This is a genomic window from Tenacibaculum sp. ZH5_bin.1 (assembly GCF_042865525.1).
Lineage (GTDB): Bacteria > Bacteroidota > Bacteroidia > Flavobacteriales > Flavobacteriaceae > Polaribacter > Polaribacter mesophilus.
This window is the reverse complement of the sequence record NZ_JBEGIO010000003.1, coordinates 57,672-173,014: the sequence shown is the minus strand read 5'-3', so window position 1 is coordinate 173,014 and position 115,343 is coordinate 57,672. Positions and strand designations below refer to the sequence as shown.

Below are 115,343 nucleotides of genomic sequence, written 5' to 3'. Positions count from 1 at the left end.
AATTTTGTTTTTAATTTCAATTAAGTCTAAATAAAAACAAAGTGAATATATTTAAGAAATCAATAAGTTTTATAACGATTAACCTTCTATTTTTATTCGTAGGATATACACAATCTAAATTATCCGGAACAGTAGTAGATGCGTGGAAAAAACCAATTCCTGGAGCAACAGTTATTATAAAAGACACGAATAAAGGAGTTTCAACTGATATAAATGGTCATTTTCTTTTTAAAGGTAAGCTTAAAGGAAAATATGTACTTAAAGTTTCTTTTGTAGGCTTTAAAACTAAGGAACTATTTTTTAAGATAGAAGAGGGAGAAGAACTAGTATTATCAATACAATTAGAAGAATCATCAGTAGAGTTAGATGAGGTACTTGTAACAGGAAAAAGTATCGTAAAAAAAGTAAAAGAAAAAGCATATAATGTAGGTGTTGTTGATGCTAAACAGTTACATCATACCTCTTTAGATTTAGGACATGCGTTAGATAGAGTAGCAGGAGTACGCATTAGAGAAAGTGGAGGAGTTGGTTCTCGAATGAATTTTTCACTTAACGGTTTTAGAGGAAATCAAGTTCGATTTTTTATTGATGGATTACCCATGGATAATTTTGGTTCATCTCTACAAATTAATAACATTCCAATAAGTTTAGCAGAACGCATAGAAATATATAAAGGAGTAGTACCTATAGGTTTAGGAGCAGATGCATTGGGAGGAGCTGTAAACATTATAACACAACAGCATAAAAAAAGTCATTTAGAGGCTTCGTATTCTTTTGGTTCGTTTAATACTCATAGATCACATGTAAATGCTGTTTATGTAGCAAAATCTGGGTTTACTGCGCAATTAAATGCTTTTCAAAACTATTCTGATAACAATTATAAAGTAAACGTTGATGTATCTGATTTAAACACCGGAGAATATTTTCCCAACCAAAGAGTAAAACGTTTTAATGATACTTACCATAACGAAGTAGCCATTTTTAATGTAGGTTTTGTAAATACTGAGTTCGCAGATCAATTATTATTTGGTATAACCCTAGGACAGAGTTATAGAGAAATTCAAACAGGAGCAAGAATGGTAAGCGTGTTTGGTGCTTGGCATACAAAAGGTAATATTATAATGCCTAGTGTAAAGTATAAAAAGAACGACTTTATATTTAAAAACTTAGATTTTAAGTTAACCGCTAATATCAACTTGGGAGAAGAAAAAAATATTGATACGTTACATAGGCGTTACAATTGGTTTGGAGATTTTAAAGAATATGATGGCCCTGGAGGAGAACGTTCGTATTCTTTATATAAATACAAAAATAACGCAGGTATTACAACAACAAGCTTAAACTATAAGTTGAATGATAAGCATAAAATTACATTTAGTAATACTCTTAATACGTTTGATAGAGTAGGGCATAATGAGTTAAATCCAGATAACGAAATTTACGAACACCCCAAAAAAGTGATGAAAAATGTAATGGGTTTAGGCTATGATTTTAAAAGTTCAAACTGGAATACTTCAGCTTTTATAAAAAAATACTATCAACGAAATAAGTTTGCAGAGGCATATAATCCTAGTGGAAACTACGGAGATGTAGCGTATAGAAATCAAGTTAATAAGTTTAATCATACAGGGTATGGGCTTGCTGCAACATATTTTGTAAACGATGATATACAATTAAAAGCTTCTTATGAAAAAAGTTATCGTTTACCAGAAGCAAATGAACTTTATGGAGATGTAATTAATTTAGAAGGAAACTTAAGTCTAAAACCAGAAAGTAGTAATAATTATAATTTAGGAGTTAGCCTTTGGAAGCATACAAGCAGTAATCACTCTTTTAATTTTAATGCAAATGGTTTTTATAGAGATGCAAAAGATTTCATTAGACCTACACTTAATAAAAATCAAAGTAGGCAAGTTATGGATAATTTAGCGAGTGTAACCAACCTTGGTGTAGAAGCAGAGGCAAGATATAACTTTAATAATCAAGTCTCACTAGGAGCAAACATAACTTATCAAAACTTAAGAAATAACACAAAATATGAAGATAATCAAACAGAAGTTAGTGTTGTTTACAAAGATCGAGTTCCTAACGAGCCTTATTTATTTGGAAATGCTGATGTGAGCTACACTTTTTCTAATCTATGGAATAAAGAAGACAAATTAAATGTAGTCTATAACTTGTTATTTGTTCATGATTTTTATTTGTACTGGCCAAGTTTAGGAAGTAATAAACTTGAAATTCCTCAACAAATATCACATGATATAAGTTTTACATACTCATTAAACAAGAAACTACAATTTACTTTAGAATGTAGAAACTTGTTAAATGCTGAGCTTTATGACAATTTTAGTTTACAAAAACCTAGTAGAAATTTTACAGGAAAAATTAAATACACTTTTTTTTAAGAACACATATATAGAAGATAATTAAATAACAATTATAAATTAAAACAAATGAAGTACAAAAACCTTTATTCAGCTTTATTTATTGCAGCGGCAATTTTTACGTCATGTAGTGATGATAATACTCCAAAACAGGGAGAAACACCTCAAAAAGGAGCAAAATACTTAATAACTGCGACACCAAAAGCATCAGAAGGAGTTGCAGATTATATACTTACAACAGATAATTTAACCCAAGGAAAAATTAGCACAGTAGGAAACGGTATTGAGCAAGATGGAACATATCGTTATTATGTAACTAGTAATAATAAGTTTTTTAGTTTATTATACGGACAAGGAAACCCAGGAGCTGTTACAACCTATCAGTTAGACGATAAAGGAGCATTAGAAAAGTTATCTAACTTCCAATCAGAAACTGTACAAGCGTTTGCGCCAGTTAAAGACGATTTACTATTAATAAAAATATCAAGAAATTCTGACTCCCCTATAGCTTCTTGGTACCGTCTTGATACCAGAACATCACAATTTGTAGCCGAAGGACAAATTAATACTAAGGACTTAGCAAATAAGGAAAATGGTGAGTTAGCTTTCTTTACTTGGATAACTCAAGTAGGTGATTATGTGTATTTGCCTTATTTTACAATTAAAGGAAATTCTACAGATAGATTTGGAACGAACTACCCTAACGAAGCCAATATTGCAGTGTATTCTTATCCAGAAATGGAGTATGTAAAAACGATTCATGACGATAGAACTAGTCATATTGGACGTTATTTTAACAATGGTTTGTCTGTAGATGAAAAAGGAGATACATATGCTTTTTCTTCTTCTGTAGCAACAACTAATGGAGAAATAACATCTACAAAACCATCAGCAATAACAAGAATAAAAAAAGGAGAAACAGCATTTGACCAAGCTTTTTATTATAACATTGAAGAAGCTTCAGGTAATAGATATGTTACTTCTCATTTATATTTAGGAAATGGTAAATTTTTAGTAAACTTGCACGATACAGCTTCAAAAGGGACATATAGTTCTGGAAAAGATTTGGCTATTGTAGATGTATATGCAAAAACGTTAACAGATGTAACTGGGCTTCCTACAAAAGAAGAAATAGAAAGTATTGCATCAAAAGGGCATTATGTGTCTAAAGCTGAAGGAATAGTTTATATTGGTATAACAACAAAAAACGGGAGCTATGTTTACAATATAGATGCTAGAACAGCAAAAGCTACACAGGGAATCGAAGTAGAAGGAGGAACGATTACAGCAATTAATAAATTAGATCCTGCAAATTAATATTGTTTTTATTATAGGAGTATTATTAAAATATTTAGTTTATCCAAAAAAACCTTGGTACTTTCCAAGGTTTTTTAATTTTTATACTAATGAAGTCTATACCCTTTTTTAGGAAGGTAAAAGACTAACTAAAATAAGATGTTTTTTTCTTAATAAGAAAACCAGTGACTATCACTACAGAAGTCAAGATTAAAATAGCTATTAAGTTTTTTGTTGTTTTCTGTTCTAAAGGTTTAAATATAAAAGTAGGACGACTCTCATAGGTTTCTATTGTGTATTTTTTGTTTTTAAATAAAAGCGGAACAATGTGGTCTCTCCATTTATTGGAGAAAGATACTACTTGTTGTTTATAATTTTCGTAATCGTTAGCTGAGGTTCCAGCAATTTTATTTAAAGCTTCTTGCATGAGAATAGCTGGAGATGTGTATTTAAAATAATCAACAACCTGTTGTTGTTTTTTTAAAGCCTTATTATAGTTTAATAATAAAGGAGAAAGTTGTTGTTCAAGTAAATCTTGTGAGGCAAAATAACGATGCCAGAAAGTAAAATTTTTATTTTCTTTATTAGCTAACTCAGGATGATCTCGTAAATACCCATCTAAAATTTCATCTTGTTTTTTCTCAATTTCTCTATTTGCTTCTCTAATCTCATTAATCATATTTAAGCGAGAAGGTGTAGGGTATATAGAGGTACTAATTTGATTAGCAGTTGCAGGAATAACTAAAACAATTAGTAACCACAGACCAATAAGAGATAAAGCATTTTTAGAAGAATTATTGATCTTTAAATTAACAATACCTGCTAGCGAAAACCAAAAAGCTTCGTAAGCAATTAATAACATAATAGTAGCAAATAATTGAGAAAAGTTTAAAAGAGCATTTTTTGTAAAAATTAAAATACAAACTAAAAAAACAACTAAAGAAATACTAGCAAATAAAATAAAACGAAAACCTAATTTTTGAATCAACCACTTTCTAATTGTTAAAGGTTGAGATCCGATAAGCCTTAATGTACCTAGTTCTTTTTCTCGGGATAAAATATTATAGGTAAATGCAATGATTAATAATGGTAGAATGAAAATAAATACAAAAGAAATATCAAACGTACCAAACAATAATTGGACAGGGTTAGCAATTTCTGTATAATCTAGTGCAAAATTATTGCCAAATATGCTTGGCTTCATAAAATGAGTGTATAAATCACTTTGACCTGTAGCAATAAAAGATAGAGGTTGAGCATCCATAGCAACAACCCTAGGGTGTCTTGTACCAACAGTTGAAGGATTGTTAGGGAGCATCCAATAAGGGAGTCCTGTGTCTATACCGTTTTCAATATCAAGAATGTTTTTTAGCATTTTAGTATCACTCTCTACTAAGTTTTGTTTTACTTTAATAATATCGTCGGTACGTTGTTTTACTTTTTTTTGTCCATTATATGTAGCAAAACCTATAATAGAAAGAAGTATTACAGTTAAAAGTGTAATCCATCCATTTCTAAATAAAATTTTCAATTCGTAATTTATGGTTTGGAAAAACATAATTATAATTTTTTAGAGAAAGTAATTAGTAAATAAAAAGGTACAAGCAACCAAATAAAAAGAATAAAAAAGTTCTTAAAGTTCCAGGTAATGATAGTAGATAAATTTGGAGGATGATATTTAAATTCGGGTAGTTTTGAAAACTTATCAGCTTCGGTTTTGTAGCTCCAATCTCCTGTTTTTGAATTGTTTTTGAAATCATCATTTAAAAACTTCTGAGTACTAACCCTATAACTTTCGGCTGCATCGGTAAAGTTCCAATGCGCTATATAACCAGTATTGGCAATATCCATAGAAAGAATTCTAATTGGTATAAAAGGAGAAATTACGGCTAGTTTTTGATAAGTAGTGTTTTGATTTTCAAAAACCTCTTTTAAAAAACCATAATGTTTTTTGTAAACTCTAGCTTCATGTTCTTCTCCTTTTTGCATTCTGTAAGCATCGTAATTAAAAGGCAGTTGCTGAATACTATCTACACCGTACTCTTTTAATGTTCTTTCTTTTAAAATTTGAGCCTCTTTACTCCATGGATTATGACCATCTAGTCCTTTTTCTTTATCTTGTTTAATGCTAGCTTGAAATTGTTGTTTCGTTGGGTAAGGATGAAAGTCGTTTGCTAAGTTGGTAGCTATTTTCGGTGTAATGAAGCAAAACAGAATCCATAAAGACATATTTACAACTAAAGAAATTCCTGAAGATTTACTAATTGATGATATAAGTATAGTTATGGTAACAATAATCATATAATAAACTAAGTAAGAGGTATAAAGTAGGCTTAAATTGTTCCAACTAAAAAGACCTGTAAAACTGTTGGAAGAAAGGAATATGCCAACAACAAGAAAAACTATTGTATTTAATATGAAAACTGGAATAAAGATAGAAAACCATTTACCTAAAGCTAGTTTTACAGGTGAAACACCTTGACTTTTTAACAAACGTAGTGTATCTAATTCTTTTTCTTTAGTAAAAGTATTGTAGCCCATTAATAATATAAGCAGAGGAATTAAATATAACAGTACAAAGTTGAGAGATAATGTACCAAACCTTGCTAGTTCTGTTTGATCCGAAGCTTCACTATAAGCAGCTTCATTTCTTTTATGAGCTTCTAAGAAAATAGAGTTTCCTGTATATTTATTCACACCATTATCAAATAATGATAAAGCAAACTTAGGTTTAAAAGCATATGTGCCGTAATGAGCAGCAGAGTGAGGATTTTTATCTCCTTGCGTATCCCACATACTCCTTTCCTTTTCTTTAGAAATACTATATTGTTTATTTATAGTTTTAAATTGATTATAACTAGTAATACCAGCAATTAAAAGGAGTATAAGTATTATGATTATTGAAAACCCAAAGCGTCCATCTCTCCGTAGTTCAGTAAGTTCTTTACAAATAATAGTTTTCATAATTAAGCTATTACATTTTTAAAATTCATAATATCTAAGTACAATTTCTCTAACTCTGATAATGTTATTTCATCAGAAGCTTTAGTACTTTGTAGTGTGCCATTACGCATAATGCCTATGTGAGTAGCAATATCTTTTGCACGAAACAAATCATGAGTAGCCATTAAAATAGCAACTCCTTCAGATTTCATTTTTAATAAAAGATCAGAGAATTCATTACTAGATTTAGGATCTAAACCCGATGTAGGTTCATCTAAAAGTAGAACTTTAGATTCTTTAGCAATTGCTAAAGCAATTCCAACTTTTTGTCTCATTCCTTTAGAAAATGTATTGACATATTTATTATGAGCTTCTTTTTGTAAACCTGCTTCTTCTAAAAATAAACTAAGTTCAGGCTTGTCAATTTTTTTTCCAGAGAGTTTTAAAAAATAATCTAAATTTTCTATAGCAGATAATGAAGCATATAGCATTAGATTTTCTGGAATATAAGTAATGAAATTTTTAGTTTTGATTGGATGTTTAGTAACCTCTAAACCATTAATTTTTGCAATTCCAGATGTAGGATTAATAAAGTTTAATAACATGTTAATTGTTGTAGATTTACCAGCACCGTTGGCACCAAGTAAACATAAGATTTCACCTTCATTAACCTGTAAGTCTAAGTTGTTTACAGCAATAAAATCACCATATTTTTTTGTCAGCTTGTTTGTTTGTATCATGTATATGTAAGTTTTAAGTAACCAATTCTATTAATATCTAGTACTACTACAGTAATTAATAAACTCTAAAAAATAGAAATATTAATTATGTAGTAATGTTTTGTTTTTTAGTATCTTATTTTAAGATAAACTACCAGTGTTTAATTCTGTATTTTAATAAAGAACTAATAAATAGGAGGGGGTCTGGAAAAAAGAGAATAGTTTATAAAGTCTTTGAAGTATATAGTAATTTTGAAAAAAACACTATTAAAAATAGGTTTATTTACAGCAGTGAAATTTATAGTGATTGATTGAAGGCAAATAATAGGAGTTTTATTACCTACTATAACGTATTCACAACTGCTACAATCCTCCACTGTATTATCTTCATGAGTAAGAGCATGTAATCCAACCAGCTTAACACTAATAAAGACTGTTAAGAAAATAAGGGCAATATGTGCTTTAAAGCGTTTCAAGCTATGTGTTATTTTAATGACTAAAATAATAAAATCTTTATATATAAGTATGTATTGCTTAGTTAAAAAAAACAATCTCAATAAACATTAAAAAGAGATATTTAAGAGGTAATAATTTATATTATAAGAGAATATGTTAGAGTTTTTTTCTAAAATCAATTTTGTGAGAAAGTTTAATCATTAAAGTATGGTCGTTTTCAATACGGTTTTCTTTTATGATTATGTATTGATTCATGTATCCTAAACTTAATGTAAAAGAAGCATCTAGGGGAATATCGAAAGCTCCATAAATTCTATTTTGACTAAAGTTTTTATTATTTGCGTATCTATCAACATCTAGAAATACTTGATTAGAGAATGACAAGCCTATTATTGTTTTACCCTCTTTAGATCGTATGATTGGTGTTTTTGCACCAAATATTAATCGTAATCTATGTCTTGTTTTGTCTTCCATAATACGCTGTTCTAGTAGCATTCCATAATTGACAGAAACTTTTTTAATTTTATTTTTTATGGTGAAGTACTCATAAATACGATGTTCAGTTCTTTTTGTAGGAACGGGATGTGCTCCATAAGGAAAGAGCACTACCCATTCATATCCAGCACCAAAACTTAGATTTTTTAAGTAATCATAACTTGTGCCAATCCTTAACTTTGATTGCTGCCAATCCTTAACAAAATTATGTCTACTCCAAGAGTATAACGTTTCAATATTGAACTTTTTAGTTAATTGGTACTTACCAGAATAATACCACCATGAATTAAACTGGTCGACTTTTTGGGCATAACTCTTAAAAATTACAAATAAAAATACTGTAGCTAGTAATTTTTTCATCATTGTCTAGAGTTTTTTACCTATAAAACGAATCACACTTCCTTTACCGTTGTGAGAATTTCCTTCATTCAAAAAGACTTCTTTTTCTTCTAAAAATTGAATTTCAAAACCAGTAAAATCTTGTTGTATCTGTTCTACAGAAAAAAGCATATCTACATCTTTTGGACCACCTATTTTAGGATTGTTTTTCTGATAATTTAGATGATTTTTACTAAAAGCTTCAAAAATTATATGCCCATTAGGTTTAAGAAGTGTAGTCAATTTTTGATGAATACTAGAAATTTTCCAAGCAGAAAAATGTGCGTAAATTAAACCAATAACATCAAAAGACTCTCTTGGAAATTCAAGATCTTGTATATCGCCTACAATATATTTTAGAGGCACACCTGATTCGTTGGCTAATTTTTGAGCCTTATTCTTTCCTTCAATACTTAAATCGGTTGCAGTAACATTCCATCCTAATTTGGAAGCATATACACCATTTCTACCTTCCCCATCAGCAGGCAGTAAAATAGTTCCTATTTTTAATTTTTGAAGTTCTTCTTTAAAAAATAAGTTAGGCTCTTTACCATAAGCAAAATCTAAGTTTTGATATCTTTCATCCCAAAATGCTGTATATTTTATATCGCTTTTTTTCATCATATTTTGATTTAAATTATATGATGTAAAAGTATAGTGAGTTAAAATTTTATGATAGGATAAATGTAAAGTAGTATTGTACTTATTTTAGTTTTTTTCTATATGCATCAGGAGAATAACCTGTATGTTTTTTAAAAAATCTAATAAAATAAGAAACATCATCATAACCTAAGTGATATGCTATTTGGTTTATTTGATTGGAAGATGCTAAAAGATATCTTTTGGATTCTAATATAATTTGCTCGTTTATAAGTTCTGAAGCTGTTTTACCTAAAGTCTGTTTTGTTATAGTGTTTAATTGATAGTTAGATAGATTTAACATGCTAGCATATTTTGAAACTTGTTTTATACTAGTAATGTTTGTTTCTAATAAATGTAAAAATTTATCAAGAGATTCTTGAATATACAGATCTTTAGTGTTAGGAGTTTTATTGTTGGTATTTCTTAGCCTCAGTAATTCTATAAAAAAAATATGAAGATTAGATTTTATAACTTCTTTATATGCTTCAGTTTTATCCTTGTATTCTGAAAAAATAGATGTCAATAAAAAATTAATTTTTGAAAAAAGGTCTTCCTCTAATTGATAATAATTTGAAGCGCTTACTTTTTGTAATAGAGAATTCATTCTTTTATTAAAAGGATAGTAAAAATCAGTATTAAACTGAATCATAAAACCCTCACTATTACTTCTTAGTTCTAATTCGTGCACTTGACCGGGTCGGATTATAAAAATAGTATGATCTGTAACATCATAATTAACAAAATCTATTTCGTGATTTCCAGTGCCTTTTTTCAATACTAAAAAGAAGAAAAAATCATGTCTATGAAGCTCGTGAACCATATCTTTTCCATTAAGAAGTTCCTGAAGATTTTTAATCATAAAATCACCAGATAGGTTAGGTTCTTTTTGAGAAGTTTTTAAATGTCTTACAGGGATGGTTTTCATGAGGTTAGAATCTAACTAATGTAATACAAATTTAAGTAGAAAAAGAGCAAGGAATAATAAGTAATTCTAAAAAATAAAAAAGTCCTATAAATTATATAATTCATAGGACTTTTAAGTCGGGGTGGCAGGATGATACCCAAACCACCTCTATGCAGTAAAATCAATACTTCCAGAAATAGACTAAAACAGTGTTAACCGAATTGTAGACCTATCTGTTAGTTTGAAATAGTATTATTTATCTGAACGTCTTACTACAAATTTACAGTTTTAACTCCATTAAAACCAGTCAATTTGCATCAAATATTATGATTAATCTATTAAATATTTGTTGACAATTTCTTCTTCTATTCCACTGTATTCAGCGAACTCTTGTACTGTAATAAACTGATGAGGTTCTTTATCTAAAAAGGTTCTGATGTCTTGCATAAGCTTACGCCCATAGCGTTCACTACGTCCTGTGATACGCTGAATATCTTTTGGGTATATACAAGCTCTTTTTGGGGTCATAATACTTTATCTATGCTTTATCCATACATCATCTATACTTCATTGTTTTATGATTATGGTGATGGTGATGCGTTGTTAAAATGTTGGAAATCCCGATAGGGTTTTCAATATTTTAATGACGTTTTTGGTTGTATCGGAATGGATGACCGAAAACGGAATTGCTTTTTTAACAACGTGCTATAAAATTACGTGATTTGGTTTCATTAATCAAAAAACGAATTATTATGGCAAAACAAACTGGAATTATTAAACTGAAAGGAACTATCGGTGGTATTTCCTTTTACAAAACGACTGACGGACATCTGGCTCGTGAAAAAGGCGGTGTGGATGGCAATCGTATTGCTAATGATCCTGCGTTTCAGAGAACGCGTGAAAATGGGTCTGAATTTGGACGTGCTGGTAAGGGTGGTAAAGTATTACGAAATGCTATTCGTATTCTTTTACAAAACGCAAAGGACAAACGTGTGGTTTCACGTTTAACTAAAACGTTGGTTGCTATCACTAAAACTGACACAACCAATGAAAGAGGATCTAGAACACTTCAAGATGGGAATTTAAGCCTGTTAGAAAGCTTTGAATTCAATTTAGGTGGAAAGTTAGGAACAACACTTTTTGCTCCGTTTACGAATGCTTTTGACCGTGTTTCTGGTGATGCTACGGTTAACCTTGATGCGTTTTCTCCAACGGTAAGAATTGCAGCACCAACGGGAACAACCCATTTTAAGGTGGTAATGGGTGCTTCTGAATTGGATTTTGAGAACGAGACCTCAACATTTGAAAATGATGAGACTGCTATTCTGCCTTACACTGCTGCCGATACTGCTGCTATTGCCTTAACAGCTTCTTTGACTGCTAACTCAACGCTTCCTGTTGTTCAGGTGCTTGGTATTGAGTTTTACCAAGAGGTAAACGGACAGATGTACGAGCTTAAGAACGGTGCTTATAACGCCTTGGCAATTGTTATTGTTGACACTCCGTAAGTATGGAATTAGTGCTGCATAGAGCCTATTTTGAAGAGGGCACCAATGGTGCTCTCTTTAATTCTGATAAGTTTCTTTGTCATACCATCGAATTGCCTTGGAACAATAACAAGCGAAACATTTCCTGTATTCCTGAAGGTACTTATGACCTTGAACCACGTTTTTCTAAACGGTTTAAGCATCATTTGATTTTGAAGGATGTAAAAGGTAGAAGCTTTATTCTCTTTCACCCTGCGAATGATGCTTTAAAAGAACTTCAAGGGTGTATTGCTCCAGTAACTTATTTGAGTGGAATTGGGAAAGGTGTTTATTCTAAAAATGCTATGCAAAAACTGTTGTCTTTGGTGTATCAAGCTAAAGACAGAAAAGAAACTATTTTATTAACTATTAAATCACAGAATTATGAACATTGTAGAACGTTATAAAAAACCAACTCCCAAATTTTTTAAGACTTTACGCAATATTGGTATTGCATTGGCTACTGCAGGTGGTGCTATCATAGCTGCACCTATTTCGATGCCTGCCATTGTGGTAACTATTGCTACTTATATGACTGTTGCTGGAACTGTAGCAACCGCAGTAAGTCAAGCAGTAGTTACTGATGAAGAAAACACTGAAACTGATGAGAATGACGATGGATTATAATACCAAATCTGCCATTATTGGCGGTACTTTCATTTCATCAATTGTAAACATTGGTGTTGAAGATTTAATTACTACCATTGTTTTGGCTGTTGTTGGTGCTATCGTGAGTTTCTTCGTTTCGCTACTGCTTAAAAAGTTTATCACTTTTATCGGGGCAAAGTGTCGTAGGTGAAAGTAATTATTGATGTTGAGCGGTTGGAAAGATAAATAAAGGGCATTTTCTAAAAAATGCTCTTTTTTTATGCGCGGTGTTGAGGTGGGTGAAAGCTATGACCGTCTGCCTTCTAAGCAGATGGTTTAGCCTTTTACCTACCGCAGACACAAGGCAAAACGTTAATAATTGCTGTAACCTACACCGTTGAAATGGGTGGTGGGGAAAAGTGGACACAAGGATTTTCAGTCCTTGTCCCTCAATGTTTAATGCGTAGAAAGAGGGATTCTCCACCCCGGACAAGTATTGCTTTAAATTAAATTTAGTTAAATTCAGGTCTTGTTAACTAATTTTTTAGCCCCTTCAAGAGTTCTTTCCAGTCATACTCATCTTTATTATGATTATTCCAATTCTCAATATCTAAAAGCACCGTTTTAATCTTGTTTTTATCAATCCATTGACCATTTACAAACACTCCCGAAATTTTACTTGTATTACTGATGTTTTCTAAAGGGTTTTCATTCAATAAAATTAAATCTGCAAACTTGCCAGTTTCAATAGTTCCGATTTTATCACTAATTTCAAGCCATTCAGCACCTAATCTTGTTGCAGAAGCTAAAGCTTCTTCATTGGTTAAACCGGCATCAACCAACAATTTTAGTTCGTCGTGAAGCGAAAAACCCCAAACCACACCAGACATTCCAGCATCTGTTCCCGCAACCATTGGGACGTTATGTTCTTTAAATGCTTTGACAATTAGTTTATGAAAATCAGCTTGTTTTTGATAATAGTTCATCAAGTTAGCTGATGCACCATTGTAACGGTTTGCTGTTAGCCACTTACTTTGCATTAGCGGGTGAACATACTTAAAGCTTGACAAGTTTTGAATATTCTCTAATGATTTGGCTTGTTTTATTATGGATTCCATATTTGTTAAATTCGGAATCAACCACGTGCCATTTTCTTTTGCTAAACGCGCAAATTCTTGTGCTTTTTCATAACTGTAATCGTTAGTTTGTTTAGATAGTTCTTCGGCATGTGCAATTAAACCAAAATGAGGAATAAAAAATTCTTTTGCTGGTTTTCCTTCAAACACAGTTGGAATATGACCAACAACTTTCATGTTTTGCTGTTGGGCTTCATCGATTATAGCTTTAAAAGTTTCTTCATTCAATTGGCTATAGACTTTAATAAACTCGTATTGTTCGGCTTTTGCAATTCGTACTGCTTGCCTTCCATCAGAAGGGTTAGTTGCCGTCATACTCATTCCTTTTCCATCAATTAACGCTGCTAATGCCATTCTTGGTCCAATTACATTGCCTCTTGTAATTTCATTACGCTGTCCTATGTGTTCTGGTCTTGCACTTAATTCAAAAACCGTAGTCACTCCATTTGCGATATACAACGTCATTAAATCTTGCGTGTCGTAATTTACCAAAGGTCCTTTTGTTGGGTAAAGCACCCAAGGACTTGAACTTGCAAGGTTATGTACATGCATATCAATTAATCCAGGAATGAGCCATTTGTCTTTTCCATCAATAATTTTTGCATTGGTTGGTATGGAACCATTTATGGATTGGATAATATTATCTTGTATAACAACTGTTGCATTCTCAATGACTTTGTTGTTTTCAGTCATTGGAATGACATTCACATTTTTTATAACATAAGTAACATTCCCTTGTTGGTTGGTTTTTAATTGTGAGTTGTTTTGCGCATTTAAATTGAAGCTGATAAAGGCTAACAGCGTTAAAAGTTTTAAGAATTTCATTTTGATTTTTTGATTGATGATTTATTTAATATGACGGTAAGTCTCATTCTTTGTTACAGTTTTGTGCTTAAACTTCAATGTCAGTTCTGAATTGAGCATGGGTAAAGCGGATATTTAGTTCGCACAATTTTTATTGTTTAAGAGGCGCTCATGAATATCGGCTGTTGAATTTTAGTATCTATTTGAGGGCAAAGGCTAGCCGATATTTTACATAATGGCGTTATAGTACAGAAAGTGAATGAATGCTACTATAACTACCCGTTATGTAAATATAGCTTTGGGTAGTGTTTAAATTTATAGCTTTTGGCAAAGTGTAGCTCTTTACAGTTGTGAACGAGGTACGAGTAAGCAAGCTGTAATGTGCTGCATAAGCGTTGGCTATTTAAACACTACATGAGCAGGGAAAGTGGAACAAACCAAAAGACAGAGGATTTTTGCCATAGCAATAAACTGGGTTTTGGTTTGTGGGGAATTGGAATTTATAAAGCTTCGGATTAAGATTACCTAAAATCAGGACGAATGAAGTATCTCATTCTTTCATCTTCGGCTCTATTATATTCTGATTGAATACGCTTTTTTACAAAATTTTTAATCGGAATAAGACGCAATTGTTCATTTGAAGAGTTCAAAATATTTAAAACCTTTTCCCATCTTTTAGCATACAATTCTCCCCAGATAACATTCCCTGTTTGTACACCTGGATTTCCAATCCAATCAATTGTTCTGAAAAATTCCACATCGTTATTCAAACCCAAGAAAAATAAAAATAATTCATCGTGCTTTGATTGTAAATTAGTTCTTATTGTATCAAAAATAACTTCTATGTAGGTTCTGTTCGATTGATTTTTTTTAATAATTTTCTTTACCAAAACATAAGCAGCTTCAAATTGTATTTCGTTCAAATTATTAAAAAGTATTGATACCGAGTGTCCTCCTAATCCCAAATAAAAATCACTTCCAATCAAATAGTCAATTACTTTTTCAATCTTATTTGTTCTATTAGGATAGTCCCAAATGAATGAAATATTCATATGTTCATTATGGCCATGTGATTTTTTTATTGAAAAAAAATGAGAGAAAAAATCAAACAAAAAATCATGATGTTGGCTATAAATATTAGCAAATCCTTTCAGTTGATAATCAAATGAAACTGATGATTTTGCAAGACTATATTGTTGAAAATAAGATTCTTTAATAAGTGTATAATCTCCTTCAAATACGTTTAAGTTTTCTTTGAATGGATATTCGGATATCCTTAAAGATAAATTCTCATTCTTAATTTTTAAATGTATAATTTCGATAATTTCTTTAATTATATTTCTATCTGGCTTCGAAAATTTCTCATATTCTTTAACATAAAAGTATGCGTATTTATTAATTGATCTTATAGTTTCAATAAGCTTTTCCGTAAAAAAGTCATTTACATATTCTTTAGACAAGCGATCAAAAAAACTCAACTTCCAGTATATTAAATTTTCATTTTGTATTTCCTCTAATAAACTCCATAATTTTTGAGCAGTGTCTACTGAATGATTTACAATTTTTGAAATCGTTTTATTCAAACATCTTATATCATAGTTCTTATTTAAATAAGCTTCTAAAAATAAAAGACCTCTTTCATTATTTCTTATAAAATTCTCACATAAAATAACTTCTAAAGAGTTTTCAATTTGTGAATTAACATTATCTTTTATGCTTTGAAAATTATCAACAGTCCCAAGGAAGGAATTAAATTCTTCCATCGAATTAAATGTGAAGTTCTCTTTTAAATCTGAACTTTTAATTTCTTCATATTCTTTCCAGTTTTCAAATTCATATTCTTCCTTATCTCTAAATCTATTCCAATCTAATTTCTTAAAATCACGATACTCTTGAGTATCAAAAACTGGTTTTAACTCCAAGTATGAGTCGTTACTTATTTTCTTTTCATTTTCAAGCGATTTAATCAAACTATTTACTACATATGTTTCTTTAAATGAATCTGAAGAAAAGTTGTCCATAACAAATGGAACTAATAATGTTAAATCAAAGTCTAAAATTTCAACATTTCTTTCTCTGTAACTAGGCTTATATTTATCAATTACATCTACCGCTTCTTTTCTATAAATATCAAAAAGTGAGAACAAAATTTCCCATATATTACATCTTATATCCTTTATTTCATCTGAAGCTGGTATAGGGTAATCATAAAAAGAAAATGTATTTTTTCTACCGCCATGAGTGATATGATGAGAGTGTTTTAAAAAACTTTCTGCAATTGCAAAAAAAGCGATAGAATAATGTTCTTTTCCAGATTTTATATTATCTCTTATATGCTTAATAAATAATGCTTGTCTACTAAAGCCATATCTTTCATCTGGCTCGTCAAATAATAGAGTTTCTCTAATCCTTCTAATAAACTCTGGTAAGTTATTTGGTTTCTTTCGAATATACTCAAAACCAAGTTGAAGTGCTGGTTCAAATGATTTAGTATGTTGTCTAAAGAACCTAGATATATAGTCTAATATTAGCTCTCTATTGTGAACAAAATCATTTGTTTCATAATGTGTATCATAGACTGGATTTTGTGGCTCTTCAATCTTATTTACCTTTAATAAAAAGAACTCAAGTGTTTCTTCCGGTTTACTAAACCAAAACAAATCTAAAAACTCTAACAATTTTGATTCATCATTTCTAATAGTCGAAATATATTTGTCAAATGAACTACTTATTTTTAAAAACACGTTATCATATCCGAAAGATTGACTTGAAGGATATAAGGCTTCCTTAAAGGAAAATTTATAATCATTGAAATAGTTAAATAATAATTTCTCAAACGACAAATAATTGTCTCTAATGAAAACAACATAAAAAAAATAAGTTGCCATAACTTGCTCCGAAATTCTAATATGATTGTATTGAATTTCTACAAGTTCTCGTTTATGTAACTCTTCTATGGCTTCATTAAATTTATAATAGTCTATTTCAAAAATTGAAAGCAGTTTTTCTAAAGCCTCTTTATTGTCTCTTTCTAATGTAAAGAAAAATGAAACAAGACCTAAAGATTTTAAAAGGTTTGGCTTATCAAATAAATTAAAATCTAGAGAAAAACTTGAAAAATAAACTTCAAATAAATCAGACACATCACCAAATAAAAACTCTGATTGTTTTTCTATAGCAACCCGAGCTCCCATTATTGCAAGTCTAGGGTTACCATCAGCAATTTCAACTATTTTCTTTTGATATTTATGATTGAGAATTCCAAACGAATCACTCTTTAAGATGTCTACTATTTCTTCGTCGTTAAACTTCGGTATCTCTATAGACTCTGAATCAAACTCGACACTACAGCTTTTAATATCCCCTAATGCATAATCGCGTACTGTTATAACAAGTTTAAGTCTTCCTGTTCTATTTTCTTTGAAAAGGCCAAAGATTTGTTTCAAGTTTGGAAGTTGTCTATTAGCATCATCAATAAGTAAAATATAATCTTTGTCTGGCCTTATTTGAATTTTTAAATCTTCGAAAATATCAACATCTTTCTTTGCAATAACATAAGATTCAAATGAGGTATTCTTTTTTTTGAAATTTTGAATGGCTTGAATTCCAATTTTAGTTTTTCCAACACCAGGTTTCCCAGAAAGGATTAGTAAATCTTTCAAATTTAAACTATTCTCAATTTTGCGTAGTTCGGTATTTCGATGTAGAAATATATTATCCAAGCGGGTTGACAATTGATTAGCCTTATTATTGTATTCTGAAATAAATTTATCAAAAGGTAATATTTGTCCCGTTTCTAAAGCTATTCCAAGATATTCTCTTGCTAGTAATAAATATTTGGATAATATTTCTAAAGCAAGGGTATCTATACCTATCAACTCTAATAAAACGCCTTTGTTTTGAACATGCTTTTGAATCTCTACTTCTTCTTTTACTGAAAGCCTATTATTAAAGCAAATAATAACCGTTTGAATTTGTTTTGGATCTACACCCGTTTTTGATTCATTCAGACATTTATTTATATCATCTTTTATTTTAGAAATGAGAGATGAAGATTGAGTAGTATGCTCTACATAAGCTAATTTATTATTTAATAATCTTAAAAACGTGTCTGGGGTCCCTACAATTGTCTTCTGTTTTCCTAATTGGCTTCCACTTCTATTCATACTTAAATATTCATCTTCTCTTAAAGCTAAATAAGTATCGCATAGATTTTGAAACCCTGAACTATCTATTGATAATAATTTTTTTTCTATTAATTGTAACCTTCCAGACATTAATAATTTATTTTTTCAACTTATTGGATAGACCTTTCATAATTAAGAAAATAATTTCTGAAGTATGTATTGAAGAAAATAGTCGATTATTTTCTTCTATTGATAAACCATTATTAGTGCTCAATTTTTCCAAAGTGTACTCATTCAAGAATTCAACACTTTTTTTATAATCAATTTTTTGTTCACTCTTTATTGAATTATAATGATTTACAAAATCCTTATAGTTTTCATTTTGAGATGATTGCCATTCAAGTGTTAGCTCTTGAGGTATTTTCCCTTTAATGGCTTCAATTATTCGAGATGATATTCCTCCAAATATACCTATGAAATATACTGGAATATTCTCTTTGAGTGCTAAAATAGACTCCTCTAAAAGGCCTGGGTATTTACCTTTAAAATTGGACATACTACCTCCAGTAAAAATTCTAGCATCAGTATTACTTTGCATCTCTTCTCGCATTTTTGTAAGACTTTCAGCCCAAATGAATAGGTTCTCTTTTGTATTTGGTGGATAAAAATTTGATTGGTCAATTTTTAAGCTATCTGGCGGACTAATTTTGATTGGTTGCACTCCATTTTTTTTAAAATCTAGTAAATCGCTTTCTTCAAGATTTAGATAAATTGGAAAACTAAAGAAATTTTTAAAAAATAGTTCACCTACCTCATCTGAAGGTCTATATTGATACACCAATTCTGAAAATAGTCTTGTGTAACCATTATTTCTTAAGTCACCACCATAAATTAGAGTGCTTCCATGTATAATTAAAGCTCTTGTTATTTCAATAATAAGATTTTTTTGGTGTTCAAAAGAAAATCCTAAAGTATCTGTTTCTGGGCTATCACTGATAGAAATTGCAATATTTTGATTTGTAAAAAGGCTTCTTTCTTTCTCTTTTGAAACATCCTTTATTTCTTGAGCAACAAATTTGTCTAAATCCTTATTTGTTATATTCTTTTTATTATCTTTTTTCATAATTCTGGAATATAAGTTGGCAGCATTATTGGTGTTATAAATTTGATATTTTTATCAATATCATTTAAAAGGGTAATTTCTTCAATACCAATTGGCGGATCCGGATATAGTACTAAAAAAGGGTTTACTGCTTTATTTTCTTTCTTGAAATTCTCAATATCTATGTAGTTAAATAATTCTGGTGCTTTTGGTAGAACAATGCAACTATACTTTTTTTCTAAATCGTACATTTTCACTATAGATTTTAAATATAATTCATTGTACTTATCACTAATAACTTGTGCCAAAATAAGGTTTATGACCTCTTCAAAATTATTATCCCATAATATCGTTGGGAAATTACCACTATATGGAAAGCTTCGCTTTTCTCCTTTTTTTAAGTCTATAACAGCAATAATTGGGCATCTGTATCTTTTAGCAATAATTATTTCTCTTCTACACCATTCACGATCAGCGTATTCATCTGTATTGAAAATAATAAATGCTGAATTATCTATATTTGACTTAATTTCTTTTTCGAAATAATGACCATCTGCTATATCATTTGCATCAAAAAAAGCTTTAAGTTTAGTATTGCTGTATATATTATCTCTAAATTTTATTGCTAAATCAAGACCATCTTGTTTTGCATGAGAAATAAATAGTTTTATAGGCGGATCACTATCTTTTTCTTCATCAAAATTGTCCTTTAGGTTAAAAATGAATTTAGCAATCCCTTGTAAAAGTCTATGTTTAATAACTTTTAAATTAGCTTCTAAATTATTTCCTTCAGTAGGGCTTTGTTGTTCTGTTTTTATAAATTGACTTATAGTTAAATGTTTAGGGTTAAAGTCGAATGCATATTTACTAAAAGAAATAGGAAATATTCGGGTATTTGCCTGTTTGCTTTTAAGTAAATTATCTATGGCAACACGCCAATCAGAATCATTAAACATATGCTGGTCAACAAGTAAAACAACTGCATTTTTAGTAGATTCTGAAAATGGTATTTTTGCAAACACCTCATTAGCATATGGTAAGAATCTATAATTAACAGGGATATCGTATTTAGCATAGGTAACGTTACCGTTTTCACCGCTAAAAATATTGTATATGCTTTTTGCGTACTGTTCCCCTTCCATAAAATTTGGGTGCCAAATTACGTATATTGATAACGGGCTTTTAAACTTTTTCATGAGCACAAGTTCTTTTTTAATCTTGGAATGCTTGTATTAACAATTCTTTCTGATTCACTTCTTCTAGAAAATGCCATTTCAATAGCATCTTGTAGTTTTTTTCTATTTTCTGTCCAATCAATAACAACTGCATATCCTGAATCTATATTGGCCATAAATCTTTCTGAATAATTGTCTTCATTGTATGTGTCACCTAACCCATAATCCGCATGAGAAGGAAGCCTTATTCCTAATAAACCAGCATATCTGTCACCTACCTTTCTATTAAGAGCTCCTCCTATTTCCCAATCCACATGCATCCTACATTGTGTTTTTGGACCTAATAAGACTGCAAGAACAGTGGTGTCTTTCATATAACCTTCATTTATTAATCTATGAATATAATCATCACTATTTTCACCATCAATTTCTTCCATCATAACGGATTGATTAATTATTAAATCCCCAAACAAATTATCAAAATGTTCTCTTTTTTCTTGGTCATCATTATGATAATAACTCACAAAAACATTTCGTTTTGATATATTTCCCGGCAAACCGTAACCCCATTTAAAATAACCTTCTTCCATCCTAAAGTCCCCTTTTCTAAACCAATTACCATTGGTACTTTTGAAAATACCTCCTATAGTATGTCCTTCATTATATTTTTGAACTAACCAACTACGGTTTTTTGTTTCAAAATTTTCAACTGTTTTACCGTCTGTTGGGCTAATTAACACGTCTTCGATAAGCTGCCCATCTGGCCTAAAAGACAATTTTGATATTAAATATTCCATAAGTTTCAAATTTAAAGTTGCCAGTCTAAAATATTATCTAACGAATGAGCAGAATCAGAATGACTTTTTATGTATCCATAAGATTCTAGTATTGGCTGACTGCGTCCTATAATACCAGATAAATATGTGTTTAACGATTTTGTGCCTCTTACCACAGGTACTGTCTTAATATAATCTGGTAGTGATGCATCAGTAATGCCTTTAAGAGTTAATGCTCCAATAGTTGTTTTATCATACCCATAACCTATTTCCCACGGAACCCACTTTGAATAAATTGTTTTAGGCGAAATAACACAAAGCATATGAGTACTATTATTAATACCTTTTTTTATGCAACGTACTACACCTGCAGGATTATTAGTTTGAACCTGATGTTTTAAATCATAATCATATTCATCTAAATAAACATCTATTCCTGCTCTCATAATATATGCTGCTATCTTTTTACAATACTCTAAATCACTTTTATGATGACTAATGAATACACATTTAACACCGCCTAACAAGTTTTCCTTCGATTTAGATTCGTTTAAATGTAAAGCTCTATTTATACCTGCCATGTCTATATTTTAATTCCAAAAAAATTAATTGCATTTCTATCCACTCTAGCTATGTTGTTTCTAATTTCATGATTTGCATTATCACGTTTCCAAATAGCGTAATTAATCTTACTTTCTAAATCTCGCTCAACATTTTTCCATCTCATTGAGACTGCATAACCAGAATCAATATTCGCTTTTAATCTTTTGGGTATTGAATGGGTTTCCGTTGGCAAAAAAATGGCTAATAATCCTTTAGGTCTAAAAGACTTTTTAGGGTCTCTGCTATTTTTATAGGCTCTTAAAGATGCCCATAATTCCCAATCAATCCATTTCCTATGCCCTGTGCGTTCACCAATTAAAACAATTGTTACCGAGCAGGAACGCATTTTATTCCTTATTACTTTATAAATCTGTTCATCTGAATAATAAGAAATATCATTTTTAAGAGAATAATCTGCTACCCTCATACCTTGCTTAATGTTACGAAGTTCATCTACAAATTCCTGATCATATTCATGGTGATAACTCACAAAAAAGTTCCTAATTTTTCTAGGCATATTGATTATGGTTTATATGGTTAATCAAAAGAAAAAAGCCAATGTATAAACATTAGCTCTAAATTTTCTCTAAATAAATCTAGCTTTTTTTACACCATAAATATACTAATTATGTGTCTGATTTCTTACGGTTTACCTCATTTTGTTAAAATTTGTTTATGTTAAATTCTCTTATCCTTACTTTCCCTATCAAAAGCAATCAAATTGAAGAGTTGACGCATTCTTGAGCGGACTCGATTACCATATCTTTCTTCCAGTTCCTGGGCGTTTAAGTTTGTGGTTGCGTGGGTTCTAATCTTTCGCTGAAGAAATAAATCGTAGCGAGATAAGAGGATTTCGCCCATTACATTACAATCCTTTCCAAAATGGCGACCTGTTGTTTCTACACCCAAATCATCAAAACAATAGAAGTTATTGTTTCCGTATTCTTGGATAGTTTTGTACCCAATGTTATTGAAAGCAAATGTGATGTTTCTTGCTGGAATAACTTCATACGGTTTATGGTGTGGTACAATGTGCCTTAACAGTTTCATTAAACTGGTTTTTCCACAACCTACAGGACCAGATAATAGAATGCCCTTGTTGGGATCAATATTTAATTTTGTACAGGTTTCAAAATCACGAATGAAATAGATACACAACTTGTAAAGCACAACTTCATCCTCTTCATAAATCTTGAAGTTTTTGCCAAACAATAATTTCCCTTTGGCATCGAGATAAATGAGTATGCTTTTGAAATCATACTGAATACAATTGTCTTTTAACTCGCCAAGTTTGTATTGGACACCTTTTTCGATAATGATATGTGGTTGCTCATTTTTCATAAAGGTTCGTTGTAGTTTTTATTTTTAGTTGTCTTTAGGTTGTCCATATTTGGGACACTGCTATTTTGTTTTAAATCATTTTCAGAATCGTTAAAATCTATTTTTTTTAAATTTTTCTGTTTATTAATGTTTTTGTTTTCTATAGTTTGTATATGTTTATATATAGGTACCAGTGCTTGTCCACTGCTTGTCTCAATTTGAGTAGAGTTGTGTCCCACTACTTGTCCATTACTTGTCCCAAATTTGAACATCTTAATTTTACTCCCTCTATACGGATTGTGAGATGGGAAATACACAATATATTTCCAATGGTTTAATTCCTTGATACACCTGTGATAGGTAGATTTTGAACCTATTTTAGATAATTGCATAACCTCATCACGGTTTATAAAAAACTCTTCTAAAAATCGGTTTGAATTCCACAACTGAAATAAGGCTATATATAGGCTTATATGGGTTGGGTTTAAGCGACTATCTTTTGAGAATTGGTTGAAAACTGCGTTAAGGTGTTTGATATAGTTTACTTCTTCCATAAAATGAGATTCCGCATCAAGTGCGGAATGACAGAGCGTATTAAAACTTATTATGGATGCGGTTTTCCTCCATTACTTTTTGGATTTCTTCGTAATCGTAATAAATAACACCGCCTACTTTGGTGTAAGGCAAAGTGCCATTAATACGTAGATTTTGTAATGTTCCAGGTGAGATACTTAATAGATCGCGAACCTCTGGTGATTTGAGCCACTTTTTGGGTGCAAAACCTGACTGGTGGTTAATGATTGCTTTGATGTCTTCCAGTAATTCTTCTTTAAATTCACGAAGATCTTCAGTAGTGATAATTGTTGCTGCCATAGTAAAGTTTTAAGTTAAATAGCTACCGCCTTGAACTCTCATTCTCGGCAGCAGCTATTAATGATTTTTAATTAGATCCTGAAACGAGTTCAGGATGACAAAAAACTCTCACAGATATTTCGCTGTGCTCAATATGACAGTGAGAGTTTTACAGTGATTTGACTTTCGTTTGGCAAATATGAAGTGAATTAGTGAAGTTTATTCACAAGGAAAACCCAAGTTGGGTGATTTTATCTACTCATTTTTAATGAGTTATAATGTGTTTATTTGGTTTTTAGGAAAAACAATACATTACCCAAAAAGAAGTAATTCTTATGAAGAAAACCGAAAACTAAAAACACCCAAGTTGGGTGTTTTATTCGTCTGCATTTTCCATTCTTGTTACTAATGAATCTTTCATTTTATCAATGAATTTAGTTTGATTTGTTTTACGTGAACGAATCTCTAGATAGGTTCTGTAATAATCACCTAAATCTATATTAAATAAATGCTCACAGGCTGTTGCCATTTCTTTGATATCAGCTGTACCACTATTAATTGCTCCAGAACTTTGTAATGCATAAATAAGCTCTATTAAATCAGTCTTATTGGCTGTCCAGAATAATCTCGATTGATTTTGAAAAGGATTAATTACTGTTTCCATTCCGTTACTGTTTTCAAGTTTGTCAATTTCTTTTTTTAAATGCACGATGAGCATGTCATAAGCTAAAATTGTAGCTACGGTACTATCATGGCTAGTGGAAAACTTATCATCTAAAAAATAAGCAAATGATTCTGGATACAACCTAATATCTGCCTTACCTCTTAAAAAATATTGCTCATCTAAAAAAGTAGCGCCTCTTCTGAAATAATGATAAAACTCAATATTTTCGTTAAAGTAGTTTTGTAATTTATCGATGTACTTGTTGAAGTATTTTATTTGAGATTTGTTACTACTCCTTGGTCGTTTGCTTTCTATGTTAAATAACATTGTATAATAAATTAGCTTACTATACACTTGAGGTTTGACTTGTTTGAAAAAATGAATCTCATTTTGGATAGATTTAAAATTATCTTTTAAGACCATAGTACGTAATTGCTCTAATGCTCTTTTAGTAATTTTAACACCTTCTTCTGCCTTTGACAAAACATCTTCAACTTCGGTCTCTAAAAATTCAAGTTGGTTATCAAGCTGTTTTAATAATTTTAAATACACTTAACCGCTTTAGATAACTATTACATTAAAATTCCATTTTTTGACTCTATAGTTGGTGGTAGGTTAGTTTCCTTTAGCATTTCCCTTAAATCAATCTCAATTGTTCTGCAAAGTGATAACATAGGTATATCATTAGCCATACCTTGAAATGGGTTTTCGGAATAATCGCCAACTATTTCCATAACCACATACACCCAACCGATTAAAGATACAATAGGTATGGACAACCAAAAACCTAGACTACCAAGTGTCATCATTTCAGGAATCATACAAAAAGGCAATAAAGTAATAAAAACACCTATAAAATACCGGCTCATATTTGCATATTGTCTTGGAAGCGGAAATTTTTTAATTCGTTCATTTTTGCCTTGTAATGCATAAAAACTTTGAAGTACTTTTACCATTTCCATATGGCGAAAATCATCTATTAATTTTTGCTCTCTTATTTTTTTTAAATCTCTTGATTGTTCATTGATTATTTGTGTTGCAGTATTAGTATTAGCTATTAATCTTTCGTACTCATTTATCTGTAAAAAAGTTTTTAGTTCTAATCTTGTAACTTCATCATCAACTAGACCAACTCCATATTTGTTTTGATGCTTTTTTATAATTTTTTCTAAATGCCCTCCTTGACTAACATGTTCCCATGATGTAGGAATTAAAAGCTGACTTCTATGAGCATACAACCAAGCTATATGTCGATAGATTAGTCTTTGTTTTATAACATGAATCTCTTCATTTGTTTTATTAGTATCAGTAAAAAAATTAGTTATATACCCATCTACCATCATTCCCCACGTACGACTATCATTTACAATACCACCCCATATTTTACGAGCTTCCCATAAACGATCATAAGATTGATTATTCTTAAACCCAACATAAAAAGCTACAGCAGTACCTATAACTGATATAGGAATCCAAGGAATTTTAAAAGCTATAATATTAAAATAATATAATGATGCTATTAAGGATGTTAGTGGCATAAGCCAAATAAAATGCATACCAGTATTCTCCAGCATTCTCGACAGCCCAATACTTTTTGTTGTTAACATAATTTATTTAATTTTTAGAGACATTAGAAGTCTAATATAATGGCATTAATATCATTAACTTCTAATATTTGCTTATCGTACCCAATTTTAGATATACGAATCATTACTCTTGCTATATTTTTAATACTTGTATAAGGGAAAACTAATTTTAAAACAGGAAAGAGAATTTTATGGGTAATTCTATTATAACCTCTAAAGTTTTTTTGTTCAGGACTAGGCTTCATTAGTGCAGGGCGAAAGTTATAAGCATTTTTTCCTAATAAATCTATTAATGCATTTTCAGTTTTTCCTTTTATTCGGGCCCACATTACCTTACTATTTTCAGAAGTATCAGTTCCTGCCCCAGATATAAAACAAAAGACAAGGTTAGGATTTACCTCTTTAAGTACCTTGGCTATATTAAGTGTTAAATTATAGGTTAGTTTAGTGTAATTGGTCTCATTCATACCATTAGAAGATTTTCCTAACGCATAGAAGCAAGCATTGTAACCTATTAACCTATCCTTATACTGTGCAATAGTGTCCAAATCATTAACTAATAATTCTTCTAGTTTTTGGTGTCTCAAATGACTGGATCTTCTGCCTATTGAGAGGACTTTTACAGCTTCAGGATTGTGAAGGCATTCTAATAAAATACCTTCACCAACCATTCCTGTAGCACCGAATATGATTATTCTCATGTTCTCTATTTAGAGTGTTAATTATTCAGCAAAGACTTCACGTAATGCTTTCATATAATCTTCATCTTCATTATGATTTCTAATCTTTAGAAATGCTTTTAAGTCATACCCAATTACATATCTCAACTGATTTTTTTTATCAGTTGCTGCTTCGTAAATAGTTTTAGCAACATCTTCAGCAGAAGAACTTCCTCCGCTGTAAATGCTCTTAAAAACTTTGTCTGTATGTCTTAAGTAAGAATCGTAATCAACTAGCTTATCATCTATGGCAAAATGCTGCTTTGTTGTTTGTTCAAAATTTGTATCAATACTACCAGGTTCTATGATTTTTATCATAATTTTTTGGGATGCTAGTTCAAAGGATAAAGATTCAAAAAAACCTTCAAGAGCAAATTTTGAAGCTGCGTAAACTGATACTAAAGGTGTGGTAACACGACCGACACCAGATGTGATTGTAATAATGGTTCCCGCTTGATTTTTACGAAAATGGGGTAGTATTGCTCTAGTAACTTCCATTGCTCCAAAAAGGTTTACAGAAAATTGTTTTTGAATCTGTTCAGGGGTGGTTGCTTCAAAAAGTCCATGTTGGCCATAACCTGCGTTGTTTAGCAATACATCAATTTTGCCAAAATGTTTAATAGATTCTTGGATAATTTTTGGAAAGGTTAATGGTTCTTCAACATCTAGCTTTGATACCAGTACATTTTGACTATTTTTTAAAACAGTTTGTTTTTCAGGATTTCTCATAGTGGCAATTACATTCCAGCCTTTTTTAGCAAAATAAAGAGCCGTTGCTTGTCCAATACCAGATGATGCTCCAGTTATAAATATTGTATTATTCATTATAAGTGTTTTTGTAATTAAATAAACTTCTCATAAACTCAAGATATTTGCTTTCAGAAGTTTCTGTTCTTAATTTAATTATTGGGGTAATATCATTTCCTGAAACATAGCGTAAAGTTCTTTTATTATCTGTTGCGGCTTGATATATAACTTTTGCAATATCACTAGGCATAGAAATATTTTGTAAGGTTTTGCTATGTATCCTTTCCATTATGGTTTTCAAATTTTCAATGTACTCGGTGTAGCTTTCAGGTACTGTTGTTCTAGTAGAACTTTCTTCCAATCTGTGATGAAAGTTTGTAACCGTACTTCCTGGCTCTATTATTTTAACATCAATATTTTGTGAATCTAACTCGTATGCCAATGATTCAAAGAAACCTTCCAAAGCAAATTTACTAGCATTATAGACAGACATTAAGGGAACAGAAAAACGACCACTTCCGGAAGTAACTGTGATTATTCTTCCTTTACCTTGCTTTCTCATAACAGGCAACAATGCTTTTGTTACATTCATTGTTCCAAAAAGATTAACCTCGAATTGAGCTCTCATTTTTTCCTCTGAAATGGACTCAAAAACACCATACTGTGCATACCCAGCATTATTAAGTAAAACATCTATTCTCCCAAATTTTTTAATACTTGAGTTAATTGTATTTTTTATTGTTTTTGGTGAGGAAACATCTAATTCTGCTATCAAAATATTTGATTTTTTTGCCAATGCTTCACCATCATTAACATTTCGCATTGTGGCAATTACATTCCATCCTTTATTGGCAAAATAAAGAGCTGTAGCATTTCCGATACCTGAAGATGCTCCAGTAATTAAAATGGTCTGTTTCATATTTCAAGATTTATGTTGTTAAACCTTAAATATTTCTCGCATATGTCTTATGAAGGTTAAATCATCCATACTAGTTCTATCTTTAATCCATCCTTTAGCGTCATTACCCACAATATATCTAAACTGGTCGCTATCATCAGTAGTAGCTAGAAATGTGGTTTCAGCCACTTCTTCTGCAGATGCTATACCATGATGCATTGTTTCAAACTTTTTAGCAAAAGCACTAGTGTATTCGTTATAGTCAGTTAACTTCGAATCAAAAGCATAATTATCTTTTGCTACTTCATGGAAAGGTGTTGCAACACCACCAGGTTCTACTAATTTTAATGTAATGTTTTGAGAAGATAATTCGTAGGATAAAGATTCAGAAAACCCTTCTAATGCAAACTTGGAAGAATTATACAAAGAAATTAAAGGAATGCCTATTCTGCCTCCTGCAGAACTAATATTTATAATAGTTCCTTGTTTGTTATTTCTAAAATGTGGTAAAATAGCTCTTGTAACATTCATTGTTCCAAAAACATTAACACGGAATTGGTTTTCAATTTGATCGGGTGTGGCTGCTTCAAATAAGCCATATTGACCATATGCAGCATTATTTACTAAAGCATCAATTCTACCAAATTTTTCTATACCTTTTTTAATTGTGCTTTCTATTGTTTTGGGTTTGGTAATATCCATTTCAGTAACCAAAACGTTTTCTAATGTTGTTAGTTCTGTTTCTTTCTGATGGTCTAACATTGAAGCTATCACATTCCATCCTTTTTTTGAAAATAGTATTGCTGTAGCACGTCCTATTCCTGTCGAGGTTCCTGTTATTAAAATTGTTTTGTTCATAATCTTTGATTTTAAATTTATTTAAATTTTACAGTTCAAAGATCTATTTTACGTTACTCAATTTTAAACACGAATTACGGAATGTTAAACATAAATTACTGAAATTCAGATTTATTTATTTAGTGAAGTATTTAAAATAAAACTTATTCTGACCACCATGTTTTAAAAGATTGGTTTTCATCATCAACATAAACTTTTTCTCCAATAATCGGGGTCACTAAATCTAAATTGTATTCTCCTTGATTTATTTTATATACTTCATTTAACGGTTCATTCCAAGGGTGCATTGCTAATACAAATTTTGAAGAATGTACAGGAAATAGTCGTTTAGCTTTTAAATCGGTAGCAGCTTTAAGCACCTGTTCAGGTAATAAATGGATTGCTTCCCATGCAAGATTGTATTGTCCATTTTCAAGAATTGCCAAATCGAAAGGGCCATATTTGTCACCAATTTCTTTGAAATGGGTATCATAACCACTATCACCGCCAATATAGATTTTTCTATTATAACTCTCAATAACATAAGACATCCATAACGTATTATTTCGACTAAAACTTCTACCTGAAAAATGTCTTGCTGGTGTTGTATGAATGATTATTCCGTTTCCTAAATCTATAGTTTCATTCCAGTCTTTTTCTATAATTTTATCTGTGCTATAGTTCCAATGCTCAAAATGAGAGCCAACTCCTAAACCGCAAATTACAGTATTTACTTTATTGTTAAGTGCTTTAATAGTTTCGTAATCCAAGTGGTCATAATGATCGTGACTTATTAGCAGATAGTCAATATTTGGAAAATCGTTAACCGTATATATGTCTGATCCTTTAAACGATTTCACGCTTCCAGGAACAGGCGAAGCACTTCCGCTAAAAACAGGGTCAATTAAAAATCGTTTCCCATCTAATTGCATAAAATATGACGAATGACCAAACCATACGATCACATTTTCAGTTCTATCCAAATTGAGTAAATCCGTTTTTATAGAAGGAATTTCTTTTGTCGGTTTTAAATTGGGGTGCGATTTAAAAATTTGATCATATAAAACTCCAAGCATAGAGTACCCTTCGGTAATAGTTGGTGTGAAATTGGTGTTTTCAAACTTTCCATTTTTAAATCTGGGTGATTTTTTCATTATTTCAAGTCTGTCTCCATTTGGGTTTTTACCAAATTTTGGATTTTGCATATAAATGAATACCACTACTAAAAGAAGAGTTATTAAGGTTATGAGTGTAAGCATAGTTAGTTTGAAAATTTTAAAGAACTTTTTCATTTTTAGAAAAAAAAAGAGGTTAACACTTAATTTAATTGACGATACTTATGAGGTGTTAAGCCTGTTTTATTCTTAAATAGGCGACTAAAATAGTGTGGGTAGTTAAAGCCCAAAGTATAAGCTATTTCATTTATTGTGGTTGTATCACTCAACAAAAGTGTTTTAGCTTTATCAATAATAAAATTGTTTATATGCTCTTTAGCAGAAAAACCTGTTTCTTTTTTTAATAAATCACTTAAGTAATTAGTAGACAAGTTTATTTTCTCCGAAAAATACTCGATTGGTGGAATTCCCTTATTTGAAAAATTACCATTACCGTAATAATCTTTTAAAATTGTATTGAATTGGCTTACTATATCAGAATTTTGCGCAGAACGCGTGAGGAATTGACGCTCGTAATATCGATTGGAAAGATTTAAAAGTAATTCTATTGAAGACGCTATGACCGTTTGACTATGATTATCTATTCTACCTTTTATTTCTTCATGAATAATTGAGAAACATTCTACAACGGTTTTTTGTTCCGCATCAGATAAATGCAATGCCTCATGCACATCGTAACTAAAGAACTTGTAATTGTCAATGATTTTACCCAATGAGGTATTCATAATTAGGTTAGGATGAAAGAACATAATTTTTCCTCTAATTTCATTGAATTCCAGTTCTTGTTTAATGGTAATTAACTGGTTTGGCGCAGCAAAAACTAGAACTCCTTCATCAAAATCGTAAGAACTTCTGCCGTAATCAATACCACAGTCTTTATCTTTAAGCGATATGTAGTACATCCCTAAAGTTAGTTTTTTATCTACCCAATGAGATTCCAATTGCCAATCTGACACATCCATTACACTAATTAACGGATGAGTAGGCTTTTCCATTCCAAAAACCTCACAAAGCTTACTTATTGATTCAATATGTATAATTTCACCTTTCATTTTAAGCTACTTACATTTAAAAATACAAATTTCTGTATTGTATTTTTTTTTAATCAACACAAATTACTTAATAGATAACACTTTTTACTGCTATATGTTTACTTCGTTGAGAGATAATGTAAAATTTATTGTTATTTAAGCATTGGATTGTATTTCGCTTGTTTTTTTATCCGCAAATTTATTTCTCAAAATTTGCATATCCTCACTTACCTTGCGTTCAATAACTCTGGCATAAATTTGAGTAGTTGCTATTTTAGAATGGCCGAGTAGTTTTGACACAGTTTCTATAGGAACACCATTACTTAAAGTTATCGTAGTTGCGAAAGTGTGACGAGCAATGTGAAATGTTAGGTTCTTTTTAATTTTGCATAGGTCTGCAATTTCTTTTAAATATGAGTTGAGTTTTTGATTTGAAATGTTGGGAAATAATGTTTTTGTTTTTTTTGTTTTAATATGCCCTTTGTATTTCTGAATTAATTCTTCAGCAATTGGAAGTAATGGGATTTTTACTTTATTATGTGTTTTTTGTCTATTTGTGATTATCCACTTTCCGCCATCGATACCAAACGTAATATTATCTTCGTTGAGGTTCATTACATCAATGTATGATAAGCCTGTATAGCAACTGAAAACAAATAAATCCTTAACGAGCTCCAGTCTTTCTATTTCAAATTCCTTTTCGATAATGGCCTGTAGTTCATCTTCACTTAAAAACTCTCGCTCATTCTTGATATAGGTTGGTTTAAATTTTATAAAGGGATCTTTATCTATCCACTCCATCTTATAAGCTAATGTTACCATTTTTCGAAGTCGTTGAATATGCTTCATAACCGTATTGTTTTCCATTTGCTTTTGATGGTCCTCTGGAACATAGGAACGTAAAAACTTTTCAAAGTCAACCAGAAAGCGAAACGTTAATTGAGACAAGTAAATGTCTTGGATTTTCTTTTTGGTTAGAAATAGTTTGATATACTTTTGAGTAGTGAAATAATTCTTTAAAGTTCCATAACTTAAGGACTCACTCATTTGAGTGTTGTGATAATCTACCAATGTGAGTAAAGAATATTCTTCGTTATCTTCTCCCAGAAACCTTGCTTTAATAGATTGAGCACAGATAAAAGCTTTCTCTTTTACGAGTTCATCGTGAGCTTCATATATTCTATTTTTGACCTGGTCTAAATACCTGTTGAGTAGTCTTGATTCTTGTTTGTTCCCTCTCGCTTTTCCTTTGTTAGAATCCCATTCAGATACAATTACTTTTCGTTGTAAACTGATATTTGCACGTTTACCATTTACGGTTATTCGAGCATAAACAGAAACTTCATTATTAATTTTACGTGAAGCGCTTACCCAAAATGATAAGCTAAAGGTGGTTTGTGATTGCATAGTTGTCGTCTTTTTGTTAAACATTCATCGAGACGAAAGTCAAATCAACTATTTCAATTACAGTGTTTTAAGCATCTATTCGGTTAACACTTTTTTACTTTGCTAACTGTTAACCGAATTGTTAACCGAATTAAGTCATATTAATTCAATTCTTATGATAGTCTAAAAACTATAAAACCTTGTAAATCATACGATTTACAAGGTTTTAGTTTGTATTGGTATTAATTTTTGTCGGGGTGGCAGGATTCGAACCTGCGACCTCCTGCTCCCAAAGCAGGCGCGATGACCGGGCTACGCTACACCCCGAAAAGTGTAAAAATCGTAATGTAGTTTATCTCGATTAAAACGAGAGGCTACACCCTGTTTTTAATTGGGACTGCAAATGTAGAAAAAAAAAGTGAACTACAAATAAAAAAAAGAAACAATTATTAAATAATTTGACCTTATAAGGTAATAGTTAAAATATATTTAAAAGGATATAACTAGAAATAAAAAAAAATTACATTTGTAACTTCAAAAAATTCAAGATAATGGCAGAAAAAATTAAATGTTTGATTATTGGGTCTGGTCCAGCAGGTTACACAGCAGCAATATATGCAGCAAGGGCAGACATGAAACCAGTTATGTACACAGGAATGCAAATGGGAGGACAGTTAACAACCACTACAGAAGTTGATAATTTTCCAGGTTATCCAAAAGGTACTGATGGTACAGCAATGATGGAAGATTTAAAAAGTCAAGCAGAGCGTTTTGGAACAGATGTACGTTTTGGAATGGTAACTAAAGTAGAGTTTTCTAACGAAGAAGGAGGAATTCATAAAGTAATTGTGGATGAATCAACAGAAATAGAAGCTCAAACTGTTATTATTTCTACAGGAGCTACTGCTAAATATTTAGGTTTAGAAAGTGAGCAACGTTTAATTGGTGGTGGAGTTTCTGCTTGTGCTACTTGTGATGGGTTCTTTTATAAAGGACAAGATGTTGTTGTTGTTGGAGCAGGTGATACCGCAGCAGAAGAAGCAACCTATTTAGCTAACATTTGTAGTAAAGTTACGATGTTAGTTCGTAAAGATTATATGCGTGCTTCAAAGGCAATGCAACACCGCGTAAACAAAACAGAAAATATTACTGTTATGTATAACACTGAAATTGATGAGGTATTAGGTGAGAATGTTGTTGAAGGAGTTCGTGCTGTGAATAATGAAACAGGTGAAAAAACGGAGATTCCAGTAACAGGTGTATTTATTGCAATTGGGCACAAACCAAATACTGAATTGTTTAAAGATGTTTTAGACATGGATGAAACAGGTTATTTAATTACTAAAGGAAAATCTACTAAAACTAATTTACCAGGAGTTTTTGCTGCAGGTGATGTGCAAGACAAAGAATATCGTCAAGCTGTAACAGCTGCAGGTACAGGATGTATGGCGGCTTTAGATGCTGAACGTTACTTGGGAGCATTAGAATAAAACATAAAGTATATAAAATTAAAAAAGGGTACGCTAATACGTACCCTTTTTATTTTATTTAGAATTTTTTTCGCTTTCATGAATAAGCTGTCGAATCCAATCATTAGGAATCATATCAATAGTAAGGTTTATGCGTTCCTCATCACCATTATTAATAACTTTATGAGGATCGGTAAGTCGCATATACCAGCATTCCCCAGGTTTCATGAGTACGGGAGTGTTATTTAAGTAAAAAGTTACACTTTCATTGTTAAGAATAGGAATAGTAAGTCGTATTACTGATTTTTCAACCTCCAAACCTAAGGTAGGATCTGTGTGTTCCTTTACTGTTGAGTGTGGTGCTAGTCGAAGTAACCTAACTAAATTAACAGTAGTATTCTCTTTAAAAAAATCGATAACACTAGTTAAATACGGAGACTTTTTTAAGGCATTAGTATCCAACCAATCTGTCCAAGAACCATCAGCATAATCTTCAGCAGGGGGCGGAAAAGGTAATGAGGTATCCACTAAATGTGCGGGTGACCGTAAAGGAATTACATCATAATATTCAAAATTATCTAGCTGTAAAGCTTTAGCCTCTTCAAGCATTTTAGCGGTATTAAAGTTAAGAGGTAGCTTAATACGATCACTAAAAGCATTACTTGTCCTAGTAGTAACTGTTTCCATAGACCTATGTTTATAAAAGTTTGAGTTAGTATATTGTAAAACTACAAAAAAGTAGAATTTTTTTCCTAAGTGTTACATTTTTATAAAGTTACCTCTTTTATTCTAACCATTTGTAATTTATAAGCAAGTGTCACTTAATTTTTGACTATCAGATTTATAAACAGTTGGTATTGCTTGGTCTGCATTAATTTCAATACAAGTTAAATCAGGATTTCTGTCTACTCTTAAATCTTCAAGTTTCAAATTAGAACTAACATCTAAATTAGTAAGTAAATTACTAGTGATGTACAGATGTTTTAAATTGATAAATGAATGAATATTAATAGCATTTATTTGATTGTCTGAAGCTAAAAATGTTTCTAAAGGGCTAATGTCATCAATACTAATAGAAGTAATTTTATTACTTGTTAATACAACACTTTTTAATTTTGAGGTGTCTTCTGTTTTAAATGAAGTTAGTAAATTGTTAGTTACCGTCAATTCTTCTAAAGAATTATTAGATATATTTAAATGAGTTAATTTATTAAAAGATAAATTTAATATTTTAAGCTTACCAGCTTTTTCCAAGCCTGTAATAGTGGTAAGGTCGTTAGAATGAATATCTGCTAAAAGAAGATTAGGATTATTACTAAGATCAATAGTAGTTAAGTAGTTTGCGTTTAAATATAAGGTGTCTAACTTTGTGTTAGAGCTTAGGTTAATAGCTTTAATCTTTTGTCCAGCAGCAGATAAATACGTTAAGTTTGAAAAAGCTTCAATACCAGTTAAGTCACTCGTTTCACCAAAACTACGATCTAAGTTTAAGTTTAAACGAGTAATTTTTTTTGCATCTTCTATTGATATTTTTTGATTAATACTACCATCACTATCTAACTTTTGTTCTACTAATATTGCCTCAAAATGTTTATCAGGTATGCTAATATAAACATCATTTCCAGTATCAGGAGTCTCATCGTCACTAGAACAAGAGGAAAAAATGAATAGAGCTAAGGCAAGTGTAGTGTAAGCAATTTTATATTTTAAAAATAAAGATTTCATAAGCTGTTTAATTTTTTAAGCGTAGTTTTAATTTATGAGATATTGTTATTATTTTAATTTTTAGGAGCAAAATACAGCGAGTAAGATTTAGGAATAGGAGTTTTTTAAAGTTAACTTTTCCAATTTTTATTCAAGTTATAAAAATACAAAAAGTGACTCTGATGATTTATCAGAGCCACTGTTATTTTTATGCTAAAAAAAATAAGGATATTAAAGATACCTATCAGTTTCCTCTATTTCAAGGTCATTAATACTGGCATATCTTTTTTTCATTTGTCCGTTATTGTCAAACTCCCAGTTTTCATTACCATAAGCTCTATACCATTTGCCTTCTTTGTTCTGATATTCATATTCAAAGCGTACAGCAATTCTATTTTCACTGTGAGCCCAATATTCTTTTTTTAGTTTATAATTAAGCTCATTTTGCCACTTTTTACTCAGGAAGTTAATAATTTCTTCTCTACCATTTACAAAAGTGTCTCTATTTCTCCATTCACTATCTATAGTGTAAGCTAATGCAATTTTTTCAGGATTTTGAGAGTTCCAAGCATCTTCTGCTAGTTGAATTTTTTGTTTAGCTGTTTCAAGAGTAAAAGGAGGGAGTGGATGTTTCTGTTCCATAATAATTATAGTAAGTTTTGTATTATTTTTTTTGATTTATATACTATTTCATTTGATTTGAAGAGTTGACTTTCTATGATAGCACTTTCAAAAAGTAGGTAAATATGGGTAGCTAGTAATTCGTTATCTGTTAACTCCTGAAAAAAATTATTCAATTCTTTTTTATGAGATTGAATCACTAGGAGTATAGTTTCTTGCTCTTTTGATATTTCTGATAGAATATTCAAAAAACTACACCCCCTGAAATCCTCTTTTGTATTCATATGAGCTACAAAATCAAAAGAAAGGAGTATTGTGTCTTTTGAATTTTTACTTTTTGAAGTAAACTTAAATAGTTCTTTAAACCAAAATTCGTGTCTATTGTTTAAGAAGTCGACACACAAAGCATCTTTTGATTTAAAGTACTGATAAAAACTTGCTTTGGCTACTTTAGCTTCTTTAATAACTTGGTTAATACCCGTGCTGTTGTAACCTTGTTGATGAAATAAATGCGCTACAGTTTCTAATATACGTTCTCTAGGGCTACTCATATTCTTAATTTTTGTCAAAGTTATATGAATTTTTAAGAACAGACAAGTCTGTTCGTAGTTTTAACATTTTTAGTTTAATAAATAAACTAATTCTGTGGAAGTTATTTATACTTCCACATTTTTTATATGCCAAGAGTTAAATCATTTAATGAAGAAGAAGCATTAACCAAAGCAATGTGTTTGTTTTGGAAACGAAGGCTATTCAGCAACTTTTGTTTAAGATTTGGTTTACCATTTAGGAATTAATAGGGCTAGTTTATATGATACTTTTGGAGATAAAAAAGAGCTATCAAACTCTATCAATGTAGCCTTGTCTTTACTTACTTAGTTTTAAAATTCGAAAAGCTCCTTGAATTACTAAAACAAAAACAATGGTTCCAATAATCAAATCAGGTTTGCTCGAACTTAACCAATTTACCAAAAGTCCAGCGATTATAACTCCTAAATTGATAATCACGTCATTCGAGGTAAAAATCATACTCGCTTTCATATGTGCCTCTTCTTTGCTTTTTGACTTTTGCAAAATGTAAAGACAAATTCCGTTTGCGATAAGTGCAAAAATCGAAACGATAATCATTGTCGAAAAATCGGGAAGTTTCTCGTCTCCGAAAAATCTTCTTAAAACTTCCACAAATCCAATAATCGCAAGTGTGATTTGAAAATATCCAGCAAGTTTTGCAATCCGCTTTTTCTTAATCAACGTTCCGCCAACTGCAAACAAGCTAATTCCGTAAACGAAACTGTCGGCAAGCATATCCAGGCTGTCGGCAACAAGTCCCATTGATTTTGAGATTATTCCTGTTGTCATTTCGATAATAAAAAAGACAAAATTTATCGCCAGTACAATCCAAAGTAGCTTTTTTTGGTTGGTGTTTTCTACAAAATCTTTTTCGTTGGTTTCTTCGGTCGAGATTTTCTTTCCGCCTAATTTTAATTCGATAATTGACTTTTCAATTTGGTCGTTATGACCATCGTGAAAAACGGTCAATTTTCGGTTTGGAATGTCAAAATCAAGATTTTTGATTTCTTGAATTCCGTCCAGTTTCATTCGGATTAGATTTTCCTCTGAAGGACAATCCATCTTACTGATTTCAAATATCGTTTTGTTCATTTTAGTCGTCATCTTCGTTTCCAAAAGGTTTGATAATTACTCCAACGCTAAATATAAAACCGTCTGTTGGTGCATATATTTCGGGAAATTCTGGATTGTCGTGTGGTGGCAAAACCAAAGGCGAGAACCTGCTTTGTCTTCTATCGGTAAAGTTTTCAAAATTCACAAAAGTTGTTCCCCATTTAAAATTTCGCATTGCCACAAAACCCATTGTTATGAAGTCGGTTGTTTCTGTTCCATTAGACAAAAATTGCTTTCCTGTGTAAAACGTTTCATAACCGATTCGCCATTTTTCAGATTCGTACATCAAAACACTTCCTGCGTTATGTTTTGCTGTCAAAGGTTTTTGAGGATTGCCAGCTAAATAGTTCAACCTTGTGTCAATGAGTGCATAATTTAGGAACCACCTAAAATCTTTATAGGTAAACTTGATGTTTGTTTCAGCACCTTTGCTCAAAATTTCATCTGTTGCATTCTCAAATTGGAAAAATCCATTATCAGTTGAATTTAACAGTAATGCATCATTAATCGCAGTTACATAAAACAGTTGATTAATAGAAAAACCAACAGTTTCAAATAAACGTGTTTGATAGTTGAAATCAAGATTTACACCATAAGAACGTTCCGCATTTAGTGAAGATTTATCAATACCAAGTACATTTCTAAAATTGATAAATTCCGCCTCTTCTGTAAAAATATCTGGAATTTTGTAACCTAATCCACCACCAATTCTGCTCGAAAATCCACTATCGTTTTTGTATAGCAATGAAACTCTTGGAAGCGGAAAGAATCCAAAATCAGTATTGTAATCTGCTCGTAATCCTGTTTCCAAAATCCAATTATCCGAAATGTCATAAATATTATTTACAAATGCTCCGAATGTTATGTCTGTTTGGTCACGTTGCAAAGTCACATTATTATTTTCATCAAAAGCAGAAGTATAGAGATTTGCACCAAAAATCCAATCTGTTTTATTGGCGGACTTTTGATAGTTTATTTCCGTGAATGTATTGGTTTGTTTACCATCAAAAACAAAATCGGGAATGGTTAGTTTTCTATCAAAGAATGAGATGCTGTTTTTAATATTTAATGAACTAACCGAATCTAATTGAGTTTCGTAAACCGCTTGACTGCTCAACCTTTTTGATAGATTTTCTTCGGTATATTGATGGATGCCATTTGCGCCACTTTCAATTTTTGTGATGTCGCCACCAATTCTGTCGTCATACGTTCCGTTTAAGCTAAACCAAAATGTTGTTTTTTCTGATGGATAATAAAAGAATTTTGGGTTGAAAGAAATAGATGTTGTTTGTGGTAAATTACTAAAGCCATCATCTTCTGGGTCGTAAGCCTTTTGATAATGACCTGAACCGTATAATGAAACTCCAAATTTTTCATTTCGTTTGCTATAAAATACATTAGCTGTACTTCCTAATGCTTGTGTTTGTGTCAACATAATATCCAAAGTTGGCTCTTCGTCAGGTGTTTTTGATACCATATTTATCAAACCTCCAATTGCTCCACCACCATAAAGTGTTGATGAACTTCCTTTAATGATTTCAAATTGTTTTAAGTCCAATGGCGGAATTTGCAGAATACTCAAACCGCTTGAAAATCCGCCATAAAGTGGAAATCCATCTCGTAAAAGTTGTGTGTAACGTCCATCAAGACCTTGAATTCTAATGTTGGTATTCGCACTACTTAAAGAAGTTTGTTGCATCTGTATTCCTGTACTTTCCCGAAGTACCATTGAAATATTGGTTGGGTTCATTACCGCTTTTTCGCCTAATTCTTCCGCTCCAATAAATTCAATTCGAGTTGGAATTTTTCTAACAGTTCGTGTACTTCTTGAAGATTGTATGACAACTTCGTCAAGTTCATTACCTCCAGATTCGAGCTTGAAAGCGAACTCCTTTTTTGTTCCAACATCAATAGTAGTTTCTATGGTTTTGAAGCCTATGTATGAAATTTTTATAATATGGTTTCCATTTGGGATTTCTGTAAATGTGGCAATTCCGTCAAAATCTGTTACTGCTCCTTTTTCTAATTCTTCAAAATAGACCGTAGCACCCAATAATGGTTCGTTGGTTTCTGCATCGCTAACACAAATGGAAATATCGCTCGTCTGTGCGAAAGATATAATTGATACGAATAGAAATAATGTGTTTAAAAATATGTTTTTCATCTGCTTATTCTGGTTTAAAAGAATAATGCAAATGTATTTAGGATTTACTGCAACTCGATTGCAAAGATTACTTGTTGCAGTTGTCGCACAAGCCTTTTACGACCATATTTGCTTGTTGTAACTTAAAGTTTTCGGGAAGTTGAATTTTTGGAATAGGAACATCAAAAAGGCAGAATGTTTTATCGCAGTTTGTGCAATAAAAATGATAGTGCAAATCCTTTGGGTCGCAGTTACAGCCTTTGGCACAAACCGCATATTTGGTCATTCCAGAACCATCTTCAATGCTGTGGATGACTTTGTTTTCCTCAAATGTTTTGAGTGTTCTGAAAATCGAACTTCTGTCCATGTATGCCAATGCGTTTTCAATATCTTTTAAAGATTGGGCTTTTTCTTGGCTCAAAAGATGACGTAAAACCACAGTTCTGACTGCGGTGTTTTTCACTTTTTTTATTTTTAGGATTTCTTCTTCGGTTTGCATTTTCCTAATGTATCATTTTTTTCGAGCGTTGGCGAAAAACAGCTCTTTTATTTTTTTCAGCGGTGGCTTTTTGCGGTTGGAAAAAAATAAATGTGCTGTTTGTGCGGTTGGCTTTTTTAGTTCAAATGTTCAATTTTAGCACGGTTTTTTGCATTATGCACAACTAGTTTATATACGTAATAAAATTACTTATATATTCCTTTTACGGTAAGATATGCGGAACTTTTAGCAATTTTATTAACACTTTCAAATATAAAGAAATAAGATAAAAAAGTGCAACTTTTTTATCGAGACGACACCCCAAGCCTAATCGGATTGTCTTTTCTTTCTTATTAATAGAAGCAATTTTAAACAAGTTGACACACTTCATTGAATACTCCCATAAAACGGGTCGTTAATATCACGGTGTGCTCCGAAGACACCGCGGCATGGGTCGCTGATACTACGGCATGCTCCGCAGACACCACGGCACGGGTCGCTAATATCACGGCAAGCTCCGAAGATACCACGGCACGGGTCGCTGATATTACGGCATGCTCCGCAGACACCACGGCACGGGTCGCTAATATCACGGCATGCTCCGCAGACACCACGGCACGGGTCGCTGATATCACGGCGTGCTCCGAAGACACCGCGGCATGGGTCGCTGATATCACGGCGTGCTCCGCAGACACCGCGGCATGGGTCGCTAATATCACGGCATGCTCCGCAGACACCACGGCATGGGTCGCTAATATCACGGCATGCTCCGAAGACACCACGGCATGGGTCGCTGATATCACGGCGTGCTCCGCAGACACCGCGGCATGGGTCGCTGATATCACGGCATGCTCTCTACTTTTACATCTGTATAGATTCAGCCCAACATTCTCTGTATACTTATTAGCGGACGTTGCCTTTGGTAGTAAAAAATAAACCTCATACTAACAAGCCAAAAAAAAGGCTGTATAGTATGAGGTTTCCCCTAAGTTATTAATTCGTTTAAAGTAACAACTATCGTGAATTATTCTTCAGTAGTTACTTTTTTAAAACGCATCATGGTTACATCGTCCATTAATAAGTTTAGTTTTCCTTCTAAGTCAAAACTATACTTGTTTACTTTTTTAATGGTTTTTAAAAACTCTTGTTCTCCTTGTCCGCAGTACATCATAGTTGTTGGTCCTGGTTCTCCAAAAGAAATCGCATTTTCTTCTCCTAACGTAAATTCAGCAGCATAACCGTTACAACCATTATTTCCTGTAGCTTTCTTTGTTTCTTTATCAAACGTAAGTTGTGGCTTTTTATCAGGAAACAATCCTTCAAAAGCAATTCTAGGTCCAGAGATGTATTCTAGTTCCCAAGCGGTTCCGTATAATTGTTCAGCAGTATCTTTTTTAGCACAAGACACTGTAATTAATAGAATTACTGCGAATACAAATGATAGTTTTTTCATACTATGTAAGTTTAGTTATTAGTATTAAATTCAGTTGAGTTTTTTACTACAAATTTTCTTGATGCTTCACCATCTACCAATTTGTATGTAATTTGTCTGGTACCTCCTGTTGGGTTAGCATTAGAATCTTCTTCTTTATAAATAGGAAAACGTTGCGCTAAAGTTGTTTCAATAATGGTAAATTCATCGTGCCCCATATATCCCTTACTTAATTCTTTATTATCGGTAATAGGAGGGAAGTATATTTGACTCATCGATTTTTTATTGTTTACTGAAAATCCTATTACATTTCCGTAGCTTCCACTTCCGTCAGATTTTGTATAGATTAATATTTCTGGAGAACCATCAGAGTTTAAATCTTCAATTTCAGCATCTACGACGTTACCATCAATTGTTTGAGTAACAGCTGAATTGTCAATTTCTAATCCGTAAGGAGTAACTGTTAATTCAGTTTCCATTCCATTTTTTTTAGTAGCAATGCTAAAACTAATTCCTTGTAAGGTTACATTTTTTCTAAAAATGGTTTTGTCTATCTGTGTTTGGTCAAGGTTTCCTTCAATTTTATGATAAGAACCTGCAAGACTTCCTCCACCTGAACAGTAAAAGTTTAATAAACTATTATCTTCTTTGTTTGCCGTTGCAATAGAAATTTGTTTGTTTTTAAAAGAAAATACTACAGTCTTACCATTTATGTCAGCTGTATACGTGCTGTCATTTGCTTTTTTAGCAAGAGCGTCAAAAGTACAAGTAGGTTTTTTCTTGTCAGCACGTGAGCGAACAGCAATTTTTATATTGTCATTTGCGGCTGGTTTTACAGCAACTGAAACCCAATCGTACCCTTCGTTTCTTTTTTCATATTCTGAAGAAACGTAGTTTCCTGTAACATCAGTAATTGTAGCTACAGTTTCTTGTTTTATGGTTTCTTGTGTGTCTGTTTTTTTTGCTTCGTTTTTACAGCTAACGATGGCTAAAAATGCTATTACTAGTAGTGCTGAATTGGTAAGTTTTATCATGCTATTTTATGTTTTTTGCTTCTAAATAACAATAAATATACCATTAAAGATATGAAAAAACGTTTTAAGAAAACCTTAAGATTCTTGTTTTTTAGTAGGTTGATATTGTAGCGTATAGGTTTAATAACGTTTTTTGAGGGCATAAAAAAAGACCGCCAAAACCTAATTTGACGATCTTTTAAACAAACAACTAAATTCTAAAACCTATAAAAGTTGAAGAAAGTTTTAAAAAACTACCTATGCTTGTTAGCAACATTAGGTAGTTTTAATATGTTTAGAAGCAGTATTTATTTTCTGCTTTTAATTTTTCTGCGATTGTATTACGTAATTCAACTACGTTAGGGTAGTTTGCATACTTTGTAAAACGCTTAAGTCCCATTAACATCATACGTTGTTCATCACCTTCAGCGAAAGAAATAATTCCTTCTCTTGCACTTTTGGTAATAATTTCAACAGCATTGTATAAGTATAACTTCGCCATTGCAATCTGTTCCTTTTGAGCATCTTCACCAAAACGCTTAGCGTTCTTCTCAGTTCTTAAAATTCCTGATTCTGCCATATATATTTCAATTAAAATATTTGAAGCAGCAGTTAATAACTGTTGGTGTTGCTCTAACTCTGGTCCAAATTTTTGTAAAGCAGCTCCTGCAACCATTAAGAATACTTTCTTAAGTTTAGCAAGGATTTCTTTTTCTTCTGAGAATAATTCAGAATAATCTGGAGTATCGAAAGAAGGAATTCCCATTAATTCGTTTTGAACTGCCATTGCAGGATTTAATAAATCTACATGACCTTTCATTGCTTTTTTAACTAACATTCCTACCGATAATAAACGGTTAATTTCGTTAGTTCCTTCGTAGATACGTGCAATACGAGCATCTCTCCAAGCAGACTCCATTGGAGTTTCTTCAGAGAATCCCATACCTCCAAAAATTTGGATTCCTTCATCAGCACAATTTTGTACGTCTTCTGAAACTGCTACTTTTAAGATAGAACATTCAATAGCGTATTCTTCAACACCTTTTAATTCTGCTTCTTGATGAGTGTTTCCTTCAGATTCACGAATAGCGATTCTGTCTTCAATATTTTTAGCTGCTCTATATGATGCAGACTCACCAACATAAGCGTTAGTAGCCATTTCAGCTAATTTCATTTTAATAGCTCCAAACTCAGCAATAGGAGTTTTAAATTGCTTACGCTCGTTTGCATAGTTTACAGCATGAGTTACAATTCTTCTTTGAGAATCTAAACAAGCAGCAGCTAACTTAATACGACCAACGTTTAAGGCGTTCATGGCAATTTTGAATCCACCACCACGAACAGATAACATGTTTTCAACAGGAACTAAGGTATCGTTGAAAAATACCTGACGAGTTGAAGAGGCACGAATACCTAATTTGTGTTCTTCTTCTCCTAAAGTTACTCCGTTAGGATTGTTTTTATCATATTCTAAGATAAAACCAGTAATGTTTTTATCATCTTCAATACGAGCAAAAACGATGAAGATTTCAGCAAAACCTGCATTCGAAATCCACATTTTTTGTCCGTTAATTTTGTAGTGCTTTCCGTCTTCAGTTAACTCAGCAGTAGTTTTACCTGAGTTAGCATCCGATCCTGCTCCTGGTTCTGTTAAACAGTAAGCTCCAAAACGCTCTCCCATTGCTAATGCAGGAACATATTTTTGCTTTTGCTCTTCTGTACCGTATAACGTAATTGGCATCGTACCAATACCTGTATGTGCACCAAAAGCTGTACTAAAAGATCCGGTTCCACTTGAAATGTAATCACATGTTAACATTGTAGAAACGAATCCCATTCCTAATCCGCCATAAGCTTCAGGAACAGCCACACCTAAAAATCCTAATTCACCAGCTTTACGCATAGTTTCTTCGGTAAGTGCATAATCTTTCTTTTCGAAACGTTCTTTATGAGGAATGATTTCACGGTCGTTAAATTCTTTAACCGCATCACGCATCATTGTTTGCTCTTCTGAAAAATCTTCAGGAGTAAATATATCTTCACATTTTGTTTCTTTTACTAGGAACTGCCCTCCGCGTAAAAGATCTTTTGTTAATTCTGACATAGTATATTAGATTTTAAGATTCAAGAGCCAAGAGTCAAGACTTATTCAGACCAGATTGGAAACTTGAAATCATTTTTTGTATTGACTTAATTTTTTGTTCTAATTCTTTAAACTTTTCTTCAGATAGGTAGCTTTCATTAAAAGCAATAATTAATTGTGTTTCCCATTCAAATGAAGAACCTAAGCTATCTTCTAAATATTTATTAAAATGTTTGTTAGTGCTTTTACTTGAACCCTCAGCTATGTTAGAAGGAATAGAAACAGCACATCTATTCATCTGAGAAACCAAGCCAAACTTTTCAAAGTTTGGAAAGGTTCTAGTTAATTTATAAGAATCAGAAACTAAATTCATGCTTTCAGTCCAAATTTTTAATTTTTTGAAATTGTGCATCGTCTTGTTTCTTGATTCTAATAGTCTTGTTTCTTAATTTAGGAATTCAAAAATACCAGCAGCACCTTGACCAGTACCTACACACATGGTTACCATTCCGTATTTGTTATTCATGTTACGCTTACGCATTTCATCGAATAACTGAACAGATAGTTTACCACCAGTACATCCTAATGGGTGACCTAAAGCAATTGCCCCACCATTTACGTTAACGATATCCGGATTTAATCCTAATTCGCGAATAACTGCTAACGATTGTGAAGCAAACGCTTCGTTTAGCTCAATTAATTCAATATCACTTTGTTGTAAACCTGCTTGTTTTAATGCTTTTGGAATTGCTGCTACAGGACCAATTCCCATAATACGAGGTGGTACTCCTGCTGCTGCATAACTTACTAAACGAGCTTCTGGTTGAATACCTAACTCTTTTACCATATCTTCACTCATTACCATTACAAAGGCAGCTCCGTCACTTGTTTGTGATGAGTTACCAGCGGTAACAGAACCGTTAGCAGCAAATACTGGACGTAATTTTGCTAAGGCTTCTACGCTGGTTCCACGACGTGGACCTTCGTCTTTAGTAACTGTGTAATTTCTTGTAGCACGTTTTCCGTTTCCATCAATGTAAGTTTCTTCTACATCAATTGGAGCTATTTGATCTTGGAAACGATCACTATCTAATGCTTTTAAAGCTTTCATGTGCGATTCGTATGCAAATTGATCTTGATCTGCACGAGATACATTGTATTGTTGCGCTACTGCTTCAGCAGTATTACCCATTCCCCAATAGTAATCTTCGTGACCTGCATTTACGATATCGTAGTTTAATTCTGGTTTAAAACCTGTCATTGGTACAGAACTCATGCTTTCTGCTCCACCAGCAATAATACATTCTGCCATTCCAGATTGAATTTTTGCTACTGCCATACCAATAGTTTCTAATCCTGATGAACAGAAACGGTTTACGGTAACTCCAGGAACATCCACAGAATCTAATCCGATTAACGAAATAATTCTTGCCATGTTTAATCCTTGAGAACCTTCTGGCATTGCGTTACCAACAATAACATCGTCGATACGCTTTACGTCGAATTCTGGCAACTTACCCATCATATATTTGATGGTTTCAGCAGCTAATTCGTCAGCTCTTTTAAATCTGAACACACCTTTTTTAGATTTCCCTACGGCGGTTCTATATCCTTTTACTATATATGCTGTTTTCATATTTTCTTGCTTTTGGCTATTGGCTTTTAGCTATTTGCTAACAGCTAGAGGCTAATAGCATAGTAATTTTAATTACGTAAAGGTTTACCAGTTTTTAACATATGCTGAATACGCTCTAACGTTTTTCTTTCAGTAGTTAAACTTAAGAAAGCTTCACGCTCAAGGTCTAATAAATACTGCTCAGTAACTTTTGTTGGTTCTGATAAATCTCCTCCAGCCATTACATAGGCTAGTTTGTTTGCAATTTTCTGATCGTGTTCAGAAATATATTTAGAAGCTTCCATAGAGTCTGTTCCTACTAAGAACATTCCTAAGGCTTGCTTACCTAATACTAAAACATCTTTACGTTTTACTGGTTGTGTATAACCTGCTTCAGCTAATAACACAGCGTGCTTTTTAGCTTCTGCAATTTGACGGTCTTTGTTTACAACCACAACATCTTTTCCTTTTTGTAGTAGGTTTAAGTCGTATGCTTCATAAGCTGAAGTTGCCACTTTAGCCATACCAATAGTTAAGAAGTGCTCTTGTAATACGTTTAATTGAACATCACCAGTGTGGAATAAGTCCTGAGCTCTTAACGCCATTTCTTTAGATCCACCACCACCAGGAATTACTCCAACTCCAAACTCTACTAATCCGATGTATGTTTCAGCAGCAGCAACTACTTTATCAGCGTGTAATGATAATTCACATCCACCACCTAACGCCATTCCGTGAGGAGCAGCAATGGTAGGAATTGCAGAGTAACGCATACGCATCATGGTATCTTGGAAATATTTGATAGCCATGTTTAACTCGTCGTACTCTTGCTCAACAGCCATCATAAAAATCATTCCGATGTTGGCACCTACTGAGAAGTTTGCAGCTTGGTTACCAATTACTAATCCTTGGAAGTCTTTTTCAGCTAAATCAACCGCTTTGTTTAATCCAGCTAAAACATCACCACCAATAGTGTTCATTTTAGATTGGAATTCACAGTTTAAGATTCCGTCTCCTAAATCTTCAATAACAACTCCAGAGTTTTTGAATACCTCAGTAGTTTTACGAATATTATCTAAGATGATAAATGAATCTTGTCCTGGTTTTTTAACTTGTGCTTTTGCAGGTACATCGTAGTAATATGTTGCACCGTCTTTAACTGTATAGAAAGATTTTTCTCCTTTAGCTACCATTTCTGTAACCCAAGCAGCTGGTTCCTTTCCTTCAGCTTTCATTAATTCGATACCTTTTTCAACTCCTACAGCATCCCAAATTTCGAAAGGACCATTTTCCCATCCGAAACCAGCTTTCATGGCATCGTCAATTCTGTATAATTCATCAGAAATTTCTGGAATTCTATTTTGAACATACGCAAACATTGCTGCGAAGTTCTTACGGTAGAATTCTCCTGCTTTATCTTTTCCGCCAACTAATACTTTAAATCGGTCAATTGGCTTATCGATTGTTTTTGTTAATTCTAAGGTAGCAAATTTTGCTTTTTTAGACGGACGGTATTCCATCGTATTTAAGTCTAAAGCTAAAATTTCACGCTTTCCTTCAGCATTGGTTGTTTTTTTGTAAAAACCTTGTTTGGTTTTGTTTCCTAACCACTTATTTTCCATCATTGTGTTGATGAAATCTGGCAACTTAAATAAGTCGTGTGCTTCATCGTTAGGACAGTTTTCATAGATTCCGTTAGCAACGTGTACTAAAGTATCTAATCCAACAACATCAACAGTACGGAAAGTAGCTGATTTAGGGCGTCCAATAACTGGCCCTGTTAATTTATCAACCTCTTCAATAGTTAGCCCTAATTCTTTTACTTGGTGGAATAACGATTGGATTCCGAAGATACCTATACGGTTTCCAATAAACGCTGGAGTATCTTTTGCTAATACTGAAGTTTTTCCTAAGAATTTAGAACCATAATCCATTAAGAAGTCTGTAACTTCTTGTTTACAGTCAGGTCCTGGAACAACTTCAAATAATTTTAAATAACGAGGAGGGTTAAAAAAGTGTGTAACCGCAAAGTGTTTACGGAAATCTTCACTACGTCCTTCGTTCATAAACTTAATAGGAATACCTGAAGTGTTGGTAGAAATAATAGTACCAGGTGTACGGTATTTCTCAACTTGCTCAAAAACACTTTGTTTAATGTCTAAGCGTTCAACAACTACTTCCATAATCCAATCTACATCTTTTACTTTGTGTAAATCGTCCTCAAGGTTCCCAGTAGTAATTCTATCTGCAAATTTTTTATTGTAGATAGGTGATGGTTTCGACTTTAATGAAGCAGTCAAAGCATCATTTACCAAACGGTTACGAACTACTTTGTCTTCTAAGGTTAATCCTTTTGCTTTTTCTTTGTCGTTAAGCTCTCTTGGAACGATGTCCAAAAGCAATACTTCAACGCCAATGTTAGCAAAATGACATGCAATACCTGATCCCATGATACCAGAACCGATAATTGCTACTTTTTTAATTCTTCTTGCCATTTGTTTGTTGGTTTGTTTTATACAGCTTTATTGTCAATATTTTCTTCTTCGTATATTAACTTATCTGTAATTAGTTTGTTTATTGTTGTTGTTACTTTGAAGAAGGTTTCTAATTCTTCTTCAGTAATATGTTCTCTTACTTTATTATTGAATTGGTATACATGCCCTTTTGAAACTTCACGCATTTCTTTACCATATTTAGTAAGCTTTAAAATAACGCTTCTACCATCATTAGGATTTTTCTCGCGACATATAACTCCTTTGTCTTCCATTGTCTTTAACAAACGAGAAAGACTTGTAGGTTCCATTCCCATTAACGGTCCCAGAGCAGTTGAAGGAGTACCGTTTTCAAAATCTATATTCAATAAAGCAAAAGCCGTAGCCATTGTGCTATCATGCTTTGCAGCTTGCTCGTTATACATTTTAGCAACGGCTTGCCACGTGGCTCTTAATTGGTGATCTATTGATTTATCCTTATCCATGAATGCCAAATATATAAAATTTTATTATGCATGCATAGTATTTTATAAAAAAGTTATGCATGCATAATAAAATTAACAAAAAATTAATCTTGTAACGTTTAGAGAGAAGCGTATACTAATTGAGTATAAAAATATGTAAGTTTGTCACTACTGTTTTTAAATAAACGGTAATTAATCAACTATAAATCTATGAACAATTTATTAGAAATTAATAATGTAGTAAAGCGTTATGGCGATTATACTGCATTAAATAATGTTTCAATGCACATTCCTAAAGGTAGTGTTTTTGGTTTGTTAGGGCCTAACGGTGCAGGAAAGACCTCGCTTATTAGAATTATCAACCAAATAACAATGCCTGATGCAGGTGAAATTATTTTAGATGGAGAGAAGTTAGCTCCAAATCATATAGAACATATAGGATATTTACCTGAAGAAAGAGGATTGTATAAAAGTATGAAGGTAGGAGAGCAGGCACTATATCTTGCTCAATTAAAAGGGTTGAGTAAATCGGAAGCAAAAAAACGATTGAAATATTGGTTTGATAAATTTGATATTGGAGCTTGGTGGAATAAAAAGATTGAAGAGTTGTCTAAAGGGATGGCTCAAAAGGTACAGTTTATAGTAACGGTATTACATCAGCCTAAATTATTAATTTTTGATGAGCCTTTTTCGGGGTTCGATCCTATCAATGCACAACTAATAGCTAAAGAAATTTTACAGTTGCGTGATGAAGGAGCTACCATCATTTTTTCTACCCATAGAATGGAGTCTGTTGAGGAGATGTGTGATTATATAGCGTTGATTAATAAATCGAATAAAATTTTAGATGGTAAGCTAGAAGATATTAAAAAGGAGTTTAGAACTAATACTTTTCAGGTTGGATTGGCTACTTCTAATTCAAAAGAAGTGGAGCAAAAGCTAAAAGAAAACTTTGAGGTTTTACCAGCAGATTTTAAATTGTTAAATGAAGGGTTAAAATTAAATGTAAAACTTACCAACGGAAGTTCTCCAAACGATTTGTTATCGTATTTAACAACTCAGGGACAAGTACAACATTTTGTAGAGTTAGTGCCAAGTGCCAACGATATTTTTATTCAAGCAATCCATAAAAACAGTTAAGCAATGAAAAGATTACGATTAATTATAGAACGCGAGTTTATTGCTAAGGTTAGAAATAAGTCGTTTATCGTTATGACTTTCTTAAGTCCATTGTTAATGATTGGTATGGGGGCTTTAGTATTTTTCTTAATGAAGAAGAACGATGAAAAGGTTAAGAAGATAGTGTATGTTGATGAGTCTGGAATGTTCTCTAAAGATATTTTTAAAGATTCAAAAACAGTAAAGTATGAAGATTTTACAGCCTTAGGAATTGAAAACTCTAAAAAAAAGGTTGAAGAAGGAGATTACTACGGAGCTTTATACATTCCGAAACAAGATAGTTTAGAAATGTTGGCAAAATCGATTGAGTTTTTCTCTAAAGATTCGCCAAGTATGTCTATCATGGAACGTTTAGAAGATAAAATTGATAAGGAGTTACGTCATAAAAAACTAACAAGCTTCGGAATTGATATTGCGCATATAGAAGAGTCTAAAATTTCATCAGAAATTAAAATGTTGAATTTCTCTGGGGAAAAATCATCAAAATTAATCAACGGATTAAAGATTGGTGTAGGAGCTATCGCAGGATATTTATTGATGATGTTTGTAATGATTTATGGAACATCGGTAATGCGTAGTGTTATTGAAGAAAAAACAAGTAGAATTATTGAGGTAATCGTTTCTTCTGTAAAACCTTTTCAATTAATGTTAGGAAAGATTATTGGAAATGCATCAGCTGGATTGTTACAGTTCTTTATTTGGGGAATTTTGTTTTTAGTGTTTAGCCTAGTAGCATCTTCTTTCTTTGGAGTTGATATGATGGAAATGCAGTCAGCAAAAGTATCACCAGAACAAATGGAAGCTATTCAACAAACAGCAGCCAATAAAGGAGAAATGATTGTGCAAGAAATTTTCAGATTGCCTTTAGTAAAAATGTTCTTCTTATTCATTTTCTACTTCTTAGGAGGGTATATGTTATATAGCTCGTTGTTTGCAGCAGTAGGTGCAGCGGTAGATAATGAAACGGATACACAACAATTTATGATGCCTATTATGCTACCGTTAATTTTGGCAGTTTATGTAGGTTTTGCAACGGTTATTAACGATCCTCATGGTCCGGTTTCAGTAATATTTTCTTATATACCTTTTACATCTCCAATAGTGATGTTAATGAGAATCCCGTTTGGAGTTGCTTGGTGGGAAATAGCCATTTCTATGTTGCTATTAATTCTTACTTTTATGGTAATTGTATGGATTGCCGCTAAAATTTATCGTGTAGGTATTTTAATGTACGGTAAAAAACCAACCTACAAAGATTTGTGGAAATGGATTCGTTATAATGGGTAATTAACACTTTTATGAAATTACTTAATATTGTTTAAAAGTGTTGATTATAAATTGTGTGTAACGATTATAACATAAACTAGGATGAAAGAAATAATAAAAGAAATAACGGATTTTCTAAACTATAGAATACCAATAGGAGGAAAAGATATCGAGTTTACAGTAAAAACAATTTTGTTTTTAATAGTAGGTTTACTTTTAGTGAAGCTTTTGTTGAAATATTTAAAAGTACTAGCAAAAAGTAAACTAGAACAGGAAGACAAAAATAAATTTGATACTATTTTCTCATTTACTAGTTGGTTAGTATATGTAATTGTTTTTTCAATAGGTTTAAGTTCAGCAGGAGTCGATTTAAGTGCGATTTTAGTAGCGTCTTCTGCTTTGTTAATAGGTATTGGTTTGGCGTTACAAACCTTTTTTCAAGATATAATCTCTGGAGTTTTTATTATTCTTGATAAAAGTGTTCATGTGGGGGATATTATTGAACTAGATGGAAAAGTTGGTAGGGTGGAAGAGATAAAACTGAGAACCACTAGAGCCGTAACAATCGATAATAAAGTATTGGTTATTCCTAATCACAAGTATTTATCTAACAGCCTATATAACTGGACGCAAAATGGTACTACAACTAGAGAAAGTGTAACAGTGGGTGTGGCCTATGGTAGTGATGTAGCTTTAGTGAAAAAATTATTGTTGCAAGCGGCCAATGAACATCCAAAAGTATACCAGCATCCAGCTCCTTTAGTACTTTTTGAAAATTTCGGAGATAGTTCGTTAAATTTTAAATTAATTTTTACGTTAAATGATAGTTTTCAGGCAGCGATACCAAAAAGTGATATACGGTTTAAAATAGACGAGCTGTTTAGAGAGCATAATATAAGTATTCCGTTCCCTCAAAGAGATATACATATTGTAGATGTCAAAGGGTTGCATTTTGAACCTCCAAAAAAAGAGGTACTCCAAAACAATCAGAAAGAAATTGAAGGTAAAGAGGAAGGAAATTCTAAAGAAGAACTAAATAATTAAGCTGAAAAATGTTTGGCTTGCTTTTTGAGTTGTAACCACCAATGGTTCTTACTTGTTGTAAAGAATGTGTTAATAAAGTAACGTTAATAGGTTCAGAAAACGAAGTAGGTGAGCTCCAAAAAATGATTTCTGATTTAAAGAATTTATTAAACTAGCCTTTTTAATATCTAAAAGACTAAAAAAAATATGAGTAAAATATTAATAATAGAAGATGAAGCTGCAATTCGCAGAGTATTAAAAAAAATTATTTCTGAAGAAAACGATTCCTATGAAGTAGAAGAAGCTGAAGACGGTTTGCAAGGAATTGAAATGATAAAGAAAACAGATTACGATTTGGTTTTGTGTGATATTAAAATGCCAAAAATGGATGGTGTTGAGGTGTTGGAAAAAGCTAGAAAGTTAAAACCTGAAATACCAATGGTAATGATTTCTGGTCATGGTGATTTAGATACTGCAGTAAACACCATGCGCTTAGGAGCCTTTGATTATATTTCTAAACCGCCAGATTTAAATCGATTATTGAATACTGTAAGAAATGCTTTAGATAAAAAGGAGTTGGTAGTAGAAAATAAGCGTTTAAAAAAGAAGGTGAGTAAGAATTATGAAATGATTGGAGAGAGCGATGCTATTACTCATATTAAAGATATTATTGAAAAAGTGTCTGCAACAGAGGCAAGAGTTTTAATTACCGGACCTAATGGAACAGGAAAAGAGTTAGTAGCGCATTGGTTACACGAAAAATCTGACCGTTCTAAAGGTTCTATGATTGAAGTAAACTGTGCAGCTATACCTTCTGAGTTAATAGAAAGTGAATTGTTTGGGCATGTAAAAGGGAGTTTTACAGGAGCTAACAAAGATAGAGCAGGAAAGTTTGAAGCAGCTAATGGAGGAACCATTTTCTTAGATGAAATTGGAGATATGAGTTTGTCGGCACAAGCGAAAGTATTACGAGCATTACAAGAAAATCGTATTCAACGAGTAGGTTCGGATAAAGATATAAAAGTAAATGTGCGTGTAGTTGCTGCAACAAATAAAGATTTAAAGAAGGAAATAGAAGAAGGACGTTTCCGCGAAGATTTATATCATCGTTTAGCAGTGATTTTAATTAAAGTTCCTGCATTAAACGATAGAAGAGAAGATATACCGTTATTAGTAGATTTCTTCGCCAAGAAAATTTCTGAAGAACAAGGGATGCCTAAGAAAGGTTTCTCGGAAGATGCTATTAAATTGTTACAAGAGTATGATTGGACAGGAAATATTAGAGAATTACGAAATGTAGTTGAACGTTTACTTATTTTAGGAGAAAAAGAAGTTTCTAAAAATGATGTAAAACTATTTGCTAGTAAATAATTAATAACGTTTTAAATTTTTGAGTTAATAATCACAGCAATAGAGTTAATTTATATAGATGCTTGTTTTTATTTTTATACAAAACAATAAAAATTATGAACATACAAGCATACTTAGCATTCAGAGGAGAATGTCAAAACGCATTAAATTTTTATGCAGACTTATTTAATGCAAAAATTGTAAACAAACAAACGTACAAAGACTCAAAGAGAGATATTCCAGAGGATTACAGGCATAAAATACAACATGCAGAATTGAAAGGGAAGGGGATTCACATTATGGCGTATGATGTTTCTCCAGATACTCCGCTAAATAGTGGTAATAATATTCAAATGAGTGTTGATTTAGATGATGAGGAGAAAGCTACTGTTGTTTTTAATGAGTTGTCTAACGGAGGTATAGTTCATACTGAACTATTGGAAACGGAATGGAACGCACTGTATGGGGCTTGTACCGATAAATTTAATATACGTTGGATGGTAAACTGTAAGTTATAGTAAGTAGTTTACAATAATTGTTATATAAATAAAGGTGAGGTTGTATTAGAAAGAAGCTAATACAATTTCATCTTTGTTGTTTTGTAAAAGTTCATAAAAGCTAACAGAATTAAGGGGTGTGAAGCTTTTAAAAAAACACAAAAAAAGAAAATAAATATGAAGCAATATTGAGTACGTAATGAGTAAAGCTTATAATTAAAAAACCATCTGAAGAAGATGGCTTTTTAATTATAAGAGGAAAGAAGTTATATGTCTTACACCTAAATTAAAGCTTTGTAGCTATTCAAGATTGAGTTAAAAAAAGATTATTTTAAAAATTTCCTAGCTAAAGTATATATTCCAAACTTACCAACTGTTTCAAATATAGTTTGAAACCAATTCCCCACAGATAAATCTTCTTTAAATTGTTCTTTTACAAGTTTAATTTCTTCTAAAGAAATATCTCTTTTAAGCTTCAGTAATTTTAGTTCTTTAGTTATTTCTTTACTATTATTATAGGTTTTCTTCATCGTCAAAATACTTTTTAGATAAATTTTTAATTACAAAATTCTCTACATTTGTTCTCATACTATATGCTATTAAAGCGAAAATTATAAAAAGTAAAGCTACTAACAAGTATCCTAAAACAACATTGTTTAAATAATTACCTATGGTTGCCGATATTGTTACAGCCAAAAAAACAAAAGCAATAAGTAGGAATATACCTATAATAGCAAAATTGAAAATCATGCTTAAAGAAGAGGTTAGTATATAAAATACTTTTAATTTAAAGTATTCTTCAGAATTCTTTATAAAGCTTTCGCCTTTTTCAATTGCTTTTTCAGAGTTGGTATGTATTGATTTGAATATCGACATTATTTAGTTTGTAATTTTTTGTTTTTAGCCTTTAATACTTTTAGTTTTTGTTCTAATTGGGTTATAACATCTTCAGCTTTATAACTAGCATCAGTTACAATAGTTTCTAATTTTTCTTCTAATGAGTTTGTTTTGCTGCTAAGAGATTCAGCCACATTATTTTTTAAGGTTTCAGCTTTATGCTTAACTTCTTCTTTAAGGTGTGTTGCTTCTGAAGTAATGGTATCTCTTGCAGAGGCTGCTCCGTCTGCTATTTTTTTTCGTGTATTACTCCCTTTGTCAGGGGCGAATAATATACCTAATCCTGCTCCTACAGCTACTCCTGCTAATAAGCCTAAAATACTTTTATCGTTGCTCATAATATATTTGTTTTTTAATTATTAAATGATTTCTGTAACAAAAATACTTTGATAGCTGATGTTTCTTTAGCTCAATAAATTTAAATGTTAACTCAATTGCTATTAATGACTTATGAGGAAGAAAGAGGGAGTGGTGATTAGAGTGTAAAAAAATAAGCTAGATTCTTTAATTAAAAAAATCTAGCTTAAAATATTATCATTTAGTTGTGATTTATACTACATCAAACCTGTCTGCATTCATTACTTTAGTCCAGGCAGTTACAAAATCTTTCACAAACTTTTTCTTGTTGTCGTCTTGTGCGTATACTTCTGCATACGAACGAAGAATAGAGTTAGAACCAAATATCAAATCCACTCGTGTAGCTGTCCACTTAGTGTTTCCTGTCTTACGATCAACAATATTGTATAAGTTTTCCCCTGAAGGCTTCCATGAGTATTTCATGTCGGTAAGATTAACAAAGAAGTCGTTACTTAACACACCTTCATTTTCTGTAAATACACCATGTTTAGTTCCTCCGTAGTTAGTTCCTAGCACACGCATTCCCCCAACTAGAACAGTCATTTCAGGAGCGGTTAACCCCATAAGTTGTGTTCTGTCTAATAACAATTCTTCAGGTTTCACTACATAATCTTTTTTTTGCCAATTTCTGTATCCGTCATGTAGAGGCTCTAAAACATCAAAAGATTCAGTATCTGTCATTTCAGCGGTTGCATCACCTCTTCCAGGGGTAAAAGGAACTTTAATGTCAACACCACCATCTTTAGCAGCTTTTTCAACAGCAGCACTACCTCCTAAAACAATCAAATCAGCAATACTAACTTTTTTACTTAAACTAGCTTGAATTTCAGCAAGCTTATCTAATACTCTTTTTAGTCTTGTAGGTTCATTCCCTTCCCAGTCTTTCTGAGGAGCTAAACGAATGCGTGCTCCATTAGCACCACCTCTAAAGTCTGATCCTCTATAAGTTCTAGCACTATCCCAAGCAGTATTGATAAGTTCAGTATGAGTAAGTCCACTGTTTAACAGTTTTTCTTTTAGTTCTTCAACTTCAGTATCGTTTAAAGTATAGTCTACAGTAGGAACAGGATCTTGCCATATAAGTGTTTCTGTTGGAGCATCAACCCCTAAGTAACGTGTATTAGGGCCCAAATCACGATGTGTTAGTTTAAACCAAGCACGTGCAAAGGTGTCAGCAAAATAGGCTGGATCTTTATAGAACTTTTCAGATATTTTTCTGTATTCAGGGTCCATTTTCATTGCCATATCCGCATCAGTCATTATTGGGTTTCTTTTAATGTTCGGATTGTGAGCATCTACAGGTTTATCTGCCTCATCAATATTAACAGGTTCCCATTGCCAAGCACCAGCAGGACTCTTTGTTAATTCCCAATCATGATTTAACAACAAATGAAAGTATGTATGGTTCCATCTATCGGGGGTAGTTGTCCAAGCTCCTTCCAAACCACTAGTAACAGTATCTGCAGCATTTCCATTCCCTTTAGGGTTCATCCAGCCAAAGCCTTGATCTTGAACTTCTGCACCTTCAGGGCTTTCACCTAAGGCTCCTGCGTCACCATTACCGTGTGCTTTTCCTACAGTGTGTCCACCAGCAGTTAAAGCAACGGTTTCTTCATCATTCATTGCCATGCGCTTAAAGGTTTCTCTTACGTCTTTTGCGGTTTTTAAAGGATCGGGTTTTCCGTCAACCCCTTCAGGGTTTACATAAATTAATCCCATCATTACAGCAGCTAATGGGTTTTCTAAGTCTCTGTCTCCAGAATATCGAGAACCTTTACTCCCTGTTGGCGCTAACCATTCTTTTTCAGATCCCCAATAAATATCTTTCTCAGGATGCCAAATGTCTTCACGTCCGCCGGCAAAACCAAAAGTTTTGAAGCCCATTGATTCATAAGCCATATTACCAGCTAAAATAATAAGATCTGCCCAAGATAGTTTGTTTCCGTATTTTTTCTTGATGGGCCATAACAATCGTCTTGCTTTATCTAAATTACCATTATCAGGCCAACTATTTAGTGGAGCGAAGCGTTGATTACCTGTATTACTACCACCTCTACCATCAGCAACTCTATAGGTGCCAGCAGCATGCCACGCCATACGAATCATTAAACCACCATAATGTCCCCAGTCGGCAGGCCACCAATCTTGACTATCGGTCATTAAGTCTTTAAGGTCATTTTTAACTGCTTCTAAATCTAATTTTTTAAACTCTTCAGCATAATTAAAATTACTGTCTAAAGGATTGGTTTTGGTATCGTGTTGATGTAGTATATCTAAGTTTAATGATTTTGGCCACCACTCCATGATGTTATCATGTATTTCTGTGTTTGCACCTTGTGAAAAAGGGCATTTACCTTTCGAAGAATGTGAGTTTGTGTTTTTCATTTTTATTATAATTTAATAGGTTAGAATAGGGCAAAGCTACTATAAAACAATGAATAATTTTTATCTATATTTTTTATTTTAAAATAATAAATAACTATAGTTTTTGTTTTTGTGTTTTATAATGTGTTGGAATATAAAGGTATATTTTTTTTAGTGATTTAAAAATATGTTAACTATTGGTTATAGTTATAGTGAAATAAAAAAATATTTTTAGATTCACACTTTAAATGAGAAGAAACAAAATACATTTGTGCCTGTAAAAAAATATTAATCAATAAAAAACTATAAAATGGCTACAGCAGTAGGAAAAAAATTTCCAAGTTTAAACGTAGATGCAATGAACGAAATGGGTGACACGTTTAAGTTAAATGTATTAGAAGAAGCAGTTAAAAACAAGAAAAAAGTGTTGTTGTTTTGGTATCCGAAAGACTTTACTTTCGTTTGTCCAACTGAGTTACATGCTTTTCAAGCTGCATTACCAGAATTTGAAAAAAGAAATACCATTGTAATTGGAGCTTCTTGTGATACTCCTGAAGTACACTTTGCTTGGTTAAACCAATCTAAGGATAATGGAGGTATTGAAGGTGTTACTTACCCATTATTAGCTGATAGTAATCGTAATTTATCATCTATTTTAGGTATCTTAGACATCTCTAACGAGGTTTATGACGAAGCTACAGGAACTGTACAGGTTGAAGGAGATAATGTAACTTATAGAGCTACATATTTAATAGATGAAGAAGGAACTGTTTTTCATGAAGGAATAAACCATATGCCAGTTGGTCGTAATGTAAATGAATATTTACGTTTAGTAGATGCTTATACTCACGTACAAGAAAAAGGTGAGGTATGTCCTGCAAACTGGGAAGAAGGTAAAGAAGCGATGCAAGCTAATGCAAAAGCAACAGCAGAATATTTAGCAGCAAACTAATTAGACATAATTAAAGAAAGGAAACAAGTTCGTGTGAGATAAGTGAAGGGGTCGAGCACGAGCTCCTTTCGAAATGGATAATAATTAAAGAAATGGTACAAGAATTAAGTCAAGACAATTTATCTGAAGTTGTTGCAGGTAATAAAAAAGTTGTAGTTCAGTTTTCAGCTTCATGGTGTGGTAACTGCCGTATTATGAAACCTAAATTTAAAAAGTTGTCTTCTGAGAATGAAGATATGGTTTTTGTAATAGCTGATGCCGAAAAATTTCCAGAGAGTAGAAAACTTGCTGATGTGAGTAACTTGCCTACTTTTGCTACTTATATTGATGGAAAATTAGTAAATCAAACTCAAACCAATAAGTTTGATGTATTGAAGGATTTAGTAAATGAAGTAGCTTAGTTATGAAATTACCAGTAATTAAACATTTAACTTCATTTATTGAAGAAAATGACCAAGATTATGTACTAGAAACTATTGAGACGCTTGAAGCTTTAACAGAGGTTCCATCGTTAAAAGATGAAGAGCTAGACGTTATAGGAGAGTTAATCTCTAATATGTACGGAGCAATTGAAGTTAATAAAATGATTAAAGATGGAACACCTAAAAAAGAAGCGTTAAATAATTTTATGAAACGTGTTTTAGGTTCGATTGATAAATAGTTACTTGTACGTATACAAATAAACAAAAACCTGAACATTTTCTAATGTTCAGGTTTTTGTTTTATACAAACTTTCGGTTGTAGTTTTTGCCTAATTTTACAGAATATTCAATAACACTTTTAATTACTTTTCTATGGTCGTTCTTGCGCCAATTGATATATAATTCTGTGCTTTCGGGTAGTGTAATAAACCGTATGTTCGTATTTAAAGAAAACTGATATGAGTAAGGTAAAATAGATATTCCTAAACCTCTACCAATTAAGTTTAATATCATACTCCCAAAATCAGATTCAATATGAGTTTGAGGTTCAAAACCATAAGTGTTAAAAATATTGCGTAGTAATGAGGAAAAATAAGTAGTATGATGTAAACCAGAAAGGATAAATTTTTCGTCTTTTACGTCTCTTAAATCAACAAAAGAATCTTCTGTTATCCAATGATCTTTTGGAACCACAAGGCAAACGGGTTCAGCATACAATCTTTCAGATAAAATAGAAGCATTTAGAACTTCATTTCTGCTAAAAGCAAAATCTATTTGATAACTAGAAAGTAATTTTTCAAGTGTAATATCAGTAGGCTCCATAAGTTCTACTTTTAAATCTGGTTTCTCTTCTGAAAATATTTTGAGTAATTCAGGTAAATAGTTGTAAGAGATAGAGCCAGGGTAGGCAATACTAACAAGTCCAGAAGAACCTTCATCAATTTTTTTAGCATGTTGATGTGTACGATCGAACTCGTCTAATAGAACATCCCATTTTTTTTTAAGGAATACACCAGCTTCAGTAAGTTTTACATTTCTTTTATCCCGCTCAAATAAAGTAATACCTAATTCTTCTTCTAAAGATTGAATTTGCCTACTTAATGACGATTGAGAGGTGTAAACTTTTTCTGCTGTTTTCCAAAAATGTAATTCTTCTGCTAGAATTAAAAAATATCGAATCTGTTGAATAGTCATTTTAATGCGTTTTTTGCATTAATCAGTCAAAAATAAGTATTTTTTAATAAAGAGAACTGCTGTTGCTTTGCATAAAAAACTTTGTAATCATTTTTAAAGAAGTAACGAAATGGGAATTGAGAATTTTATCGCATTTTTAGTAGCAACTATTCTTTTTGTTTTGACACCAGGAATAGAAACCGTCTTTTTAATTAACAAGTCAATTAGCCAAGGAAGAAGATCTGGTATATATACTAGTTTTGGCTTAAACACTGGAGCTCTAGTGCATACTTTGTTTGGAGCATTAGGTTTATCGATTATGGTAGCTAAATCAGCAATATTCTTTGCATTGATTAAGTATTTAGGAGCAGCTTATTTAATTTATTTAGGTGTAACAAAAGTGATGTCAAAAAAAGGGCTGATTGCTAATACAAACGAAGAACAAAAGAAAAATTCAGCAAAAAGCAGTTTTACATCAGGGTTTCTAACAAATATATTAAACCCGAAAGTTGCATTATTCTTTATAGCGTTCTTTCCGCAGTTTATAAGCCCAACAGAGATAGAAAATCCAGTTCCTTTTATAATAATGGGAGTAATTTATGCGGTAATGACTACCATTTGGTATTTGGTTTTAACATCGTTTGCTGGGATATTTTCAACTAAGATTAAAGAGAATGAAAAAATAGGGGTAAGGTTAAATAAAATTTCAGGTGTAATATTTGTATTGATGGGCTTACAGATAGCGTTTATGTAAAATTATAAACCGATAGCGATTAGTGTTTCGCTATCGGTTAAAAAATTATACGGCTAAATCGTCAGATTTTATTTTTTCTAATTCGTTTTGTTTCTGTTGTAATAAAGCAAAACCAAAAGTTAAAACACCAACTCTTCCTATGAACATTAGAATAATTATGAGGAATTTGCCTAGGTTTGATAAGTCTCCAGTAATTCCAGTACTTAATCCAACGGTGCCAAGAGCAGAAGCAACTTCAAACAATATTTTGTCAAAAGAGAAGCTTTCACTATATGAAAGTAAAAAAGAGAATAAAAAAATTAAACTGGTATATAACATAAAAGTAGAGGTTGCTATGTAAATTCTATCAAAAGGTATAATCCTGTTTAAAAACGTAATCTTTTTTTGTCCTAATAATCTACTTTTTAATATAGAAATCATTGCTGTTAAAGTTGTGATTTTCATTCCTCCAGCTGTTCCAGATGGTGATGCACCTATGTACATTAAAAAAGTAAGTAGTAATAATATTGGTAAAGAAAAACCACCAATAGGTACAGTATTAAAACCAACTGTTGTCATTGCAGACATTGTTTGAAAAAAAGAAGTCATTAACGAATGGTTGGAGTTTAGGTTTAAAGAAGGTTCTGATAGGTACGTAAGTAATGTTCCTGAAAGTAATAAGAATATAAATCCGTAGACAATAATTTTTGTTGTGAAGGATATTTCTTTAGTCTTTCCAGAAAGACGATACCATAAATCGGTAACAACAATAAAACCTAAAGAACCTGCTATAGCTAAAATAGAGATTGTTGTATTTATAAAAACGTTATCGTGGTATTCTTCAAAGCCATTGTTGAATAAACCAAAACCCGCAGTGCAAAAAGATGAAACGCTATGGAAAATAGCAAACCAAATGGCTTTTAAGTTTTGCATACCAGAATTGGTAAAAGCAATATAAAACAGTATAACTCCAATAGTTTCCATAATTAAAGTAAAGACAATAACACTTTTAATAAAATCTTTTATTTTAATACTATTAGGTAACGTAAATTCTGTTCCTAATAATTTACTATGCCAATGCGTTATTTTTTTTGTGATAAATAACAAGTAGTAGGTTGTTAGTGTCATGTAGCCAATTCCACCAATTTGTATGAGCATCATTATAATAAACTGTCCGAAGAAATTATAGGAATCAAAAATACTGATAGTAACTAGCCCTGTAGTTGATATTGCTGATGTTGAGATAAATAGATTGTCTAAAAAAGATACATCTGCTTTATGAAACAGAGGAATTGATAGTAAAATAAAACCGATAAAGGTATATAAGAAGAATCCCCAAACTAAATTCATTTGAGGTGTTTTGCTAATTTGGAATTTTTTATACCAAATAGATAGCTTTTTGTATGTATTATTTTTCATTTTTTTTAAGTAAAATAACGGCTAAGTATTTCGTTACTTTTATAATTGAAGTTTTTTTTAGTATCTGTAGATAGGTAATACTAAGTAACAAATTTAATCAATTAATAGATGAAAAGGAAATGTAAAAGAATCTTACTTCTTATACACTATATAGTAGATTTGTATATAGGTAGTGAGGAAGAATTATTTAAAAATGTGTTAGTTTAGTTATGATTTCTTTATGTTGTGGGAATAGTTGTATTAACTCTTCTCTTTTAGGTAAAACAAAATCGTTGAAGTCAAATCCAGGAGCAACAGTGCAACCAGTAAAAGCATATGAGTTTTCTTTACTAACTTCAGCAGCAAACCAGTAACCAGCCGGAACTACAAATTGTGGTTGCTCATCATTTTCTATATTATTTCCAATCAATACAAAAGAATAGTTTCCTTTGGGAGAAATCATATGTAGTTTTAAGGTACTTCCTTTATAAAAATGCCAAATTTCATCTTGATTGATTTTATGAAAGGCAGAAAATTTTTCAGAAGTTAATAAAAAATAAATACAAGTACTGTAATTTCTATCACCTACAAAGTTAGAATTTAAGTGTTTGTTTTTAATAATTCCGTTGCTTCTGTATGTTTCTTTATAAAAACCACCTTCAGGATGTTCCGTTAAGTCAAACTTTTTAATTATTTGTTGAGCTGTCATTTTCTTTTTGTTCGTTAACTTTTTTAATAATGGCTTTTAAACGTTCTTTGGTACGTTGTTTTTCCAAACGAAGTTTGTTTTCTTTCTGCTTCATTAAGCGTGTATGTTTCGCTTTGTTTACAGTATTTTTAGCTTTTCCTTTTTTAGGCATTATGCTTGCTTTTTAATCTAGAGATAATAATACTGAGCCAAGTAAAACCTAAAATTAGGAATAATATAGCTCTCCAGTCTTCAAATCCATTCAATATAGCTCTTAGAAAACCAAGAAGAGACATAATTATAGGCAGAATTGCTGATTTACTTTGTTTATTATTACTTATCAAAAGTAATCCTAAAAAAGTTAAGAATCCGTTTAATATTAATACAAAGAAACCAAAATCAAACCCAAACTTTTCCTTGCTATAAAAGCTAATAACATAGGTTAAAACCGGAGCCATTAAACAAATGATAGGAACTAACTTGTCTTTTATGTTTAATTTAGTAAACAGTCCGAAAGCATATAAACCTAGTAACGGCCCGTAAGTATAACCAGCAAATTGGAATATTTTAGCAATTACACTCTCATCAGCAATAAAATATTTAAAAATTAAGATAGTAGCCACTAAAATAAATGAAAACAGCACATGAATTTTCTTTCGTGTTTTTTCTCTTTCTTGCTCATTATCTTTTTTGTCAATTTCAAGAATATCAATACTAAAAGAAGTAGTTAACGAAGTTAAAGCACTATCAGCACTTGAGTATGCTGCTGCTATTAAACCGAGAAGGAAGAATAGGGAAGTAGCTATACCTAAATCACCACTCATAGCTATGGTAGGAAATAAGTTGTCTTTATGAGCGTTTAGTTCATTTACTGTAGCGTAATCAGTTAACAGGATTCCTAAAGCTAAGAAAAAGAAGTTAACAATAACGAGTACTATAGTAAACCAAAACATGTTTTTTTGAGCATCTTTTAAATTGCGGCAAGTCAAGTTTTTTTGCATCATGTCTTGATCTAAACCTGTCATCACAATTGAAATAAAAGCTCCTGAAAAGAATTGTTTCCAAAAATAGTTACCAGCCTTTACATCGTCAAAAAAGAAAGTTTTAGATAAGCTATTGTCTGTTACATACGAAAACAAATTATCAATTTGCATTTCATCTTTTATCATTACAATACAAACTCCAACAGCAATTAGCATAAACAACGTTTGTAAAGTGTCTGTCCATACAATAGTTTTTATGCCTCCTTTAAAAGTATATAGCCATATAAGTAAAATGGTAATTGTTACTGTTACCCAAAACGGAATTCCATAAGCATCAAACAAAATTAACTGTAATACATTTGCCACTAAAAACAAGCGAAAGGCAGCACCAATAGTTCTTGAAAGTAAGAAAAAAGAAGCCCCAGTTTTGTACGAATATCTACCAAAACGTCCTTCTAAATAGGTGTAAATTGAAGTTAAATTTAATCGGTAATAGAGTGGAAGTAGTACCAATCCAATAACGGCATAACCTAATACGTACCCTAGTACCATTTGCATATAACTCATTTTGTCACCTTCAACCCAACCAGGAACCGAAATAAAAGTAACTCCAGATAATGATGCTCCAATCATACCAAAGGCAACTAAATACCAAGGAGATGAGTTGTTTGCTTTAAAAAATGTTTGATTGTTTGCCGATTTACCTGTGATGTATGAGATAAGAATTAATACACCAAAATAGGCTAAAATAAGGAGTAGTATATGTAACGGTTGCATATAGTTAAATTATGAATTACGAATGTACTAAAATTATCAATCGTAATTCATAATTAGTGTTGTCTAAGAAAGCTCAATAACGACATCTTCTGTTTTTCTACGAACTTTTTTTAAGTCTTTCATGTAGTCATCTTCTGCTCTAAAACCAACAGGTAATACTAAAACTGATTGTAAGTTGTATTTATCTAATTCTAAAATTTCATCATATTTTTCAGGAACAAAACCTTCCATAGGGCAGCTGTCAATTTTTTCATTTGCAGCAACAGTCATTAAGTTTCCTAAAGCAATATATGCTTGGTTTTTCATCCAATGGAACAATACTTCAGGAGATTTATTCTCTATATCGTTAGTTAAAAACTCTTTGAAAGGATTTAAAATTTCATCGGGTGTGTTTCTTATGTCTTTTACTAATTTAAAATAGCTCTCAACATCTTTAGTAGTAAGTTCTTTTGGGGTACACAATACCAATAAATGAGAAGCCTGTGCAACTTGGTGTTGATTCCAAGAATGTGCCACCAATTGTTGTTGTAAATCTTTGTTTTTAACCACAACCATTTTTACAGGTTGTAATCCATAAGAAGTAGCAGTTAAATTAAATGCTTCTTTTAAAAGATTAATTTGTTCTTCGGAAAGAAATTTATGCTCGTCAAATTTTTTAACAGCGTAACGCCATTGTAAATTTTCTATACTATTCATGTGGTTTAATTTTTACTCGATAATTGAGAGTTAAAATACTTCAAGGTTTATCTCTAAATTAAAAACGTGCCCTTACATTGTTATCCTGTAAGTTTACCTATAGTAATTTATTTTGACAAAAATAGAAGAATAAAAAGTAGTCTAAAAATACTTCGAATAATTAATATTGATAGTATCATAAAAATATTTTGTACATTGAAAATAAAAAAATGTATGAAAGAAGAGTTCTTGCACTTTATTTGGCAGTATAAACTATTTAGCAAAGCAAATTTAATATCAGTAAAAGGAGAAATCGTTGAAGTATTAAACACAGGGAGTCATAATACGAATTCAGGACCTGATTTTTTGAATACAAAATTGAAGATTGATGGGCAGCTATGGGTTGGAAATGTTGAAATTCATATAAAGTCATCAGATTGGTATGCGCATCATCATGAAAAAGATGTGAATTATGATGCGGTTATTTTACATGTTGTGTGGGAATATGATTCTGATGTGTTTATGAAAAATAATCATCCATTACCAACGGTTGAATTACAAAAAATTGTTCAAGAAGATGTATTGGTAAATTATAGAAAATTGTTTTTAAAAGAACGACGATGGATTCCTTGTGAAAAGCAGATAGGAGAAATCAATTCTTTTTTATTAAATAACTGGTTAGAACGTTTGTATTTTGAACGATTAGAGAATAAATCGGTGGTAATAAAAGAGCTGCTACAAAAATCAAATAATGATTATGAAGCGGTGTTGTTTCAGTTATTAGCTAAGAATTTCGGATTGAAAGTTAATGGAACAGCTTTCCTAGAACTAGCACAATCGTTTGATTTTTCTGTGTTACGTAAAGTTCGATTTAACGAAGAGCAGCTATCTGCTTTATTGTTTGGACAGGCAGGTTTTTTAGCTGATGAAATAGAAGAGAGTTATTATAAGCAACTTAAAAATGAGTATGCTTATATAAAGCACAAATACAGGCTACAATCATTAATAAAACACCGTTTTCAATTTTTTAGAATGCGTCCCAATAACTTTCCTACGATTAGAATAGCGCAATTAGTGGCTTTATATAATAAATATGAAAGCTTATTCTCAAGGTTAATAGATGTAAATAAAATAGAGGGTTTTTATAATTTATTTACAGTTGAAGTAAATGAGTTTTGGAAAACTCATTATACGTTTGGTTCTGAGTCAAAAAAATCAGTTAAAATACTTACAAAATCATTTATTGACTTGTTGATTATTAATACAATTATTCCTTTAAAGTTTGTTTATGAACAAGCTAGAGGAGAGGTTAATGAAGAAAGTTTGTTAAAATTGATACAACAAATACACCCAGAAAAAAATTCAATTATAAATAAGTTTGATGAGTTAAAAATTAAAGCAAAAAATGCTTTTGAATCTCAGGCCTTATTAGAGTTGAAAAATAATTATTGCCAAAACAAAAAATGTTTAAGCTGTAATGTTGGGAATTTTATTTTAAACAAATAAGTAAATAAAGCATGTTAAATTATTTAATTAATAAATGATATATTTGCGTAAAAAATTTATAATAATGAAAAAAATATTAATTGCTATTGCATTAGTGTCTACTATTTGTATAGGTTGTAAAGACGACAAAAACTCAGAAAACAAAGTAGATACTTCAACAACTGAAAAATCTATTAGTGAAAAAGAAGAAAAGTCTACTTCAGCAATTTGTTTATTAGATAAATTATCTATTAGAGAAAGTGCTTCTGCAAAAGGGAAATGGATAACTTCTATTAGTTTAGGAGAAAAAGTAACCTTAACAGGAGAAGAAACTATAGATTCTGTTTCTAAGAAAGAGTATTACAAAGTAAAGTTGATTGACGGAAAAGAAGGATGGACTAGATCTACCTTTTTAGCTGTTAATGGTAAAGTGGGAGCTATGTTAGAAGAGGCAGTAGTTTACAAAAGGCCAGATTTACTTACTAAAACAGAAAAAAAGTACAGCGTTATGGATATTATTGCTGTGACTGAAACTCAAGGCGATTGGATTAAAGTTAAAGGAAAAAGATCTGAAGGGAAGTATATAGAAGAAGGTTGGGTAAAAACTTCTAATATTACAAATGATCAAGTTGATATAGCAACAGCTAAATTTGCAGGAATAGCAAATACTCAACCAACAATGACAGAAAGAATAAAGGCATTGAAAGATGTTATAAATAATTCAGATCTATCTTCTTCTAAGTTTATCCCAGTTATAGAGAATAAAATAGAAGATTACGAGTCAAAAAATCAGCCTTTAGATACGCAGGAAGCAGAAGCGGCTACTGAGGCGGTAGCAGAAAAAGCAGCTGAATAATTATATAAAAAAGCGAATAAAAAAACGATTTTAGAATATTCTAAAATCGTTTTTTTATTTTAATTATTTTAAAATTAATTATTAATACAAACTCTTGAATTTAGAAGGGTTTGCTTCGTTCATAATTTCGTATACTTTCTCAAAAATATCTTCTGCAGATGGTTTAGAGAAGTAATCTCCGTCGGTACCATAAGCAGGTCTATGTGCTTTTGCTGTTAATGTTTGTGGTTTACTATCTAAATGTCTATAACCATTTTGATTTTCAACAATTTCTTGTAATAAATAAGCTGAAGCTCCTCCAGGAACATCTTCGTCAACAACTAATAAACGATTTGTTTTAGCCACTGATTTAACTGTATCGTGATTAATATCAAAAGGTAATAAACTTTGAGCATCTACAATTTCTACATCTATACCTACTTGTGCTAAATCTTTAGCAGCTTCTTCAACAATTCGTAGGGTAGAACCATAAGAAACAATGGTGATATCGTTTCCTTCTTTGATAGTTTCAACAACACCAATTGGAGTTTTAAAATCTCCTAAGTTTGTTGGTAATTCTTCTTTTAAACGGTATCCGTTTAAACATTCTACGACTAAGGCAGGATCATCTCCTTCCAATAAAGTGTTATAGAATCCAGCGGCTTTAGTCATGTTACGAGGAACTAATACATGAATTCCTCTTACATTGTTTATTATTCCACCCATTGGTGAACCTGAATGCCAAATTCCTTCTAAACGATGTCCACGGGTACGGATAATTAACGGAGCTTTTTGCTTTCCAAAAGTACGGTAACGCAACGTAGCTAAATCGTCGCTCATAATTTGTAAAGCATACAGTAAATAATCTAAATATTGAATCTCAGCAATTGGGCGCAAACCACGCATTGCCATACCAATACCTTGACCTAAAATAGTCGCTTCACGAATACCTGTATCAGAAACACGTAACTCACCAAACTTTTCTTGTAAACCTTCTAACCCTTGATTAACATCACCTATATACCCAGCATCTTCCCCAAAAATTAACACTTCAGGGTGTTTTGCTAAAATAGCATCAAAGTTATCACGCATAATAATACGTGCATCTACCATATTTTTTTCAGAAGCATAGGTTGGAGCTTCGGCAGAAATATTTTCAGTAGCTAATTCAGTTTCACTTAATAAATGAGCTGAATATTTTACAGCAGCTTTATCAATTGAAGTTTTAATAAAGTTTTGAAGTGCAGTTTTTTCAGTGAAATCTTCATCTCTTAAGTAACGTAACGTTTTACGTGCTGCTACTAAAATATCTTTTCTGATAGGTTCAGCAATTGCCGCTAAATCGTTTTTGTATTTTGAAATGAAAGAACCGTTGTTACTTTTTTGTGCAATGGTATCTAACAAAGCAATAGCTTCGGCTACTTCTGCTTTTATTTCGTTTGTATATGCGCTCCAAGCATCACGTTTAGCTTTACTAACTTCTTTTTTCGCTTCTTTTTCAATATTGATTAAATCTTCTTCAGAATCAATAAATTTTAAAGTCTCTCCATCTTCATTTTCTAGTTCAAATTCTAAAATCCACTTACGCATTTGAGCAATACAATCAAACTCTTGTTCCCATTGTAAACGTTCTTTTGATTTGTAACGTTCGTGAGAACCTGAAGTAGAGTGTCCTTGAGGTTGTGTTAATTCTTTTACATGAATTAATACAGGTATATGTTGCTCTCTAGCAATTTTAGAAGCTTTGTTGTAAGTGTCAATTAACTGAACATAATCCCAACCATTCACTACGAAAATTTCATACCCATTACTTTCATTTTCACGCTGGAATCCTTTTAATATTTCTGAAATACTTTCTTTAGTAGTTTGATGACGTGCATGAACTGAAATTCCGTACTCATCATCCCAAACATTCATTATCATTGGAACTTGTAAAACACCAGCAGCATTGATAGTTTCAAAAAACAATCCCTCACTTGTACTAGCATTACCAATAGTACCCCAAGCAACTTCGTTACCGTTGATTGAAAAGTTAGTATGCTTTTCTAAACCTTTAACATTTCTATAGATTTTAGATGCTTGTGCTAATCCTAATAAACGAGGCATTTGTCCTGCAGTAGGAGAGATATCTGATGATGAATTTTTTTGAGCGGTTAAATTTTTCCAGTTACCGTTTTCATCTAAAGAATGTGTTGCAAAATGTCCTCCCATTTGACGACCGGCAGACATAGGCTCAATATCAATATCAGTATGTGCGTATAATCCTGCAAAAAATTGTTGTGGAGTTAATTCTCCAATAGCCATCATAAAGGTTTGGTCACGATAATAACCTGATCTGAAATCTCCATTTTGAAAAGCTTTAGCCATAGCTAACTGTGGTACTTCTTTACCATCTCCAAAAATTCCAAATTTAGCTTTACCTGTTAAAACTTCTCTTCTTCCTAATAAACTACATTCTCGACTAATACGAGCAATTCTATAGTCCTTTAAAACTTCATTTTTAAAATCTTGAAAAGAAAGCTGTTGAGTATTAGCTATTTCGGTATTTTGCGTCATAATCATCTAATTTAGGTATGGTTACAAAGATAGGTTTTTTAGTTGATATTTAAAAATTTCAATATTCGTTGAATATTCTTCAAAAAAACAACTAAAATAAAGTAATTATTGAGATATTTATAATACACCTCTTCTAATAAAATTATAAATTCTATCAATATCTGTTGTAATGATGAATCTAATTTTTGAAGGATAGGCTCTTTTATTGATTTCAAAACCTTCATTGGTGTAAATAGGAAGATAAAATTCAAATATTTCAGGAAGGAAGTTTAATCGAATACCGTTTTCATAAAAAAACTTTGGAGAGGTATTTTTGTTTTTTAACATGGCAACGTCATTATAAATTTCTGCCCACTTCCATACGCTTACACTGGTATTAATAGATGTTATAAGCTGATTAGCAAAGTATGGTTCTTTAAATTTAGATTTAAAACCTCCTTGACCAACGACAAACTGCTGACTAAAGATACCTTCACTTTCTGAGCGACCAAATAAATTTTGCTCAAACAAGTAATCATTTCCGCGATTTAATCCAAAGCTAAAGTAATTTCCTTCTGTTTTGTTTGATAAGAAGAGTCCACCAAAAAATCGGACTTCAAAACTTTCATTAGCAGTAAAGAACTTTCTATAACGAAAATCGGTTGAAATTTTACTGAAACTAGAGTTTATTTCAAGGTTAGCAGCATACTGTATTCTGCGTATAGCATCAAATTTGTTGTTGATATAGCGAAGGTTAAAAATATTATACTTGTCTTGATCACTCTGAGTATTGTTAGGTGCAACTTCTTTATTAATACTAACGATTCGAGCTATTAAGAATTTTGAACCTATATCGCGGAGTGTATTTCTTCTAAATTGAAAATTAATAAATGGACTTAAAGTATTATATCCTAGCTCAGGTGCGTAATGAAAGTTACTTCCTGAAATTCCATATCGTATTTTATAAATCTTAGAGTCTCTTAAAAAATGATTATATGCTACAGAAAAAGATCCTGTAAAGTTTCTACTTTTTAGACTATAGTTTGGGGTTAAACTAAATTGAAAGTTGTGATTAACTAGTGATCTATTATTTATATTTACTCCAAGTATTAAACCATCGTATAGATTATACTTAATGTCAGGATAATAAAATAACTGATTATAATAGGGGTTTTCAAAATCTTTAAAAAAACGAAATTGGAGAGGCTTGCTTATAAAGCTATTATTTACATTTCTAAAATTGTTAAGAGAGTTAAATTCAGGATAGTTGTTTTCATAGTTTAAAGCTAGTTTATTGAAGTCGCCTCTTTTAATTTTAACTGTTTTGGTAGAGTCTATATTAGTAATCCAAGTTTTAAATTTTATATCTTTATTTTGGATGCCATATAGTGCAACAGGAGCTTTAAACGTTCTTTTATTTTTAATTGTAACAATTAGAGAGTCTTTATTTTTGGTATAAGCTACCTTTTTTATTTTGTAATCAATTTTTTTATCGGTAGTAAGATAATCTCCAAAGAACCATTGCAAATCTTTTGAAGTGTTTTTTTGAAGTATATGAGCAAAGTATTTACTACTTGAGGGCTTTAATTGATTTTGAATATAAAATTCTTTTACTGATTTTTTTAAAATACTATCGCCTACAAAATCGTGTAAATACTTAATACCTAAACCTGCTTTGTATTTACTAACAACTTTTCTGTTAAAATTAGAAAGAGAATCACTAGAGGTTATTAAAGATTGATCGTAAAATTTTCGAGAGCTAAACTGATATACTAGAGGGTATTTGTCATTCTGCTTTAATTGAGCAATGTTATATGTTTTTATTGGCCAATACTTAGAGTATTTTCCTAGAAAAGTAATTTCAGGATAGTATTTTTTTACATACTCCATCATTAAAAAAGTTTGGAAGCCATCAGTAAGCCAATAATCTTTTCTTGGGTTTTGAATAATAATATCGTCGAAATATTTCTGAGTAAGAGCTTTAAAGAACCCAGTTTCCCATCTAAAGTTTTTAGGAAAAGGTTTCAACCAGCTTGGAAGCCCATAAATTTCATGTAATGAATTTTTATTAATAGTTCGAGAATCTACAAAAATTTCAGGGTGAGGGTGTTTACCTATAAAGTCTTCTATAAATTGTATTTGTTTATTTATAATTTTGGTAGTCTCTTCATTCGTGATTTTTTTAAGGTAGGCATCAGTTTTAATTTCTTTATCCTTTAGCTTAAAAGATTTAAAAGTTTTAATAGTGTCAATATGGAGTATAATATCCTTTTTTTGGGCGCCAACTAAATAATAGTTTGTATAGCTATTGTGTTCAGTTTTATATTGATACAAATTACTTTCAATATGATAATTCTTAGGAATATCTATAGAAATAGAGTAATTAGAGAGCTCCTCGTATAGATCGTCTAAATTTAAGTTGCTCATCAGTTGCCATTTTTTATCATATACGGCAGGAGTTAGATACCAAAAACGTAAATGGTATCCAGTTTTTGTTTTTCCATATCCTGTATATTTTGCATTTGGAATTTTTACAGAATATGAGGTACGTATTATTAAGCTGTCTTTTGGTTTTAAAGGTTTGTTGAGTAGTACTTTAATAATATCTTGTTGATTTTTATTCTCTTTGAATGAAACTTGTTTAAAGTTAACAGTTAAGTTTTTTATTTTACTGTAACCTCTATCTTTTTCTTTTGAAAAGTAAAAGTTTTTTTTGTAATCTTCAATAAACCGTTTTGCTAAGGGAGTATCATCGTTTTTATAACCATTTGCCCAGTTATGTAAAAAAATATAATCTAGATTAGAAGAAGAGTGATTGTAAAAAGTTGTTTTTTGTAGAATATGAATAACATCGTTGCCTATATCTAATTTAGCTTTTATTTCAACAGAGTTTTCTTGTGCTACTATTTTAAAGCAATACAAGATGGAAGTACATACTAAAAGGAGTATTTTCTGTTTCAATATTATATAATGCGAGTTTAAAAGTTTTACAGAAAACATTTAAGTTTCATAAACTTTGTGAAAATAAAAAAGCTCGTTGTATTTACAACGAGCTTTAAAGATAAAAATTTTTAGAAATTTGGTTTTAGCTGATATTTAGCATAAAACTTATTAAAGTGTTCAACTGCTTCATCAGCAGTGTCAACAACTCTAAATAAATTCAAATCTTTTTCACTAATATTTCCTTCCTCTAATAATGTGTTCTTAATCCAATCAAGTAGGCCTCCCCAAAACTTTTTACCCATAAGTACAATAGGGAAACGTCCAATTTTGTTAGTTTGTATTAGTGTTATAGCTTCAAAAAGTTCATCCATAGTACCAAATCCACCAGGCATAACAACAAAACCTTGTGAGTATTTAACAAACATAACTTTACGAACAAAAAAGTAATCGAAGTTTAAGTTTTTGTCATGGTCAATCCATGGGTTGTCATGTTGTTCAAAAGGAAGTTCAATATTTAAACCAACAGAGGTTCCTTTTCCTCGGTGCGCTCCTTTATTACCAGCTTCCATAATACCAGGACCTCCTCCTGTAATAACACCAAATCCGCTTTGAGTTAGTTTAAAAGCAACTTCTTCAGCTAATTTATAATAAGGATCGTCTGTTTTTGTACGGGCAGAACCAAAAATAGATACACAAGGACCAATTTTACTTAGTTTTTCATATCCATCAACAAACTCAGACATAATTTTAAATATAGCCCAAGAATCGTTGGTTTTTATTTCATTCCAAGTTTTTTGTTGTAGTTTTTCTCTAATTTTTCTGTCATCATTCGGACTCATAATTCTTCTACTTTTATATTAAATAACAAATTAAATAGCTAAAATTTAATTTTTAGCAAGCTTGCTAATTTAGTGGTTTTTTATGGATAGATACAAAATAAAAATAAAAAACTACCTTGAAATCAAGGTAGCTTTTTATACGTAAAACTTTAATCAAGTTTGAGCTTTATAAGATTCATTAGCATAAACACGAGGTTTTAGAAGTAATAAAAAGAAATTTTCTCACATAAAAACAGTTAGTTATACAACTGAACCAAGAAAATTACAGTTTTATTTACCTCGACTTTTTTCGCTTTCTCTAATCCTATAATTGATTTTTTATGATAATAAGTTAAAATTGATTAGTTGTTAAATTCTTTAAAGACACTCAAGGTTTTGTGTTTATTCTTTGTAAAAGAAATTTTACTAGTATTATGCTTTTTAACAAGACTATATTTTTTTAATAAGCAAACAGCTAGAAGTTATGATTCTAGCTGTTTGTAATTAATATAACTTTAATTAAAAAGCTTATAAACAGTTTGGCTGCCATTTGTAGCAGTGGCGTTGAATTGGATCCCAGTCTAAACAGCATCTAGGAACTCTTCCTCCAAAGGTATTCTTTTGAGTAGTTTTATTTAAAACTTTTCCTAAGTTTAAGATTGATTTTTTCATAACTTAAAAGTTTTAAATTTAATACCAAATACATCCAAATCTGTCACATCTACCAGCATCACATATAGTATGTCCTCCTGGACTAGTTTGACAACATTTTCTACCATCTTGATAACAACTATTGGCAGCACCTCCATTAATTTGTTTTTGATTGGCTTTTTTTAAAGCTTTACCTAATTTTAAGATTGATTTTTTCATGATTAAAAAATTTAAATATTTAATAATCCTTGAATTATTTAAAGACACTCAAGGTTTTGTGTCTATTCTTCGCGAGTAAATATTATTAATAATGAGTTGTTCTATTAGGGTAAATTTATAATCTATATTGGCTTGATAGTCTACTTGTGTATAATCTAAATTTATCCTAGGTTTAAACCTACTTTATTCTTAATTGGTTTAAACCTAGGAATGATTCAATTAAAATAATAGTAAATGCACTCTCTTATTGAGGAACATCTTCTCCTAAACAAGCATGTGTTTCATACGATCCTAAGCAACATCCGTTAGGTAAAGAGAAACCACCACAAGCAAAGCACTCTGCTGGTGTATAAATTACACAACCAGTACCTCCGTTAACTTGTTTTTGATCAGCTTTAGTTAAAGCTTTTCCTAGATTTAAAATTGATTTTTTCATAATAGAAAAATTTCGAGGGTTAATAAATTCCTTGAACATTTATAGACACTCAAGGTTTATGTCTGTTTTTTATTATTTGATAATATTTTTTAATTGATAAAAGAAACGTTCTATTAAACGTAAATCTTCCGTTACTATATCCGCAGCACCTTTCATTTCTTGTCTAAAAGGAATAGTTTTATTGTATGTTGTTATTAATTTTTGTGGTAACTCTACATTAATTAAGTAATTACCTTCCTCATCAGGAGTTAAAGAAATTGATTTAACTCTTCCATTTAATTCGCCAAATTCATCAGATGGATAATTTAAAAGTTTAATCTGAACTTTTTGACCTTTCTTTATTTTACCAGAATTAGCAGCAGGAGCTTCAATTTTACCGATAAATGAATTCCCTTTATTAGGAATAATGGTGAATATTAAATCACCCGTATTAACCGTTTGATTTTTATTCCAAAAAGATAAGAAGGATACTTTACCATTTATTGAAGAAGTTAGAGCATATTGTTTTTCCCAGTCTTTAATAGCCTTTTTTAAGTATAAAAAAGATTGAATAGCTTTCTTTTTTAAACGAGTATCTTGTTGTGTTTTTTTTATAGAAGTGCCTTCTAGGTTTTTAGCAGAGTTATTGATTAATTCTCTTATTTGAGAAATTGATGATTCAAGGGTTTTATATGAGCGTTTTGCTTGTAAGTATTCAATTTCTTTTTGATCTTTTTCTTTAGCAGATATAACCCCTTGGTTAAACATTTTTCTACTACGATCAAGATCTTTCTCTTTAAATTCTAGTTCTTTAAGATTTAAATCTTTTTGAGAAAGTAAGATTTGTAGTCTGCCTCTAGCTTCTATAACAGACATTTGGTTAGCGAAATTTTCCGATTTAAACGGAGTTAGTTTTTCGTTTAAGGTATATTCAGAATAATCATTTTCAAATTGAGAGTAGCTAGAGGTTATATCTCCTAAAATTAGTGGAGGAACTTTATCAATAGGGAAAAAGAATTTTTGTTGATTTATTTCAATTGTATCAATTATACTTTTTAATAGTAAAACATCTTTAAAAGAAGCACTATTTTCAATAACTGCTAAAACATCACCTTCAGAAACTTTTTTGCCTTCAGTAGTTAAGAAAGTTTCAAATTGTCCTGTTGATTTTGCATAAATTTTCTCAGGTGGAGTAGAGGTCGTAACCATTACTTCTGTAGAAATTATATCAGGATATTTTACAAACCATGAAATGAATAATAACATTAATATAAGTGTAAGTAGTAAAGTATTACCCCAACGAATCATCCAGTTAGGCACATGGGTTAAAATTTCTTGAACTTCTTCACTTCGAATTTCTATATTTTGAGAATTATCGGGCATATTTAGAGTGTATAAAGGTACCATTGTAGTAGAAGAGCACCGATGAAATAAATATTAATTATGTTAAGACACAGTTTCCTGCATGACATCTCTATTAATTATCCTTAAAGGTTTTACTAATGGTTGATCATAACAATCAACTTCAGAGCCACAATGGATACTTACTTTAATTTGTTGTTCTATTTACTTAATTTCACTTTTTTTTAGATTAAACACCAGAGCAATAAACCCCAACTCTAACTCTGTTTTTACAGATACTAGGGAGGTTAGTGTAGTCGCTACAACTACCACAATAAACTGCACTACCATAAAGTTGTGTATCGATATTTCCGTAGTAACAATTAATTGAGGGACAAGGTTGATTACTACTCCCATTAATTAACTGTTGCTTAGATTTGTTTAAAGGTGTTCCTAAATTTAAAATTGATTTTTTCATTTTAAAATAATTTAAGTTTGATAAAACCCTTGAATAGTTTAAAGACACTCAAGAGTTATGTCTATTCTTCGCGAGTGAATATTTTATTTACCTAAATCTAGTTGGTTTTTGACTAAATGGTAATAACTTCCTTTTAATTTGATTAATTCTTCATGATTTCCTTTTTCAATAATTTTTCCTTTTTCAAGGACAACTATTTGGTGCGCGTTTTTTACAGTGCTTAGTCGGTGTGCTATTACAACAGCTGTTTTGTCAGCAAAGAATTCATTAAGCTTACCCATAATAATTTTTTCATTGTTTGCATCAAGTGCACTAGTAGCTTCATCAAAGAACAAGAATTTTGGGTTTTTATATACCGACCTAGCAATAAGTAATCGTTGTTTTTGACCTGTACTTAAGCCACTACCTTCACTACCAATTTTGGTATTATATCCTAGCGGTAATCCCTCAATATAATCGTTGATATTTGCTACGTCTATTGCGTGAGCTAGCTTTTCCTTGTCAACATAATCTTCACCCACAGCAATGTTTTTAGCTATAGAATCATTAAAGATATATCCTTCTTGCATAACAACACCGCAGTTTCTTCTCCATTCTTTTTGAGAAATGTTTTTTAAGTTAAAGTTGTTTATCATAATATCTCCTTGGTCAACTTGATAAAAACCAAGAAGTAATTTCATTAATGTGGTTTTTCCACTTCCACTAACCCCTACAATTGCGGTTGTTTTATTTGCAGGAATTTCAAGAGATAAATCTTTCAAAACAGGCTCTAAACCACCAGTGTACCTGAATGAAATATTATTTAGTTTTATAGATGCGTTATCTGGAATGATGGTTACTTTTTCATCACTAGGTTTTTCTTCATCTTCCATGTTGTGTATTTCACCTAATCTATCTAAGGAGATTTGTGCATCTTGTATATCTCTCATAAAGTTTATTAGTTGTGTAATTGGTCCGTTTAGTTGTCCGACAATGTAGCTAATAGCCATCATCATACCTAAGGTAATTTGTCCATCTATTACTAGTTTAGCAGAAAGTATAGTAATGAACATATTTTTAAGTTCATTGATAAAGTTAGAACCTACACTTTGTGTTTGTTCAAGAGCAAGGCTTTTAGTAGCTACTTTAAATAAACGAGCTTGTACATATTCCCAATTCCATCGCATGCGTCTTTCAGCATTGTGAAGCTTTATCTCTTGCATTCCATTAATAAGTTCAATTACTTTACTTTGTTCTTGACTTACTTGAGAAAAACGTTTATAATCAAGCTCTTTTCTCTTTTTGAAGAAGAATAATACCCAACCAAAATATAAAACACTTCCTAACACAAAAACACCAAAAATTTGCATGCTATAATACCCTAAAACTAAACTAAAAATTATGAGATTGAAAAAAGAGAATAAAACAGTTAAAGAAGAAGTGGTTAAAATTCGTTCAATACGCTTATGATCGTTGATTCTTTGTAATAAATCTCCTGTCATTCTTACATCGAAGTAGGAGATAGGTAATTTCATTAATTTGATAAAAAAATCTGAAATTAAAGATATGTTGATTCGAGTACTAAGATGAAGTAAAATCCAACTTCTAATAATTTCTAAAGAAGCTTTTCCTATGAATAAAAATAATTGAGCAAATAAGATTAAGTATACAAAGTTTAAATCTTGGTTTTTAATACCAACATCAACAACACTTTGAGTTAAAAAAGGTAAGATTAATTGTAATAAACTACCAGCTAGGAGCCCAATTATTAATTGAACTATAAACTTTTTGTATTTATATAAGTATTTGAAAATAAATGAAAAACCAAATTTTTCATCTTCTTCAAACTCTTCTTGATAGAATTTGGGAGTTGGTTCTATTAATAAGGCAATACCTTCTTCTGTATTTTCATCGGCATTATTACCAATCCAATGTTGGATAAACTCCTCTTTAGTAAAAGAGATGAGCCCATGAGCTGGGTCAGAAATATAAACAACATCTTTTTTTATTTTGTAAAGAACCACATAATGATTTTTATTCCAATGAATAATACAAGGAAATGGGGCTTCTTTAAGTTTGTTAAAGGCTAATTTTATACCTAAAGACTTAAAGCCTATAGACTCGACAGCTTCACTAAGACCTAATAAGCTACTGCCTTCACGTGTTGTTTCGCTTAGGTTTCTTAATTGTTGAGTATTGATAGTTTTACCATAGTGTTTGGCTATGATTTTAATACAAGTAGGTCCGCAATCTTTTGCTTCTGTCTGTTTATAGTTTGGGAATTTTTTCAAGTTCAGTTTAGATATGAAATAAGTTAGAGAGTTAACCCTCTAACTTATTTGAAGTTATTAATTATTACATAATCTTCTATAGGCTTCTCCTTCCATACATATTCCAATATAAGGAGGGTTTTTACAACATCCCATTTTTTGGGGACACTCGGCATGACTATAGCAGGCAATAATAACAGAACCGTTAATTGATTTTAGTTCTTTCTTGTTTAGAATTTTACCTAAGTTTAAAATTGATTTCTTCATAAGAAATATTTTTAGTAGATACAACAAGTGTCGAATTCGTCAATACAAAACCTGTGAGGGTTTCTACAGTCTTTATTAGGGTCGCTTCCCCCATTGCCAGAACCGTTATCTATACATAAATGACCATCGCAGTAACTACCTATAGGACAGTTGCCATTTGCATCACAGAAAATGGCATTACCACCATTAACTGTTTTTTGTTCTGTTTTATTTAAAGTCTTACCTAAGTTTAAAATTAGCTTCTTCATGATTAAAATTTTATTATGAAACAAAACTACAATAAAACTCTGCGCAGTGTCTTCCATGGTCTTCACAGATACCATCCCTATTTTTATCACATTGTTTTCTGCCTCCGTTAATTTGAGCTTGTTCTGTTTTTTTTAAAGCCTTGCCTAAGTTTGAAATTTTCTTTTTCATAATTATAAAGGCATTAATATGCGACAATATGTTTCTGCACATTTCCAACCGAAGTCTTCACAAACACGGTCTCTGTTGACATCACATTGCATTCTACCTCCGTTAATTTGAGCTTGTTCCGCTTTTTTTAAAGCTTTACCTAAATTTAGAATTTGTTTTTTCATAATTAAAATATTAAGGTTACTTTTGCGGCGAACATTTAAAGACACTCACCAATGTGTCTATTCTTCGCGAGAGAATTTTGTTCAAAATGCAAAGCCCTTTTTGGGCTTTGTCTTTTTATACTGTTTTTAATGAAACATCAGAAGCTTCTATATTTTCTTCTAAATCTTCAATAAATAAAATTAAATCAGTTCTGTTATATTCCTTAGGAAATGATTTACCGTTTACTAAAATTTCAGGAGTAAAGTTGATGCCATTTTGATTACACCAATTCTTTTCTTTTTCTAGCTCCAATGTATAAGTTTCTTTATTAGAACACTCACCCCATTTTTTTAACCAAGCAGCTGGTTTTTGCCCTTCATAAATAGCATCCATGGCTTGAAGACATTCTTTTTCTCCTTGTGTATTATATATTTCTATGAGTCTACTGGTAATTTTAACGACATCACTATCTTTTTTTTCTACACTTACATTAAAGCGTACTTTAATTTTTGCATTGTTATGGTATCTTTTAATAATTTCATCAACATGAGCGTGAACAGGTTTACAGTGTCCACAGAAAGGATTGGTGATTATTGTAATTTCAAGGCTGGAGTTAGGGTTTCCAAAAACAATTTCTTTACTATCAGTTAATTGAGTGTCAAGTTGAGGTGATTTTTGTAATAAACTATCAAACAAAGCATAGTTTCTCTTAAATTTAACACTTGCTATCTTTTCTTTTTTGAGTTCTTGAACTTCAGTAAATAAAGGTTTAATATAATTCCAAGCTAACCACGTAAAAGAAGCAACGATACCCAAGGTGACAAAATCTTTAATTATAAAGGTGTTAATGTAATTATTTGTCAATACTGGAGCCAGTGCTTGTAGCCAAAGAACTCCAACTATACTTAAGCATAAAAGACACCACTTTTTTACTACTGCATATTGATAATATAGCGAGTATAGAGTAATAGGTATAGCAAGTAAACTAATAGTATATGAAATTACAGGATTAGAAATTTGAGTAAAAGTTAAAAGAGATAACCCAATAAAATAAAGCATGCTAAAGTCACTTAATTTATATCCTTTTAAAATTTCCGCTCCTTTTGAGGTTAATACAGCGTCACAATCTTTTTTATCATCAGCTCCTGAACAAAAAGCATCACCAATAGCGGTTTTCAATCCAAGTTCTTGTTTTACAATTGCGATACTGATAATTAATCCTGTTACTGATAGTAAGAAATAAAAAGTATTGTACCATGAAGTTGAACTATAAAAAACAAAAAATAACGTAAAAATACTAAGAAGAGAAAAACCGATAGTTTTAACTAATTTGGAGTTATTTTTAGTTGTTTGATAACCTTCAGTTTCTTCAACAGCAACAATAATTCCTGTAAATTTACTTAGAAACTCATTTTCAGATAACTTCGTTTTTTTGTTTTCAGAATCATAAATTATATAATCTGATTTTTTTCTTTCTACTACAATTAAATCTTGACCATGTTCACTGTTTATTTGAGCAATAAAACAGCCGGGGAGTTGTAAAAGTGTTTCTGAATTAACAGGAACGTCAGCTGCCACATTTTCAATGTTAAAATGGTCTAATACTCCAGTAATTGCATGTAAACTAGGGTAAGAAGGGTGACTTTGAATTTGAAAAGCCAATTCTTCCTTATCAAAAGAAATACTATTTTTCTTAAGTAAATTTTGTACTAAATTGATTAATGTGTCTTTCAAAAGTAAAAAGGTTTTAAGGATAGTTATTTTCTGTTTCCCCAAAGCTATATTTTGATAGTTGTTTTTTTATAGAAAAAACCATAAAAAAAGTAAGGGAAAACCGTAATCGTTTTTTTTTAAATAAAGCCCTTTTCTTTGGCTGTTAATATTAACTCTCGGTCTCCTTTAGCTTTAACATTGAATATTTTTTTTAGATGTCGTTTTCTTTTTTCAATACTAGCTGCGGAAAGAGGTATGTAATTCGGCATATCTTTCATTTTAGAGCCTAATGAAAGTTCGTATAGTATTTGTCTGTCTATTGCGTCAATGGAAAAATTATTAGAAACTTCTTTTCTTAAGAGGCTTAAGACAGTTTTACTATAATAAGGTATATTGTTTGTTACATTTTTTATTGCATTTTTTAACTCTTTTGAAGTTAAATCGTTCTTAATAAGAAAACCTTCAGGATTTAAGCTTTTAAAAATGTTATAAATTCTGTAATTATCATTACAATCAGTAGAAACAATCAGTCTTGTGTTTGGAAGTAATTTTCTTATTAAAAGCCCTAAATCTTCACCAGATAAGATTTTTCTATTCTTAGCAGGAGAAAGTTTTAAGTCTAAAACAACAAAGCTAAGTGAAGTTTCTTTTTCAATTGTTTTTTTTATAATGTCGTAAGCTCCATTACAATTATAGGTAATGTCTGTGTTAAAATTAAAACTTGGGTTTAACCTAGCTATTTTAGATATTATGTTCTTGTACGTTTCACAAATAAGCGGGCAATTATCTGCTAACAAAGCAGATTGTTTTTCTTTTCTCATGTTTAAATAATTTCGGGGGGAAATACTATTTAACTGATTTCTTTTTTTTAAATCAGTTCATAAATTTATATAAATTAATTTGAAATCAAAAAAAAATATATAAAAAACAAATTATCTACTTATTAAAAATGTAGTTATGTTACTTTTTTAACTCTTTTTTTAAGAATTTTGCTGTATAGCTTTTTTTGTGGATGGAAACTTCTTCAGGAGTTCCAAATGTTAAAACTTTACCGCCTTTTTTACCACCTTCCATACCAATGTCAATAATGTAATCGGCGAGTTTGATAACATCTAAGTTGTGCTCAATAATTAAAACGGTGTTTCCTTTATCTGCTAACTTGTTTAATACTTCCATTAATACACGGATATCTTCAAAATGAAGCCCAGTTGTTGGTTCGTCTAATATATAAAAGGTATTTCCAGTATCTCTTTTTGATAATTCAGAAGCTAATTTAATGCGTTGGGCTTCTCCTCCGGAAAGAGTAGTAGATTGTTGTCCGAGTGTAATGTATCCTAAACCAACATCTTTAATTGTTTTTAACTTTCTATAGATTTTAGGAATATGTTCAAAAAATGCTGTAGCTTCGTTAATTGTCATTTCTAAAATATCAGAAATTGACTTTCCTTTATAACGAATTTCTAAAGTTTCTCGGTTAAAACGTTTTCCTTGGCAAGTTTCACATTCTACGTGAACATCTGGTAAGAAATTCATTTCTATTACACGAACACCACCACCCTGGCAGGTTTCACAACGTCCACCTTTTACATTAAAACTAAAACGACCGGGTTTATACCCTCTGATAGAGGCTTCTGGAGTTTTTGCAAATAAACTACGTATTTCGCTAAACACTCCTGTATAAGTAGCAGGGTTTGAACGTGGAGTTCTACCAATAGGAGACTGGTCAATATCAATAACTTTATCAATATGTTCTAAGCCTTCAATTTTTTTGTAAGGCATTGGTTTTTTTACTGCTCGGTAAATGTGCGCGTTTAAAATAGGGTATAGGGTCTCATTAATTAAGGTAGATTTCCCACTACCAGAAACACCTGTGACACAAATCATTTTACCTAAAGGAAATTCAACGGAAACATTTTTTAAGTTGTTTCCAGAAGCGCCTTTTAATGAGATTGTTTTTCCGTTTCCTTCACGACGTTTTTTAGGAACCTCAATTTCTTTTCTTCTCGATAAATAGTCAGCAGTAAGGGTATCGTGACTTTTTAAATCGTCAAAGTTGCCTTCGCTAACAATTTCTCCTCCATGTCTACCTGCACCTGGACCAATGTCTAAAACAAAATCAGCATTCTTAATCATATCTTCATCATGTTCAACCACTAAAACAGAGTTTCCAACATCACGAAGTTTAATTAAAGAGTCAATTAATTTTTGATTATCACGTTGATGTAAACCAATACTAGGCTCATCTAAAATATATAAAACACCTACAAGTTGTGAACCTATTTGTGTTGCAAGTCGAATACGTTGGGCTTCTCCACCAGAAAGAGATTTTGAAGTTCTGTCTAATGTTAAATAATCTAACCCAACATCCAATAAAAATTGAATGCGTGTGCGAATTTCTTTTAAAATTTCAGAAGCAATAGTTAATTGTTTTTCTGATAATTTTGTGCCAACTTCCTGAAACCAATTAGCCAACTCTAGCACATCCATTTGGGCTAAATCACTAATATTTTTATCAGTGATTCTAAAATGAAGCGCTTCTTTTTTTAAACGCTTTCCATCACAAACCGAACAAGTAACTTCATCCATAAAACCTTTTGCCCAACGTTTGATTGATGTGCTTTCTGAGTTTTTATATTGATTCTCAATAAAGGCAATGATACCTTCGAAATCAATCTCATAATTTCTGGTAACTCCCGCAGTTTTTGATTGAATTTCAAATTTTTCTTTTCCTCCATGAAGAATAATCTCCATAGCTTCTTTAGAAATACTTTTTATAGGGTCGGTTAGTTTAAAGTTATAACGCTCAGCAATAGTTTGAAGTTGTTTAAAAATCCAACTGTTTTTTTGCTCACCCAAAGGTGCAATTCCTCCATTTTTGATAGAAATGCTATCGTCTGGAATTACTTTTTGATGATTTATCTCGTTGGTAATCCCTAGTCCGTTACAGTGAGAACAAGCTCCTTTTGGTGAGTTGAACGAAAAAGTGTTAGGTTCAGGATTAGGGTAAGCGATTCCCGTAGTAGGACACATGAGTTCACGACTAAAATAACGAGGTTTTTCATCATCAACATCAATTACCATTAAAATATTATCACCCGTGTACAAGGCAGTTTTAATAGTCTCTTCTAGACGTTTTTCAGCAGCATCATTCACGGCTAATCGATCGATAACGACTTCTATATCGTGCGTTTTGTAACGATCGAGTTTCATGCCCTTTTCAATTTCTCTAATTTCTCCATCCACACGAACACGAACAAAACCTTGTTTAGAAATTTGTTCGAATAGTTCACGATAATGCCCTTTTCTTGATTTAATTAATGGTGCAAGAATGGCAATACGTTTGCCGTCAAAATCTTTTAAAATTAATTTTCTAATTTGTTCGTCAGAATAACTTACCATTTTTTCACCTGTATTGTATGAATAAGCATCTGCTGCACGAGAAAATAGTAAACGAAGAAAATCGTAAATTTCAGTAATGGTTCCTACAGTAGAACGAGGGCTTTTGTTTGTTGTTTTTTGTTCAATAGAAATTACAGGAGAAAGTCCGTCAATTTTATCAACATCAGGTCTTTCTAATCCGCCCAAAAATTGACGTGCATATGCAGAGAAAGTTTCAATATAACGACGTTGTCCTTCAGCATAAATCGTGTCGAAAGCTAAAGAAGATTTCCCGCTACCACTTAAGCCAGTAATTACAACTAGCTTTTCACGAGGAATTTTAACATCAATATTCTTTAAATTATGAGCTCGAGCTCCGTAAACTTCTATGTATTCTTGTTCTTTCAAAGTGAGGATTTTACCAAAAACAGCAAAGTTACCAAAACCAAATTTATTTTGAAGCAGCGATTATCAACAAATAAACTGAAAATAGTATATTGCGAATAAAACTTAATTAATAAATGAAATTTATAGATTTTGTAAGGCTTTTTTTTGAGCGCCATGGTTTTAACGTGTCTTCCAGGTTTGCTGATAGATTGGGTATGCGAGCCACTAATGTACGTTTGTTTTTTATTTATATATCATTTGTAACAGTAGGTTTGTCTTTTGGATTATATTTAACAATGGCTTTTTTACTAAGATTAAAAGATATGATTTATACTAAAAGAACATCTGTTTTTGATTTATGATAAACACAGTGTTTCAATCAAGGTTATATAGAGCTATAATTTATTCTGTCTTAATAGTTATGCTAGGAGTAACAGGTTATATGTTACTTTTTGATTATTCCTTTATTAACGCTTTGTACATGACGATTATAACCATTAGTACCATTGGTTTTGGAGAAGTACATCCTTTTGGTACGGGGGAAAAACTATTTACTATCGGATTGATAATATCTAGTTTGTTTGTTTTTGGTTATGCAGTTTCTTCATTCTCAGAGTATTTAATTAGTGGGCAATTTTTTCATCAGTTAAAAATAAAAAAAGTGCAAAAACAAATAGAGCAGTTACAAGGTCATACCATAGTTTGTGGTTATGGTAGAAATGGTAAACAAGCTATTTCGAAATTGAAAAACTACAAGAAACAAGTTGTAGTGGTTGAAAAATTTAATGATGTAGTGAGGCAGTTAGATGAAAAAGGAGTGTTAACTATTCAAGGAGATGCAACGCTTGATGAGACTCTATTAAGAGCAGGTATTATGAATGCAGAAAATCTAATAACAGCGTTGCCTTCTGATGCCGATAATTTATTTGTAGTGCTAACAGCAAAACAATTAAATAAAAATTGTAAAGTAATTAGTAGAGCATCTAAAGAAACATCATATAGTAAGTTAAAAATAGCAGGAGCAGATAATGTAATTATGCCAGATAAATTAGGAGGTTCTCACATGGCATCTTTAGTTGTAACTCCTGATGTTATTGAGTTTGTAGATAGGCTAACTATTGAAGGAGAAACAACTGCTAACTTAGAAGAAGTAGCAATTAATGACTTGCCAGAAAAATACATTGATAAAACAATATTAGATTTAGATTTACGAAAAAAAACAGGTTGTACAATTATAGGGTATCGTACTCCAAATAAAGATTACATTATCAACCCAGAAGCTTCGGTGAAATTAGAAATAGGAGGAAATTTGATTGTTTTAGGACGTCCTGAACAGATAGAAACACTTAGAAAAGTTTTTTAATGAAGAAAGTTGTAATAACTGGAAGTAATGGTTTACTTGGGCAAACTTTAGTAAGCCTTTTATTAGAAGAAAAAGAAAGATATCAGGTAATAGGTTTTTCAAGAGGAGAAAATAGAAGTGGTAGAGGTGACTTTAATTATGTTTCAATTGATATTACAGATGAAGATTTGCTTTACAAAAAACTGTCTGAATATAAGCCAGATGTTATTGTGAATACAGCAGCAATGACAAATGTTGATGCTTGTGAAACAAATAAACAAGCTTGTGATAATCTAAATATAGATGTAGTTCAATATCTTAAAAACTATTCAGAAGAAAATAAAACTCATTTAATACATATTTCAACTGATTTTATTTTTGATGGGAAAAATGGACCATACAAAGAGAGTGATAAGCCAAACCCGTTGAATTATTATGGGCTCTCCAAATTAAAATCAGAAGAATTATTAATAAAGTCTAAGGTAAATTATGCTATTTTACGTACCATATTAGTATATGGAAAAGTATATGATATGTCGCGCACTAATATAGTATTGTGGGTGAAGAAAATGTTGGAAGACAGGAAAGAAATAACTATAGTAGATGACCAATTTCGTATGCCAACTTATGTAGAAGATTTGGCATTAGCGTGTAAATTATCAATAGATAAAAAAGCACTAGGAATTTTCAATATTTCCTCAAAAAGAATGATGAGTATTTATGAAATTGCACAACAAATAGCAGAAGCTTTTAGGTTAGATAAAAGCTTAATAAAACCAATTTCTACAGCTGTTTTAAATCAAACAGCCTTACGGCCTGCTATTACGGGTTTTGATTTAACAAAAGCCCAAACAGAATTAGGATTGCGACCAAAATCTTTTAAAGAAGATTTACATAAATTTAAAGAAAAGCTAATGTAAAAACCATATTTAACAACGAAAACTTGTTGTAAGTGCATTTTTTTATGATATTGCGGGCTACTAATTCAAAAATCTAATACATATTATGAATAAAAAACTACTTGCATTGCTGTTTTCAATAACACCAATGTTAACATTTGCACAGGAAAAAGGAATTGATCAAATGATTGATGAAGCGTTTAAACCTTTTTCTGATTTTTTTAGTAGTGTGATTTTTTTTCCAGTATTTGGTACCCCTTTTGTATTGATTTTGTTAGTGGCTAGTGCCGCTTTTTTTACGCTCTATTTTGGATTTCCAAATATCCGTCACTTCTTTACTGCAATAAATGTTGTAAGAGGGAAATATGAAGATATTGAAAAACATGGCGCGCAATTATTGTATGGTGAAGATGGTATAGCTCAAGGAGTAGATATGAATGAAGTTGACGATATTGAGGAGCATATTGAAAATATAGAGAGCTTACATAGTGACTTAGAAATTGATGGAGATATTAAAGATACTATTCGCGATGAAAGTCATGAAGGTGAAGTTTCTCACTTTCAGGCATTAGCAACAGCGGTTTCTGGTACAGTTGGAAATGGTAATATTGCAGGAGTTGCATTAGCAATTGCTTTAGGAGGCCCGGGAGCAACTTTCTGGATGATTATTTGCGGTTTGTTAGGGATGTCAACAAAATTTGTAGAATGTACATTAGGAGTACATTATCGTGATGTAGGAGAAGACGGAACAGTGTATGGAGGTCCTATGTATTATTTATCTAAAGGATTAAAAGAAAAAGGTTTTGCAACACTAGGAAAAATAGCAGCAGGAGCATTTGCAGTTTTCTGTATTGGAGGTTCTTTTGGAGGTGGTAATGCAGCTCAATCTAACCAAGCAACAATAGTTATTAAAGAGTTGTTAGGTTTAGAGAGTACAGCAGCTGGAGCTATCATAGGTATTGTACTAGCCATTTTAGTAGGTATTATAATTATTGGAGGTATCAAAAGAATTGCTTCTGTAACAGAAAAAGTAGTTCCTTTTATGGCATTGCTATACCTATTGGCTTGTTTGTATATTTTAGGGGTTAATTTCTCTTTAATAGATGATGCTATTTCTTTAATTATAACAGAAGCTTTCAATCCTACAGCGATAGGTGTTGGTGGTGTTATAGGTGTTTTATTAGTAGGGTTTAAAAGAGCAGCTTTTTCTAATGAAGCTGGAGCAGGTTCGGCTTCAATTGCGCACTCTGCAGTGAAAACAAAATATTCTGCATCAGAAGGTTTAGTGGCATTATTAGAGCCGTTTATTGATACTGTATTAATTTGTACAATGACAGCTTTAGTAATTATTATCTTTAATTTTGGAGGAGCTTTTGAATATGGAGGAGATGGTACAGGATCTGTATTTATTGACGGTGTGGCTTATGAGGGAGCAGGAATTACTTCAAGAGCATTTGCAGCTTACATTCCATACTCAAATGTATTTTTAACTGTAGCAGTTGTTTTATTTGCAGTTTCTACAATGATTTCTTGGTCGTATTACGGATTGCAGTCTTGGAAATTTTTATTTGGTAGAGGAAAAAAAGCAGATTTAACATATAAAATTTTGTTCTTAACTTTCGTAGTAATTGGAGCAGCAGCGAGTATGAAGTCTATTTGGGATTTTTCAGATGCAATGATTTTTGCAATGGTGTTCCCTAACATGGTAGGTTTATACTTATTGATGCCAGTGGTTAAAAAGCAACTAAAAAGATATTTAGATGCTATTAACCTTAAAAAAGAAGCAGTAGAAGAATAAAAAACAAAACGAATGAAAATATTTAAACCCCATTTCTGGTATAATAAACGCCAAAGAAATGGGGTTTTCTTTTTATTATTTTTAATAGTTGTTTTACAATTTATATATGTGTACATAGATTTTTCTTCAGAAAAAATAGAGGGTATAAATAAGAAAGAGCTAGTAGCTCTTCAAAATACTATTGATAGTTTGAAAAGAATTGAATTGATTAAAAGAAAACCTAAACGATATCCATTCAATCCAAATTATATAACAGACTTTAAAGGTTATCAACTAGGAATGTCTGTAGAGGAAATAGATAGATTACACAATTACAGAAAACAAAATAAATGGATTAACTCGGCTAAAGATTTTAAACAAGTAACAAAAATATCTGATAGTCTTTTGAACAGAATAGCTCCTTATTTTAAATTTCCAGATTGGGTTGTAAAAGAAGAAAACCAAAAGAAGAAAAGTAAAATAGAGTTAGGTTTAAGTGAAAGGCATACATATAATAAGGTATATAAAATTTCTACTAATGATATTAATAAAGCCACTCAACAAGATTTTGAAACTATTAGTGGTGTTGGAGAAGTATTATCTTCTCGAATTATAAAGTATAGAAAGAAGTTACAAGGGTATTCATTCTCAAAACAATTATATGAAGTTTGGGGAATAAATAAAGCTGCAGCAAACAAAGTCATGCAAACTTTTACTGTAATTAAAAAACCAACTATTAAAAAAGTAAATGTAAATACAGCCAAATTCAAAGAAGTGTTAAAAAATCCATATATTGATTATGAGTTATGTAAAAAGATATTTGAATATCGAGATGAAGTAGCTGAACTACAAGATATATCAGAATTAAGAAATATTAAAGATTTTCCACTAAATAAATACGATAGAATAATCTTATATTTGAAAGCAGAATAAACAAGCAACAAAATTTAATAAACAAACCACTATGAATAGTATGTACTTTACCGAAGAGCATGAAGCCTTTCGTCAGAGTTTTAGAGATTTTTTACAAAAAGAGGTAGTTCCTCATATAGATAAATGGGAGAAAGAAGGTACGGTAGAGCGTTTTATCTGGAAGAAGTTCGGTGAAATGGGATACTTTGGTTTAAATCAACCTGAAGAATATGGAGGATTAGGTTTAGATCTTTTTTATACAGTTATTTTTTTAGAAGAACTACAAAAAATAAACTCAGGAGGTTTTGCAGCTAATATGTGGGCACATGCTTATTTAGCAATGACACATGTAAATAAAGAAGGAGATGATCGAATTAAGAATGAATATTTAACACCAAGTATAGAAGGAGATAAAATAGGGTGTTTATGTATTACAGAACCTTTTGGAGGAAGTGATGTAGCAGGAATGCGTACTACAGCAATAAAAAAAGGAGATTCATATGTGATTAATGGATCTAAAACGTTTATCACAAATGGAGTATATTCTGATTACTTAGTAGTAGCAGCTAAAACTAACCCTGATGATAAACATAAAGGAATGAGTATTTTTATAGTTGATAGAGATACTCCAGGAATATCGTCAACTAAGTTAGATAAATTAGGATGGAGAGCTTCAGATACTGCTGAAATAGCTTTTGATAATGTGGTAATACCTGCTGAAAACTTAATGGGGGAAGAAGGAAAAGGATTTCCATATATAATGCAACACTTTGCTTTAGAAAGATTAGTAATGGGAATCAATGCTCATGCGCGTGCGGAATATGCTGTTGATTATGTAGTACAATATATGAGTGAACGTGAAGCTTTTGGAAAAACATTAGATAAATTTCAAGCTTTACGTCATAAAGTAGCAGAAATGGCCAGTAGAGTAGATATGTGTAGAGAATATAACTATTCCATTGCAAAACGATTAAATGATGGTATTTATGTGGTAAAAGAAGCAAGTATGAGTAAGCTATTGTCTACTAAAATGGCAGATGAGGTTATATACGATGCTTTACAGTTACTAGGAGGTTATGGTTATATGGAAGAGTATCCAATGGCACGTTTATTACGTGACAGTCGATTAGGACCGATAGGGGGAGGTACTTCAGAAATATTGAAAGAAATTATTGCAAAAATGGTAATAGATAAGAAAGAATATAGACCAGCTACCTAATGCCTCCTATTTTGTAAAAATGATTCTTGATAAATATTTAAGTAAAAATCCTGTGAAAGCAGGATTTTTATTTGCCTCATTTTTAAACTAAAAAGAAATAAAATAGTGTGTTTTTAAAGAATACTTTGTATCTTTGCCGTCCAAAAATGAAATAAAATAATATAATTAATTGATATACTGAACGTTGTCAATTTTTAAAGATATAGAAACTACGATGAAAGGAGGTGCAAAAATATGTTAATCATTCCAGTTAAAGAAGGAGAGAATATCGATAGAGCGTTAAAACGTTATAAACGTAAATTTGATCGTACAAAAACGATGAAGCAATTACGTAACAGAAAGCAGTTTACTAAGCCATCTGTGGCAAAACGAGCTCAAATGATTAAAGCATCTTATGTTCAGAGATTAAGAACTCAAGAAGAAGTAGGATAGTAATCATCCTAAAAAGTGAAAAACCTGTATTGATATCAATACAGGTTTTTTTTGTATCTTCAATTAATAAATAAGATAGATAATGCTAATAAAAGCTTTTTTAGAGTATTTAGAGTTTGAGAAAAAGTATTCAAAAAACACAATTCAAGCATATAAAACGGATTTAATAGCGTTTAAAGATTTTTGTGAGGTTGAGTTTGATCAAGAGGATTTAGAGAGTATTCATTATAACCAAATTAGAACATGGATTGTTAGTTTGGTAAATGATAATATATCAAATAGAAGCGTAAATAGAAAAGTAAGCTCTTTAAAGACCTTTTATAAGTTTCTGCAAAAAATAGGGGAAGTAACAGTGAATCCGCTTTCAAATCATAAGGCGCTAAAAGTTCAAAAAAAAATACAAACTCCCTTTGATCAAAATGAAGTAGAAGAAGTTTTAAAACTAATAAAAGAGAGATCAGATTTTGAATCAGTAAGAGATAGGTTGATTGTGGAAATGTTGTATTCAACTGGAATGAGAAGGATTGAGTTGATAAATGTTAAAGAAAAAGATATAGATCATACTAGTAGAACAATAAAAGTATTAGGGAAAAGAAATAAAGAAAGGTATGTAACGATCTTGCCGTCAGTGTATAAAACTTTACAAGAATATTTAAGACAAAAAAGAGGAATTGAGGATGTAGATTTAGAGGTGCTTTTAGTGACTAAAAAAGGCGTTAAAATTTATGAAACCCTTGTTTACCGAATAATAAATTTGTACTTTAGTAGAGTGTCAACAAAAGCAAAAAAAAGTCCACATATATTAAGGCATGCTTTTGCTACACATTTACTTAACAACGGTGCGTCGTTAAATTCGGTTAAAGAATTACTAGGGCATTCAAGTTTAGCCTCTACCCAAGTTTATACGCACAATAGCTTGGAGCAAATAAAAAAAGTGTATAACAAGACTCACCCTAGAGGGTCAAATTAAAAGATCGAAGAATTATGAAGGTATTCACACAATCAGTAAATTTCTCAGCAGACCAAAAATTAATAGATTTCATTGAGAAAAAAATAGGAGGATTAGAGAAGTTTCATGATAAGATCGTTGATGCAGAAGTGTTTTTAAAAGTGCAAAAAACGAGTGAAAAGGAGAATAAAATAACTGAAGTAAAAATTAATATACCAGGAAGCGAATTAATGGTGAAAAAGCAAACTAAGACCTTTGAGGAAGGTATTAGTGTGTCTGTAGAATCTTTAAAAAGACAGTTGCAAAAATCAAAAGAAAAATCAAAGGATGCCTTAGTCTCATAAAAACGATAAAAAATAATTAAAAAAGTTTTAAAAATTAAAAATTACTTTTTACATTTGCAGTCCGTTAGAAATAGCGGATTGTTTTTTTATAACAAAAGCCGATGTAGCTCAGCTGGCTAGAGCAGCTGATTTGTAATCAGCAGGTCGTGGGTTCGAGTCCCTCCATCGGCTCTAAAAAATAAAAGTTCATTAAAATATTATTTAAGGTTTAGGGGAGATTCCAGAGCGGCCAAATGGGACGGACTGTAACTCCGTTGTCTTACGACTTCGCAGGTTCGAATCCTGCTCTCCCCACTATCTTAATGAAATTTTATTGCGGGAGTAGCTCAGTTGGTAGAGCGTCAGCCTTCCAAGCTGAATGTCGCCAGTTCGAACCTGGTCTCCCGCTCTAAATTCGTTGCCGACATAGCTCAGTTGGTAGAGCGCATCCTTGGTAGGGATGAGGTCACGGGTTCAAATCCCGTTGTTGGCTCTATTTTAGAGTTTATTTGACAAGAGTTTAAAAATAACACTAAATATATTTAACTAAGAATTAAAATTAATAATCATGGCAAAAGGAACTTATGATCGTTCGAAACCGCACTTAAACGTAGGTACTATTGGTCACGTAGATCACGGTAAAACTACTTTAACTGCTGCAATTACTAAAGTATTAGCAGATGCTGGATTTTCTGAGCAGAGAGCTTTTGATCAAATCGATAACGCTCCAGAAGAAAAAGAAAGAGGTATCACAATTAACTCTTCTCACGTAGAGTATGCAACAGCTAACCGTCACTACGCGCACGTTGACTGTCCAGGTCACGCCGATTACGTAAAGAACATGGTAACTGGTGCTGCACAAATGGATGGAGCTATCTTAGTAGTAGCTGCTACTGATGGTCCAATGCCACAAACTCGTGAGCACATCTTATTAGGTCGTCAGGTAGGTATTCCACGTATCGTTGTTTTCTTAAACAAAGTTGATATGGTTGATGACGAAGAGTTATTAGAGTTAGTAGAAATGGAAGTGAGAGATTTATTATCTTTCTATGAGTATGATGGAGATAATGGTCCTGTAGTTTCTGGTTCTGCTTTAGGTGCATTAAACGGAGAGCAAAAGTGGGTTGATACAGTATTAGAGTTAATGGAAGCTGTTGATACTTGGATCGAAGAGCCACCAAGAGATACTGAAAAAGATTTCTTAATGCCAATCGAGGATGTATTCTCTATTACTGGTCGTGGTACAGTAGCAACTGGACGTATCGAAACTGGTATCATTAATACAGGAGACCCTGTTGAGATTATCGGTATGGGAGATGAAAAATTAACATCTACTGTAACTGGTATCGAGATGTTCCGTCAAATCTTAGATAGAGGTGAGGCAGGAGATAACGCGGGTATCTTATTAAGAGGTATTGAAAAGACTCAAATTAAGAGAGGAATGGTAATCTGTAAGCCAGGTTCTATTACTCCACACGCTAAGTTTAAAGCTGAGGTGTATATCTTAAAGAAAGAAGAAGGTGGACGTCACACTCCATTCCACAACAACTACCGTCCACAGTTCTACGTACGTACAACTGACGTAACAGGTAATATTAACTTACCAGAAGGAGTTGAAATGGTAATGCCAGGTGATAACCTAACTATTACTGTTGACTTAATCCAACCTATCGCATTAAACACAGGTTTACAGTTCGCAATCCGTGAGGGAGGTAGAACAGTAGGAGCTGGTCAGGTAACTGAAATCTTAGACTAATTATAGTTTAATAATAAAGTATAAGGAGTCTCTTTTTAAAGAGAGACTCCTTTAAAATACGGGTTTAGCTCAGTTGGTAGAGCACTGGTCTCCAAAACCAGGTGTCGGGAGTTCGAGCCTCTCAACCCGTGCAAAACTAAAACGAGTTGTGGTGAAAACTGCAACTCGTTAAAAGGATAAAATATGAGTAACTTTATACAATACATTAAAGATTCTTTTGAAGAATTAAATACCAACATGACTTGGATTTCTCGTGAAGAAGCTCAAAAGTCTACTGTAGTAGTTGCAGCATTTACAATTGTATTTGCTTTAGCTGTAGCGGGGATAGATAAGGTTTTTCAAACAGGGTTAGATAACTTCTTTAAAATGTTTTAATGATGGCTGATTCGGTGATGAAGTGGTATGTGGTAAGAGCTATTGGAGGTCAAGAAAATAAAGTGAAAACTTACATTGAGACTGAAATTGCTCGTCATGGGTTGTCTGATTTTGTGAACCAAGTAATTGTTCCTACAGAAAAAGTTATTCAAGTAAGAAACGGAAAGAAAATAAACAGAGAAAGAGTTTACTTTCCTGGTTATGTAATGGTTGAGGCTAATTTAGCAGGGGAAGTTCCTCACGTAATTAAATCAGTAACAGGTGTTATTGGTTTCTTAGGAGAAACAAAAGGAGGTGACCCTGTACCAATGCGTAAATCAGAAGTAAACAGAATGTTAGGTAAAGTTGATGAACTTTCTGTTAAAGATGAAAATATTGCAATTCCTTATTCAGTTGGAGAAACTGTAAAAGTAATTGATGGTCCTTTCAATGGGTTTGATGGAACTGTTGAAAAGGTAAATGAAGAAAAGCGTAAGTTAGAAGTAATGGTAAAGATTTTCGGAAGAAAAACTCCATTAGAGTTAAACTATATGCAAGTAGAGAAAATATAATTGTTACACCTATATTTTGATGGGTTTAAGCTTCCAATTTAAACACATCGTTAAATCTTAAACAATGGCAAAAGAAGTAAGTAAATTAGTTAAACTACAAGTTAGGGGAGGTGCAGCGAATCCGTCGCCACCAGTTGGACCCGCTTTAGGTGCTGCCGGTGTTAACATCATGGAGTTCTGTAAGCAGTTTAATGCTCGTACACAGGACAAACAAGGTAAAGTATTACCTGTTGTTATTACAGTTTATACAGACAAATCATTTGAGTTTGTTGTAAAAACTCCACCAGCTGCAGTACAGTTATTAGAAGCGGCCAAAATTAAGAAAGGTTCAGGAGAACCTAATAGGAAAAAAGTAGCAAGCGTTTCTTGGGATCAAATTCGTGGAATTGCAGAAGACAAAATGGTAGATATGAATGCCTTTGAAGTAGAGTCTGCAATGAGAATGATTGCTGGAACAGCTCGTTCTATGGGATTAACAGTAACAGGTGATGCACCTGCTTAAACTTTAAAAGATATTTAGAAATGGCAATTACTAGAAAGCAAAAAGAAGCTCGTGCTAAAGTAGATAGCTCTAAAGTTTATAGCTTACAAGATGCATCAGCATTAGTTAAAGAGATTACAAATGTAAAGTTTGACGCATCTGTAGATTTAGCAGTACGTTTAGGAGTAGATCCTCGTAAAGCTAATCAAATGGTTCGTGGTGTTGTAACATTACCTCACGGAACTGGTAAAGATGTAAAAGTTTTAGCATTAGTTACTCCAGATAAAGAAGCGGAAGCTAAAGAAGCTGGTGCTGATTACGTTGGATTAGATGAATACCTTCAAAAAATTAAAGGAGGTTGGACTGATGTTGACGTTATTATTACTATGCCAAGTGTTATGGGTAAATTAGGTCCTTTAGGACGTGTATTAGGTCCTCGTGGATTAATGCCTAACCCTAAAACTGGTACAGTAACTATGGATGTTGCAAAAGCAGTACAAGAAGTAAAAGCAGGTAAAATCGACTTTAAAGTAGATAAAACTGGTATTGTACATGCTGCAATCGGAAAAGCATCTTTTGATGCTGCAAAGATTGAAGAAAATGCAAACGAGTTAATTCAAACATTAATTAAATTAAAGCCAACAGCGGCTAAAGGAACTTATATTAAAAGTATTTTTATGTCTTCTACTATGAGTCCTAGTGTAGCTGTAGATGTTAAAACAGTATCGTAAGGCAGTTAAAACTTTTTAATTATGACTAGAGAGGAAAAATCACAAGTAATACAAGATTTAACAGCACAATTAGCAGATACTAGCACGATCTATTTAGCAGATATTTCTGGTTTAGATGCAGCTACTACATCTAACTTACGTAGAGCATGTTTTAAAGCGAACGTACAATTGGCTGTTGTTAAAAACACATTGCTTTCAAAAGCAATGGAAGCTTCTGATAAAGATTTCGGAGAATTACCAGAGGTATTAAAAGGTAACACTTCAATGTTAATTGCTGAAGCAGCAAATGCACCAGCAAAAGTTATCAAAGAGTTCAGAAAAAAATCAAAAGATCGTCCTTTATTAAAAGGAGCGTATGTAGAAGAGGCAGTTTATATTGGAGATGACCAATTAGATGCTCTTGTAAACATCAAATCTAGAGAAGAACTTATTGGAGATATTATCACCTTATTACAATCTCCTGCTAAGAATGTTGTTTCAGCATTACAGTCAGGTGGAGGTAAATTATCAGGTATCTTAAAGACATTATCAGAAAAATAATTTCGCGCACTAATAAACTAAATAAATAAAATTTTTAAAAAACAATTAAAATGGCAGATTTAAAAGATTTCGCAGAACAATTAGTTAACTTAACAGTAAAAGAAGTTAATGAATTAGCTGATATTTTAAAAGAAGAGTATGGTATTGAGCCAGCAGCAGCAGCAGTAGCAGTAGCAGGACCAGCAGCAGGTGGTGGAGATGCAGCAGAAGAGAAAACTGAGTTTGATGTAATCTTAAAAGCAGCTGGAGGATCTAAATTAGCAGTTGTAAAATTAGTTAAAGAATTAACTGGATTAGGATTAAAAGAAGCTAAAGGTATTGTAGATAGCGCACCAGCACCAATCAAAGAAGGTGTATCTAAAGATGAGGCTGAAGGTCTTAAAAAGTCTTTAGAAGAAGCAGGAGCTGAGGTAGAGCTTAAGTAAGCTATACTCCCGAATTATAGAAAACGGGAAAAAACAATAAAGGTTTAGGTACTAAAGACTCATGTTTTTAGGCCTAAACCATTTTGTGTATATATTCGTTCTTTATTTTTCACATTTTTTGTATTTGTGAATTTACGATTATAAAGTGCTGATTTTTAATCAGTAAGAGCAATTAAAATTGCAGTATTGAAACAATTAAGTTTCAAAAATAATATTTTTAATTAAAAATAGCATCTCTTTTGGCAACGATAAATACTACTGAAAGAATTAACTTCGCGTCATCGCAGTTAGGAGCTGATTATCCAGACTTTTTAGATATTCAGGTGAAGTCTTTTCAAGATTTCTTCCAATTGCAAACTAAAGCTGAAGAGCGAGGAGAAGAAGGTTTGTATAAAACTTTCATGGATAACTTCCCGATTACAGATACACGTAATCAATTTGTATTAGAATTTTTAGACTACTTTGTAGATCCTCCAAGGTATAGCATTCAAGAATGTATCGAGCGTGGATTAACTCACAGTGTACCTCTAAAAGCACGTTTAAAATTATATTGTACTGACCCAGAACACGAAGATTTCGAAACAATCGTTCAAGATGTGTATTTAGGTACAATTCCTTATATGACAAACTCTGGTACCTTTATTATTAATGGTGCAGAAAGAGTTGTAGTGTCACAATTACACCGTTCACCAGGTGTATTCTTTGGGCAATCTTTCCACGCTAATGGAACCAAGTTATACTCTGCAAGAGTAATTCCATTCAAAGGTTCTTGGATTGAATTTGCTACCGATATCAATCAAGTAATGTATGCTTATATTGATAGAAAGAAAAAATTACCAGTAACAACGTTATTCAGAGCCATAGGTTTTGAAAGAGATAAAGATATTTTAGAGATTTTTGATTTAGCTGAAGAAGTAAAAGTTTCTAAAGCTGGATTAAAGAAAGTATTAGGGCGTAAATTAGCAGCAAGAGTATTAAAAACTTGGCATGAAGATTTCGTAGATGAAGATACAGGAGAAGTTGTTTCTATTGAGCGTAACGAAATCATTTTCGACCGTGATACTATTATAGAAAAAGAACATATTGATGAAATAATTGAAGCAGGTGCAAAAACAGTCTTGTTACATAAAGAAGACAATCAGCAAGCAGATTATGCCATCATTCACAATACATTACAAAAAGACCCTACAAACTCTGAAAAGGAAGCTGTAGAGCATGTATATAGACAATTACGTAATGCTGAACCGCCAGATGAGGAAACTGCAAGAGGTATTATTGAAAAATTATTCTTCTCAGAGCAACGTTATAGTTTAGGTGAAGTAGGACGTTTTAGAATGAATACTAAACTTCAGTTAAATGAAGATTTAGATCAAAAAGTATTAACTAAGAATGATATCATTACAATCATTAAGTACTTAATTGAATTAATCAATTCAAAGGCTGAAGTAGATGATATTGATCACTTATCTAATCGTCGTGTTAGAACTGTTGGTGAGCAATTAGCAGGTCAATTTGGTGTAGGTTTAGCTCGTATGGCACGTACTATTCGTGAGAGAATGAATGTTCGTGATAATGAGGTGTTTACTCCAATCGACTTAATTAACGCTAAGACGTTATCTTCAGTAATTAACTCTTTCTTTGGTACCAACCAGTTATCTCAATTTATGGATCAAACAAATCCATTAGCAGAGATTACTCATAAGCGTCGTTTATCAGCTTTAGGACCTGGAGGTTTATCACGTGAAAGAGCAGGTTTCGAGGTTCGTGACGTTCACTATACGCATTATGGTCGTTTATGTCCGATTGAAACACCTGAAGGACCAAACATTGGACTTATTTCTTCTTTAGCGGTTTATGCTAAAGTAAATAATATGGGATTCATTGAAACTCCATACAAAAAGGTAGATAATGGTTCAGTCTCTTCTGAAGAACCAATTTATTTATCAGCAGAAGAAGAAGAAGGAATGAAAATTGCTCAATCTAATTTACCAGTAGCAAATGATGGTAAAATAGAGAGCGAAAGAGTTATTGCACGTGAAGAAGGAGATTTTCCAGTGGAAAACCCTGAAGCAATTAATTATATGGACGTTGCTCCTAATCAAATTGCTTCGATTTCGGCATCATTAATTCCTTTCTTAGAGCATGATGATGCGAACCGTGCACTGATGGGATCGAACATGATGCGTCAAGCAGTTCCATTATTACGTCCAGAGTCTCCAATTGTTGGTACTGGTTTAGAACGTAGAGTAGCAAAAGATTCTCGTATCTTAATCAATGCTGAAGGAGCAGGAGTTGTAGAATATGTAGACGCCAATAAAATAACAATTAAGTACGATAGGACAGAAGAAGAGCGCATGGTTAGCTTTGATTCTGATGAAGTGTCGTACGACTTAATTAAGTTTAGAAAAACAAACCAAGGTACTAATATCAACTTAAAACCGATTGTAAAAGTAGGTGATAGAGTTGAAGAAGGTCAAGTACTTTGTGAAGGATATGCAACACAAAAAGGAGAATTAGCTTTAGGTAGAAACATGAAAGTAGCCTTTATGCCTTGGAAAGGGTATAACTTTGAGGATGCGATTGTGATTTCTGAAAAAGTAGTTCGTGAAGATATCTTTACTTCTATTCATATTGATGAATATTCATTAGATGTTCGTGATACTAAATTAGGAGCTGAAGAATTAACAAACGATATTCCTAATGTTTCTGAAGAGGCTACAAAAGACTTAGATGAAAATGGAATGATTCGTATTGGAGCAGAAGTAAATCCTGGTGATATTTTAATTGGTAAAATTACACCAAAAGGAGAATCTGACCCTACTCCAGAAGAAAAGTTATTACGTGCTATCTTTGGTGATAAAGCAGGAGATGTAAAAGATGCATCATTAAAAGCGTCTCCATCATTAAGAGGAGTTGTAATTAACAAAAAATTATTCAAACGCGCAGTAAAAGATAAGAATAAGCGTGCTCGTGATAAAGAAGCAATAGCAGCTTTAGAAGCATCTTATGTGTCTAAGTTTGAAGAATTAAAAGATGTTTTAGTTGAAAAGTTATTCAACTTAGTATCAGGAAAAACTTCTCAAGGAGTGTATAACGACTTAGGAGAAGAAGTGTTGCCAAAAGGTAAAAAGTTTACACAAAAAATGTTAAACTCTGTAGAAGACTTTACACATTTAAGTGGAACTTGGACTACTGATAAAGACTTAAATCAATTAGTTGTAGAATTAGTTCACAATTACAAGATTAAAGTAAACGACCTACAAGGAGTTTTACGTCGTGAGAAATTTACAATCTCTGTAGGAGACGAATTACCAGCAGGTATCTTAAAACTTGCTAAAATTTATGTAGCTAAGAAACGTAAATTAAAAGTAGGAGATAAGATGGCAGGACGTCACGGAAACAAAGGTATTGTTGCACGTATTGTACGTCAAGAAGATATGCCTTTCTTAGAAGACGGAACACCAGTAGATATCGTATTAAACCCATTAGGGGTACCATCTCGTATGAACATTGGTCAGATTTATGAAACTGTTCTTGGATGGGCAGGTCAAAAATTAGGTCAAAAGTATGCAACACCAATTTTTGATGGTGCAAAAATTGATCAAATCAATGCTTTAACTGATGAAGCAGGAATACCACGTTACGGACACACATATTTATATGATGGAGGTACAGGTAAACGTTTCGATCAGCCTGCAACGGTAGGAGTAATTTATATGATTAAGTTAGGTCACATGATTGAAGATAAGATGCACGCGCGTTCTATTGGACCTTACTCATTAATTACTCAGCAACCATTAGGAGGTAAAGCACAGTTTGGAGGTCAGCGTTTTGGTGAGATGGAGGTATGGGCACTTGAAGCATATGGTGCATCAAGTATATTACGAGAAATCTTAACTGTTAAGTCTGATGATGTATTAGGTAGAGCAAAAACTTACGAGTCTATCGTTAAAGGAGAAGCAATGCCAGAACCAGGTTTACCAGAATCATTTAACGTATTAATGCACGAACTTAAAGGTTTAGGATTAGACGTTAAATTAGAAGAATAATCACAGTGAAATGTCTCAGAGTGTAAGCTCTGAGGCAAATCATTTTTTCAATATCAGTCTTATTATAAGACATTTATTTTTAATTCGAATCCATTATCATGGCAAGAAAAAACGAAAAATACACTGTTAAGAAGTTTAACAAAATTTCAATAGGTTTAGCATCACCTGAGTCTATTTTAGAGGCTTCTAAAGGAGAGGTGTTAAAACCAGAAACTATAAACTACCGTACACACAAACCAGAAAGAGATGGATTGTTTTGTGAGCGTATCTTTGGTCCTGTAAAAGACTATGAGTGTGCGTGTGGTAAATATAAAAGAATTCGATATAAAGGTATCGTTTGTGACCGTTGTGGTGTTGAAGTTACTGAGAAAAAAGTACGTAGAGATAGAGTAGGTCATATTAACTTAGTAGTACCAGTTGCACATATTTGGTACTTTAGATCATTACCTAACAAAATGGGATACCTTTTAGGGTTACCATCTAAGAAGTTAGATATGATTATTTACTACGAACGTTACGTAGTAATTCAACCAGGTATTGCTAAGAATGCCGAAGGAGAACCATTACAAAAAATGGACTTCTTAACTGAGGAAGAATACTTAGATATCGTAGATGAGCTTCCACAAGAAAATATGTATTTAGAAGATTCTGACCCTAATAAGTTTATCGCTAAAATGGGTGCAGAGTGTTTAATTGATTTATTAGAAAGAATCGATTTAGACGAGTTATCATATCAATTGCGTCATAAAGCAAACACTGAAACTTCTAAGCAACGTAAAAATGAAGCATTAAAGCGTCTAAATGTTGTAGAAGCATTCAGAGATTCTCAAAAAAATAGAGAAAACAATCCAGAATGGATGATTATGAAGGTAATTCCGGTTATTCCACCAGAATTACGTCCATTAGTACCATTAGATGGAGGTCGTTTTGCTACTTCTGACTTAAATGATTTATATCGTCGTGTAATTATCCGTAACAATCGTTTAAAACGATTAATGGAAATTAAAGCACCAGAAGTAATTTTACGTAATGAAAAACGTATGTTACAAGAATCAGTAGATTCATTATTTGATAACACACGTAAATCATCAGCTGTAAAAACAGAGTCTAACAGACCATTAAAATCATTATCTGATAGTTTAAAAGGTAAGCAAGGACGTTTCCGTCAAAACTTATTAGGTAAGCGTGTTGATTACTCTGCACGTTCGGTAATTGTTGTTGGACCAGAATTAAAATTATACGAATGTGGATTGCCAAAAGATATGGCAGCTGAATTGTACAAACCTTTCGTTATTCGTAAGTTAATCGAAAGAGGAATTGTTAAGACAGTTAAATCTGCAAAGAAAATAATTGACAGAAAAGAACCAGTTGTTTGGGATATCTTAGAAAATGTAATTAAAGGACACCCTGTTTTATTAAACCGTGCCCCTACCTTACACCGTTTAGGTATTCAAGCTTTCCAACCAAAATTAATTGAAGGAAAGGCAATTCGTTTACACCCATTAGTATGTACGGCATTTAACGCCGATTTTGATGGGGATCAAATGGCGGTTCACTTACCATTAGGACCAGAAGCAATTTTAGAAGCACAGTTATTAATGTTAGCTTCTCATAATGTTTTAAACCCTGCAAATGGAGCACCAATTACGGTACCATCTCAGGATATGGTTTTAGGGTTATATTATATGACAAAAGAAAGAAAGTCAACTCCAGAAGTACCTATTAAAGGTGAAGGGTTAACTTTCTATTCTCCAGAAGAAGTAACTATTGCTTATAATGAGGAGCAAGTAGACTTAAATGCTGGAATAAAAGTAAGAACTAAAGACTTTAACGAGAATGGTGAGTTAGTAACTCAATTAATAGAAACTACTGTTGGTAGAGTATTATTTAACGAAGTGGTACCTGAACAAGCAGGGTATATTAATGAGGTATTAACAAAGAAATCATTACGTGGAATTATTGGTAATATCCTAAAAGTAACAGATATTCCATCAATAGGTAAGTTCTTAGATGATATCAAAGGAATGGGGTATAAATTTGCCTTCCAAGGTGGTTTATCTTTCTCATTAGGAGATATCATTATTCCGGAAGAAAAACATACCATGATTGCTGAAGCGAACGAAGAAGTGGATGGAATTGTTATGAATTATAACATGGGTATGTTAACGCAAAAAGAACGTTATAATCAGGTAATTGATGTTTGGGGATCTACCAACAACCGATTAACTGAATTATCTATGAAGCGTTTACGTGAAGACCAGCAAGGATTTAACTCAGTGTTTATGATGTTAGATTCTGGAGCACGTGGATCGAAAGAGCAGATTCGTCAGTTAACTGGTATGCGTGGATTAATGGCAAAACCTAAAAAATCGACCGCAGGAGGTGGAGAAATTATTGAAAACCCAATTTTATCGAACTTTAAAGAAGGGTTATCAATTTTAGAATACTTTATCTCCACGCACGGTGCACGTAAAGGACTTGCCGATACCGCATTAAAAACAGCCGATGCAGGATATTTAACACGTCGTTTAGTAGACGTATCTCAAGATGTTATCGTAAACGAAGAAGATTGTGGTACATTAAGAGGATTAGAAGTTTCTGCCTTAAAGAAAAACGATGAAATCGTTGAACCTTTAAGTGAAAGAATTTCAGGACGTACAGCATTATATGATGTTTATGCTCCAACTACAGATGAATTATTAGTTGAAGCAGGAGAGTTGATTACTCCAATTTTAGCTGACAAAATTGAAGCATCAGGCGTAGATAAAGTTGAAGTTCGTTCAGCATTAACATGTGAATCTGAAAGAGGAATTTGTGAGAAATGTTACGGACAAAGTTTATCAACAGGTCAAAAAGTTCAAAGAGGTGAAGCAGTTGGTGTAATTGCTGCACAGTCTATTGGAGAACCAGGTACACAGTTAACATTACGTACATTCCACGTTGGAGGGGTAGCAGGAAACATTTCTGAAGACAATAAGTTAATCGCAAAATTCGACGGTTCTGTAACTATTGATGACTTACGTACTGTAAAAGGTAAAGATTCAGCAGGCGAAGAAGTAGATATCGTAATTTCTCGTACTGCAGAAATTAAAATTACTGATAAGAAAACAGGCATCGTATTAAGTACTAACATAATTCCTTACGGTTCTATTATCTTTGATAAAGAAAGAAAGACGATCAAGAAAGGAGATGCAGTATGTCAATGGGATCCATTTAACGGAGTTATTGTTTCTGAATTTGGAGGTAAAGTTAAGTTCGACAATTTAGAACAAGGAATTAACTATTCTGTAGAAGTCGATGAACAAACAGGATTCCAAGAAAAAGTAATAACAGATTCTAAGAATAAAAAAATCATTCCTTCATTAATTATTGAAGATGCTGATGGTAATGCTTTACGTTCGTATAGTTTACCTGTAGGAGCTCATTTAATGGTAAATGATGGAGATAAAGTAGAAACAGGTAAAACATTAGTTAAGATTCCTCGTAAGTCTGGTAAAGCAGGAGATATTACAGGAGGTTTACCACGTGTAACTGAGTTATTCGAAGCGCGTAACCCTTCTAACCCAGCTGTAGTAGCACAAATTGATGGAGTTGTGTCATTTGGTAAGATTAAGCGTGGTAACCGTGAAATTATTATCGAATCTAAAACAGGAGAGATTAAGAAATACTTAATTAAGTTATCTAATCAAATCTTAGTTCAAGAAAACGACTTTATCAAAGCAGGAATGCCATTATCTGATGGAGCAATTACTCCTATTGATATCTTAAATATCAAAGGACCTTCAGCAGTTCAAGAATACTTAGTAAACGAGATCCAAGAAGTATACCGTTTACAAGGGGTAAAAATTAACGACAAGCACTTTGAAGTAGTAGTACGTCAAATGATGCGTAAAGTTAGAATTATTGATTCAGGAGATACTTTATTCTTAGAAAATCAATTAGTTCATAAAACGGATTTCATCAAAGAAAATGACGCTATTTACGGAATGAAAGTTGTTGAAGACTCAGGAGATTCTGCTAACTTGAAACCAGGACAAATAGTTTCAGCTCGTCAATTAAGAGATGAAAACTCTTTATTACGTAGAGAAGATAAAAACTTAGTAGTAGCACGTGATGCTCAACCAGCAACAGCTGAGCAAGTATTACAAGGTATTACAAGAGCATCGTTACAAACGAAGTCATTTATCTCAGCTGCATCATTCCAGGAAACAACTAAAGTATTAAATGAAGCCGCTGTAAATGGTAAAATTGATACCTTAGAAGGATTAAAAGAAAACGTAATTGTTGGTAAACGTATACCAGCAGGTACAGGAATGAGAGCTTACGAAGATATCGTAGTTGGACCTAAGGATGAGATTGAACAAAGTTTATAAAAACTTAAATTTATAAATAATATCAAGGGTTTAGAGTTCTTAGAACTCTAAACCCTTATTTTTTTAACTAAAACATATTAAGAGACTTAATTATGGAAGATAATAAGAAAGAGCCGCAATTAAATATAGAGCTAGACCAAGAAATAGCAGAAGGAACGTATAGTAATTTAGCTATTATAAACCATTCAGTTTCTGAGTTTATAGTAGATTTTATTAATATTATGCCAGGAGTTCCTAAGGCAAAAGTAAAATCAAGAATTATTTTAACTCCACAACACGCTAAACGTTTGTCAAAAGCGTTAGCAGACAATATTCGTAAGTTTGAACAAGCACATGGAGAAATAAAAGATTATGAGCAACCACCAATTCCAATGAACTTTGGTGGAACCACAGGGGAAGCTTAAAAAAAAATCGTCTATATAGACGATTTTTTTGTTTTAAAAACCTTCTGAAAGCTCTTTTAAAGCTTTTAAATCGGTTATAAAAATTTCTTTACCCTTTAAATCAATTAGTTTTTTCTTTTTAAACTCTGAAAGTAAACGAATAGCACTTTCCGTTGCTGTTCCAATAATATTAGCCATATCTTCTCGAGATAAATTAATATTTATAGAGCCATTTTCGTTCTTGTTAAACTTAGAGTCTAAAAGTAAAAGAGTAGCAGCTAAACGTTGTTTTACGGTTTTTTGAGCCATATCTACTATAATATCATCTGCTTTCTTTAAAGAATTGGCCATTTTTTTTAAAATGTCCATAGAAAAGTTAGAGTTGTTTTCTAAATCTCTAATAATTTCTTCTTTAGGAATAAAACATACTTCCATATCATTAACAGCAATAGCTTTTAAATTGGAAGCTTCATTGTTAATCAAACTTCGCTCTCCTAAAATATCTCCTTTTTTTATTAAATGAATAATTTGGTCTCTACCATTATCACTCATTTTAGACACTTTACAAACACCGTCTTTAACACAAAAAACACCATTTATGTATTCGCCTTCATCAAAGAGAACTTCTCCTTTTTTTATTTTTTTAGACGTTTTACATCCTGTTATTCTTATCAATTCATCTTTTGTTAAAGCCTTTAAAGAATTAAATTCTCTGATGATACATTGCTCACACTTGCTCATAGATATGCCCTTTTTTTGTTACTCAAATATACGGAAAACCTGACAATTATCATGTTTTAATTTGAGATGTTATCCGACATTTGTACTAGGCAAAAGAGTAAATATGGAAAGCACAACATGTTTTCATTGTGGTAACGAGTGCGACACAAAAACAATTACAAAAGAAGATAAATTTTTCTGTTGTAATGGATGCAAAACGGTTTATGAAATTTTTTCAGAAAACGATTTAACTTGTTATTACGATTTTCAAAACAACCCAGGAGCAATACCTGAAGAGATACAAGGAAAATATGATTTCTTGGATAATGAATCCATTGTAGATAAACTATTAGAGTTTAACGATGGTAATGTACAAGTGGTAAATTTATACATTCCACATATACATTGTAGTTCATGTATTTGGGTATTAGAAAACTTACACAAACTACAAGAGTTTGTATCTTCATCTCAAGTTAATTTCCCAAAGAAAACAGTACGAATTACTTACAATTCCGAAAAAACATCACTTAAAGAAATAGTATTACTATTAAGTTCTATTGGTTATGAACCTTACATAAGCCTTGAAGATTATGAGGTAGGGAAAAAGAAGGTAGACCGTAGTTTAATTTATAAACTAGGAATAGCAGGTTTTGCTTTTGGAAATGTTATGTTTTTATCATTCCCGGAGTATTTTGAAGTATCAGAATATTGGTTAGAGCAATACAAAGGAATCTTCCGTTGGTTAATGTTTATATTTTCGTTACCTGTAGTGTTTTATGCTGGAGTTGATTATTTTATTTCAGCATACAAAGGAATTCGCTCTAAAATTTTAAACATTGATGTTCCTATTGCTCTTGGAATTTTAGTGCTATTTGTACGTAGTACAGCAGAGATTATGTTGGATTTAGGGACAGGCTTTTTTGATAGTTTAACAGGGCTAGTGTTCTTCTTATTACTAGGGAAGTTTTTTCAACAAAAAACTTATAATTTCTTGTCATTCGAACGCGATTACAAATCGTACTTTCCAATTGCAGTAACAAGAATAACTACGGATAAAAAAGAAGAAAACACGCAAATCTATGATGTCAATAAAGGAGACAGACTATTAATTAGAAACCAAGAATTAATTCCTGTTGATGGAATTTTAATTAATGGAGAAGCGAAAATAGACTACAGCTTTGTTACAGGTGAGGCTATTCCTGTAAATAAAAAGTCAGGAGATAAATTATTTGCAGGAGGAAAGCAACTGTCAGGAAGTATAGAGATGGAGGTACTAGCTTCGGTTTCACAAAGCTATTTAACACAGTTGTGGAGTAATGATGTATTTCAAAAAGACAAAAATTCATCGTTTAAAACGCTAACTGATAAAATCAGTAAGAATTTTACCATCATCGTATTGTTAATAGCGTTTTTGTCTACAGCGTTTTGGTTATACTATGATTCAAGTGTAGCATTAAACGTATTTACGTCAGTACTAATTATTGCATGTCCTTGTGCCATAGCCTTAGCAGCACCGTTTACTTTAGGGAATATCCTACGAATCTTTGGGAGAAAGAAATTTTATTTAAAGAATGCTACAGTAGTAGAACAATTAGCAGCTATAAACTCAGTTATTTTTGATAAAACAGGTACGCTTACCACCAATAAAGAAAATACGATAACATATAAAGGTGAAGATCTAAATAAACTCCAAAAAGCGATATTAAAAAGCTCATTAAGAGCCTCAAATCATCCACTAAGTAGAATGTTATATGCTTCTTTAGAAGAAGAAATGTTACCAGTTGATAATTACCAAGAATATGTAGGAAAGGGAATTGAGACAAATTATCAACAAACAAGATTAAAAATAGGTTCGTCTTCTTTTGTAAAAAATGCAGAAGAACGATTAAATTTTGATACTTCTGTTCATATTAGTGTTAACGATAAGTATAAAGGAAAGTTTGTGTTTAAAAATGCTTATAGAAAAGGAGTTGAAAACCTGTTATCAAGCTTAAATAAAAAATATGAATTATCTGTAGTTTCTGGAGATAATGAAGGGGAAAAGAAGTTTTTAGAAGAGTTATTACCTAAAGAAACAACATTTTTATTCAATCAAAAACCGCAAGATAAGCTACATTATGTAGAGGAACTACAAGAAAAAAACAAAAGTGTATTGATGATTGGTGACGGATTAAATGATGCAGGAGCGTTAGCTCAAAGCAATGTAGGAATAGCTTTATCGGAAAATATCAATGTGTTTTCACCTGCTTGCGATGCTATTTTAGATGCCACAAAGTTTAGTGAAATAGGAAACTATATAAGAGCATCGCAAAAAGCGATAAAAATTATTAAGTATTGTTTTTTATTATCTTTAATGTATAATGTTGTTGGACTTTATTTTGCGGTAACGGGGCAGTTGATGCCAGTAATAGCAGCTATTTTGATGCCGTTGAGTTCAATTAGTGTAGTAGTATTTACAACAATAGCTACCAATATTTTAGGTAGAAAAATAAAATAAAAAGATGCAGATTAATAAATATATAGATCATACTTTATTAAAACCTACAGCAACTAAAGCAGATATAGTAAAGCTGTGTAATGAGGCCAAAAAATATAACTTTTATGCAGTTTGTGTAAATGGATGTTATGTAGAATTGGCAGCCAAAGAGTTAAAAGGTTCGGATGTAAAAATAGCAGCTGTAGTAGGTTTTCCTTTAGGAGCAATGACTACCAAAGCTAAAATTTTTGAAGCCAAAGAATGTATAAAAAATGGAGCTTCTGAAATAGATATGGTTATCAATATAGGTAAGTTGTTAGATGGTGAAGAAAATTATGTAGAAAAAGAAATTCGGTTGATTAAAGAAGAAATAGGAGAAAATATATTAAAAGTAATTTTTGAAAACTGTTATCTATCTAAGGAACAAATAAAAATAGCAAGTCAATTAGCGGTAGAAGCCGGGGCTGATTTTGTAAAAACATCTACAGGTTTTGGTACTGGAGGGGCTACTTTTAAAGATGTAGCGATAATGGATAGTGTTGTAGATGGAAAAGCACAGATAAAAGCAGCTGGTGGTATTAGAGATATTGAAACAGCTAAGAGGTACATAGAAATGGGAGTAACTCGTTTAGGAACCTCGTCAGGTGTTTCATTAGTAACGAGTGGTATTTCAGATAAGAATCAGTATTAAAATAAGTTTTTAATAACTCAAAATCTAAAAGAACAAAGAATGAGCGTACATATAGAAGCAAAGAAAGGAGAAATAGCAGAAACTGTTTTATTACCAGGTGATCCTATGCGCGCAAAATGGATAGCAGAAACATTTTTAGAAAATCCAACGTGTTACAATGATGTTCGTGGAATGCTAGGTTTTACAGGGACGTATCAAAGAAAGCGAATATCTGTTCAAGGAACTGGAATGGGAATTCCTTCCACATTAATTTATTGTCATGAATTAATTACAGAGTATGGAGTTAAAAATTTAATAAGAGTAGGTTCAGCTGGTTCTTATCAAGAAGATGTAAAAATTAGAGATATTGTTATAGCCATGGCAGCATCGACAAATTCTGGATTAAATACCATACGTTTCAACGGAGCCGACTATGCGCCGACAGCAAGTTTTGAACTATTCCAAAAAGCAGTTGATGTAGCAAAAAACAAAGGAATTCCGCTAAAATCAGGAAATATTTTAAGTTCAGATGAGTTTTATGCTGATGAATTTGAAAGCTATAAAAAGTGGGCAGATTATGGGGTGCTTTGTGTTGAGATGGAAACAAATGGATTATATACTGTTGCAGCAAAACACAAAGTAAATGCACTGTCAATTTTAACCATTTCAGATAGTTTAGTTACTGGAGAAAGAACAACTGCTGAAGAAAGAGAACAAACCTTTAAAGAAATGATTGAAATCGCTTTAGAATTGGCTTAATCGTCATTTTAAGAGGTTTTGATAAAGAATGAAACAAAACAGTAGCATAGAATATGAATTCACTTATTCAAAAATATAATATTCCAGGACCAAGATATACAAGTTATCCAACCGTTCCGTATTGGGAGAATGATAGCTTCTCAAAAGAAAAATGGATTAAAACTTTTAAACAATCGTTTATCGAAAGTAACTCATCAGAAGGAATTAGCTTATATATTCACTTACCATTTTGCGAGAGTTTATGTACGTTTTGTGCATGCCATAAACATATAACAAAACGTCATGAAATGGAAGATCCGTATATAGAAACTGTTTTAAAAGAATGGCAGTTATATGTTAATTTGGTAGATGAAACACCTATAATAAAAGAAATCCATTTAGGAGGAGGGACTCCAACATTCTTTTCAGAAAAACAATTAAAAAGATTAATTGATGGGATTTTTATGAACGCAGAAAAACATCCCAATCATGAATTTAGTTTTGAAGGGCATCCAAACAACACCACAAAAGAACACCTACAAACTTTGTATGACTTAGGATTTACACGAGTAAGTTTTGGAGTGCAAGATTACAATCCAAAAGTACAAGAAGCAATTCATCGAATTCAGCCTTTTGAAAATGTTCAAAACGTACATAATTGGGCAAAAGAAATAGGATATACATCTATCAGTCACGATTTGGTATTTGGACTTCCGTTTCAAACCAAGGAAAATGTAATTCATACTATTAATAAAACAAAAGAGCTAGAACCTGATAGAATTTCGTTTTATAGTTATGCGCATGTTCCGTGGGTAAAAGGAGTTGGACAGCGAGGATTTAATGAAGATGACCTACCAAAAAATGAAGAAAAGCGAGAGTTGTATGAAATAGGAAAGAAATTGTTTGCAGAAATGGGTTACATAGAAATAGGAATGGATCATTTTGCATTACCTACTGATAGCTTGTATGAAGCCACAAAAAAGAAAACGTTGCATCGTAATTTTATGGGGTATACCGCCAATAAAACACAATTAATGATTGGTTTAGGAATGTCGTCAATATCTGATTCTTGGTACGGGTTTGCACAAAATGTAAAAACGGTAAAAGAGTATGAAAGCGTTGTAAACGAAGGAGAAATCCCTGTGTTTAGAGGGCATATATTATCTGAAGAAGATTTAAAAATTAGAAAACATATTTTAAATATCATGTGTCACTTTTCCACTTCGTGGGAAGAAGAGCAGTTACAGATTGAAAATATAGAAACACATATAGAAAAATTAGAAGAAATGATGGCTGATGGTTTGGTTTCTATAAAAGGGAGTAAGTTAACCGTTCCAGAAAAGGCAAGACCCTATGTGCGTAATATTTGTATGGCATTTGATAAAAAGTTACACAAAAAACAACCTGAAACCCAACTGTTTTCAATGACAATTTAAACAACAAATAACTCGAAGAAAAAATCTTCGAGTTTTTTTGTGTAAAAAACTTGAAACATGACAAAAGTCATATTTTAAGAAAATCTTCACAAGTATCTTTGAACTATAATTATCAGGCAAGATATGAGCGTTATTTACTTACTATTATCACTAAGTATTTTAGTGGCTATTATTTTCTTTATAGCATTTATTGTTTCAGTAAAAAAAGGGCAGTACGATGATTCGTACACGCCGTCGGTTCGCATGTTGTTTGATGATGAATTGGTAAAAGAGGAAACAAAGAACTAACAATTAACAATAGATATTAAATT

At 31.9% G+C, this 115,343-nt stretch carries 110 protein-coding genes and 6 tRNA genes; 46 read left to right on the top strand and 70 right to left on the bottom strand.

Features of this window, described 5'->3' with window-relative positions; genetic code table 11:
- The first annotated feature begins 41 nt into the window (after nucleotides 1-41).
- Both ABHQ57_RS11050 and ABHQ57_RS11045 read left to right on the top strand, forming a co-directional pair.
- Nucleotides 42-2,405, top strand: coding sequence for a TonB-dependent receptor (locus ABHQ57_RS11050; protein ID WP_231128434.1), 2,364 nt, complete (start codon nucleotides 42-44; stop codon nucleotides 2,403-2,405).
- A 48-nt stretch (nucleotides 2,406-2,453) separates the two neighbouring features.
- Nucleotides 2,454-3,701: a DUF4374 domain-containing protein gene (locus tag ABHQ57_RS11045; protein WP_047790180.1), complete on the top strand. Its 1,248-nt coding sequence runs from the start codon at nucleotides 2,454-2,456 to the stop codon at nucleotides 3,699-3,701.
- 124 nt (nucleotides 3,702-3,825) lie between these two features.
- Here ABHQ57_RS11045 and ABHQ57_RS11040 read toward each other — a convergent pair whose 3' ends face one another.
- The 7 genes from ABHQ57_RS11040 to ABHQ57_RS11010 form a co-directional block, all read right to left on the bottom strand.
- Nucleotides 3,826-5,238 carry a DUF3526 domain-containing protein gene (locus tag ABHQ57_RS11040; protein WP_047790179.1) on the bottom strand — a complete coding sequence of 471 codons (1,413 nt, stop codon included), beginning with the start codon at nucleotides 5,236-5,238 and terminating at the stop codon, nucleotides 3,826-3,828.
- Between the two features lie 2 nt (nucleotides 5,239-5,240).
- Nucleotides 5,241-6,644, bottom strand: a complete 1,404-nt coding sequence (locus ABHQ57_RS11035) for a DUF3526 domain-containing protein (RefSeq protein WP_167714238.1) — start codon at nucleotides 6,642-6,644, stop codon at nucleotides 5,241-5,243.
- Nucleotides 6,645-6,646: 2 nt separating this feature from the next.
- Nucleotides 6,647-7,363 (bottom strand): ABC transporter ATP-binding protein, encoded by a 717-nt coding sequence (locus tag ABHQ57_RS11030; protein ID WP_073184623.1) that lies wholly within the window; start codon nucleotides 7,361-7,363, stop codon nucleotides 6,647-6,649.
- A gap of 591 nt (nucleotides 7,364-7,954) precedes the next feature.
- On the bottom strand, nucleotides 7,955-8,656 hold the full coding sequence (locus ABHQ57_RS11025; RefSeq protein ID WP_047790175.1) for a DUF2490 domain-containing protein: 702 nt from the start codon (nucleotides 8,654-8,656) through the stop codon (nucleotides 7,955-7,957).
- A 3-nt stretch (nucleotides 8,657-8,659) separates the two neighbouring features.
- Nucleotides 8,660-9,295 (bottom strand): class I SAM-dependent methyltransferase, encoded by a 636-nt coding sequence (locus ABHQ57_RS11020; RefSeq protein ID WP_317166156.1) that lies wholly within the window; start codon nucleotides 9,293-9,295, stop codon nucleotides 8,660-8,662.
- Between the two features lie 79 nt (nucleotides 9,296-9,374).
- Nucleotides 9,375-10,238 (bottom strand): AraC family transcriptional regulator, encoded by an 864-nt coding sequence (locus ABHQ57_RS11015; RefSeq protein ID WP_047790173.1) that lies wholly within the window; start codon nucleotides 10,236-10,238, stop codon nucleotides 9,375-9,377.
- 309 nt (nucleotides 10,239-10,547) lie between these two features.
- Nucleotides 10,548-10,745, bottom strand: a complete 198-nt coding sequence (locus tag ABHQ57_RS11010; protein WP_167714237.1) for a hypothetical protein — start codon at nucleotides 10,743-10,745, stop codon at nucleotides 10,548-10,550.
- Nucleotides 10,746-10,969: 224 nt separating this feature from the next.
- Between ABHQ57_RS11010 and ABHQ57_RS11005 the strand changes: the two genes are divergently transcribed.
- Genes ABHQ57_RS11005 through ABHQ57_RS10995 form a run of 3 tightly spaced genes read left to right on the top strand, consistent with a single transcriptional unit; the run spans nucleotide 10,970 to nucleotide 12,370 of the window.
- Nucleotides 10,970-11,725, top strand: coding sequence for a hypothetical protein (locus ABHQ57_RS11005; protein ID WP_167714313.1), 756 nt, complete (start codon nucleotides 10,970-10,972; stop codon nucleotides 11,723-11,725).
- A gap of 2 nt (nucleotides 11,726-11,727) precedes the next feature.
- Nucleotides 11,728-12,150 carry a DUF5675 family protein gene (locus ABHQ57_RS11000; RefSeq protein WP_167714236.1) on the top strand — a complete coding sequence of 141 codons (423 nt, stop codon included), beginning with the start codon at nucleotides 11,728-11,730 and terminating at the stop codon, nucleotides 12,148-12,150.
- Nucleotides 12,128-12,370: a hypothetical protein gene (locus tag ABHQ57_RS10995; RefSeq protein ID WP_167714235.1), complete on the top strand. Its 243-nt coding sequence runs from the start codon at nucleotides 12,128-12,130 to the stop codon at nucleotides 12,368-12,370. The genes ABHQ57_RS11000 and ABHQ57_RS10995 overlap by 23 nt, the downstream gene beginning before the upstream one ends.
- Here the strand turns inward: ABHQ57_RS10995 and ABHQ57_RS10990 are convergent.
- The 21 genes from ABHQ57_RS10990 to ABHQ57_RS10890 all read right to left on the bottom strand — a co-directional run bounded on the left by ABHQ57_RS10990 (nucleotide 12,365) and on the right by ABHQ57_RS10890 (nucleotide 33,596).
- Nucleotides 12,365-12,514, bottom strand: coding sequence for a hypothetical protein (locus ABHQ57_RS10990; protein ID WP_167714234.1), 150 nt, complete (start codon nucleotides 12,512-12,514; stop codon nucleotides 12,365-12,367). The genes ABHQ57_RS10995 and ABHQ57_RS10990 overlap by 6 nt on opposite strands.
- Before the next feature lie 353 nt (nucleotides 12,515-12,867).
- Nucleotides 12,868-14,292 carry an amidohydrolase family protein gene (locus ABHQ57_RS10985; protein WP_167714233.1) on the bottom strand — a complete coding sequence of 475 codons (1,425 nt, stop codon included), beginning with the start codon at nucleotides 14,290-14,292 and terminating at the stop codon, nucleotides 12,868-12,870.
- A gap of 500 nt (nucleotides 14,293-14,792) precedes the next feature.
- Nucleotides 14,793-18,548, bottom strand: a complete 3,756-nt coding sequence (locus ABHQ57_RS10980) for a hypothetical protein (protein WP_167714232.1) — start codon at nucleotides 18,546-18,548, stop codon at nucleotides 14,793-14,795.
- A gap of 7 nt (nucleotides 18,549-18,555) precedes the next feature.
- Nucleotides 18,556-19,521 carry a hypothetical protein gene (locus ABHQ57_RS10975; protein WP_167714231.1) on the bottom strand — a complete coding sequence of 322 codons (966 nt, stop codon included), beginning with the start codon at nucleotides 19,519-19,521 and terminating at the stop codon, nucleotides 18,556-18,558.
- Complete coding sequence (locus tag ABHQ57_RS10970) at nucleotides 19,518-20,696, bottom strand: toll/interleukin-1 receptor domain-containing protein (protein ID WP_167714230.1); 1,179 nt, start codon at nucleotides 20,694-20,696, stop codon at nucleotides 19,518-19,520. Before ABHQ57_RS10970 ends, ABHQ57_RS10975 begins: the two co-directional genes overlap by 4 nt.
- Entirely contained in the window at nucleotides 20,693-21,472 is a 780-nt protein-coding gene (locus tag ABHQ57_RS10965) for a TIR domain-containing protein (RefSeq protein WP_167714229.1), read from the bottom strand. The genes ABHQ57_RS10970 and ABHQ57_RS10965 overlap by 4 nt, the downstream gene beginning before the upstream one ends.
- A gap of 11 nt (nucleotides 21,473-21,483) precedes the next feature.
- A complete protein-coding gene (locus tag ABHQ57_RS10960) occupies nucleotides 21,484-22,032 on the bottom strand; it encodes a toll/interleukin-1 receptor domain-containing protein (protein WP_167714228.1) in 549 nt (182 codons plus the stop codon).
- 2 nt (nucleotides 22,033-22,034) lie between these two features.
- A complete protein-coding gene (locus ABHQ57_RS10955) occupies nucleotides 22,035-22,571 on the bottom strand; it encodes a TIR domain-containing protein (protein WP_167714227.1) in 537 nt (178 codons plus the stop codon).
- A gap of 161 nt (nucleotides 22,572-22,732) precedes the next feature.
- Nucleotides 22,733-23,395, bottom strand: a complete 663-nt coding sequence (locus tag ABHQ57_RS10950; protein WP_389863698.1) for an ATPase — start codon at nucleotides 23,393-23,395, stop codon at nucleotides 22,733-22,735.
- Nucleotides 23,392-23,928, bottom strand: coding sequence for a hypothetical protein (locus ABHQ57_RS10945; protein ID WP_167714225.1), 537 nt, complete (start codon nucleotides 23,926-23,928; stop codon nucleotides 23,392-23,394). The genes ABHQ57_RS10950 and ABHQ57_RS10945 overlap by 4 nt, the downstream gene beginning before the upstream one ends.
- A 40-nt stretch (nucleotides 23,929-23,968) precedes the next feature.
- The gene (locus ABHQ57_RS10940) at nucleotides 23,969-24,247 is read right to left on the bottom strand and encodes a helix-turn-helix domain-containing protein (RefSeq protein WP_167714224.1); all 279 of its coding nucleotides are present in this window, start codon (nucleotides 24,245-24,247) and stop codon (nucleotides 23,969-23,971) included.
- A gap of 355 nt (nucleotides 24,248-24,602) precedes the next feature.
- Entirely contained in the window at nucleotides 24,603-25,442 is an 840-nt protein-coding gene (locus ABHQ57_RS10935) for an RteC domain-containing protein (protein WP_167714223.1), read from the bottom strand.
- Nucleotides 25,443-25,462: 20 nt separating this feature from the next.
- The gene (locus tag ABHQ57_RS10930; RefSeq protein ID WP_231128432.1) at nucleotides 25,463-26,428 is read right to left on the bottom strand and encodes a bestrophin family protein; all 966 of its coding nucleotides are present in this window, start codon (nucleotides 26,426-26,428) and stop codon (nucleotides 25,463-25,465) included.
- A gap of 92 nt (nucleotides 26,429-26,520) precedes the next feature.
- Nucleotides 26,521-27,177: an NAD-dependent epimerase/dehydratase family protein gene (locus tag ABHQ57_RS10925; protein ID WP_167714221.1), complete on the bottom strand. Its 657-nt coding sequence runs from the start codon at nucleotides 27,175-27,177 to the stop codon at nucleotides 26,521-26,523.
- A gap of 21 nt (nucleotides 27,178-27,198) precedes the next feature.
- Nucleotides 27,199-28,020: an SDR family oxidoreductase gene (locus ABHQ57_RS10920; RefSeq protein ID WP_167714220.1), complete on the bottom strand. Its 822-nt coding sequence runs from the start codon at nucleotides 28,018-28,020 to the stop codon at nucleotides 27,199-27,201.
- Nucleotides 28,013-28,861 carry an SDR family oxidoreductase gene (locus ABHQ57_RS10915; protein ID WP_167714219.1) on the bottom strand — a complete coding sequence of 283 codons (849 nt, stop codon included), beginning with the start codon at nucleotides 28,859-28,861 and terminating at the stop codon, nucleotides 28,013-28,015. The genes ABHQ57_RS10920 and ABHQ57_RS10915 overlap by 8 nt, the downstream gene beginning before the upstream one ends.
- An 18-nt stretch (nucleotides 28,862-28,879) precedes the next feature.
- The gene (locus ABHQ57_RS10910) at nucleotides 28,880-29,698 is read right to left on the bottom strand and encodes an SDR family oxidoreductase (protein WP_167714218.1); all 819 of its coding nucleotides are present in this window, start codon (nucleotides 29,696-29,698) and stop codon (nucleotides 28,880-28,882) included.
- Nucleotides 29,699-29,841: 143 nt separating this feature from the next.
- On the bottom strand, nucleotides 29,842-30,936 hold the full coding sequence (locus ABHQ57_RS10905) for an MBL fold metallo-hydrolase (RefSeq protein WP_196781639.1): 1,095 nt from the start codon (nucleotides 30,934-30,936) through the stop codon (nucleotides 29,842-29,844).
- A 59-nt stretch (nucleotides 30,937-30,995) separates the two neighbouring features.
- Nucleotides 30,996-31,904, bottom strand: a complete 909-nt coding sequence (locus tag ABHQ57_RS10900; RefSeq protein WP_167714216.1) for an AraC family transcriptional regulator — start codon at nucleotides 31,902-31,904, stop codon at nucleotides 30,996-30,998.
- A gap of 135 nt (nucleotides 31,905-32,039) precedes the next feature.
- Complete coding sequence (locus ABHQ57_RS10895) at nucleotides 32,040-33,290, bottom strand: site-specific integrase (protein WP_167714215.1); 1,251 nt, start codon at nucleotides 33,288-33,290, stop codon at nucleotides 32,040-32,042.
- A 231-nt stretch (nucleotides 33,291-33,521) separates the two neighbouring features.
- Nucleotides 33,522-33,596 (bottom strand) — tRNA-Pro (locus ABHQ57_RS10890).
- Nucleotides 33,597-33,820: 224 nt separating this feature from the next.
- Between ABHQ57_RS10890 and trxB the strand changes: the two genes are divergently transcribed.
- Entirely contained in the window at nucleotides 33,821-34,759 is a 939-nt protein-coding gene (gene trxB / locus ABHQ57_RS10885; protein WP_047790172.1) for a thioredoxin-disulfide reductase, read from the top strand.
- Between the two features lie 54 nt (nucleotides 34,760-34,813).
- On the opposite strand, the gene ABHQ57_RS10880 is transcribed toward trxB, so the two are convergent.
- From ABHQ57_RS10880 to ABHQ57_RS10810, 15 genes are all read right to left on the bottom strand, one after another.
- Nucleotides 34,814-35,425, bottom strand: a complete 612-nt coding sequence (locus tag ABHQ57_RS10880) for an aspartyl/asparaginyl beta-hydroxylase domain-containing protein (RefSeq protein ID WP_389863692.1) — start codon at nucleotides 35,423-35,425, stop codon at nucleotides 34,814-34,816.
- A 117-nt stretch (nucleotides 35,426-35,542) separates the two neighbouring features.
- Nucleotides 35,543-36,463, bottom strand: a complete 921-nt coding sequence (locus ABHQ57_RS10875; protein WP_389863689.1) for a hypothetical protein — start codon at nucleotides 36,461-36,463, stop codon at nucleotides 35,543-35,545.
- 210 nt (nucleotides 36,464-36,673) lie between these two features.
- Nucleotides 36,674-37,084 (bottom strand): nuclear transport factor 2 family protein, encoded by a 411-nt coding sequence (locus tag ABHQ57_RS10870; RefSeq protein ID WP_047790170.1) that lies wholly within the window; start codon nucleotides 37,082-37,084, stop codon nucleotides 36,674-36,676.
- Nucleotides 37,085-37,089: 5 nt separating this feature from the next.
- Nucleotides 37,090-37,614 carry a TetR/AcrR family transcriptional regulator gene (locus ABHQ57_RS10865; protein WP_349265100.1) on the bottom strand — a complete coding sequence of 175 codons (525 nt, stop codon included), beginning with the start codon at nucleotides 37,612-37,614 and terminating at the stop codon, nucleotides 37,090-37,092.
- Between the two features lie 316 nt (nucleotides 37,615-37,930).
- Nucleotides 37,931-38,725 carry a cation transporter gene (locus ABHQ57_RS10860; RefSeq protein WP_253057082.1) on the bottom strand — a complete coding sequence of 265 codons (795 nt, stop codon included), beginning with the start codon at nucleotides 38,723-38,725 and terminating at the stop codon, nucleotides 37,931-37,933.
- Nucleotide 38,726: 1 nt separating this feature from the next.
- A complete protein-coding gene (locus tag ABHQ57_RS10855; protein ID WP_389863684.1) occupies nucleotides 38,727-40,910 on the bottom strand; it encodes a TonB-dependent receptor domain-containing protein in 2,184 nt (727 codons plus the stop codon).
- Between the two features lie 67 nt (nucleotides 40,911-40,977).
- Nucleotides 40,978-41,388, bottom strand: a complete 411-nt coding sequence (locus ABHQ57_RS10850; protein ID WP_073184592.1) for a Fur family transcriptional regulator — start codon at nucleotides 41,386-41,388, stop codon at nucleotides 40,978-40,980.
- Nucleotides 41,389-41,735: 347 nt separating this feature from the next.
- Complete coding sequence (locus tag ABHQ57_RS10845) at nucleotides 41,736-42,212, bottom strand: hypothetical protein (RefSeq protein WP_389863681.1); 477 nt, start codon at nucleotides 42,210-42,212, stop codon at nucleotides 41,736-41,738.
- A 179-nt stretch (nucleotides 42,213-42,391) separates the two neighbouring features.
- Nucleotides 42,392-42,820, bottom strand: coding sequence for an META domain-containing protein (locus tag ABHQ57_RS10840; RefSeq protein WP_239180034.1), 429 nt, complete (start codon nucleotides 42,818-42,820; stop codon nucleotides 42,392-42,394).
- 11 nt (nucleotides 42,821-42,831) lie between these two features.
- Nucleotides 42,832-43,833 carry a PliI family lysozyme inhibitor of I-type lysozyme gene (locus tag ABHQ57_RS10835; protein WP_389863678.1) on the bottom strand — a complete coding sequence of 334 codons (1,002 nt, stop codon included), beginning with the start codon at nucleotides 43,831-43,833 and terminating at the stop codon, nucleotides 42,832-42,834.
- Between the two features lie 274 nt (nucleotides 43,834-44,107).
- Nucleotides 44,108-45,916 carry an acyl-CoA dehydrogenase family protein gene (locus tag ABHQ57_RS10830; protein WP_125344665.1) on the bottom strand — a complete coding sequence of 603 codons (1,809 nt, stop codon included), beginning with the start codon at nucleotides 45,914-45,916 and terminating at the stop codon, nucleotides 44,108-44,110.
- 34 nt (nucleotides 45,917-45,950) lie between these two features.
- Nucleotides 45,951-46,307: a four helix bundle protein gene (locus ABHQ57_RS10825; protein ID WP_167714205.1), complete on the bottom strand. Its 357-nt coding sequence runs from the start codon at nucleotides 46,305-46,307 to the stop codon at nucleotides 45,951-45,953.
- A 33-nt stretch (nucleotides 46,308-46,340) separates the two neighbouring features.
- Nucleotides 46,341-47,531 (bottom strand): acetyl-CoA C-acyltransferase, encoded by a 1,191-nt coding sequence (locus ABHQ57_RS10820; protein WP_167714204.1) that lies wholly within the window; start codon nucleotides 47,529-47,531, stop codon nucleotides 46,341-46,343.
- A gap of 68 nt (nucleotides 47,532-47,599) precedes the next feature.
- Nucleotides 47,600-50,005, bottom strand: coding sequence for a 3-hydroxyacyl-CoA dehydrogenase/enoyl-CoA hydratase family protein (locus tag ABHQ57_RS10815; protein ID WP_047790063.1), 2,406 nt, complete (start codon nucleotides 50,003-50,005; stop codon nucleotides 47,600-47,602).
- A gap of 17 nt (nucleotides 50,006-50,022) precedes the next feature.
- On the bottom strand, nucleotides 50,023-50,487 hold the full coding sequence (locus tag ABHQ57_RS10810) for a MarR family winged helix-turn-helix transcriptional regulator (protein ID WP_047790064.1): 465 nt from the start codon (nucleotides 50,485-50,487) through the stop codon (nucleotides 50,023-50,025).
- A gap of 189 nt (nucleotides 50,488-50,676) precedes the next feature.
- Here ABHQ57_RS10810 and ABHQ57_RS10805 point away from each other — a divergent pair, with 189 nt between their 5' ends.
- From ABHQ57_RS10805 to ABHQ57_RS10785, 5 genes are all read left to right on the top strand, one after another.
- Nucleotides 50,677-51,606, top strand: coding sequence for an ABC transporter ATP-binding protein (locus ABHQ57_RS10805; RefSeq protein ID WP_073184572.1), 930 nt, complete (start codon nucleotides 50,677-50,679; stop codon nucleotides 51,604-51,606).
- Between the two features lie 3 nt (nucleotides 51,607-51,609).
- Nucleotides 51,610-52,932, top strand: a complete 1,323-nt coding sequence (locus ABHQ57_RS10800; protein ID WP_073184570.1) for an ABC transporter permease — start codon at nucleotides 51,610-51,612, stop codon at nucleotides 52,930-52,932.
- A gap of 81 nt (nucleotides 52,933-53,013) precedes the next feature.
- Nucleotides 53,014-53,955, top strand: a complete 942-nt coding sequence (locus ABHQ57_RS10795; RefSeq protein ID WP_167714203.1) for a mechanosensitive ion channel family protein — start codon at nucleotides 53,014-53,016, stop codon at nucleotides 53,953-53,955.
- Nucleotides 53,956-54,141: 186 nt separating this feature from the next.
- Nucleotides 54,142-55,305, top strand: coding sequence for a sigma-54 dependent transcriptional regulator (locus ABHQ57_RS10790; RefSeq protein WP_047790067.1), 1,164 nt, complete (start codon nucleotides 54,142-54,144; stop codon nucleotides 55,303-55,305).
- 95 nt (nucleotides 55,306-55,400) lie between these two features.
- Nucleotides 55,401-55,802 carry a VOC family protein gene (locus ABHQ57_RS10785; protein ID WP_047790068.1) on the top strand — a complete coding sequence of 134 codons (402 nt, stop codon included), beginning with the start codon at nucleotides 55,401-55,403 and terminating at the stop codon, nucleotides 55,800-55,802.
- Nucleotides 55,803-56,107: 305 nt separating this feature from the next.
- Here the strand turns inward: ABHQ57_RS10785 and ABHQ57_RS10780 are convergent, their stop codons facing one another.
- From ABHQ57_RS10780 to katG, 4 genes are all read right to left on the bottom strand, one after another.
- On the bottom strand, nucleotides 56,108-56,311 hold the full coding sequence (locus ABHQ57_RS10780; RefSeq protein ID WP_047790069.1) for a hypothetical protein: 204 nt from the start codon (nucleotides 56,309-56,311) through the stop codon (nucleotides 56,108-56,110).
- Nucleotides 56,295-56,657 (bottom strand): phage holin family protein, encoded by a 363-nt coding sequence (locus ABHQ57_RS10775; RefSeq protein WP_159493717.1) that lies wholly within the window; start codon nucleotides 56,655-56,657, stop codon nucleotides 56,295-56,297. The genes ABHQ57_RS10780 and ABHQ57_RS10775 overlap by 17 nt, the downstream gene beginning before the upstream one ends.
- Complete coding sequence (locus ABHQ57_RS10770) at nucleotides 56,657-57,016, bottom strand: YtxH domain-containing protein (RefSeq protein ID WP_167714202.1); 360 nt, start codon at nucleotides 57,014-57,016, stop codon at nucleotides 56,657-56,659. Before ABHQ57_RS10770 ends, ABHQ57_RS10775 begins: the two co-directional genes overlap by 1 nt.
- Before the next feature lie 211 nt (nucleotides 57,017-57,227).
- Nucleotides 57,228-59,420, bottom strand: a complete 2,193-nt coding sequence (katG, locus tag ABHQ57_RS10765; RefSeq protein WP_167714201.1) for a catalase/peroxidase HPI — start codon at nucleotides 59,418-59,420, stop codon at nucleotides 57,228-57,230.
- A gap of 289 nt (nucleotides 59,421-59,709) precedes the next feature.
- On the opposite strand from katG, the gene ABHQ57_RS10760 reads away from it, so the two are divergent.
- The 3 genes from ABHQ57_RS10760 (at nucleotide 59,710) to ABHQ57_RS10750 (ending at nucleotide 61,012) form a co-directional block, all read left to right on the top strand.
- Complete coding sequence (locus tag ABHQ57_RS10760) at nucleotides 59,710-60,351, top strand: peroxiredoxin (protein ID WP_047790073.1); 642 nt, start codon at nucleotides 59,710-59,712, stop codon at nucleotides 60,349-60,351.
- Nucleotides 60,352-60,443: 92 nt separating this feature from the next.
- Nucleotides 60,444-60,752 carry a co-chaperone YbbN gene (locus ABHQ57_RS10755; RefSeq protein WP_047790074.1) on the top strand — a complete coding sequence of 103 codons (309 nt, stop codon included), beginning with the start codon at nucleotides 60,444-60,446 and terminating at the stop codon, nucleotides 60,750-60,752.
- Nucleotides 60,753-60,754: 2 nt separating this feature from the next.
- On the top strand, nucleotides 60,755-61,012 hold the full coding sequence (locus ABHQ57_RS10750) for a DUF6952 family protein (protein ID WP_047790075.1): 258 nt from the start codon (nucleotides 60,755-60,757) through the stop codon (nucleotides 61,010-61,012).
- A 61-nt stretch (nucleotides 61,013-61,073) separates the two neighbouring features.
- Here ABHQ57_RS10750 and ABHQ57_RS10745 read toward each other — a convergent pair whose 3' ends face one another.
- Complete coding sequence (locus ABHQ57_RS10745) at nucleotides 61,074-61,967, bottom strand: LysR family transcriptional regulator (RefSeq protein ID WP_047790076.1); 894 nt, start codon at nucleotides 61,965-61,967, stop codon at nucleotides 61,074-61,076.
- A 109-nt stretch (nucleotides 61,968-62,076) separates the two neighbouring features.
- On the opposite strand from ABHQ57_RS10745, the gene ABHQ57_RS10740 reads away from it, so the two are divergent.
- Nucleotides 62,077-62,700 carry a LysE family translocator gene (locus ABHQ57_RS10740; protein ID WP_167714200.1) on the top strand — a complete coding sequence of 208 codons (624 nt, stop codon included), beginning with the start codon at nucleotides 62,077-62,079 and terminating at the stop codon, nucleotides 62,698-62,700.
- 45 nt (nucleotides 62,701-62,745) lie between these two features.
- Here ABHQ57_RS10740 and ABHQ57_RS10735 read toward each other — a convergent pair whose 3' ends face one another.
- From ABHQ57_RS10735 to ABHQ57_RS10715, 5 genes are all read right to left on the bottom strand, one after another.
- Nucleotides 62,746-64,098 (bottom strand): TrkH family potassium uptake protein, encoded by a 1,353-nt coding sequence (locus ABHQ57_RS10735; protein WP_073184557.1) that lies wholly within the window; start codon nucleotides 64,096-64,098, stop codon nucleotides 62,746-62,748.
- 187 nt (nucleotides 64,099-64,285) lie between these two features.
- Nucleotides 64,286-64,786, bottom strand: coding sequence for a cupin domain-containing protein (locus ABHQ57_RS10730; protein WP_047790079.1), 501 nt, complete (start codon nucleotides 64,784-64,786; stop codon nucleotides 64,286-64,288).
- Nucleotides 64,764-64,937, bottom strand: a complete 174-nt coding sequence (locus ABHQ57_RS10725) for a hypothetical protein (protein WP_164505159.1) — start codon at nucleotides 64,935-64,937, stop codon at nucleotides 64,764-64,766. Before ABHQ57_RS10725 ends, ABHQ57_RS10730 begins: the two co-directional genes overlap by 23 nt.
- Complete coding sequence (locus ABHQ57_RS10720) at nucleotides 64,930-66,525, bottom strand: sodium:solute symporter (RefSeq protein ID WP_167714199.1); 1,596 nt, start codon at nucleotides 66,523-66,525, stop codon at nucleotides 64,930-64,932. The genes ABHQ57_RS10725 and ABHQ57_RS10720 overlap by 8 nt, the downstream gene beginning before the upstream one ends.
- Before the next feature lie 63 nt (nucleotides 66,526-66,588).
- The gene (locus ABHQ57_RS10715) at nucleotides 66,589-67,221 is read right to left on the bottom strand and encodes an NAD(P)H-dependent oxidoreductase (protein WP_167714198.1); all 633 of its coding nucleotides are present in this window, start codon (nucleotides 67,219-67,221) and stop codon (nucleotides 66,589-66,591) included.
- Between the two features lie 213 nt (nucleotides 67,222-67,434).
- Here ABHQ57_RS10715 and ABHQ57_RS10710 point away from each other — a divergent pair, with 213 nt between their 5' ends.
- Nucleotides 67,435-68,706, top strand: a complete 1,272-nt coding sequence (locus ABHQ57_RS10710) for a DUF2851 family protein (RefSeq protein WP_167714197.1) — start codon at nucleotides 67,435-67,437, stop codon at nucleotides 68,704-68,706.
- 64 nt (nucleotides 68,707-68,770) lie between these two features.
- Nucleotides 68,771-69,541: an SH3 domain-containing protein gene (locus tag ABHQ57_RS10705; protein WP_167714196.1), complete on the top strand. Its 771-nt coding sequence runs from the start codon at nucleotides 68,771-68,773 to the stop codon at nucleotides 69,539-69,541.
- Nucleotides 69,542-69,622: 81 nt separating this feature from the next.
- Here the strand turns inward: ABHQ57_RS10705 and ABHQ57_RS10700 are convergent, their stop codons facing one another.
- The 16 genes from ABHQ57_RS10700 to uvrA all read right to left on the bottom strand — a co-directional run bounded on the left by ABHQ57_RS10700 (nucleotide 69,623) and on the right by uvrA (nucleotide 87,496).
- Nucleotides 69,623-72,076 carry a thiamine pyrophosphate-dependent enzyme gene (locus tag ABHQ57_RS10700; RefSeq protein WP_047790083.1) on the bottom strand — a complete coding sequence of 818 codons (2,454 nt, stop codon included), beginning with the start codon at nucleotides 72,074-72,076 and terminating at the stop codon, nucleotides 69,623-69,625.
- A 117-nt stretch (nucleotides 72,077-72,193) separates the two neighbouring features.
- The gene (locus tag ABHQ57_RS10695; protein WP_231128431.1) at nucleotides 72,194-75,016 is read right to left on the bottom strand and encodes an aminopeptidase; all 2,823 of its coding nucleotides are present in this window, start codon (nucleotides 75,014-75,016) and stop codon (nucleotides 72,194-72,196) included.
- A 110-nt stretch (nucleotides 75,017-75,126) separates the two neighbouring features.
- Nucleotides 75,127-75,837: a TIGR00730 family Rossman fold protein gene (locus ABHQ57_RS10690; protein ID WP_047790084.1), complete on the bottom strand. Its 711-nt coding sequence runs from the start codon at nucleotides 75,835-75,837 to the stop codon at nucleotides 75,127-75,129.
- Nucleotides 75,838-76,344: 507 nt separating this feature from the next.
- On the bottom strand, nucleotides 76,345-76,488 hold the full coding sequence (locus tag ABHQ57_RS10685; protein ID WP_159432124.1) for a hypothetical protein: 144 nt from the start codon (nucleotides 76,486-76,488) through the stop codon (nucleotides 76,345-76,347).
- Nucleotides 76,489-76,506: 18 nt separating this feature from the next.
- Nucleotides 76,507-76,686 (bottom strand): hypothetical protein, encoded by a 180-nt coding sequence (locus tag ABHQ57_RS10680; RefSeq protein ID WP_047790085.1) that lies wholly within the window; start codon nucleotides 76,684-76,686, stop codon nucleotides 76,507-76,509.
- Nucleotides 76,687-76,930: 244 nt separating this feature from the next.
- Nucleotides 76,931-77,122 (bottom strand): hypothetical protein, encoded by a 192-nt coding sequence (locus ABHQ57_RS10675; protein ID WP_047790086.1) that lies wholly within the window; start codon nucleotides 77,120-77,122, stop codon nucleotides 76,931-76,933.
- 72 nt (nucleotides 77,123-77,194) lie between these two features.
- Nucleotides 77,195-78,484 (bottom strand): HlyD family secretion protein, encoded by a 1,290-nt coding sequence (locus ABHQ57_RS10670; protein WP_159493726.1) that lies wholly within the window; start codon nucleotides 78,482-78,484, stop codon nucleotides 77,195-77,197.
- Nucleotides 78,485-78,692: 208 nt separating this feature from the next.
- A complete protein-coding gene (locus tag ABHQ57_RS10665) occupies nucleotides 78,693-78,920 on the bottom strand; it encodes a hypothetical protein (RefSeq protein WP_125064392.1) in 228 nt (75 codons plus the stop codon).
- A gap of 83 nt (nucleotides 78,921-79,003) precedes the next feature.
- Nucleotides 79,004-81,190 (bottom strand): peptidase domain-containing ABC transporter, encoded by a 2,187-nt coding sequence (locus tag ABHQ57_RS10660; protein ID WP_167714195.1) that lies wholly within the window; start codon nucleotides 81,188-81,190, stop codon nucleotides 79,004-79,006.
- Nucleotides 81,191-81,247: 57 nt separating this feature from the next.
- A complete protein-coding gene (locus ABHQ57_RS10655; protein WP_156167083.1) occupies nucleotides 81,248-81,436 on the bottom strand; it encodes a hypothetical protein in 189 nt (62 codons plus the stop codon).
- Between the two features lie 11 nt (nucleotides 81,437-81,447).
- Entirely contained in the window at nucleotides 81,448-81,684 is a 237-nt protein-coding gene (locus ABHQ57_RS10650) for a hypothetical protein (protein WP_167714194.1), read from the bottom strand.
- 13 nt (nucleotides 81,685-81,697) lie between these two features.
- Complete coding sequence (locus ABHQ57_RS10645) at nucleotides 81,698-81,853, bottom strand: hypothetical protein (protein WP_156167085.1); 156 nt, start codon at nucleotides 81,851-81,853, stop codon at nucleotides 81,698-81,700.
- A gap of 2 nt (nucleotides 81,854-81,855) precedes the next feature.
- Nucleotides 81,856-82,017 carry a hypothetical protein gene (locus ABHQ57_RS10640; protein ID WP_159432123.1) on the bottom strand — a complete coding sequence of 54 codons (162 nt, stop codon included), beginning with the start codon at nucleotides 82,015-82,017 and terminating at the stop codon, nucleotides 81,856-81,858.
- 115 nt (nucleotides 82,018-82,132) lie between these two features.
- The gene (locus ABHQ57_RS10635) at nucleotides 82,133-83,731 is read right to left on the bottom strand and encodes a vitamin K epoxide reductase family protein (RefSeq protein WP_159493728.1); all 1,599 of its coding nucleotides are present in this window, start codon (nucleotides 83,729-83,731) and stop codon (nucleotides 82,133-82,135) included.
- 116 nt (nucleotides 83,732-83,847) lie between these two features.
- Nucleotides 83,848-84,531: a response regulator transcription factor gene (locus tag ABHQ57_RS10630; RefSeq protein ID WP_047790093.1), complete on the bottom strand. Its 684-nt coding sequence runs from the start codon at nucleotides 84,529-84,531 to the stop codon at nucleotides 83,848-83,850.
- Nucleotides 84,532-84,670: 139 nt separating this feature from the next.
- A complete protein-coding gene (uvrA, locus tag ABHQ57_RS10625) occupies nucleotides 84,671-87,496 on the bottom strand; it encodes an excinuclease ABC subunit UvrA (protein ID WP_167714193.1) in 2,826 nt (941 codons plus the stop codon).
- 113 nt (nucleotides 87,497-87,609) lie between these two features.
- Here uvrA and ABHQ57_RS10620 point away from each other — a divergent pair, with 113 nt between their 5' ends.
- The 24 genes from ABHQ57_RS10620 (at nucleotide 87,610) to ABHQ57_RS10505 (ending at nucleotide 109,013) form a co-directional block, all read left to right on the top strand.
- Entirely contained in the window at nucleotides 87,610-87,837 is a 228-nt protein-coding gene (locus ABHQ57_RS10620; protein ID WP_047790095.1) for a hypothetical protein, read from the top strand.
- A complete protein-coding gene (locus ABHQ57_RS10615; RefSeq protein ID WP_047790096.1) occupies nucleotides 87,834-88,838 on the top strand; it encodes a TrkA family potassium uptake protein in 1,005 nt (334 codons plus the stop codon). The genes ABHQ57_RS10620 and ABHQ57_RS10615 overlap by 4 nt, the downstream gene beginning before the upstream one ends.
- A complete protein-coding gene (locus tag ABHQ57_RS10610; RefSeq protein ID WP_167714192.1) occupies nucleotides 88,838-89,737 on the top strand; it encodes an SDR family oxidoreductase in 900 nt (299 codons plus the stop codon). The genes ABHQ57_RS10615 and ABHQ57_RS10610 overlap by 1 nt, the downstream gene beginning before the upstream one ends.
- Before the next feature lie 85 nt (nucleotides 89,738-89,822).
- Nucleotides 89,823-91,514, top strand: coding sequence for a sodium:alanine symporter family protein (locus ABHQ57_RS10605; protein WP_047790098.1), 1,692 nt, complete (start codon nucleotides 89,823-89,825; stop codon nucleotides 91,512-91,514).
- Between the two features lie 12 nt (nucleotides 91,515-91,526).
- The gene (locus ABHQ57_RS10600) at nucleotides 91,527-92,426 is read left to right on the top strand and encodes a helix-hairpin-helix domain-containing protein (RefSeq protein ID WP_073184518.1); all 900 of its coding nucleotides are present in this window, start codon (nucleotides 91,527-91,529) and stop codon (nucleotides 92,424-92,426) included.
- Between the two features lie 31 nt (nucleotides 92,427-92,457).
- A complete protein-coding gene (locus ABHQ57_RS10595; protein WP_159493732.1) occupies nucleotides 92,458-93,624 on the top strand; it encodes an acyl-CoA dehydrogenase family protein in 1,167 nt (388 codons plus the stop codon).
- A gap of 234 nt (nucleotides 93,625-93,858) precedes the next feature.
- On the top strand, nucleotides 93,859-94,056 hold the full coding sequence (gene rpsU, locus ABHQ57_RS10590) for a 30S ribosomal protein S21 (protein ID WP_028892869.1): 198 nt from the start codon (nucleotides 93,859-93,861) through the stop codon (nucleotides 94,054-94,056).
- Between the two features lie 82 nt (nucleotides 94,057-94,138).
- Complete coding sequence (locus tag ABHQ57_RS10585) at nucleotides 94,139-95,026, top strand: tyrosine-type recombinase/integrase (protein ID WP_159613859.1); 888 nt, start codon at nucleotides 94,139-94,141, stop codon at nucleotides 95,024-95,026.
- A gap of 14 nt (nucleotides 95,027-95,040) precedes the next feature.
- Nucleotides 95,041-95,349, top strand: a complete 309-nt coding sequence (hpf, locus tag ABHQ57_RS10580) for a ribosome hibernation-promoting factor, HPF/YfiA family (RefSeq protein ID WP_047790102.1) — start codon at nucleotides 95,041-95,043, stop codon at nucleotides 95,347-95,349.
- A gap of 97 nt (nucleotides 95,350-95,446) precedes the next feature.
- Nucleotides 95,447-95,520, top strand: a tRNA-Thr gene (locus tag ABHQ57_RS10575).
- Nucleotides 95,521-95,560: 40 nt separating this feature from the next.
- Nucleotides 95,561-95,643: transfer RNA gene (locus tag ABHQ57_RS10570), tRNA-Tyr, on the top strand.
- A gap of 21 nt (nucleotides 95,644-95,664) precedes the next feature.
- Nucleotides 95,665-95,737: transfer RNA gene (locus ABHQ57_RS10565), tRNA-Gly, on the top strand.
- Between the two features lie 11 nt (nucleotides 95,738-95,748).
- Nucleotides 95,749-95,821 (top strand) — tRNA-Thr (locus ABHQ57_RS10560).
- Between the two features lie 75 nt (nucleotides 95,822-95,896).
- Nucleotides 95,897-97,084 (top strand): elongation factor Tu, encoded by a 1,188-nt coding sequence (tuf, locus tag ABHQ57_RS10555; protein WP_047790103.1) that lies wholly within the window; start codon nucleotides 95,897-95,899, stop codon nucleotides 97,082-97,084.
- 58 nt (nucleotides 97,085-97,142) lie between these two features.
- Nucleotides 97,143-97,215, top strand: a tRNA-Trp gene (locus ABHQ57_RS10550).
- A gap of 52 nt (nucleotides 97,216-97,267) precedes the next feature.
- On the top strand, nucleotides 97,268-97,459 hold the full coding sequence (secE, locus tag ABHQ57_RS10545) for a preprotein translocase subunit SecE (protein WP_073184511.1): 192 nt from the start codon (nucleotides 97,268-97,270) through the stop codon (nucleotides 97,457-97,459).
- A 2-nt stretch (nucleotides 97,460-97,461) separates the two neighbouring features.
- Nucleotides 97,462-98,010, top strand: a complete 549-nt coding sequence (nusG, locus tag ABHQ57_RS10540) for a transcription termination/antitermination protein NusG (protein WP_047790161.1) — start codon at nucleotides 97,462-97,464, stop codon at nucleotides 98,008-98,010.
- Nucleotides 98,011-98,074: 64 nt separating this feature from the next.
- Nucleotides 98,075-98,512 (top strand): 50S ribosomal protein L11, encoded by a 438-nt coding sequence (gene rplK, locus ABHQ57_RS10535; protein WP_047790105.1) that lies wholly within the window; start codon nucleotides 98,075-98,077, stop codon nucleotides 98,510-98,512.
- A 20-nt stretch (nucleotides 98,513-98,532) separates the two neighbouring features.
- Nucleotides 98,533-99,222, top strand: a complete 690-nt coding sequence (gene rplA, locus ABHQ57_RS10530) for a 50S ribosomal protein L1 (protein WP_047790106.1) — start codon at nucleotides 98,533-98,535, stop codon at nucleotides 99,220-99,222.
- A 21-nt stretch (nucleotides 99,223-99,243) separates the two neighbouring features.
- Nucleotides 99,244-99,762, top strand: coding sequence for a 50S ribosomal protein L10 (gene rplJ, locus ABHQ57_RS10525; RefSeq protein WP_047790107.1), 519 nt, complete (start codon nucleotides 99,244-99,246; stop codon nucleotides 99,760-99,762).
- A 50-nt stretch (nucleotides 99,763-99,812) separates the two neighbouring features.
- Nucleotides 99,813-100,187, top strand: a complete 375-nt coding sequence (gene rplL, locus ABHQ57_RS10520) for a 50S ribosomal protein L7/L12 (RefSeq protein ID WP_047790108.1) — start codon at nucleotides 99,813-99,815, stop codon at nucleotides 100,185-100,187.
- A gap of 239 nt (nucleotides 100,188-100,426) precedes the next feature.
- Nucleotides 100,427-104,236 carry a DNA-directed RNA polymerase subunit beta gene (rpoB, locus tag ABHQ57_RS10515; RefSeq protein ID WP_047790109.1) on the top strand — a complete coding sequence of 1,270 codons (3,810 nt, stop codon included), beginning with the start codon at nucleotides 100,427-100,429 and terminating at the stop codon, nucleotides 104,234-104,236.
- Nucleotides 104,237-104,334: 98 nt separating this feature from the next.
- Nucleotides 104,335-108,609 (top strand): DNA-directed RNA polymerase subunit beta', encoded by a 4,275-nt coding sequence (rpoC, locus tag ABHQ57_RS10510; RefSeq protein ID WP_047790110.1) that lies wholly within the window; start codon nucleotides 104,335-104,337, stop codon nucleotides 108,607-108,609.
- 92 nt (nucleotides 108,610-108,701) lie between these two features.
- On the top strand, nucleotides 108,702-109,013 hold the full coding sequence (locus tag ABHQ57_RS10505; protein WP_047790111.1) for a DUF3467 domain-containing protein: 312 nt from the start codon (nucleotides 108,702-108,704) through the stop codon (nucleotides 109,011-109,013).
- A 33-nt stretch (nucleotides 109,014-109,046) separates the two neighbouring features.
- Here the strand turns inward: ABHQ57_RS10505 and ABHQ57_RS10500 are convergent, their stop codons facing one another.
- Nucleotides 109,047-109,733, bottom strand: coding sequence for a Crp/Fnr family transcriptional regulator (locus ABHQ57_RS10500; RefSeq protein ID WP_253680762.1), 687 nt, complete (start codon nucleotides 109,731-109,733; stop codon nucleotides 109,047-109,049).
- 103 nt (nucleotides 109,734-109,836) lie between these two features.
- Between ABHQ57_RS10500 and ABHQ57_RS10495 the strand changes: the two genes are divergently transcribed.
- The 5 genes from ABHQ57_RS10495 to ccoS all read left to right on the top strand — a co-directional run bounded on the left by ABHQ57_RS10495 (nucleotide 109,837) and on the right by ccoS (nucleotide 115,320).
- Nucleotides 109,837-112,209, top strand: coding sequence for a heavy metal translocating P-type ATPase metal-binding domain-containing protein (locus ABHQ57_RS10495; protein ID WP_253680760.1), 2,373 nt, complete (start codon nucleotides 109,837-109,839; stop codon nucleotides 112,207-112,209).
- 4 nt (nucleotides 112,210-112,213) lie between these two features.
- Nucleotides 112,214-112,879, top strand: coding sequence for a deoxyribose-phosphate aldolase (gene deoC / locus ABHQ57_RS10490; protein WP_253680758.1), 666 nt, complete (start codon nucleotides 112,214-112,216; stop codon nucleotides 112,877-112,879).
- Between the two features lie 39 nt (nucleotides 112,880-112,918).
- On the top strand, nucleotides 112,919-113,617 hold the full coding sequence (deoD, locus tag ABHQ57_RS10485) for a purine-nucleoside phosphorylase (RefSeq protein ID WP_073184502.1): 699 nt from the start codon (nucleotides 112,919-112,921) through the stop codon (nucleotides 113,615-113,617).
- Nucleotides 113,618-113,670: 53 nt separating this feature from the next.
- Complete coding sequence (hemN, locus tag ABHQ57_RS10480) at nucleotides 113,671-115,032, top strand: oxygen-independent coproporphyrinogen III oxidase (protein WP_047790115.1); 1,362 nt, start codon at nucleotides 113,671-113,673, stop codon at nucleotides 115,030-115,032.
- A gap of 123 nt (nucleotides 115,033-115,155) precedes the next feature.
- Nucleotides 115,156-115,320: a cbb3-type cytochrome oxidase assembly protein CcoS gene (gene ccoS / locus ABHQ57_RS10475; RefSeq protein WP_073184498.1), complete on the top strand. Its 165-nt coding sequence runs from the start codon at nucleotides 115,156-115,158 to the stop codon at nucleotides 115,318-115,320.
- The last annotated feature ends 23 nt before the right edge of the window (nucleotides 115,321-115,343 follow it).

Excerpts from the sequence above, each read along its gene's own strand:
- ABHQ57_RS11045 (WP_047790180.1), top strand. The coding sequence starts at position 2,454 with ATGAAGTACAAAAACCTTTATTCAGCTTTATTTATTGCAGCGGCAATT.
- ABHQ57_RS11040 (WP_047790179.1), bottom strand. The coding sequence starts at position 5,238 with ATGTTTTTCCAAACCATAAATTACGAATTGAAAATTTTATTTAGAAAT.
- ABHQ57_RS11035 (WP_167714238.1), bottom strand. The coding sequence starts at position 6,644 with ATGAAAACTATTATTTGTAAAGAACTTACTGAACTACGGAGAGATGGA.
- ABHQ57_RS11030 (WP_073184623.1), bottom strand. The coding sequence starts at position 7,363 with ATGATACAAACAAACAAGCTGACAAAAAAATATGGTGATTTTATTGCT.
- ABHQ57_RS11025 (WP_047790175.1), bottom strand. The coding sequence starts at position 8,656 with ATGATGAAAAAATTACTAGCTACAGTATTTTTATTTGTAATTTTTAAG.
- ABHQ57_RS11020 (WP_317166156.1), bottom strand. The coding sequence starts at position 9,295 with ATGATGAAAAAAAGCGATATAAAATATACAGCATTTTGGGATGAAAGA.
- ABHQ57_RS11015 (WP_047790173.1), bottom strand. The coding sequence starts at position 10,238 with ATGAAAACCATCCCTGTAAGACATTTAAAAACTTCTCAAAAAGAACCT.
- ABHQ57_RS11010 (WP_167714237.1), bottom strand. The coding sequence starts at position 10,745 with ATGACCCCAAAAAGAGCTTGTATATACCCAAAAGATATTCAGCGTATC.
- ABHQ57_RS11005 (WP_167714313.1), top strand. The coding sequence starts at position 10,970 with ATGGCAAAACAAACTGGAATTATTAAACTGAAAGGAACTATCGGTGGT.
- ABHQ57_RS11000 (WP_167714236.1), top strand. The coding sequence starts at position 11,728 with ATGGAATTAGTGCTGCATAGAGCCTATTTTGAAGAGGGCACCAATGGT.
- ABHQ57_RS10995 (WP_167714235.1), top strand. The coding sequence starts at position 12,128 with ATGAACATTGTAGAACGTTATAAAAAACCAACTCCCAAATTTTTTAAG.
- ABHQ57_RS10985 (WP_167714233.1), bottom strand. The coding sequence starts at position 14,292 with ATGAAATTCTTAAAACTTTTAACGCTGTTAGCCTTTATCAGCTTCAAT.
- ABHQ57_RS10980 (WP_167714232.1), bottom strand. The coding sequence starts at position 18,548 with ATGTCTGGAAGGTTACAATTAATAGAAAAAAAATTATTATCAATAGAT.
- ABHQ57_RS10975 (WP_167714231.1), bottom strand. The coding sequence starts at position 19,521 with ATGAAAAAAGATAATAAAAAGAATATAACAAATAAGGATTTAGACAAA.
- ABHQ57_RS10970 (WP_167714230.1), bottom strand. The coding sequence starts at position 20,696 with ATGAAAAAGTTTAAAAGCCCGTTATCAATATACGTAATTTGGCACCCA.
- ABHQ57_RS10965 (WP_167714229.1), bottom strand. The coding sequence starts at position 21,472 with ATGGAATATTTAATATCAAAATTGTCTTTTAGGCCAGATGGGCAGCTT.
- ABHQ57_RS10960 (WP_167714228.1), bottom strand. The coding sequence starts at position 22,032 with ATGGCAGGTATAAATAGAGCTTTACATTTAAACGAATCTAAATCGAAG.
- ABHQ57_RS10955 (WP_167714227.1), bottom strand. The coding sequence starts at position 22,571 with ATGCCTAGAAAAATTAGGAACTTTTTTGTGAGTTATCACCATGAATAT.
- ABHQ57_RS10950 (WP_389863698.1), bottom strand. The coding sequence starts at position 23,395 with ATGAAAAATGAGCAACCACATATCATTATCGAAAAAGGTGTCCAATAC.
- ABHQ57_RS10945 (WP_167714225.1), bottom strand. The coding sequence starts at position 23,928 with ATGGAAGAAGTAAACTATATCAAACACCTTAACGCAGTTTTCAACCAA.
- ABHQ57_RS10940 (WP_167714224.1), bottom strand. The coding sequence starts at position 24,247 with ATGGCAGCAACAATTATCACTACTGAAGATCTTCGTGAATTTAAAGAA.
- ABHQ57_RS10930 (WP_231128432.1), bottom strand. The coding sequence starts at position 26,428 with ATGCCACTAACATCCTTAATAGCATCATTATATTATTTTAATATTATA.
- ABHQ57_RS10925 (WP_167714221.1), bottom strand. The coding sequence starts at position 27,177 with ATGAGAATAATCATATTCGGTGCTACAGGAATGGTTGGTGAAGGTATT.
- ABHQ57_RS10920 (WP_167714220.1), bottom strand. The coding sequence starts at position 28,020 with ATGAATAATACAATATTTATAACTGGAGCATCATCTGGTATTGGACAA.
- ABHQ57_RS10915 (WP_167714219.1), bottom strand. The coding sequence starts at position 28,861 with ATGAAACAGACCATTTTAATTACTGGAGCATCTTCAGGTATCGGAAAT.
- ABHQ57_RS10910 (WP_167714218.1), bottom strand. The coding sequence starts at position 29,698 with ATGAACAAAACAATTTTAATAACAGGAACCTCGACAGGAATAGGACGT.
- ABHQ57_RS10905 (WP_196781639.1), bottom strand. The coding sequence starts at position 30,936 with ATGCTTACACTCATAACCTTAATAACTCTTCTTTTAGTAGTGGTATTC.
- ABHQ57_RS10900 (WP_167714216.1), bottom strand. The coding sequence starts at position 31,904 with ATGAAAGGTGAAATTATACATATTGAATCAATAAGTAAGCTTTGTGAG.
- ABHQ57_RS10895 (WP_167714215.1), bottom strand. The coding sequence starts at position 33,290 with ATGCAATCACAAACCACCTTTAGCTTATCATTTTGGGTAAGCGCTTCA.
- trxB (WP_047790172.1), top strand. The coding sequence starts at position 33,821 with ATGGCAGAAAAAATTAAATGTTTGATTATTGGGTCTGGTCCAGCAGGT.
- ABHQ57_RS10880 (WP_389863692.1), bottom strand. The coding sequence starts at position 35,425 with ATGGAAACAGTTACTACTAGGACAAGTAATGCTTTTAGTGATCGTATT.
- ABHQ57_RS10875 (WP_389863689.1), bottom strand. The coding sequence starts at position 36,463 with ATGAAATCTTTATTTTTAAAATATAAAATTGCTTACACTACACTTGCC.
- ABHQ57_RS10870 (WP_047790170.1), bottom strand. The coding sequence starts at position 37,084 with ATGGAACAGAAACATCCACTCCCTCCTTTTACTCTTGAAACAGCTAAA.
- ABHQ57_RS10865 (WP_349265100.1), bottom strand. The coding sequence starts at position 37,614 with ATGAGTAGCCCTAGAGAACGTATATTAGAAACTGTAGCGCATTTATTT.
- ABHQ57_RS10860 (WP_253057082.1), bottom strand. The coding sequence starts at position 38,725 with ATGAACAAAACGATATTTGAAATCAGTAAGATGGATTGTCCTTCAGAG.
- ABHQ57_RS10855 (WP_389863684.1), bottom strand. The coding sequence starts at position 40,910 with ATGAAAAACATATTTTTAAACACATTATTTCTATTCGTATCAATTATA.
- ABHQ57_RS10850 (WP_073184592.1), bottom strand. The coding sequence starts at position 41,388 with ATGCAAACCGAAGAAGAAATCCTAAAAATAAAAAAAGTGAAAAACACC.
- ABHQ57_RS10840 (WP_239180034.1), bottom strand. The coding sequence starts at position 42,820 with ATGAAAAAACTATCATTTGTATTCGCAGTAATTCTATTAATTACAGTG.
- ABHQ57_RS10835 (WP_389863678.1), bottom strand. The coding sequence starts at position 43,833 with ATGATAAAACTTACCAATTCAGCACTACTAGTAATAGCATTTTTAGCC.
- ABHQ57_RS10830 (WP_125344665.1), bottom strand. The coding sequence starts at position 45,916 with ATGTCAGAATTAACAAAAGATCTTTTACGCGGAGGGCAGTTCCTAGTA.
- ABHQ57_RS10825 (WP_167714205.1), bottom strand. The coding sequence starts at position 46,307 with ATGCACAATTTCAAAAAATTAAAAATTTGGACTGAAAGCATGAATTTA.
- ABHQ57_RS10820 (WP_167714204.1), bottom strand. The coding sequence starts at position 47,531 with ATGAAAACAGCATATATAGTAAAAGGATATAGAACCGCCGTAGGGAAA.
- ABHQ57_RS10815 (WP_047790063.1), bottom strand. The coding sequence starts at position 50,005 with ATGGCAAGAAGAATTAAAAAAGTAGCAATTATCGGTTCTGGTATCATG.
- ABHQ57_RS10810 (WP_047790064.1), bottom strand. The coding sequence starts at position 50,487 with ATGGATAAGGATAAATCAATAGATCACCAATTAAGAGCCACGTGGCAA.
- ABHQ57_RS10805 (WP_073184572.1), top strand. The coding sequence starts at position 50,677 with ATGAACAATTTATTAGAAATTAATAATGTAGTAAAGCGTTATGGCGAT.
- ABHQ57_RS10800 (WP_073184570.1), top strand. The coding sequence starts at position 51,610 with ATGAAAAGATTACGATTAATTATAGAACGCGAGTTTATTGCTAAGGTT.
- ABHQ57_RS10795 (WP_167714203.1), top strand. The coding sequence starts at position 53,014 with ATGAAAGAAATAATAAAAGAAATAACGGATTTTCTAAACTATAGAATA.
- ABHQ57_RS10790 (WP_047790067.1), top strand. The coding sequence starts at position 54,142 with ATGAGTAAAATATTAATAATAGAAGATGAAGCTGCAATTCGCAGAGTA.
- ABHQ57_RS10785 (WP_047790068.1), top strand. The coding sequence starts at position 55,401 with ATGAACATACAAGCATACTTAGCATTCAGAGGAGAATGTCAAAACGCA.
- ABHQ57_RS10780 (WP_047790069.1), bottom strand. The coding sequence starts at position 56,311 with ATGAAGAAAACCTATAATAATAGTAAAGAAATAACTAAAGAACTAAAA.
- ABHQ57_RS10775 (WP_159493717.1), bottom strand. The coding sequence starts at position 56,657 with ATGTCGATATTCAAATCAATACATACCAACTCTGAAAAAGCAATTGAA.
- ABHQ57_RS10770 (WP_167714202.1), bottom strand. The coding sequence starts at position 57,016 with ATGAGCAACGATAAAAGTATTTTAGGCTTATTAGCAGGAGTAGCTGTA.
- katG (WP_167714201.1), bottom strand. The coding sequence starts at position 59,420 with ATGAAAAACACAAACTCACATTCTTCGAAAGGTAAATGCCCTTTTTCA.
- ABHQ57_RS10760 (WP_047790073.1), top strand. The coding sequence starts at position 59,710 with ATGGCTACAGCAGTAGGAAAAAAATTTCCAAGTTTAAACGTAGATGCA.
- ABHQ57_RS10755 (WP_047790074.1), top strand. The coding sequence starts at position 60,444 with ATGGTACAAGAATTAAGTCAAGACAATTTATCTGAAGTTGTTGCAGGT.
- ABHQ57_RS10750 (WP_047790075.1), top strand. The coding sequence starts at position 60,755 with ATGAAATTACCAGTAATTAAACATTTAACTTCATTTATTGAAGAAAAT.
- ABHQ57_RS10745 (WP_047790076.1), bottom strand. The coding sequence starts at position 61,967 with ATGACTATTCAACAGATTCGATATTTTTTAATTCTAGCAGAAGAATTA.
- ABHQ57_RS10740 (WP_167714200.1), top strand. The coding sequence starts at position 62,077 with ATGGGAATTGAGAATTTTATCGCATTTTTAGTAGCAACTATTCTTTTT.
- ABHQ57_RS10735 (WP_073184557.1), bottom strand. The coding sequence starts at position 64,098 with ATGAAAAATAATACATACAAAAAGCTATCTATTTGGTATAAAAAATTC.
- ABHQ57_RS10730 (WP_047790079.1), bottom strand. The coding sequence starts at position 64,786 with ATGACAGCTCAACAAATAATTAAAAAGTTTGACTTAACGGAACATCCT.
- ABHQ57_RS10725 (WP_164505159.1), bottom strand. The coding sequence starts at position 64,937 with ATGCCTAAAAAAGGAAAAGCTAAAAATACTGTAAACAAAGCGAAACAT.
- ABHQ57_RS10720 (WP_167714199.1), bottom strand. The coding sequence starts at position 66,525 with ATGCAACCGTTACATATACTACTCCTTATTTTAGCCTATTTTGGTGTA.
- ABHQ57_RS10715 (WP_167714198.1), bottom strand. The coding sequence starts at position 67,221 with ATGAATAGTATAGAAAATTTACAATGGCGTTACGCTGTTAAAAAATTT.
- ABHQ57_RS10710 (WP_167714197.1), top strand. The coding sequence starts at position 67,435 with ATGAAAGAAGAGTTCTTGCACTTTATTTGGCAGTATAAACTATTTAGC.
- ABHQ57_RS10705 (WP_167714196.1), top strand. The coding sequence starts at position 68,771 with ATGAAAAAAATATTAATTGCTATTGCATTAGTGTCTACTATTTGTATA.
- ABHQ57_RS10700 (WP_047790083.1), bottom strand. The coding sequence starts at position 72,076 with ATGACGCAAAATACCGAAATAGCTAATACTCAACAGCTTTCTTTTCAA.
- ABHQ57_RS10690 (WP_047790084.1), bottom strand. The coding sequence starts at position 75,837 with ATGAGTCCGAATGATGACAGAAAAATTAGAGAAAAACTACAACAAAAA.
- ABHQ57_RS10685 (WP_159432124.1), bottom strand. The coding sequence starts at position 76,488 with ATGAAAAAATCAATCTTAAACTTAGGAAAAGTTTTAAATAAAACTACT.
- ABHQ57_RS10680 (WP_047790085.1), bottom strand. The coding sequence starts at position 76,686 with ATGAAAAAATCAATCTTAAAATTAGGTAAAGCTTTAAAAAAAGCCAAT.
- ABHQ57_RS10675 (WP_047790086.1), bottom strand. The coding sequence starts at position 77,122 with ATGAAAAAATCAATTTTAAATCTAGGAAAAGCTTTAACTAAAGCTGAT.
- ABHQ57_RS10670 (WP_159493726.1), bottom strand. The coding sequence starts at position 78,484 with ATGCCCGATAATTCTCAAAATATAGAAATTCGAAGTGAAGAAGTTCAA.
- ABHQ57_RS10665 (WP_125064392.1), bottom strand. The coding sequence starts at position 78,920 with ATGAAAAAATCAATTTTAAATTTAGGAACACCTTTAAACAAATCTAAG.
- ABHQ57_RS10655 (WP_156167083.1), bottom strand. The coding sequence starts at position 81,436 with ATGAAGAAATCAATTTTAAACTTAGGTAAAATTCTAAACAAGAAAGAA.
- ABHQ57_RS10650 (WP_167714194.1), bottom strand. The coding sequence starts at position 81,684 with ATGAAGAAGCTAATTTTAAACTTAGGTAAGACTTTAAATAAAACAGAA.
- ABHQ57_RS10645 (WP_156167085.1), bottom strand. The coding sequence starts at position 81,853 with ATGAAAAAGAAAATTTCAAACTTAGGCAAGGCTTTAAAAAAAACAGAA.
- ABHQ57_RS10640 (WP_159432123.1), bottom strand. The coding sequence starts at position 82,017 with ATGAAAAAACAAATTCTAAATTTAGGTAAAGCTTTAAAAAAAGCGGAA.
- ABHQ57_RS10630 (WP_047790093.1), bottom strand. The coding sequence starts at position 84,531 with ATGAGAAAAGAAAAACAATCTGCTTTGTTAGCAGATAATTGCCCGCTT.
- ABHQ57_RS10620 (WP_047790095.1), top strand. The coding sequence starts at position 87,610 with ATGAAATTTATAGATTTTGTAAGGCTTTTTTTTGAGCGCCATGGTTTT.
- ABHQ57_RS10615 (WP_047790096.1), top strand. The coding sequence starts at position 87,834 with ATGATAAACACAGTGTTTCAATCAAGGTTATATAGAGCTATAATTTAT.
- ABHQ57_RS10610 (WP_167714192.1), top strand. The coding sequence starts at position 88,838 with ATGAAGAAAGTTGTAATAACTGGAAGTAATGGTTTACTTGGGCAAACT.
- ABHQ57_RS10605 (WP_047790098.1), top strand. The coding sequence starts at position 89,823 with ATGAATAAAAAACTACTTGCATTGCTGTTTTCAATAACACCAATGTTA.
- ABHQ57_RS10600 (WP_073184518.1), top strand. The coding sequence starts at position 91,527 with ATGAAAATATTTAAACCCCATTTCTGGTATAATAAACGCCAAAGAAAT.
- ABHQ57_RS10595 (WP_159493732.1), top strand. The coding sequence starts at position 92,458 with ATGAATAGTATGTACTTTACCGAAGAGCATGAAGCCTTTCGTCAGAGT.
- rpsU (WP_028892869.1), top strand. The coding sequence starts at position 93,859 with ATGTTAATCATTCCAGTTAAAGAAGGAGAGAATATCGATAGAGCGTTA.
- ABHQ57_RS10585 (WP_159613859.1), top strand. The coding sequence starts at position 94,139 with ATGCTAATAAAAGCTTTTTTAGAGTATTTAGAGTTTGAGAAAAAGTAT.
- hpf (WP_047790102.1), top strand. The coding sequence starts at position 95,041 with ATGAAGGTATTCACACAATCAGTAAATTTCTCAGCAGACCAAAAATTA.
- tuf (WP_047790103.1), top strand. The coding sequence starts at position 95,897 with ATGGCAAAAGGAACTTATGATCGTTCGAAACCGCACTTAAACGTAGGT.
- secE (WP_073184511.1), top strand. The coding sequence starts at position 97,268 with ATGAGTAACTTTATACAATACATTAAAGATTCTTTTGAAGAATTAAAT.
- nusG (WP_047790161.1), top strand. The coding sequence starts at position 97,462 with ATGGCTGATTCGGTGATGAAGTGGTATGTGGTAAGAGCTATTGGAGGT.
- rplK (WP_047790105.1), top strand. The coding sequence starts at position 98,075 with ATGGCAAAAGAAGTAAGTAAATTAGTTAAACTACAAGTTAGGGGAGGT.
- rplA (WP_047790106.1), top strand. The coding sequence starts at position 98,533 with ATGGCAATTACTAGAAAGCAAAAAGAAGCTCGTGCTAAAGTAGATAGC.
- rplJ (WP_047790107.1), top strand. The coding sequence starts at position 99,244 with ATGACTAGAGAGGAAAAATCACAAGTAATACAAGATTTAACAGCACAA.
- rplL (WP_047790108.1), top strand. The coding sequence starts at position 99,813 with ATGGCAGATTTAAAAGATTTCGCAGAACAATTAGTTAACTTAACAGTA.
- rpoC (WP_047790110.1), top strand. The coding sequence starts at position 104,335 with ATGGCAAGAAAAAACGAAAAATACACTGTTAAGAAGTTTAACAAAATT.
- ABHQ57_RS10505 (WP_047790111.1), top strand. The coding sequence starts at position 108,702 with ATGGAAGATAATAAGAAAGAGCCGCAATTAAATATAGAGCTAGACCAA.
- ABHQ57_RS10500 (WP_253680762.1), bottom strand. The coding sequence starts at position 109,733 with ATGAGCAAGTGTGAGCAATGTATCATCAGAGAATTTAATTCTTTAAAG.
- ABHQ57_RS10495 (WP_253680760.1), top strand. The coding sequence starts at position 109,837 with ATGGAAAGCACAACATGTTTTCATTGTGGTAACGAGTGCGACACAAAA.
- deoC (WP_253680758.1), top strand. The coding sequence starts at position 112,214 with ATGCAGATTAATAAATATATAGATCATACTTTATTAAAACCTACAGCA.
- deoD (WP_073184502.1), top strand. The coding sequence starts at position 112,919 with ATGAGCGTACATATAGAAGCAAAGAAAGGAGAAATAGCAGAAACTGTT.
- hemN (WP_047790115.1), top strand. The coding sequence starts at position 113,671 with ATGAATTCACTTATTCAAAAATATAATATTCCAGGACCAAGATATACA.
- ccoS (WP_073184498.1), top strand. The coding sequence starts at position 115,156 with ATGAGCGTTATTTACTTACTATTATCACTAAGTATTTTAGTGGCTATT.